Source organism: Actinomadura luzonensis, from assembly GCF_022664455.2.
GTDB lineage: Bacteria > Actinomycetota > Actinomycetes > Streptosporangiales > Streptosporangiaceae > Nonomuraea > Nonomuraea luzonensis.
In genome coordinates, this window is the sequence record NZ_JAKRKC020000002.1 from 2,025,742 (window position 1) to 2,139,168 (window position 113,427).

The window sequence follows — 113,427 nt, forward strand, 5'->3', positions numbered from 1 at the left end:
AGGAGGTGAGCACGTGCTCGACGATCGGAAACTGGCGGTGCTCCGCGCCATTGTCGAAGACTACGTGTCCACCAACGAACCGGTGGGCTCCAAGGCGCTGGCCGAGCGCCACAATCTGAAGGTCTCCCCGGCGACGGTCAGGAACGACATGGCCGCGCTGGAGGAGGAAGGCTACATCACCCAGCCGCACACGAGCGCGGGGCGCGTGCCGACGGACAAGGGCTACCGCCTGTTCGTCGACCGGCTCTCGCAGATCAAGCCCCTGTCGGGCGCCGAGCGCAGGGCGATCGAGACGTTCCTGGCCGGCGCCGTCGACCTGGACGACGTCGTCACCCGCACGGTGCGGCTGCTCGCCCAGCTCACCCGGCAGGTGGCCGTGGTCCAGTACCCCACCCTCACCCGCTCGACGGTCCGGCACGTCGAGCTGGTCCCGCTGAGCGACCGCCGGGTCATGCTGGTGCTGATCACCAACACCGGGCGCGTCGAGCAGCGCGTGATCGAGCTGCCCGAGGCGGTCGAGGACACCCGCATCGCGCACCTGCGCGCGGTGCTCAACTCCTGCCTCGACGGCTGCGGCCTCAGCGCGGTCCCCGAGCTGGTCGCCGACCTGCCGGAACGGCTGCCCGTGGAGGACCGGCCGGTCGTCGCGACGATCCTGTCGGTGCTGCTGGAGACCCTGGTGGAGCGGCACGACGAGAAGATCGTGTTCGCGGGGGCGGCCAACCTCGCCGGCGCCGACTTCTCGGTCGGCCTGCGTGACGTGCTGGAAGCGCTGGAGGAGCAGGTGGTGCTCATGCGCCTGCTCGGTGAGACCTCCCCCGACACCCCGTCCGCGCTGACCGTGCGGATCGGCTCGGAAAACCCGTACCTGCAGGGCACGTCGGTGGTCGCGACCGGATACGGTTCTGGCGACAACCAACTGGCCCGGCTCGGTGTGCTGGGTCCCACCAGGATGGACTATCCCGTGACGATGGGCGCCGTGCGCGCGGTGGCTCGCTACGTCAGCCAGATCCTGGCTGCATCATAAGAGGTCGATAAGTGGCAAACAGCGACTACTACGCCACCCTCGGGGTGCGGCGTGACGCGAGTCAGGACGAGATCAAGAAGGCGTACCGCCGGCTCGCCCGCGAGTTGCACCCCGACGTGAACCCCGATCCTGACACCCAGGAGCGGTTCAAGGAGATCACGCAGGCCTACGAGGTGCTGTCCGACCCGAACAAGCGCCAGATGTACGACCTGGGCGGCGACTCCTTCGGCGGCGCGGGCGGCCCCGGGGCCGGCGGCTTCGGCGCGGGCTTCCCGTTCAGCGACATCATGGACGCCTTCTTCGGCACGGCGGCGGGCGCCCGCGGCCCCCGCTCGCGGGCCAGGCGCGGCCGCAACGCCACCATCCGGGTCGAGCTCGACCTGCGCGAGACCGCGTTCGGCACCACCCGCGAGCTGGTCGTCGACACGGCCGTGCTGTGCGAGGTCTGCCACGGCTCCGGCGCCTCCCCTGGCACCCACCCCGACACCTGCGACATGTGCAGCGGGCGCGGCGAGATCTCCCAGGTCACCCGCTCGTTCCTGGGCCAGGTCATGACCTCCAGGCCGTGCCCCCAGTGTGGCGGCTTCGGCACGATCATCCGCCACCCCTGCCAGGAGTGCTCCGGCGACGGCCGGGTGCGCACCCGCCGCACGATCAAGGTCCGCATCCCCGCGGGCGTCGAGGACGGCACGCACATCCAGCTCGCCGGCGAGGGCGAGGTCGGCCCCGGCGGCGGTCCGCCCGGAGACCTGTTCCTGGAGATCGTCGAGCGGCCTCACGAGATCTTCGAGCGGCGCGGCGACGACCTCCACTGCACCGTCCAGATCCCGATGACGGCCGCCGCGCTCGGCACCGTGCTCGCGGTGGAGACGCTCGACGGCTCCGAGGAGATCGACGTCCGGCCCGGCACGCAGTCCGGGCAGGTCATCACCATGTACGGGCGGGGCGTGCAGCGCCTCAACGAGACCGGCAGGGGCGACCTGCTCATCCACGTCAACGTCGAGACCCCCGGCCGCCTCGACGCCCAGCAGGAGGAGTTGTTGCGCGAGCTGGCCAGGCTGCGCGGGGAGGAGCGCCCGCCGGGCAAGTTCGCACCGGGGCAACAGGGTTTTTTCTCACGGCTGCGCGACGCTTTCAACGGCCGGTGACGTGAGCGTTCCGGTGTTCCTCGCCCACGAGCTGGGCGACGGTCCGGAGCTGACGCTCGACGGCCCCGAGGGCCGGCACGCCGCCTCCGTGCGCCGCCTGCGCGCGGGCGAGCGGGTCGACCTCACCGACGGCGCCGGCGGGGTCGCCGAGTGCGTCGTGCGCGAGGCGCTGAAGGACGCCCTCCGCCTGGAGGTGCTGGAGCGCCGCCGGGTCCCGGCGCCCGCGCCGCGGCTGACCGTGGTGCAGGGGCTGCCCAAGGGCGACAGGGGCGAACTGGCCGTCGAGATGATGACCGAGGCCGGGGTGGACGTCATCGTCCCCTGGGCGGCCGCGCGCAGCATCACCCAGTGGAAGGGCGACAAGGTCGCCAAGGCGCTCGGCCGCTGGCGCTCCACCGCCCGCGAGGCCGGCAAGCAGGCGCGCCGCTTCCACCTGCCCGAGGTGCGCGAGCCCGCCGGCACCGCCCAGGTGGAGAAGCTGCTGTCCGGGGCGGCGCTGGGGCTGGTGCTGCACGAGGAGGCGAGCGAGCCGCTGTCGCGCGTGGAGCTGCCGCAGGAGGGCGACCTCGTGGTGGTCGTCGGGCCGGAGGGCGGCGTCTCGGCGGAGGAGCTGGACCGGTTCGGCGCGGCCGGGGCGGTGCCGGTGCTGCTGGGGCCGACGGTGCTGCGGACGTCCACGGCGGGGGTGGCGGCGGCGGCCGTGCTGCTCGCGCGCACCGGAAGGTGGTGACCCGCGGCCGCGCCCACGAGAGCCGCGGAGCGGGGGCCCCGGTCAGGCAGTGGCGGGCCCAGGTCAGGCAGTGGCGGGTCCGGTCAGACAGTGGCCGTCCCGGTCAGGGGGTGGTGGCGCCGGTGTCCAGGAGCGGGGTGGCGATGTCGGCCGGCGCCTCGGTGAAGTCGTCCGGCGGGCACTGCTCGACGGGGCACGACGACGGCTGAGCGGTCGGGTCCGCCTCGGTGGGCGCGGGCGACGGGGAGGCGGTCGGGCAGTTGTCGGGCGTCTCGACGGGCTCGCTCTCCGTCGGGCAGGCCGTGGTCTTGACCCGCGGGCTGGGCGACGGCCGGCTCGTGGAGGAGCCGGCGGTCTTGACCGGCTTGCCGGGCGACGGGGTGCGCGTCTCCGGCGGCACGACCACCGGGTTCTGCTGCGAGGCGGGCGGCGGGGGCGGCGGCTGCACCGAGCGGGTGGTGGAGGAGTTGGACGGCACCCGGTTGGTGGACTCCTGGTCGACCGGCGCGACGGGGCCTCCGTTGACGACCTGGGTGCGCAGCTCGGGCACCACCATGACGATCGTGCCCGCGACCAGCACGGCACTGGCCGCGGCGGCGCCGGCCCGCCACCAGAACAGGTTGCGGACGCCGCGCCGCTCGATGCGGGCACGGATGATCTCCAGGCCGTCCGGTGCGGGCACGACCGCGTCCGCCTCCGCGCGGAGCGCACGGCGCAACAGGTCGCCGTGCTCGTCGGGGGGATGGGTCATGACATTTTCTCCAGGACGGATCGCAACGCGGCCATGCCACGGGCGGTGTGGCTCTTGACCGCGCCCTTGCTGATGCCCATGGCGTGAGCGATCTCAGCTTCGGACAGATCACCGTAATACCGCAGAACCAGTGCCTCTCTCTGCCGGGTCGGCAGAGCTCGTAACGCCTCGATGACGGCGGACCGTTCCAGCTCGCCGATCGCGCCGTTCTCGGCACTGGGGGCGTCCGGCAGGCCCTTGGGGGCGTACTTCTCGACGACCGCGCGGTGGCGCAGCACGGACCGCGAGCGGTTGACGACGGACTGACGGAGGTAGGCGAGTGCTTTGTCGGGGTCGCGCAGCCTGCGCCAGGCGCCGTGGATGGCGACGAACGCGTCCTGCACGACCTCCTCGGCGGTCGCGATGTCGCGCACCAGCAACACAGCGAGACGCACCAACGACCGAAAGTGCGCGCTGTAGAGCGCGGTAACGGCCATGTCGGCATCCCACTCGACCGGCACCGCCCCCATCGACCTGTCGGCCAGAAGGGTTTCGGTGGTCACATCAGTGGGACGCGCGGCCTTCCCAGACGGTTTACGCTCTTCCGGTTCTGGAGGTTTCCCCGGTTCCTTAGGGTGCATTACCCAGTCGTGTCCTCGCCAGGTGGCGCTCGCCCGACCCTGAATCGTCTTTTTTGTTGAAGTGTCGCACACTCACCCTAACCGCGTTGATCTTCCCGTGCACGACACCGCCGATTACCGATTCGCAACGGACTGGCCAACGGGAAGTGGCTCGGTATGGTGCTGCTGTGAAGGACTGCCTCTTCTGCAAAATCGTCGCCAAGGAGATTCCCGCCGAGATCGTCTACGAAACCGGCAGGACCCTGGCGTTCCGTGACATCGACCCCAAGGCTCCGACCCACGTCCTGGTGATCCCGAAGGAGCACCTCGCCGACGCCGCCGCGCTCGCCGAGGCCGACGACGGGCTCGCCGACGAGGTGCTCAAGGCCGCGCAGGCCGTGGCCGTGCTCGACCAGGTGAGCGAGAGCGGCTATCGCATCGTCTTCAACACCGGCCCGGCCGCCGGGCAGACCGTCTTCCACGCGCACGCCCACGTCCTGGGCGGCCGTGACCTGACCTGGCCGCCCGGATAGCCCGTTCCGGTGGCGCACGGGGCCGGTGGGGTGATAATGACGCGAGCAATCCGCCTGGCCCCGGATACGATGGGCGGAGAAGAACACCGAAAGAGACCGGGAGGCTTCAGGCCGCTGGCCTGCCCATGTCCGAACTACATGAATCCCGACGAACGGCACCTCCCTCGCGCACACAAGCCAAGGTGCTGATTCCGGACGAATACCCGATGGTCAGCCTCCTCGGCTCCCGCGACGAGCTGCTACGCGTCATCGAGGGCGCTTTCAGGGCCGACATCCACGTACGGGGCAACGAGATCACCGTCACCGGCAGCCCGGACGAGAGCGGCGCCGTCGTGCGCCTGTTCGAAGAGCTCGTCGAGGTGCTGCGCAGCGGCGGTGAGCTGACCCCCGACGCGGTCGAGCGCAGCATCGCCATGCTCCGCATGACCTCCGAGCGCCCCGCCGAGGTGCTGTCGCTCGACATCCTGTCCTCGCGCGGCCGCACCATCAGGCCGAAGACCGTCAACCAGAAGCGCTACGTCGACGCGATCGACAAACACACGATCGTGTTCGGCATCGGCCCCGCCGGCACCGGCAAGACCTACCTCGCCATGGCCAAGGCCGTGCGGGCGCTGCAGGAGAAGCGGGTCAACCGCATCATCCTGACGCGGCCGGCGGTCGAGGCGGGCGAGCGCCTCGGCTTCCTGCCCGGCACGCTGTACGAGAAGATCGACCCCTACCTGCGCCCGCTCTACGACGCCCTGCACGACATGGTCGACCCCGACTCGATCCCGAAGCTGATGGCCGCGGGCACGATCGAGGTCGCGCCGCTGGCGTACATGCGCGGCCGTACGCTGAACGACGCCTTCATCATCCTCGACGAGGCCCAGAACTCCTCGGCCGAGCAGATGAAGATGTTCCTCACCCGGCTGGGGTTCAACTCCAAGATCGTGGTCACCGGTGACGTCACGCAGGTCGACCTGCCCTCGGGCACGGTGAGCGGGCTGCGGGTGGTCCAGGAGATCCTCGACGGCATCCCCGACATCCACTTCGCCCGCCTGTCCAGCGCCGACGTCGTGCGGCACAAGCTGGTGAGCGAGATCGTCGACGCCTACGGCCGCTACGACGCCACACAGGCCGCCCAGGAGCCCAAGGCCATCCAGCAGCGGGGGAAGCGGCGCACATGAGCATCGAGATCAACAACGAGTCCGGCGTGGGCGTGGACGAGGAGGGCCTGGTCGCGCTGGCCGGCCACGTGCTCGGCGAGATGGGCATCAACCCGCTCGCCGAGCTGTCCATCGTCGTGGTCGACGAGGACGCCATGGCGGAGCTGCACGAGAAGTGGATGGGCGAGCCGGGCCCGACCGACGTGCTGGCCTTCCCCATGGACGAGCTGCGTCCCGGCGGCGGGGCGCGCGGCGACTCCGAGAGCCCGGCCGACCCGGCGCTGCTCGGCGACGTGGTGCTGTGCCCGCAGGTGGCCGCGCGGCAGGCCGAGGAGGCCGGTCACGCCACCTCCGACGAGCTGGAGCTGCTGTGCACGCACGGCATCCTCCATCTGCTGGGCTACGACCACGCCGAGCCGGAGGAGCACAAGGAGATGTTCGGGCTCCAGGCCCAGCTCCTGGAGTCGTGGCAGGAGGTGCGCAACCCGCGGTGAACGTGCCCTGGTTGCTCTCGGCCGTCGCTCTGGTGATCATCGGTGGCCTGATCGCCAGTGCGGAGACCGCGCTGACGCGCATCTCGCGGGTGCGGGCCGAGGAGTTCGCCCGCGAGGGGCGGCGGGGGGCGCAGCGGCTGCAGGCCATCGTGACCGACCCGCCGCGCTACCTCAACCTGCTCCTGCTGCTGCGGCTGAGCTGTGAGCTGGTGGCCACGGTGATCGCCACGCTGCTGTTCATCGACCTCATGCACGACCAGGGCTGGGCCTACGTCTGGGCCGCGGTCGTGATGATCGTGGTCAGCTACGTGGTGGTCGGCGTCATGCCCCGCACCCTCGGCCGGCAGCACGCCGAGCCGGTCGCGCTGGCGGGCGCGCCCGTCGTGTACGGGCTGACCCGCATCTTCGGCCCGCTGCCCAAGCTGCTCATCCTGCTCGGCAACGCGCTGACGCCCGGCAAGGGCTTCCGCGACGGCCCGTTCACCTCGGAGGCCGAGCTGCGCGACCTGGTCGACCTGGCCGAGGAGCGCCGGGTGATCGAGCCGGACGAGCGCGAGATGATCCATTCGGTCTTCGAGCTGGGTGACACGCTGGTGCGCGAGGTGATGGTGCCGCGCACCGACATGGTCTACATCGAGCGCGGCAAGACCATCAGCCAGGCGTTGTCGCTGGCGCTGCGCAGCGGCTTCTCCCGCATCCCGGTGGTGGGCGAGAACGAGGACGACGTCGTCGGCATCGCCTATCTCAAGGACATCGCCCGCAAGATCCACGAGTCGGGCGAGGGCGGCGGCAAGGAGCCGGTCGAGACGATCATGCGGCCGGCGGCGTACGTGCCCGAGAGCAAGCCCATCGACCAGCTCATGCGGGAGATGCAGGCCCGGCAGATCCACATCGCCATCGTCATCGACGAGTACGGCGGCACGGCCGGCCTGGTCACCATCGAGGACGTCCTGGAGGAGATCGTCGGCGAGATCACCGACGAGTACGACCAGGAGGCGCCCCGCGTGGAGCGCGTCCCCGACGGCGCGCTGCGGGTGACCGCGCGGATGCCGGTGGACGAGCTGGCCGAGCTGTTCGACACCGAGATCGAGGTCGACGACGTGGAGACCGTGGGCGGCCTGCTGGCCCACGCCCTCGGCCGGGTGCCGATCGCCGGCTCCCACGCCGAGGTGGCCGGGCTGTCGCTGACCGCGGAGACGCTGGCGGGCCGGCGCAACCGCATCAGCACGGTCGTGGTGCGCCGCGTCGTCGCGCAGGAGGAGGACGAGGCGTCGGTCCCGGCCGGCGCCGGCCAGGAGTGAGCGCGGGCAAGCGTTCTACAAGTTTTCTGCAAGCGCCTCCCGGCACTCTTTGACCACGACATCCAGTGCGGTGGGTGTCAAAGGGGGAGGCATCCGAACGCCGGGTGGGGTTCGCGGCGGGAGGATGTTTCCAGGGGGGACGACAGCGTTTCGGCCGGGTGGCCGGCTGGGACGCTGGTCGGCGTGAAGGGTGCTCCCGTCCGGCAGACCGGACGGGGGCACCCTTTTTGCGCGTCCGCGGGATGTTCATGGGCTCCGGCCGGGCAGGCTCCGCGCCAGAGGAATCGGCGCGGGGAATCAGCGCGGGGGAATCAGCGCGGGGGAATCATGAGACGAAGACCGGGGATCGTCGCCGTGGCCCTGCTCGCGGGGCTGCTGGCGGGGTGCGGGGGCGAGGGCGCGGAGAGCTTCATCGACCCGCGGGCCATGGCGCAGCTGCGCGAGGTGCTCACCAAGGAGCCGCGCCTGCCTGACGGCTTCACGCCCCGGCCGGACCAGGCGTGGCGGATGCCGTTCGGCGCGGCGCAGCGGAGCTGCCGGGCGCTGCTCGCGCCGGCCGGCGGGCACGCCCCGGGCCAGGCGCTCACCGCGCAGGCGGCGGTCAGCTACCAGGGCGACGGGCTGGGGGAGCAGGCGGCCGTGGGGCTGGCCCGGTACGCGGGCGAGGAGGCGGGGGCGCACCTGGACGAGCTGGCCAGGGCGCGCGAGGCGTGCCGGGCGGTGCGCACCTCGTCGGGCACCGACCTGCGGCTGAGTGAGCTGCCGATGCGGGACGCGGGGGACGAGGCCGTGGGCGCGCGGCTGCAGGGGCGGCTGCACGGGTACCCGTACGCGCTGGACGTGGTCTTCTCCCGGGTGGGCGACACGCTCGTGTCGGTGGTGCACGCGGGGATGAACGACGTGGACCCGGCGCGGACCCGCCAGGTGGTCGAGGCGGCCATCGCGATGGCCGGCGCTTAACCTAGAGCGCGTGACTCTCGATCCTGAAGACAGCAAGATCATCACGCTGGCGCGTTCGGCGCGGGCGCGCAACGGCTCGGCCGAGGGCGCGGCGGTGCGCGACGAGACCGGCCGCACGTACGCGGCGACGAACGTCAAGCTGGCCGCGCTCACGCTCTCGGCGGTGCAGGTGGCCGTGGCCATGGCGATCTCCAGTGGCGCCCGCTCCCTGGAGGCGGTCGCGCTGGTGACCGAGGGCGAGCCGGCCGCCGACGACACGGCGGTGGCGGCCGAGCTGGGGGTCGCCTCGCTGCTCGTGGCCGGTCCCGACGGCACCCTGCGGGGCTGACGTGCCGATGTCCCCGTTCCTGGCCAGGCTGCGGGAGAAGGTGGGCGCCGAGCTGCTCGTGCTGCCCGCGGTGTCCGGCTTCGTCTTCGACGAGGCCGGCCGCCTCCTGGTCGCCCACCACCGGGACGTGGGCCGCTGGGCGGCCCCCGGCGGCGGCGTCGACCCCGACGAGCGCCCGCAGGACGCCGTGGTCAGGGAGCTGCGCGAGGAGCTCGGCATCGAGATCGAGGTACGCGGCCTGATCGGCGTCTACGGCGGCCCCGAGTTCCGCACGGTCTACCCCAACGGCCACCAGGTCGCCTACGTCAACGTCTGTTACGCCTGCGCGATCGTCTCCGGCGTGCCCGAGCCCGACGGCGACGAGCTCACCGCCTTCCGCTGGGTCGGCGAGGACGAGCTGGCCGGGCTGGCGGTCACTCCGTCGACCCCGCAGGTGGCGCCGGAGGCGTTCGCCTGGTGGCGTGAACAGGGCCGCCGATAGGACACAATGCAGGGGTGACATCGCCAGACAGCCACCGTGCCGGATTCGCCTGCTTCGTGGGGAGGCCGAACGTCGGCAAGTCCACGCTGATGAACGCCCTGGTCGGCTCGAAGGTGGCGATCACCTCGTCCAAGCCGCAGACCACGCGGCGGGCGATCCGCGGCATCGTGCACCGCCCCGACGCCCAGCTCGTCATCGTCGACACCCCTGGCCTGCACCGCCCGCGCACGCTGCTCGGCGAGCGGCTGGACAGCCTGGTGCTGTCCACGCTGACCGAGGTGGACGTGATCGGCTTCTGCGTCCCGGCGAACGAGCCGATCGGCAAGGGCGACCGGTTCATCGCCGACAAGCTGGCGGCGGTGAAGAAGACGCCGGTGGTGGCCGTGGTCACCAAGTGCGACCTGGCCTCGCGCGAGCAGATCGCCGAGCAGCTGCTCGCGGTGTCGCGCATCGCGGAGTTCGCCGACGTGGTGCCGGTCTCGGCGCAGTCCGGCGAGCAGCTCGACGTGGTGGGCGACGTGCTGATCAAGCACCTGCCGGAGTCGCCGCCCCTCTACGAGGACGGCACGCTGACCGACGAGCCGGAGCAGGTGCTGGTGGGCGAGCTGATCAGGGAGGCGGCGCTGGAGGGCGTGCGCGACGAGCTGCCGCACTCCATCGCCGTGGTGGTCGACGAGATGATGCCCCGGGAGGGGCGTGACGACCTGCTCGACATCTACGCCCACATGTTCGTCGAGCGGCCCTCGCAGAAGGCCATCGTCATCGGGCACAAGGGCGAGCGGCTGCGCGAGGTGGGCACCAAGGCCCGCAAGCAGATCGAGGCGCTGCTCGGCACCCGCGTCTATCTCGACCTGCGCATCAGCGTGGCCAAGGACTGGCAGCGCGACCCCAAGCAGCTGCGCCGCCTCGGCTTCTACGACTGATCACCGGGCCCGGCGCAGGAGCGCGAGCAGCCCGAGGACGACGAGCGCGAGGGCGCAGGCCAGGGTGGCGAACCAGCCGCCCCTGGTCACCGGCGTGACCGACAGCAGGCCGAGGTCCAGCGAGACGCGGTCGCGCAGGCCGTGCCCCTGGAGCTGGAACAGCAGGGTGGCGGCCGTCGCCACCGCGCCGGGCAGCACCGCGAGCGCGGCGAGCCGGGGGTGGGCGAGCAGCCCGGCCAGCCCGCAGGCCAGCGCCGCGAGCCCGGCCAGCAGCGTGTAGACGCCGAGCGCGTCGTCGATGCCGCGCACCTCGCCGGCGAAGCCGGAGCCGAGCAGGCCGATCCTGGCCTCGACGCCGGCCCAGGGCAGGACCGCGCAGAACACGAGCAGCGCGGCGACGGCGGTCACGGCCAGCGGGTAGCCGCGGGCGAGGCGAGCGGGCGGAAGGCGGGCGGGCTGGAGGTCCACGAGATCAGCGTATGCCGGGTTCGCCCTCGCGGCCACGGTACGCAACGCTGTCGTCACCATCTCCGGACACCGCCGACTCGCCCCGTTCCAGGCGGGCGCGCAGCTCCACCGCGTCGGCGGCGAGGGCGGAGACCAGCGTGCCGGACGCCGCCAGCGGCAGCACCGCGACCCCGTCGGAGACCAGCGGCTCCTTCGCGGTGGCGGTGAGGAACACGGTCCCGGTGCAGCGGGCCCCGCCGAGCACGGCGGGCGAGCCGTCCAGGCCGGGATCGCCCACGGTGAGCTCCTGGCGCAGCAGCGGCCGGCCGGCGAGGGTGGCGTCGAAGCGGGTGCGGCAGCGGCCGGGCCGCTCGCCGTGCCGGCCGAGCACCAGCTCCTCGCGCCACGACACGCTCGCGCCCGGCTCCAGCTCCAGCCGGACGACCAGCCGGTGCGCGCAGCCGGCCGCGAGCACCGTCGGCTCGGGCGCGAAGCGGAGCCGCGCCCCCGCCCCCACCCGGGCGGTGACCAGCATCTCCGACTCGCCGGGGCCGGGCAGGACCAGCGTGCTCGCCACCGAGCCCAGCTCCAGCGCGGTGCCGGGGGCGAGGTCGAGGTCGAGGGCCAGGCGGTCGCCGCCGAGCGGCCCGGCGGCCGTCGAGACCAGGTGGACGGTGCGCGGGCCGGTCTGGCGCAGCGTCAGCGGCGGGGCGGAGGCCAGCCGGCGCAGGACCGTGCGCCCGCCCGGCCCGAGGTCCGTCGCCACGGCGGCGCTCGCCCGGACGGCGCTGCGGATCGGCATCACCCGGAGGTCGCGTGGGTCCGCGACCAGGCGGCGACCTGCTCGCGCACCCAGGTCGCGACGTCGGCGGCCGACGGCTCCCGGCGGATCGAGGTGAACAGCACCGGCCGCGCGCCGCGCACCGTCGCCGCGTCCCGGTCCATGACGCCGAGGTCGGCGCCCACCAGCGGGGCCAGGTCGGTCTTGTTGATCACCAGCAGGTCGGCGGTGGTGACGCCGGGGCCGCCCTTGCGCGGTACCTTGTCGCCGCCGGACACGTCCAGGACGAAGATCTGCCGGTCGGCGAGGCCCCGGCTGAACGTGGCGGTCAGGTTGTCGCCGCCGCTCTCCACGATCACCAGGTCGAGCGGCCCGAAGCGGTGCTCCAGGGTCTCGACGGCGTCGAGGTTGGCGGCGATGTCGTCGCGGATCGCGGTGTGCGGGCAGCAGCCGGTCTCGACGGCCAGGATGCGCTCGGGGTCGAGCACGCCCGTGCGGCGCAGGAAGTCGGCGTCCTCGGTGGTGTAGATGTCGTTGGTCACCACGCCGAGGGACAGCTCCGGGCCGAGGGTGCGGCAGAGCGCGGCCACCAGGGCCGTCTTGCCGCTGCCCACGGGGCCGCCCACGCCGAGGCGCAGCGCCCGGCCGTGGCCGTCCGGGGCGTGGTGGTGGTCGTCGTGGTGGGCGCCCATGTGGCTTCCCTTTCCTAGGAGACGAAGAGGCGGGTCTCGGCTCGTACGTGCTGCTCGGCCAGCAGGTCCAGGGCCGGGGCCGACGGCGCGGGCAGCTCCGCCCAGGCGGGCGGCGCGGCCGGGCGGGCGGCCACGGCGGCGAGGTCGGGGGCGAGGGCGGCGAGCGTGGCGTGCACGGCGACCGGGTCCAGGCCGAGCAGCCGGACCGCCGCCGTGGCCGGGCCGCTGACCGCGTGGTAGGCCGCCGCGAGCGCGGCCTCCCCGGCCGTCGCGCCGGCGGCGTGCGCGGCCGCGCCGAGCACGATCGGGTGGTGCGGGCTCGGCACCTCCCCGGCCAGGCCGTCCAGCACGGGGGACGGCCAGATCCGGCGGGCGACGCGGAGCAGCAGGCGGCCCTGCGTCCTGGACGCCTCCCGCTGGGCGGGGGAGGCGGTGCGGGCGTCGGCCTCGGTCTCCAGCCCCGCCCAGCCCCCGTCCCCCGTTCCGCTCCCCTCGGGGCCGGCGGGAGCGCCGGTGGAAAGGGTGGCGGCGTGGTGGGCCGCGGCGGCGGCCAGGGCGGCGGCGAGGGCGCCCGCCGTGTGCAGGCGGCCTCGCAGGAACCGCTCCAGGGACGGCACGTCGTGCACCGCCCCCGCCGCGATCGCCCGCTCGGTGCCGCCCGAATGGGCGTGCCCTCCGGCGGGCAGCCGGGAGTCGGCGAGCAGCAGCAGTCCGGTGCCCAGCGGTCCGGGGTTCGGCGGTCCGGGGTTCGGCGGTCCGGGCTTCGGCGGTCCGGGGTTCGGCATCAGAACAGGAAGTACCGCTGGGCCATGGGCAGGGCGGCGGCCGGCGCGGGCTCGATCAGCTCGCCGTCCACCCGCACCTCGAACGTGTCCGCCGCGACCTCGATCCGCGGCAGCGCGTCGTTGAGCGGCATGGCCGCCTTGCCGCGCCGCCGCACGTCCGCGACCGGCGCGAGCCGCCGCCGCACGGCCAGCCGGTCGGCGAGCCCGGACTCCAGCGCGAGCGGCGCGACGAAGTGCAGCGACGTGGCCGCCGCGGTCACCGGCGCGGCCCCGAACATGGGCCGCGGCAGCACCGGCTGCGGGGTGGGGATGGAGGCGTTGGCGTCGCCCATCTGCGCCCAGGCCACCACGCCGCCCTTCAGCACGAGGTCCGGTTTGACGCCGAAGAAGGCCGGGTCCCACAGGACGAGGTCGGCGAGCTTGCCGCGTTCGACGGAGCCGACCTCGCCGTCCAGGCCGTGCGCGACGGCCGGGCAGATCGTGTACTTCGCGACGTAGCGGCGGGCGCGCAGGTTGTCCGCCGGGCCGTCGCCGAGCGCGCCCCGGCGGCCCTTCATGACGTGCGCGGTCTGCCAGGTGCGGATGATCGTCTCGCCGATGCGGCCCATGGCCTGCGAGTCCGAGCCGATCATGGAGATGGCGCCCAGGTCGTGCAGCACGTCCTCGGCGGCCATCGTCGTCGGCCGGATGCGCGACTCGGCGAAGGCCAGGTCCTCCGGGATCGACGGGTTGAGGTGGTGGCAGACCATCAGCATGTCGAGGTGCTCGTCGAGGGTGTTGACGGTGTGCGGCCGGGTGGGGTTGGTGGAGGAGGGCAGCACGTTGGGGTAGGCGGCGACGCGGATGATGTCGGGGGCGTGGCCGCCGCCCGCGCCCTCGGTGTGGTACGCGTGGATCATCCGGTCGCCGATCGCCTTCAGCGTCGACTCGACGAAGCCGGCCTCGTTCAGCGTGTCGGTGTGGATCGTCACCTGCACCCCCGAGGCGTCGGCCACGCTGAGGCAGGCGTCGATGGCCGCCGGGGTGGAGCCCCAGTCCTCGTGCAGCTTGAAGCCCGACGCGCCGGCCCGCAGCTGCTCCAGCAGGCCCTCGGTGCTGACCGTGTTGCCCTTGCCGAGCAGCGCGAAGTTGAGCGGGTAGGAGTCGAGCGACTCCAGCATGCGGCCGAGGTACCAGGCGCCGGTCACGGTGGTGGCCTTGGTGCCGTCCACGGGCCCGGTGCCGCCCCCGACGACCGTGGTGACACCGGACCCGATGGCCTCGTCGAGGAGCTGCGGGCAGATCAGGTGGACGTGGGAGTCGACGGCCCCGGCGGTGAGGATCTTGCCGTTGCCGGACAGGATCTCGGTGGACGGGCCGATCACCAGGTCCACGCCGTCCATGGTGTCGGGGTTGCCGGCCTTGCCGATGCCGTGGACGCGGCCGTCGCGGACGCCGACGTCGGCCTTGACCACGCCCCAGTGGTCGAGGATGACCGCGCCGGTGATGACCAGGTCCATCGCGCCCTCGGCGCGGGTGGCGCGGGCCTGCCCCATGGACTCGCGGATGACCTTGCCGCCGCCGAACACCGCCTCGTCGCCGGCGCCGGCCGGGCCCATCGACAGGTCCTCGGTGACCTCGATGAACAGGTCGGTGTCGGCGAGCCGCACCCGGTCGCCGGTGGTGGGGCCGTACAGGGCGGCGTAGCGGGCCCGGCTGATCTCAGTCATCCAGCGGCCCCGCCCACTCCGGCCGCAGGCCGGGGACGATCCGGTTGCCGGCCAGCGGCACCAGCGTGACGTCGCGCTCGACGCCCGGCTCGAACCGGACGGCGGTGCCGGCGGGCACGTCCAGCCGCTTGCCCCACGCCGCGTCCCTGTCGAACTCGAGCCCCGGGTTGACGGCGGCGAAGTGGTAGTGCGAGCCCACCTGGACGGGCCGGTCGGCGGTGTTGACCACGCGCAGCGTCGTCCGCTCGCGGCCCGGGTTGAGCGGGTGGGCGCCCTCGGGGTGCGCGTACTCGCCGGGGATCACGGGATCGGCCTGTGCACGGTGACGAGCTTGGTGCCGTCCGGGAAGGTGGCCTCGATCTGCACGCTCTCCAGCATCTCCGGCACGCCCTCCATGACGTCGGCCCGGCCGAGCACCGCCCGGCCGGCCTCCATCAGCTCGGCCACGGTGCGCCCGTCCCTGGCCCCCTCCATGAGGAACGACGCGATGATCGCGGTAGCCTCGGGGTGGTTGAGCCGCAGGCCCCTGGCCTGCCGCTCGCGCGCCACCCCGGCGGCGACGTGGATGAGCAGCCGCTCCTGCTCGTGTGAGGTAAGCCGCATGGCCGGACCCTAGGAAGCGGCGGTTTCCGGGCTGTTGCCGGGGGATGTCGGGTCTGTTTCGCGGTGCGGTGAACCGCCACATGACGGATTAAGTGCACTTGTGAACAGTCGGCAAACGCGTATTAACGCCCGGGATCCACCCGCGAAATCTGCCGGGGTCACCTTTCTCGCAGAACCGGTCGGCAGGAAGGAACCGCCGTGCGCATCTCCCGCCCGATTGTCTCAGCCGCCCTCCTGTTAGCCCTCGCGGCCTGCGGGTCCGACGCCCAGCCGGCCGCCGGGCAGCACGAGATCAAGGTCGGCCTCCTCCACTCCCTCAGCGGGACCATGGCGATCAGCGAGGTCACCGTCCGCGACGCCGAGCTGCTGGCCATCGACGAGATCAACAAGGCCGGCGGCGTGCTCGGCAAGAAGCTCGTTCCCGTGGTCGAGGACGGCGCCTCCGACTGGCCCACCTTCGCCGAGAAGGCCACCAAGCTCATCAGGCAGGACAAGGTCGCCACCGTCTTCGGCGGCTGGACCTCCGCCAGCCGCAAGGCCATGCTGCCGGTCTTCGAGCGCTACAAGGCGCTGCTGTGGTACCCGGTGCAGTACGAGGGCCTGGAGAGCTCGCCGTACATCTTCTACACCGGCGCCACCACCAACCAGCAGATCATCCCCGGCCTGGACTACCTGAAGGAGCAGGGCAAGAAGAAGCTCTTCCTGGTCGGCAGCGACTACGTCTTCCCGCGCACCGCCAACAAGATCATCAAAGCGTACGCCGCCGCCAACGGCATGCAGATCCTCGGCGAGGAGTACACCCCGCTCGGCCACACCGAGTACTCCACCCTCGTCAACAAGGTCGTCCAGGCCAAGCCGGACGCCGTCTTCAACACCCTGAACGGCGACAGCAACGTCGCCTTCTTCAAGCAGCTCAAGAGCGCCGGCGTCAGCGCCGAGGCGATGCCCGTGCTGTCGGTCAGCGTCGCCGAGGAGGAGGTCACCGGCATCGGCGTGGACAACATCGCCGGCCACCCGGTCGCCTGGAACTACTACCAGACCACCGACACCCCCGCCAACGAGGCGTTCGTCAAGGCGTACAAGGCCAGGTACGGCGCCGACAAGGTCACCTCCGACCCCATGGAGGCCGGCTACAACGCCGTCTACCTGTGGGCCGAGGCCGTCAAGAAGGCCGGCACCACCGAGGTCGAGGCCGTGAAGAAGGCCGCGCCCGGCATCTCGCTCGACCGCCCCGAGGGCAAGGTCACCATCGACGGCGAGAACCAGCACATGTACAAGACCGCCCGCATCGGCATCATCCAGCCCGACGGCCTGATCAAGCAGGTGTGGGACTCCGGCGAGCCGATCAAGCCGGACCCGTACCTCAAGGGCTACGCCTGGGCGGCCGGGCTGGCGGCCTCCTGATGACGGCCTTCGTCAACCAGCTGCCCATCGGGCTGTCCATCGGGGCGGTGCTGCTGCTCATCGCGCTCGGGCTGACGTTCACGTTCGGCCAGATGGGCGTGATCAACATGGCGCACGGGGAGTTCATCATGGCGGGCGCGTACACCGCGTTCCTCATCGGCGACCTCGTGCTCGCGCTGCCGGCGGCGTTCCTGGTCGCCGGGGTCATGGGGCTGATCCTCGAACGGGCCGCGATCCGGCACTTCTACGGCCGCCCGCTGGACACGCTGCTGCTCACCTGGGGCGTCAGCCTGGTGCTCCAGCAGCTCGCCCGTGACCTGTTCGGCGCCCCGAACGTGCAGGTGCCCGCGCCGTCCTGGCTGGCCGGCGGCGTGGGCATCCTGCCCTACAACCGGCTGTTCATCATGGCGCTCGCCGTGGCCGGCGTGGTCGCGGTCTGGGTCTACCTCAACCGGACCGCGCTCGGCCGGCGCACCCAGGCCGTGGTGCAGAACCGGCGGCTCGCCGCCACCAGCGGGATCGACGCCGGGCGGGTGGACATGCTGACCTTCTTCATCGGCTCCGGCCTCGCCGGGGTCGCCGGGGTGGCGCTCACGCTCATCGGGCCGGTCGGGCCGGCGCTCGGCACGTACTACATCGTGGACGCCTTCCTCGTCGTGGTCGCGGGCGGCCTCGGGCAGCTCCGCGGGGCGGTGCTGGCGGCCGTCGGGCTCGGGCTGCTCAACTCCTACGCCGAGTTCTGGTCGGACGCCTCACTGGCCAAGGTGATCGTGTTCGCCGTGATCATCGCGTTCCTCCAGGTCCGGCCGCAGGGCATGTTCGTGATGAGGTCGAGGGTGCTGACGTGATCAGACGGAATCTGCCGTTCGCCGCCGTCGCGGTGGCCGCGCTGGTCGTCGCGCCGCTGCTGCTGGAGCCGTTCCGGCTGGGGCTGCTGGCCAAGTACCTCTGCTACGCGATCGTCGCGCTCGGCATCGGCCTGGCCTGGGGCAAGGGCGGGATGCTCACGCTCGGGCAGGGCGTGTTCTTCGGGCTCGGCGGCTACGCGATGGCGATGTACCTCAAGCTGACCGAGGCCGGTCCCGGCGGGCTGCCGGACTTCATGGTGTGGAGCGGCGTCGAGGACCTGCCCGCGTTGTGGACGCCGTTCGCGAACCCCGTCTTCGCGCTCGCGACGGCCGTGCTCGGGCCGATGGCGCTCGCGGCGCTGCTCGGCACGCTGGTGTTCCGGCAGCGGGTGCGGGGGGCGTACTTTGCGATCCTCACCCAGGCGCTGGCCGCCGCCCTGGTCATCCTGCTGGTCGGCCAGCAGGGGCTGACCGGCGGCACCAACGGCATGACGAACTTCTTCGAGCTGTTCGGCCAGGACCTCGCCGACGACTCCACCCAGCGCGGCCTCTACCTGGTGACGGCGGGCGTGCTCGGCGTGCTCTACCTGGCCACCCGGCAGCTCGTGGCCGGCCGCTTCGGCCGGCTGCTGGTCGCCGTGCGCGACGGCGAGGACCGGGTGCGCTTCCTGGGCTACGACCCGGCGCTGGTCAAGACCGTCACCTTCGTGCTGTCGGCGGGCATGGCGGGGCTCGCCGGAGCGCTGTTCGTGCCGGTCGTCGGCATCATCTCGCCCGCGCTGCTCGGCGTCGTGCCGTCGCTGGAGCTGGTGGTCGCGGTGGCGGTCGGCGGGCGGCACGCGCTCGCCGGGGCGGTGCTCGGCGCGGTCGTCATGGGGTACGCCAAGACCGCGTTCAGCGAGCAGTTCGCCGACGGCTGGCTCTACCTCCAGGGCGCCCTGTTCATCCTGGTCATGACGCTGGCCCCGAAGGGGATCGCCGGCCTCCTCGGGAGGGTGCGACATGCTCGAACTACGTGACGTGCGGGTGGAGTTCGACGGCTACCGGGCGCTCGACGGCGTGGACCTCACCGTCCCCGAAGGCGAGCTGCGCTTCCTCATCGGGCCGAACGGCGCGGGCAAGACCACGCTCATCGACGTCATCACCGGCCTGACCAGGCCGGTGGCGGGGAGTGTGCGCTTCGCCGGGTACGACCTGGTGGGCCGCAAGGAGCACCACATCGTCCGGCTCGGCGTGGGCCGCACGTTCCAGACCTCGGTGGTGTTCGAGGAGCTGACCGTGCTGGAGAACCTGGACCTGGCCGCCTCCTTCCGCCGGCCGCTGTGGTCGCTGGCCCGCCGCACCCGCGGCACCACGCAGGCCGTCGCCGAGGCGCTGGAGCGGACCGGCCTCGAAGAGCTCGCCGAACGTTCAGCCGGCGTTCTCTCGCACGGCCAGCGTCAGTGGCTGGAGATCGGGATGCTGCTGGCGCAGCGGCCCCGGCTGCTGCTGCTGGACGAGCCGGTGGCCGGCATGTCCGGCGAGGAACGCGCGCGCACCGGCCGGCTGCTCACCGAGATCGCCGAGGACCACACGGTGATCGTGGTCGAGCACGACATGGAGTTCCTGCGGCGGCACGCCTCCACCGTGACCGTGCTGCACGAGGGCAAGGTGCTCGTGGAGGGGTCGGTGGACCAGGTCAGCGCCGACCCGCGGGTGCAGGAGGTCTATCTGGGGAGGAGACCGAGCGATGCTGCTGTCGGTGAACGATCTTGAGTCCGGGTACGGGCGGGCGCGGGTCCTGTTCGGAGTGTCGCTGGAGGTGGGCCCCGGTCAGCTCGTCTGCGTGATGGGCCGCAACGGCGTCGGCAAGACCACCCTGCTCAACACCGTCATGGGCGTGCTGCCGGCGACGGCCGGCCGGGTCTCGTTCGACGGCCGTGACGTCACCGGGCTCAAGCCGCACGAGCGGGTGCGGCTCGGCATGGGCTACGTGCCGCAGGGCCACGCGTGCTTCCCGCAACTGTCCGTGCAGGGCAACCTGCTGGTCACCGCCGAGGCCGCCAAGCAGCCGAAGGCGGCCGTCGACGAGGCCCTCGACCTGTTCCCGGCGCTCAGGCCCATGCTCAAGCGGAGCGCCGGGCACCTGTCCGGCGGCCAGCAGCAGCAGCTCGCCATGGCCCGCGCCCTGGTCACCCGGCCCCGGATGCTCATCCTGGACGAGCCCACCGAGGGCATCCAGCCGTCGATCATCCTGGAGATCGAGGCCGCCATCGAGCGGCTGCACGCCGCCGGGCTGGCGGTGCTGCTGGTCGAGCAGTACCTGGACATCGCGCTGCGGCTGGCCGACCGGTTCCTCATCCTCGACGCCGGGCACGTCGTACGGACGGGGGACGCCGAGGAGCTGCAGGGTGAGGAGGTGCGCCGGCTGCTGGCGGTCTGATCAGCCGGAGAAGGAGACGATGCCGGGCAGGTAGCGGGTGTTGCCGTTCTCGTCGCCGCTGTGCTGCCGGCCGGTCATCACCTCGCCGGTGCCTCCCCACCAGGCGTGGTTGCTCTCCCGCATCCAGCTCGACCAGCCCTGCTGGGTGATCTGCACGGCCTTGCCCTGCCAGAAGACCAGAGCACGGTAGTAGATCGTGTCGCCGTTCTCGTCGCCGATATGCCAGATGCCGGAGATGGCGCTGTTGGCGGGGGCGACGTAGTTCGAGCTGCTCTCCTTGGTCTTGGTGCCCCAGATGTCCAGCTTCAGCACCGTCGCCTGGACGCCGTCGATCCAGATCTGGCCGCAGCGGAACGTGGTGTCGCCGTTCTCGTCACCGCGGTGCTCGCGGCCGATCAGCACCTCGTTGGTCGCGCAGTGGAACCTGCTGTCCGCCTGCTTCAGCGTCACGGGCTGCGAGGGGCGGATCTCGATCGAGGCGGCCGCCGCGGGGGCGGTGGGGAGCAGGGCGAGCGCGGCCGCCGTCGCCAGCGCCGCCATGATGCTTTTCTTGATCATGGGATCAGCTTGCGCGGCGGCTCTTGTCGCTCACTGGAGAATGAGTGGGATCAGCCTCCCAGCAGCGCCAGCAGGCTGCGGGCGTTCGCCGCGCCCTGGCCGTCGCCGGTCTGCTCGAAGACCTCCAGCGCCGCCCTGGCCAGCTCGCCCGCGCGGCCCGGCGCGCCCTCCGCCCGGCCCACCCTGGCCAGGGCCAGCAAGGCGTGCGCGTCGAGCAGCCGGTCGCCGAGGCGCACCGCGATGCCCCTGGCCCGCTCGGCGGCCGCCCTGGCCTCGGCCTTGGCGCCCTGCGCCAGGCGCACCGCCGACAGGTCGAGGAGCGTGTCGGCCTGCCGGTGCCGGTCGCCCAGCTCGGTCAGGCGCTCCACGGCGTCCAGCAGGCGGGCGGCGGCCTCCTCCAGCCGGCCCGCCCGGCGCAGCACCGCGCCGAGCACCCGCTCGGCGTCGGCGGCGTCGCGCTGGTTGCCGGCCGCCTCCAGGCAGGCCAGCAGCGCCCGCTCGGCCTCCTCCAGCCGGCCGCGCTCCAGATGCACCCGGCCGAGGCGGCGCCTGGTGTGGTTGACCTCCCGGGTGCGGCCCTGCCGCAGGAACATGCCGAGCGCCAGCCGCAGCCGCTCGTGGGCGAGGTCCCACTCGCGCTCGGCCAGGCGCAGGTCGCCCTGGTCGAGCAGGATCAGCGCCTCGCCCCGGTCGTCGCCGGCCCGCCGGGCGGACTCCAGCGCCCGCCCGCTCACCGCCCGCCAGTCGTCGAGGTAGCGGTGGCGCTCCAGGAAGGGCGACAGCAGGTGCGCCAGCCGCCAGCACGGCTCGTCGAGCCCCGCCTCGTGCAGGTCGGCCACCAGGCTCACCAGGAAGGGCCGCTCGGCCTCCAGCCACTCCACCGACTCCCTGATGTCCCTGGTGGCGACCGTCGTCGCCGGGTCGCCGGACACCAGCGAGAAGCGTGAGGCCTGCACCCGGGCCAGCGCCAGCGCCGACACCTTCGCCAGCACGCCGGGCAGCGGCTGCTCGCGGGCGAACAGCCGGGTCAGGTCGTGCAGCCGGTAGCGGACCTGGCCCGCCACGTCCACGCCGTGCGTCTCCAGCAGCCCCGCGTCGACCAGCGCCTCGGCCCCGCCGCCGAGCTGGTCGGTGAGCCAGTCGGCGAAGTCGGGGGCCGACAGCGCGCCGAGGCCGCGCAGCGTCAGCTTGGCCGGCTCGGGCAGGCCATCGTAGCCGATGGCGAACACGCTGCGCACCGTCTGGTCGCCCGCGTGCAGCCCGTCGAGCCGCTTGTGCTCGTCCTCCAGCAGCCCCACCAGGTAGTCGGCGGTCCAGCTCGGCCGGGCGGCCAGGCGGGAGCCGGCGATGCGCAGCGCGATCGGCAGGCCGCCGCAGAAGCGGGCCAGCCGGCGCAGCGCGTCGTCGGCGGGCCGGCCCGAGCTGGTGGTCAGCAGCTCCAGCGACTCCTCCGCGCCCAGCACGCCCACCGACAGCCGGGTCGCGCCGGTCAGGCCGCCCAGCGACGAGCGGCTGGTCACGACCGTCGGGCAGGACGTCAGCAGCGGGCGCACCTGGGCCTCGTCGGCGGCGTTGTCCAGCAGCACCAGCAGGCCCCGGTTGGCCGTGTAGGTGCGGAACAGCCGGCCGCGCTGCTCCAGCCCCGCCGGGATGGCCTGCGCCGGGCAGCCGAGCCAGCGCAGGAAGTCCTCCAGCACGGCGGCGGGGGCCGTGGTCTCGCGCAGGTCGGCGTACAGGATGCCGTCGGGGAACGACGCGCGCGCCCGCCAGGCCGCGTGCACCGCCAGCGCCGACTTGCCCGCCCCCGCCTGGCCGTGCACCACGACCTGGCCGCCGATCACCCGGTCGAGCAGGTCGGCGCGGCCGGTGAAGGCCTGGATGTCGGGCGGCAGCAGCACCGGCGGGCCCGCCGACACGTGCAGCGACACGTCGTCGTGCAACATGCGGTGGTAGAGGAGCTGCAGCTCCGGGTCCGGCTCGATGGCGTGGCCGCCGTCGAGCTGGTCGCGCAGCACCGCGTACGCGGCCAGCGCCTCCACCCGCCGCCCGCTGCGGTAGAGCGCCAGCATGTACTGGCCGCGGAACCGCTGCCAGAGCGGATGCTGCTTGGTGAGCCGCTTCAGCTCGGCCAGCAGCTCGCGGTGCCGGCCCGCCTCCAGATCGGCCTGCACCCGGCGCTCCAGCGCGAGCAGCCGCAGCTCCTCCAGCTCCTCGCGCAGTCGCCGGGTCTCCACCCAGCGCTCGCCGTCGGGGTCCACGTCCTCCAGGACGGGGCCGCGCCACAGCGCCAGCGCCTCCTCGTACGCGCCCCGGTCCACCAGCAGGCGGAAGCGGTCCACGTCCACCTGCTCGTCGCCGATCGCCAGCACGTACGCGCCCGACACGGTGGTGATCACGTCCTTGCCGAGGAGCTGGCGGAGCTGGCCCACGTACCCGCGGACCAGGGAGTCGGAGCGGTCGCCGCCCTCGCGCGGCCACAGCAGCCGGCGCAGCCGTTCCACGGTCAGCGGGCGGCCCGCGTTCAGCAGGAACATCGCCAGCAGGTCGCGGTGCTTGGGGGTGGTCGGCGTGCGCACGTGGTCGCCGTCGCGCACGTCGAGCGGCCCCATGATGCGAAATTCCACTCGGCCTTCCTTCGGAGGGGGGATCTCGATCAGAATGGCACACTTGATGGCTCCGCTCACTCCCTCTGACCCCCACAGGTTGGGGCGCTACTGGCTCGCCGGCCGTCTGGGCGCCGGCGGCCAGGGCGTGGTGTACGAGGCGTACGGCGAGGAAGGCGAGCGGGTCGCCGTCAAGGTGCCGAGGTTCGACGGGCCCGAGGCGCGGGCCAGGCTCGCCAGGGAGGCCGCCGCCGCGCGGCGGGTCGCCTCGTTCTGCACGGCCAGGGTGATCGAGGCGCAGGTGGACGCGGCGCCGTTGTTCATCGTCAGCGAGTACGTGCCCGGCCCCAGCCTGCGGCAGGTCGTCGCGGGGGCGGGGCCGTACGACGCGGGCGCGCTGCGCCGGCTGGCGATCGGCGTGGCGACCGCGCTGACCGCCATCCACCAGGCCGGCGTCGTGCACCGCGACCTCAAGCCGGACAACATCATCCTCAGCCCCGACGGACCCCGAGTGATCGACTTCGGGGTGGCGCGGGAGGCCGGCCCCACCACTACCGGGCCCGCCCTGGGCACGCCCGCGTACATGGCGCCCGAGGTGCTGACCGGGCACGCCGCCACCCCGGCGGCCGACGTGTGGGCGTGGGCGATGGTCGTGCTGTTCGCGGCGCGGGGGCGCGACGCGATCGAGGCGGGCGAGCCGATGGCGGTCGCCGGGAGGGTGCTGGGGTTCGCGCCGGGCCCCGGCGAGCTGCGCGACGAGCTGCCGGACGGGCTCGCGCCGCTCGTCGCCGCCGCCCTCGCCGCCGACCCGGCCGCCCGGCCCGCCGCCCGCGACCTCCTGCTCCGCCTCCTCGGCGACGCCCCCTCCGGCGATCCGCTCGCCCAGGGCGGCGCCCTGGCCGGATCGCTCAGCGGCGACGGCGCGCCCGCCCTGGGCACGGTCGCCGAGGAGCTGTACGCCGAGCTGAGCGAGCCGGAGCGGGCGAGCGCGCCCGAGGTCTTCCTGCGCATGCTGGACGGCGACACCCTGCGCCCGGTGCGGCGCGACGAGCTGCCGGAGAGCGCGGACGTGGCCGGCCTGCTGGCGGTGTTCACCGCGGCGGGCCTGCTGACGCGGCGCGGGGACGGCTACGAGCTGGCCGCCCCCGGCCTGGTCCAGGCGTGGCCCCGGCTGCGCGACTGGGCGGCGGCCAACCGCGACGGCCTGCCCGTCCACCGTCGCCTGGCCGAGGCCGCCGCCGAGTGGGACCGCCACGGCAGGAGACCCGCCGACCTGCCGCAGGGCGCCGTCCTGGACCGCACGCTGCAGTGGGCCGCCGCCGAGCGCAAGGACCTCACGCTGGCGCGGCGCGAGCGCGACTTCCTCGACGCCGCCGCCCGCCAGGCCCGCCGGCGTGGCAGGAGGCGCAACCTGGTCGCCGCCGCGCTGGCCGTGCTGCTGGTGGCCGCGCTGGGCGGGCTCGGCGCCGCCGAGTACCTGCGCAGGGAGACCGGCCGCCAGCGCGACGACGCCCTGGCCAGGGAGCTGGCGTTGCGCGCGGACGGTCTGCGGGAGCTGGAGCCGGTCCTCGCGCGGCTGCTGTCCGTGGCCGCCTGGCGGCTCGACCCGGCGCTGCCGGAGACGCGGGGCGCGCTGGCCGACGCGGCCTCCCAGGCCATGATCGACGCGTTCACCGCCCCCTACGTGAACTCCCAGAGCGTGCAGGCGCTCAGCCAGGACGGCCGCACGCTGGCGTCCGCCGACGCCGGGACCGCCCGCGTCTGGGACGTCGCCACCAGGCGCCCGCTCCACGAGCTGTCCGGCCTGCCCGCCGACGTGGAGCGCCTGGCCGTGACCGGCGACGGCCGCCTGCTGGCCACGCTGGACCCCGAGGGGGTGCGCCTGTGGGACACCGCCACCGGCCGCCCCGCCGGCGGCCGGTTCGCCCGTGAGGCGTACGCGGGAGTGCTCGGCCGCCTGGACTTCGACCCGGCCGGCCGGCTGCTGACCGTGCCCGAGGGCGCGGCGAGCCAGCGCTGGTACGACCTCGCCACCCGCCGGCGGCTCGACGCCCCCTCCGGCGCGGGCCTCGACGCCATCAGCGCCGACGGCCGCTACGGGTTCGTCTCGGAGGGCTCCGGCGAGCAGGCCGAGCTGTGGGACCTGACCCGCCGCCGGCGGCTGCCGGCCCCGTGGCTGCCGGGCCGGGGCGTCAGCGTCCAGGCCGCGTTCAGCGCCGACGGCACCACGCTGGCCGTCGTCGAGGACGTGCCCCGCCACGACAAGCCCAAGATCCACGTCTACGACCTGGCCACCGGCGACACGATCCTCAACGACGAGGGCGGCCCCGGCCAGACGGTCGCCTTCACCCCCGGGGACCGCTTCGTCGCCCTGCACGCCGTCAACACCCTGCTCACCCTCTGGGGGCGCGGCAGCAGGAGGATCGAGTGGCGGCGCGAGCTGCTCCACACCGTCGACCAGGTCCGGTTCGACCCCGACGGGCGGACCGTGCGGGTCCTCGGCGAGGGGATCGTCAAGACCATCGACGTCTCCGTGCTGTCCGACCGGCCGCTCGCCGGCGGCGACGCCCGCGTCCTGCCCGACCCGTCGGCCCGGGTGGTCGCCGTCAAACGCCCCGGCACGCTGGAGCTCCTGGACGCCGCGACGGGTCGCCGCCTGGCCGCCCCGCTCACCTGGCCGGGCGAGGACGAGGTGATGGCCTTCAGCCCGGACGGCACCCGCCTGGCCGCCGCCGCCGGGAAGTCGGTGCGCGTCGTGGACGCCCGCTCGGGCCAGGTCCTGTCCTCGTTCGGGCTCGTCACCAAGGGGGCGACGGAGGTCTACGCGGCGGCCTTCGGGCCCGGCGGCCACACCCTGGCGCTGTCCGTCATGGACGACGACAGCCAGGACCGGCTCGAACTGCGCGACCTCGACCACGCGACCTCCACCGCCACCTCCCTCCCGGCCACCGGCCTGCTCGGTTTCCGTCCCGACGGGCGCCTGCTGGTGGGCGAGACGGCCCCCCACCTGGTCGACCCGGCGCGTCTCACCACCCTGCCCGGCGACCCGGAGTCGCTGCGCCTCGACGGGTCGTCCGCCTTCAGCCCGGACGGCCGCCAGGTGGTGTTCACCGGGCCGGACCGGCTCTCCCTGTGGACCGGCGACCTGACCCGCCGCCTGGCCACGTTCGCGCTGGTGCCGTACCTCGACGCCCGCCTCGTCGCCTGGTCGCCGGACGGGCGCGTGATCGCCACGTACGAGGGCGGCGAACGGGTCCGCCTGTGGGACGCCGCCACACGGCGGCCGATGGGCGTGGTGTTCGACGGCCAGGGCGACCCGACCGCGTCCGGCACCCCCTGGCTGGGCTTCTCCGCCGACGGCCGCACCCTCCACAGCCTCGCCGAGGACGGGACGCTGCGCACCCACGACCTGTCCGAGCCGCGCATGGCCGCCACCGCCTGCGAACGCGCCGGCCGCACCCTCACCCCCGGCGAATGGGCCCGCCACCTCCCCGGCGTCACCCCCTTCGACGTGTGCCCCTGATGAAGACCCCTGGCCCTCCACCTGGCCGGGCGGCCCCGCCTCACCAGGCCGCGAGCTGAAACCAGACGGCCTTGCCCGTGGGCGTGGCCGTCCATCCCCAGTCGCGGCTCAGCAGCCCGACGATGCCGAGCCCCCGCCCGCCGTCGTCCCACACGCTCCCGGCCCCGGGAACGGGCGGCTCCGGGCAACGGTCGTGCACCTCCACGGTCAGCAGCCGCTCCTCCCTGATCACGACGATCCGGGCGGGAGCGTGCGGCAGAGCGTTGGTGGCCACCTCGGAGACCAGCAGCTCGGCCGTCTCACCGGTCGTGCTATCGGCGCCCCAGTCGTCGGCCAGGTCGCGGACGAATCTCCGGACGGAGCCGACGCAGCGGGGATCGGGCGGCATCCACCGCTCGCCCAGCACGTCCGAAGCCGCAAGACGAGCCCTGGCGAGCGCCTGACGTTGAACTGCGGGCGAGGGAGGGCACATGACCGACTTCTACGCGCCTCAGGCGATCTGGGGACGGGAGCTCCGGCACTACCGCAAGACCGCCGGCCTCACCCAGGGGCAACTCTCGGAACGCATCCACTTCAGCGAAGGGCTCATCAGCGGGGTCGAGACGGGCCAGCTCCCGGCCAGCCCCGAGTTCGCCGAGTCCTGCGACAAGCTCCTAGAGACGGGCGGCGCGCTGCGACGGCTGCTCGACTGGCGGAAGGGGCAAGTGTTCCCGTCCTGGTTCGGCCGATGGCACGAGAAGGAGCAGGTGGCCGTGGGGTTGCGGACGTATCAGCCACTGTTGATCCCGGGCCTGTTGCAGACCGAGCGGTACGCCCGCGCGTTGCTGCGCGGCGACGAGGCGGCAGTCGAAGGCCGCATGAAGCGGCAGGCGATCCTCAGCCGTGAAGAGCCTCCTCCGCCCATGGCCCGATACGTCATCGACGAGGCCGTTCTGTACCGAGCCGTCGGCGCGCCCGACCTGATGCGAGAGCAGCTGGCCCGGCTGCTGGAAGCCGTGGGCGAGCGGTTGAGCCTCCAGGTCGTGCCGCACGAGCTTCACTCCGGCCTGATGGGCGGGTTCGTCGTGGCGACGCTGGAGGATGGCACGGACGTTCTCTACGTCGAAACAGCCGTACGCGGCATCACCACAAGCGATCCAGAAGACGTGGTGCTGGGTATAGAGCGATTTGATGCCATCCGCACCGAGGCTCTGCCCCAGGGCATGTCTCTTGACCTGATCAAGAAAGCGGTGGAGGAAAGATGGACCTGACGAAGGCGCAGTGGCGCAAATCCAGCTTCTCCGGCGACAACGGCGGTGAGTGCGTCGAAGTCGCCGAGCTGCCCGATGCCGTCGCCGTCCGCGACTCCAAGGACCCCGGCGGCCCCAAGCTGTTGTTCACCCCCGCCGAATGGGACGCCTTCCTGGCCGGGGTCAAGGCCGCGGAGTTCGATCGCCGTCCGCCCAGGCCATAGCGGTCTGCACGATCTCCTCCAGGCGGCCGCTGTGGGCGCCGCGCCAGTACACCTGGCCGCAGTCGCGGCACCGGCCGTAGGCGTCGTAGTGGCGTCTCGTGCCCGACTCAAGGAGCGGCGCGACCTCCTGCTTCTCGACCGGGTCCAGCTCGCCGTTGCAGGCCGTGCAGCGGGTCCACGGGCGGAGCGGCGGGGAGAAGCGGTCGAGAAGGTCGCGGAGCTGGTCGGCGGGGTCGGAGCCGCGGACGTACGCGCCGAGCCAGAGCGCGCGGCGGCGCAGCAGACCGCGGTCCTGGGTGAGCAGGACGCGGCGCTCGGCGTTGGCCTGCACCACGAGCGCCGGGTCGTCCATGTCGTTGTGGTAGGCGGTGTCGATGCCGAGCAGGCGCAGGCGGCGGGCCAAGGTGCCGAGGTGCACGTCCAGCAGGAAGCGCGGCCCGGCGGGGAGCCGCTGGGGGCGGGGGACGGGCGGGACCTCCGCCACCTCGCCGGGCGCGAGCTGGTGGGAGGCGGGCACCGGGCGGCCGTCCACGGTGAGCGGGCCCACCTCGGTCAGCGGGATGCCGGCCGACTCGACGTGGTGGCCGAGGGTGGAGGTGCCGTCGGGCGTCACCTCGTGCCACTCCCGCCGGCGGCTCACGGGCAGGAACATCCTCAGCTCTGGGGCGATGCGCAGGCGAGCGGTGGTCACAGGCTCCATTCTGGGCCAGCGGATAGCGTGAGTTCATGTCCATTACCCGCCGAACGCTGCTCGGGCTGCCCCTGGCGGCGGCGGCGTGCTCGGGCGGCGGGACGCCGGCGGCGGAGCTGCGGCTGGTGACGGGGCAGGCGGGCGGCGCGTACGGGCAGCTCGGCGACCGGCTGGCGGCGGAGCTGCGGCGCGACGGCCTCCGGGTGAAGGTGCTGCCCACCGCGGCGAGCGTGCAGAACCTGACGATGATGGCCGAGGGGCGGGCCGACGTCGGGTTCGCGCTGGCCGACACCGCCGACGACGCGATCAGGGTGCGGCGGCAGGCGGTGTCCGCGCTCGGCCGGGTCTACATGAACTACGTGCACCTGGTGGTGCCGGCCGGGTCGGCGATCACCGGGGTCGGCGGGCTGGCCGGGCGGCGGGTGTCGATCGGGGCGCAGGGGTCGGGGACGGCGGTGACCGCCACCCGCGTGTTGTCCGTGGCCCGGCTGGAGCGCCCACCGGAGCTGCGGCGGCTGGAGCTGGACGCGTCGGTCGCGGCGCTGCGGGCGGGCGAGGTGGAGGCGTTCTTCTGGTCCGGCGGGGTGCCGACGCCCGCGCTGGAGGCACTCGGCGGGGAGATCCGGCTGGTGCCGCTGGACGCGATGGTGACGGTGCTGCGGCGCGAGTTCGGCCCGGTGTACGAGCACGGCACCGTGCCCGCGGGCGCGTACGGCGCCGCCCGGCCCGTGGCGACCATCGGCACGCCCAGCTACCTGATGTGCCGCACGTCGCTGCCGGCCGACGTGGCGTACACGATCCTCGACACCGTGTTCCGGGCCCGCGACCGGCTGCAGGCGCCGTCCGCGCCGGGCGGGCGGCTGGACCCCCGCTACGCCATCGGCACCGGCGTGGTGCCGCTGCACCCGGGCGCGGTCCGCTACTACCGCTCCGTCTACGGCTGACCCGCGGGGCTGTCCCAGCCGGAGACGAACCAGCTCACCTCGCCGGTGTCCGGGTCGTAGGCTCGCCGCCTGAGCGTGCCGAGGTTGCCCCCGTAGACGTGCAGGCCGACGGTGGGCCCGTCCCCGGCGGCCTCGACGGCGTGGACGTCGTCGTCGGTCGTGCAGCACACGGTCACCTGCCCGCGCCGCCACACCTGCTCGCCGGCCGGCGTCAGGGGCCGGCCCGGCTCGACCGGCTTGACGTAGCGCGTCTCCCGTTCGGCGCCCGCGTACACCCCGGCGACGCCCCACGTCTCGTGGCCGTGCACCGGGGTGCGCCGGCCGGCGTCCCACACCACCGACACCAGGCACCAGGATTCGTCGGGCGCGATGTGGAGGGGATAGTTGACGTGCCGGCCGGCGACGGGCCGGGTGACCTCCGGAGGCAGCCGGTGGCCGCCGGCCAGCAGCCCGGCCAGCAGGTCCGCGACCCGGGCGGTCAGCTCATGCTCGTCGTGGACCTCCCGCACCAGCGCGTCGACGTCGCGGATGAAGGTCTCCACGGCCGTCACCGGCCCTTGGCGGTGAAGGTCAGGTGGGTGACGCCGCTGGGCGTGGAGACCGCCTCGATGTCGTACGCCTCCTCCAGCGACTCCAGCCCGTCCCAGAGCCGCACGCCGCGCCCGAGCAGGATCGGCACCTGGACCACGTGCATGTGGTCGACCAGGCCCTCGGCGACGAAGTCGCGGATGATGGTGGGCCCGCCGCCGAGCCGCACGTCCAGGCCGCCGGCCGCGTCGCGGGCCTGCTTGAGCGCGTCGGCGGGGGAGGCGTCGAGGAAGTGGAAGGTGGTGCCGCCCCGCATCTCGATCGAGGGGCGCGGCCGGTGGGTGAGGACGAAGACCGGCGAGTGGAACGGCGGGTTGGGGCCCCACGCGCCCCGGTAGCCGGGGTCGTCCTGCCAGCCGGGCGGCCCGAACTTGCCGGCGCCCATGATCTCGGCGCCGATGCCCTGGCCGTGCATGGTGGCGAACGCGTCGTCGGCGCCGGTGCCGCCGCCCTCGCCGCCGCCCATGGCGTACCAGTAGTGGGTGGCGAACATCCATTCGTGCAGCCGCTCGCCGGCGTGCCCGAACGGGCGGCCGGGGGCCTGGCCCTCGCCGGTGCCGAAGCCGTCCAGCGAGATCGCGAAGTTGTGCACGCGCAGCCTGCTCATGATCGGTGTCCTCCCGCTGAACTGTGTCCCTGAGATACTGTGTACGATAGAGACGGTTATCCGGGAAGACAAGAGGGAGAACGGCGATGCCGGTCAACGGGAGCCAGAAGGCGATGGCCGACCTGCTGTGGGGCCTGCGCAAACCGTCCAGCAGAGGCCCCAGGCCCGCCTTCGACGTCGACCGGATCGCCCGCGCCGCCGTCGCGGTCGCCGACGCCGACGGGCTGGAGGCGGTCTCCATGCAGCGCGTGGCCGCCGAGCTCGGCTTCACCAAGATGGCCTTGTACCGCTACGTCAACGACAAGGCCGAGCTGGTCGCCGTCATGATCGAGGCCGCGGTCGGCGCGCCCCCCGACCTGAGCGGCGTGACCGGCTGGCGGGCCGAGCTGGAGGAGTACGCCCGGCAGCTCTCCGCCGTCTGGCGGCGGCACCCCTGGCTGCCGTCGGTCACCACCGGCGACCGGGTGATGGGCCCGCGCGAGACCGCCTGGCCGGAGAGCGCCCTCGGCGCCCTGGCCGGCACGCCGCTGACCGAGCGCGAACGCCTGGACGTGATCACGCTGGTGTCCAACCACGTCCGCGCCACCCACGCGGCCGCCACCCCCGGCACCCAGACCTGGACGGACGGCGCCGCCGCGCCGATCATGCGCGACCTGCTCCTGCGCAACGCCGACCGGTTCCCGCTGCTCGCCGGCAACCACGCCACGACCCCGGCCGGCACCGTCGGGGACTTCGGCCTGCGCGTCATCCTCGACGGCCTCGAACAGGCCATCGCCCGGCGCGCTACGGAAGACGCAGCTCGACCGTGAGGCCGTGCGGGTCGGCCGGCCGCAGCGCGAGGCCGGCGCCGCAGGCGCGGGCCAGCTCGGCGGCGATGGCCAGGCCGAGGCCGCTGCCCGGCACGTTCGCGTGCGTGCCCGACCGCCAGAAGCGGCCCAGCGCCTCGGCCCGCTCCTCCTCGCTCAGCCCCGGCCCGTCGTCGGTGACCCGCAGCACGCCGTCCGCCAGCGTGACCGTCACCGTGCCGCCCGGCGGGACGAACTTCTGGGCGTTGTCCAGGGCGATGTCGGCGATCCTGGCCGCCGCCTCCGGCACCTCGCCGTCCCCGGGGGCGACCAGGCGCAGGCCCTTGGCGGCGTACACCTCGCGCCACACCGCCAGCCGCGGCCCCAGCGCCACCGGACGGGACTCCAGCCCGGCCCCCGCCTCCACCTTGGCCAGCGCCAGCAGGTCCTCCACCAGCAGCGCCAGCCGGTCCAGCTCGGCCAGCGCCTCCTCGTACTCGGGGCCGCCCTCGGCGCGCAGGTGCGGCTCCAGGTTCTCCAGCCGTAGCCCGAGCACGGTCAGCGGGGTGCGCAGCTCGTGCGAGGCGTCCGCGACGAAGGCCCGCTGCCGCTCCATCGCGCCCGCCACGGCGTCGGCCATCGCGTTGAAGCGCTCCTCCAGCCGCCGCAGCTCCGACGGCCCCGCCCCCGGATGCGCCCGCGCGTCCAGGCGGCCGCCCGCGATCGCCCGGGTGGTGCGGTCCAGCTCGGTGACCGGGCGCAGGATCCAGCGGGCCAGCCGCCGGGCCAGCACCGCGCCGAGCCCGAGCGCGGCCAGCGCGCCGAGCGCCAGCGCGCCCCACACCAGCGACACGTCCAGCCGGGCCCGGTCGGTCGGGGCCTGGAGCAGCACCACGCCCGAGAGCTGCGCGTCGCGGCCGGCCGGCTCGGCCAGCAGCACCCGGGACGGGCCGAACGGCGTCAGCGCCGGCAGCTCCTCGGTGGTGCGGCCGGACAACGCCAGGCGGGTGGCGTCGCGGTCGTCGCCCGCGAAGGAGCCCGCCGCCACCCGCACCGAGCCGTCCCGGTCGCGGACCCGGACCGCCGCCCCGTACAGGTCGGCGTACCGGCGCACCTCCTCGACCAGGCCCGCGTAGTCGCCCTCGCGCGCCGCCTGGTCGGCCAGCTCCGCGAAGCGGGTGGCGTCGGCGCGGCGGTCGAGGAGCAGCCGGTTGGTGCGGTGCGAGGAGTACGCCCAGCCGAGCGGCACGGCCAGCGCCGTGATCAGGGTCGCGATCAGCGCCGTGAACGTGACCACCAGGCGCGCGTTCACGCCGCCGAGCCCAGCCGGTAGCCCGTGCCCCGCAGGGTCTCCACCAGCCCGGGCCGGCCGGTCTTGGCGCGCAGCCCGGCCACGTGCACGTCCAGCGACCGCGACGCCGACAGCAGCGGGTCGCCCCAGACCTCGTCCAGGATCTCCTCGCGGCTGCGCACCACGCCCGGCTCCCTGGCCAGCACCGCCAGCACGTCGAACTCGCGCCGGGTCAGCACCACCGGCTCCCCGGCCACCGTGACCTGCCGGGTCTCCAGGTCGATGCGCACGTCGCCGACCCGCACCACGTCGTCGCGGCGCGGCCGGGGACGGGTGCCGCGCCGCACCACCGCCTCCATGCGGGCTATCAGCTCGGCCGTCCGGAACGGCTTGACGAGGTAGTCGTCGGCCCCCGACCGCAGGCCGCGCAGCACCTCGCGCTCCTCGGTGCGGGCGGTCACCACGATCAGCGGCACCGCCGACACCCGGCGCAGGCGGCGCAGCACGTCGAGGCCGTCCATGTCGGGCAGGCCCAGGTCGAGCAGGACGAAGTCGGCGCCCCCCGCCAAACGGAGGGCGTCGACGGCGAGCCCCGCCCGGGTGACCTGGTGGCCGTGCCGGGCGAGGGCGGTGGTCAGCGCGGCGGCGAGCCGATCGTCGTCCTCGACCAGCAGAACTCGCATGCTGCCAGGTTAGACGCGTTCCGGCACGGCCTCCGCCGCCTGCCGCTCGGCCCGGGACAGGGCGGCGTCCCTGGTCTCGCGCATGAACAGGTACACGAGGAGCGAGACCGCGGCGCAGCCGGAGACGTACCAGAAGAAGCCGGACTCGACGCCCGCGTCCTTGAACCACAGCGCCACGTACTCGGCGGTGCCGCCGAACAGCGCGTTCGCGATCGCGTACGGCAGCGCCACGCCGAGCGCCCGCACCCCCGTGGGGAACAGTTCGGCCTTCACCACCGCGTTGATCGAGGTGTAGCCGGTCACGATGACCAGCCCGGTCAGCGACAGGACCAGCGCGCCCCCGAACCCGCTCGCCCCGCCGAGCGCCGTCATCAGCGGCACCGTCCCGAGCATCGACCCGATCCCGAACGTGATCAGCAGCGGCCGCCGCCCGATCCGGTCCGACAGCGCCCCGGCGAGCGGCTGCAGGCACATGAAGACGAACAGCGCGCAGAAGCTCACCAGCGTGGCCGTCTCCTTCGGCAGGCCCGCGGTGTTCGACAGGTACTTGGTGAGGTACGTCGTGTACGTGTAGTACGCCACCGTGCCGCCCATGGTCAGGGCGATCACCAGCAGCGCCTCCTTCTTGTGCGCCAGCAGGCCGCGGATCGTGCCCCGGCCCTCGGTCCCGTCGGCGCGCTCCTCCTCGTCGTACGCCTCGGTCTCCAGCAGGCTGCGGCGCAGGTAGAACACGACGGCGGCGGCCACCGCGCCGACCACGAACGGGATGCGCCAGCCGTAGGAGCTCAGCGCCTCCTTGGTCATCGTGTTCTGCAGGATGATCTGCAGGCCGAGGCCGACGAGCTGGCCGGCGGTCATCGACACGTACTGGAAGCTGGAGGCCAGGCCGCGGCGGCCGCGCGGGGTCGCCTCGGTGAGGTACGTGGCGCTGGCCGCGTACTCGCCGCCCACCGACAGGCCCTGGAGCAGGCGGGCCACGACCAGCACCAGCGCGCCGAAGTAGCCGACCGACTCGTACGTGGGCGCGATCGCGATCAGCAGCGCGCTGGCCGACATCAGCGTCACGGTGAGCGTCAGCGCCGCCTTGCGGCCCTTGCGGTCGGCGTAGCGGCCGAGCAGCCAGCCGCCGAGCGGGCGCATGAAGAAGCCGACGGCGAAGATGGCGGCGGTGTTGAGCAGCTTGGCCGTGTCGTCGCCGTCAGGGAAGAACGCCGCGGCGAAGTAGACGGCGAAGCTGCTGTAGACGAACCAGTCGTACCACTCGACCAGGTTGCCGACGGAGCCGCCGGCCACCGCCTTCCACGGCACGCGGGCCCTGCTGACGTCGGGGCTCACTGGGGTACCTCCTGGGGCCGGGGGAGTGCTTGCAGGTCAGAGCCTCACCCCAGAAGGATGTTCGGACAAGGGAGGCGGCCCGAGATCTAACGTCCGCTTAACATCGCCGCCTTACGGAGGAAATATCACCGCAACGGGGGGTTGGCGTTCTTCGCCCGTTCCAGGGCGAGGTCGGCCCACCACTGGCCTGCCTCCGGCGCGACGACGCCCCGCTCAGGGTCCTTCTCGCCGGTCGTGCCGCGCCGGCACCGGCCGTCGGAGCTGCCCGGACGGGCGATCCACAGATAGGCGTCCACCAGCTCGTCGCCGGTCTCGGTCGTCGGACGGTCGCCGACGCCCCTGCCGGGCGGGTTGCACCAGGTCTGCGGGTCGGCGTAGTGCCGGGCCGGGGACCAGGAGCCCTGGCCGTTGCGCGCGGTGTCGAGGACGAAGTGCGGCAGCTCGGCCGGTTTCACCGTGGCGTCGGGCGGGCAGGCGGCACGGCCGGCCCGGCGGAGGGCGACGCACGCCGAGAGCTGCTTCCCGGACGCGACCGCCTTCTCCGTGCGCTGATAGGCGGCGGTGTTGAGGAAGAAGCCGTCGGCCTCGTCCACGCCCGCCTTCAGCAGCCGCTCGGCCATGAGGTCGGTCGGAGGGTAGAGGCCCTGGCCGCCGTCGAGGTAGACGGCGGTGCGCGGGTTCGCCTTCAGGCTCCGGGCGGCCGCGCGGACGTCCTGGTAGCGCCGCTCGGCGGAGCCCTGGGGGTCGCAGTCCTTCGTGCCCGGCAGCTTGACCAGGCTGCCGGGCTCCAGGACGACCACGGCCGGCGCCTCGCCGATCTGGCCCGCGATGCCCTTGATCCAGCTCTGGTACGTCTCCAGCTCGGCGACGGACGCGGAACGGCAGTCGCTGCCCGGCATGCGGTTGATCAGGAAGACGGGGACGGCGCTCCCGCGCGCGGCGTTCTCCACGGCCGCGGCCACCTTGTCGCGGACCTCCGGGGCGCCGAGCCGGATGGCGTGCGGGACCTTGGCCAGCTTGTCCATGAGGGCGGCGTCCTCCGGGCGGTCGGCGCGCCACAGCTCGGCCTGCTTGGCGGCGCCGGGCTCGTCGGGGGAGTAGAAGGCGACCGGGCCGCCGGCGCGCAGCGGGTTGCCCGGCGCGGACGCCTGCCCGGACGAGCGGGTGGCCGCCCGGGTCGCCCCGGCCGTCGTGCCGCCCGTCGCCCCGCCCGTCGCCCCGGCCGTCGCCCCGGCCGTCGTGCCGGCCGTCTGGCGCGGGGCCGGGGAGGCGTCGGGGGAGCCCGCGCCCTGCCACACCAGCGCCGCCGACACCCCGGCCGCCGCCACCACGACGGCCGCCGCCCCGGCCAGGACCCTTTTCCGCCGCCGGCTCCCGTCCCCACCGTCGCCCGCCGCGACGGCGGGCGACGCGCCCGGACGGCCGGGCCCGGAGCCCGCCGCCCCCGGCTCGGTCCCTCCTGCCTGCCCGCCACCGGGCGCCCCCGCCTGGCGGCCACTCGCCGCCCCCGCTTGCTCGCCACCCGCCGCTCCCGTCGGCATGGCAGGAGTGGAGGGCATAGAGGAGGAGGCGGCGGGCGTGGAGGGAGTGGCTGGTGTGGACGGGGTGAGGCCCCGCGTGCCCACGTCGGCCCGCTCGGGCTGGGTGGACGGGGTGGCGGGCGTGGGGGCGGCCGGCGGGGGGACGCCCGGTGGCAGGGCCGACGGGTTGGCGGCGCTCAGCCGGTCCAGCAGCTCCTGCGCCGTCGGCCGGTGCGCCGGGTTCTTGGTGAGCGCCGCCTCCACCAGCTCGCGCAGCGGCCCCGGCAGCCCGCGCAGGTCCGGCGGCCCGTTGACGATCCGCAGCAGGACCGTCGGCACCGACCCCGTCCCGAACGGCGACCCGCCCCCCGCCGCGAACGCCACCGTGCACCCCCACGAGAAGATGTCCGACGGCGGCCCCACCCGCGACCCCGACACCTGCTCCGGCGACATGTACGCCGGCGTCCCCACGATCGCGCTGCTCATCTCCGTCCCGGCGAAGCGCGCGATGCCGAAGTCGATGACCTTGGGCCCCACCTGCGAGAGCAGCACGTTGGACGGCTTGAGGTCGCGGTGCACCACGCCCGCCCCGTGGATGGCCCGTAACGCCACCGCCACCGCCGCGGCCAGCCCGTCCAGCGCGGACCCGCGCAGCGGCCCGGACGCCCGCACGGCCTCCCCGAGGCTCGGCCCCTCGACGTACTCGGTGACCAGGTAGGCCGTCTCGCCCTCCACGTCCGCGTCCAGGACGGGCGCGGTGCAGAAGCGGGCGACCCGCCGCGCGGCCGCCACCTCACGGGCGAAGCGGCGGCGGAAGCCGGGGTCGGCGCTCATCCTGGCGTGGATCAGCTTGACCGCCACCCGGGTGCCGTCCGGCCCCTGGCCCAGGTAGACGGTCCCCATGCCGCCCTCGCCCAGCCGGCCCAGCAGCGCGTACGGCCCGGCCTGGCGCGGATCCCCGTCGCGCAACGCCTCCAAGGTCATAAACCGTCAGGTTAACCTCCCTGTCAGGACCACGGGAGGGGGTCACAGCTCCAGACGCCAGGTGTGCCACTCGTCCAGCAGCCGGAACCCCATCGCCTCGTTGATGGCCAGCATGTGGGCGTTGGAGGTGGCGTTCCAGGTGATGACGCGTTCGAGATGCGGCTCGCGCTCGCGCAGCCACAGCAGGTTGGCGAGCTTGACGAGCAGCCCCAGGCGGTGGCCCCGGTGCTCGCGCAGCACCGCCGTGTCCGCCTGGCCGCCCCAGCCGTCGGCGCGGTCGGCGCGCAGGAAGATCCGCGTGTAGGCGGCGGGCGCGCCGTCGGCGTCGCGGCGCGCGATCGTGGTGTAGCAGGTCTGGCCGCCCGCGGCGACGCTCAGCTCGCGCTCGCGGACCCGCTCGGGCGTGTACGCGCTGGCCTCCACGGCGGCGTCGCGCGGGGCGTCGTTCATGCCGTCGAGCAGCGTGACCAGGTCGTCCAGCCACTCCGGGCCGGCCGGCCCCACCCACTGCTCCAGCGAGTAACCCGGCACCCGCGGCACCATGGCCTCCAGCGCCGCCCAGTCGGCCGTGCGCAGGTCGAGCGTGCGGCGGGCCTCGCTGACCGAGGTCGTCATGCCGTGCGCCCGCGCGAACCGCGCGCCGACGCCCGTGCTGGGCGTCTCGGTGAACAGCAGCCGCCTGCCGTGCGCCCGGGCCCGCCCCACGGCGTGCGCGAACAGCTCGCCGCCCAGCCCGCGCCCGCGCCGCTCCGGCCGCACCACCAGCGGGTACAGCACCGCCGCCTGGGTGTTGTCGAGGAGCGGCAGGCCCAGCCCGTAGCCGCCCGCCACCTTGCCGTCCTGCCCGCCGCTCTGCCCGCCGCCCTGGCCGTGCCCCTGCCCGCCGCCTTCCGTCACCGCCCACAGCTCCACCCGCTGGTCCGGCCGCTCGACGCCGAAGCTCTGCCGGAAGCGGGGCAGCGCCATGAGGGGGCCCGGATCGTGGGCGTTGGCCGCCACGTACGCGTCGTGCAGGTCCGCGACCAGGCTCTCGTCCTGGCCGAGGGGGATGGGCTGGATGCTCATCCGACCAGCAAAGCGCACCCGCGACGGCCCCGGCCACCGCATTTCCCCGCCCTACTGGCGGTAGTTCTCCACCTGCCCGGCCGGGCGCACCGCGGCCCCGTCCGGGTCCTCGCCCGCGCCGCGCCGGGCCCGGCGCTGCCGCAGCAGGTCCCAGCACTGGTCGAGAGCCGTCTCCAGCTCCTTGACCCGGTTGTGCTCCTCGTCCGTCGTCACCTCGCCGGCCGTCAGCTTCTCGCGCAGCCGGTGCTCCTCGTCGACCAGGGAACTGATCCTGGTCAGAATCTCGTCGTCACGCATGCGAAGACTCTAATCCGAACGTGATAGAACACGCCCTATGTCTGGTATCGCGCTGGTAAGGAAGCCCGGCCCCCGCATCGCCGAGGGCATCGTCACCCACCTCCAGCGCGAGCCCGTGGACCCCGTCAAAGCCCTCGACCAGCATGACGCCTACGTCGCCGCGCTGGAGGCGGCCGGCCGCCGGGTCGTGTACGCCGACCCCGCCGACGACCTGCCCGACGCGCCGTTCGTCGAGGACACGGTCGTGGTGTCGGGACGGGTGGCGGTGCTGACCCGGCCGGGCGCGGCCGAGCGGCGGCCCGAGGTGGAGTCCGTGGCGCGGGCCGTACGCGACCTCGGGCTGAAGACCGTGATGATCGCCCGGCCCGGCACGCTCGACGGCGGCGACGTGCTCCAGTCCGGCCCCGTCGTGTACGCCGGCCGCTCCGCCCGCACCAACGACGAGGGCATCGGCCAGCTCACCGCCCTGCTGCCGGAGCGGCGCGTCGTGCCGGTGAACGTGCGCGGCGTCCTGCACCTGAAGTCCGCCGTGACGGCCCTGCCCGACGGCACGCTCATCGGCGACCCCCGCCACGTGGACCTGCCCGGCCTGCTGGTGCCGCCGGAGGAGCCGGGCGCCCACGTCGTGCCGCTGGACGGCTCCCGCGTGCTGCTGGCCGCCTCCGCGCCGCGCACCGCCGCGCTCCTGGAGAGCCGCGGCCTCGACGTGACGACGGTCGACATCTCGGAGTTCGAGAAGCTCGAAGGCTGCGTGACCTGCCTCAGCGTGCTCGTCGACGACTGATCTTCTCGCTATGTGAGAAGCGGGACTGCGCATCGCGGGACGTCTGGTAGCGTTCATGTCATGCTGCGCGGGCTCCTTCTTAGCTGCCGCGGCGGGGGCCTGTAAGGCCGGCTCCCTCGCCGCGGAGCCAGTCATGCGCGTCGGCCGCTTTCTTCCGAACCGTCCGACGAGGAGCGAACCGACATGACCGCCCAGCAGCCCAGCCAGATGCCGATCCATCGCTACCAGCCGTTCGAACCCGTCCGGCTGACCGACCGCACCTGGCCCGACAAGGTCATCACCAAGGCGCCCCGCTGGTGCGCGGTGGACCTGCGCGACGGCAACCAGGCCCTGATCGACCCGATGGACTCCCACCGCAAGCTCCAGATGTTCGAGCTGCTGGTACGCCTGGGCTACAAGGAGATCGAGGTGGGCTTCCCGGCCGCCTCGCAGACCGACTTCGACTTCATCCGGAAGATCATCGAAGAGGGCCGCATCCCGGACGACGTCGTCATCCAGGTCCTGACCCAGGCCAGGCCCGAGCTGATCGAGCGCACCTTCGAGTCGCTGGAGGGCGCCAAGCAGGCCATCGTCCACCTCTACAACTCCACCTCCACCCTGCAGCGCCGGGTCGTCTTCGGCCAGGACAAGGACGGCATCACCGCCATCGCCGTCGAGGGCGCCAAGCTGGTGAAGAAGCTGGCCGACGCCAGCGACGTGGACGTCTACTTCGAGTACTCGCCGGAGTCGTTCACCGGCACCGAGCTGGAGTACGCCGTCGAGGTGTGCGACGCCGTCAACGAGGTGTGGCAGCCCACCCCCGACCGCAAGGTCATCATCAACCTGCCCGCCACCGTCGAGATGGCCACCCCCAACGTCTACGCCGACCAGATCGAGTGGATGAGCCGCCACCTCAAGCACCGCGACTCGATCGTGCTGTCGCTGCACCCGCACAACGACCGCGGCACCGCCGTCGCCGCCGCCGAGCTGGGCTACCTGGCCGGCGCCGACCGCATCGAGGGCTGCCTGTTCGGCAACGGCGAGCGCACCGGCAACGTCTGCCTGGTCACCCTCGGCATGAACCTGTTCTCCCAGGGCGTCGACCCCGAGATCGACTTCAGTGACATCGACGAGATCCGCCGCGTCACCGAATACTGCAACCAGCTGCCCGTGCACCCGCGCCACCCGTGGGGCGGCGAGCTGGTCTACACCGCCTTCTCCGGGTCCCACCAGGACGCCATCAAGAAGGGCTTCGAGCACCTGGAGCGCGACGCCGCGGCCGCCGGGGTGCCGGTGGACGACTTCGCGTGGGCGGTGCCGTACCTGCCGATCGACCCCAAGGACATCGGGCGCTCGTACGAGGCCGTGATCCGGGTCAACAGCCAGTCCGGCAAGGGCGGCGTGGCCTACATCATGAAGGCCGACCACCAGCTCGACCTGCCGCGCCGGCTGCAGATCGAGTTCTCCAAGGTCGTCCAGGCCCGCACCGACACCGAGGGCGGCGAGGTCAGCCCCGCGGAGATGTTCGAGATCTTCCGCGACGAGTACCTCCCCAACCCCGCCAACCGGTGGGGCCGCCTGAGCCTCATGGCCCACCGCCACGAGTCCACCGTCGACGACAAGGACCGCATCAGCGCCGACGTCCGCCTCGACGGCGAGATCCGCGAGATCAGCGGCACCGGCAACGGCCCCATCTCGGCCTTCATCGACGCGATCGCCGGCGTCGGCATCCAGGTGCGCGTCCTCGACTACGTCGAGCACGCCATGAGCGCCGGCAGCGACGCCAAGGCGGCCTCCTACCTGGAGTGCGAGGTGGACGGCCAGGTGCTGTGGGGCGTCGGCGTCGACGCCAACACCACCACCGCCTCCCTCAAGGCCATCATCTCCGCCGTCAACCGCGCCGCCCACTGACCTCTCCGCATCCGGGACCCCGCGCTTTCTGCGCGGGGTCCCTGTGCGTGCGGCCGGCCGCCGGCCCACTCGACAGGCTGATCGCGGGGTGAACGTTGTGTGACCCGGGGGTGAAGTCTATGCTCGTTAGAGAACGCAGCGTTCTCTAATGAGGAGGCGTCATGGGGTGGGTCGTGACGGGGCTCGTGCTGGCCATGTTGCTCGCGGCGCTGGACCAGACGATCATGGCGCCGGCGCTGCCGGCCGTGGCGGGCGAGCTGGGCGGGCTCGACCAGATGCCCGCCGTCGTCACCGCCTACCTGGTCGCCGCCACCGTCGTCATGCCGGTCTACGGCAAGCTCGGCGACCGGTACGGGCGCAAGCGGACGTTGCAGGTGGCCGTCGTGGTGTTCGTGACCGGGGCCGTGCTGTGCGCGTTCGCCGGGTCGATGCCGCAGCTCATCGCGTTCCGGGTGGTGCAGGGCGTGGGCGGCGGCGGGCTGATGATCGGGGCCCAGGCGACCATCGGGGAGCTGGTGAGCCCGCGCGAGCGAGGCCGGTTCCTCGGCTACTTCGGGGCGGCGTACGTGGTGGCCGCCGTGGGCGGGCCGCTGATCGGCGGGTTCGTCATCGACCGGGCGAGCTGGCGGTGGATCTTCGCCATCTACCCGCCGCTCGGGCTGCTGGCACTGGTGCTGATCACCGTCACGCTGCGGCTCCCCCGGCCGGAGGGACGGCGGCAGCCGCTGGACGTGGCGGGCGCGCTCGCGCTCGGCGCGGTCGTCGTGGGCGTGGTGCTGACCGGGCAGACGCGCAACCCCGCCTTCGCCGCGCTCGCGGCGGCCGGGGTGGTGGCGTGGCTGGTCAGCGCCCGGTACGCGGCCGACCCGATCCTGCCGTTACGGCTGTTCCGCGAGCGCGCGTTCGCCGTGCCGGTCGGCATCAGCCTGGTCATCGGGTTCGCCCTGTTCGGGACGGTCACGTACATGCCCGCCTACCTGCAGATCGCGCAGCGCGCCAGCGCCACCAGGGCCGGGCTGCTGGTGACCGCGCTCATGGGCGGCGTGCTGCTGTCCACGGTCGTGAGCGGCCGGCTGATCACCAGGACCGGCCGCTACAAGCCGTTCCCCGTGGCCGGCACCGCCGTCGCCGCCGTCGGGCTGGGGCTGATCGGGCTCACGGCCGGGTCGCCGCCGGCGCTGGCCGCCTCGATGCTGCTCGCCGGGCTCGGCGTCGGGATGGTCATGCAGGTCATGGTGCTGGCCGCGCAGAACGCCGTCTCCTACGGCGACCTCGGGACGGCCACCTCGGCGGTGACGTTCGTCCGGCAGATCGGGGCGTCGGCCGGGGTCGCGGTGGTCGGCGCGCTGATCACGCTGCGCTCCGGCATCTCCGCCACCGAGACCCCGGCCGCGCTGCCCGACGGCGTCCGCGCCGCGTTCGCCACCGCCGTGCCGCCCGTGTTCGCGGCCATGGCGCCGCTGCTCGCCGTGGCCTTCGTGCTCGCGCTGGCGCTGCCGGCGCGGCCCCTCCGCACCACCGCGTACGCGGACGAAACCCCCGTGAAGGAGACCTCGTGAAACTCGTCGCGCCGCTGGACGCCGTCGGCAGGGACGACCTGCCCCTCGCCGGCGGCAAGGGCGCCAACCTGGGCGAACTGGTCAGGAACGGCTTCCCCGTGCCGCCCGGCTTCGTCGTCACCACGCACGCCTACGAGCTGGCCGCCCGCGAGGACGCCGGCCTGCCCACCGATCTGCCCGCCGAGCTGCGGCAGGCGATCACCGACGCCTACGCGGCGCTCGGCGGCGGCCCCGTCGCGGTGCGTTCGAGCGCGACCGCCGAGGACCTGCCGGGGGCCGCCTTCGCCGGGCAGCAGGACACCTACCTCAACGTGGTGGGCGAGGCGGCACTGCTCGACGCGGTCCGCCGGTGCTGGGGCTCCCTGTGGACGGAGCGCGCCATCGCCTACCGGGCGAGACTCGGCATCGACGACGCCGAGGTCAGCATCGCCGTGGTCGTGCAGCGCATGGTCGAGCCGGACGCGGCGGGCGTGCTGTTCACCGCCGACCCGGTCAACGGCGAGCGCGAGCGGATCGTCGTCGAGGCGGGCGCCGGGCTGGGCGAGGCGGTGGTGTCGGGCCTGGTGACGCCCGACCGGTACGTGGTGAGCCGCGACGGCCGGATCGCCTACCGGCCCGGCCGCAGCGAGGTCGTCGTCCGCAGCGCGCCGGGCGGCGGCGTCGTCCAGGAGCGCGGCAGCGGAGCCGGGCAGCGGCTGCCCGACGCCGTGGTGACGGAGCTGGCCGGGCTCGCGCGCCGGGTCGCCGCCCACTACGGACGGCCGCAGGACCTCGAGTGGGCCTACGCGGCGGGCCGCCTCCACCTGCTCCAGGCCCGGCCCATGACCGCCCTGCCGCCGCCCCCGGTCGGCCGGCTCAACCCCCTCCGCCGCCGGCTGGCCGCCGTCCTGCTCGAATACCTGCCGGTCCGGCCGTACCCGATCGACATGACGACCTGGCTGCCGTACGGGCCGGCCGGGCTGATGGGGCGGGTGACCGGCGCGTTCGGGATACGGCGCGGGTTCGAGGGGTTCCTGCGCGAGGAGGACGGCGTCGTGTACGCGCTGACGCCGCCGTCGCCGCGCCCGTCGGCCCGGGTGCTGACCGCGCCGTTCCGGCTGGGGGCCAAGGCCAGGCGGTACGACCCCGCGCGCTGGACCGAGGACCGGCGCTTCACCGGCTACCTGGCGGCCGTGCGGCGGCTGGCCGGCCGGGACCTGGGCGCGATGCCGTGGGCCGAGCTGATCCGCGTGCCCCGGCAGGCGCTCGACCTGGTCGCCCCGGTCGCCGACCTCAGGATCGACTACCTGCCGCGCACCGGGCTCGCGCTGCTGCGCCTGCTCGTGGCGGTCAAGGTGCTGGGGCGGCGGCCACTGTTCGGCGGGCTGCTGGCCGGGGCGGTCACCCGGACGAGCGAGGCGAACCGGGCGCTGGAGCGGCTGGCCGAGCTGGCGGTCACCACAGGCGCGCTCAACGGCGACCCGGCGGGCGGTGACGCGGGTTCCGCTGACGCGGGCGTCGGCGCGGCGCCTGCGGGCGGGCTGTCCGTGGCGGCGCTTCCCGGCGCGTTCCGGGAGGCGTTCGAGGAGTTCCTGCGCGAGTACGGCCACCGCGAGACCTCCAGCCCCATCCTCGTCACCCCGCCCTGCTGGGCCGACGCGCCGGAGACCGTGCTCGGCCTGGTCCGGATGCTGGCCGCCCACCCCGCCCCGCCCGCCGCGAAGGACGACGCGCTCGACCGGCTGCTGGCGCACCCGCTCCTGCGGTCGCCGGGGCGGGCCGCGCGGATGCGGCGCTGGGTGGCCGCCGCCCGCGCCGGGATCGCCTTCCGCGAGGACAGCCACTTCTTCTTCACGTTGCCGCAGCCCGTCCTCCGCCGCGCCCTCGTGGAGCTGGGCCGGCGGCTGTGCCGCGCCGGCGTGCTCGACCGGCCCGAGGACGTCTTCCACCTGCGCCTGGAGGAGCTGGAGGCGGTCACCGACGAGACGGAGCTGACCGGCCCGTACGGGACCAGGCTGCGCGCGGCCGCGCGGGCCCGGGCGGCCAAGCGCGAGGAACTGGCGGGCGTGCGACTCATCGACCCCGCCGCCGTCTTCCCGCCCGCGCCGGCCGGCGGAGCGCTGGCCACCGGGTCGCCGGCGAGCACGGGAACGGCCACTGGGCCGGTCAAGGTGATCAGGGACCCCGCCGAGTTCGGCAAGCTGGCGGCCGGGGACGTGCTGGTCTGCCCCTACACGAACCCGTCCTGGACGCCGCTGTTCCAGCGCGCCGCGGCCGTGGTCGTGGACAGCGGCGGCGCGGCCTCGCACGCCGCGATCGTGGCCAGGGAGTACGGCATCCCGGCCGTCATGGGCACCGGCACGGGGACGTCCGTGCTGGAGGACGGGCAGGTCGTGACCGTGAACGGCGACGCAGGAACGGTCGTCCCGGCTGCTTAGGATGCCTGCCATGGTCACCGATCACCGCAAGCTGCCCCGCCGCCGGGGCGAGGCGCTGCACGCCGCGATCTACCGGGCGACGCTCGACGAGCTGGCCGAGAGCGGCTACGCCGGGCTCACCATGGAACGGGTGGCCGAGCGGGCCAGGGCGAGCAAGGCGTCGCTGTACCGGCGCTGGCCGTCCCGGCTGGAGCTGGTGACGGACGCGGTGCGTTCCGTCCTGCCCACCCCCGAGTCGGTGCCTGACACCGGTGAGCTGCGCGGGGACCTGGTGGCGATGCTCGGCCAGGCGGCGCAGGTGTTGTCGGGGCCGGCGGGAGAGGCGCTGCGGGGGCTGCTGGGGGAGGCGTTGAGCAGCGGGTCGCCGGTCAACGCCATGCGCAGGACGTCCCAGGGGATGGGGCGGAGGACGATGGAGGAGGTGTTGCGGCGGGCGGTCGAGCGGGGGGAGGTCGATCCGGAGGCGATCACCCCGCGCCGGCTCGACGCGGGGCACGCGTTGCTGCGGCACCACTTCCTCTTCAACGGCACCCCCATCCCCGGCGAACTCGTCGTGCAGATCGTGGACGAGGTGCTGGTGCCGCTCTTCAGGAGAGGGTGAGGAGCACCCCCATCCCCGGCGAACTCGTCGTGCAGATCGTGGACGAGGTGCTGGTGCCGCTCTTTCGGAGGGGGTGAGGCCACCATGGGCGGGGGTGGGGGCGGTGGTCAGGGGGTGGACAGGCCCAGGTGGGTGGCGGTGAGGCGCATGGCGTGGTCGAAGGCGGTGCGGCGGTCGTCGATGGTGTTGTTGAACTGGCCGAACACCTCGAAGTTCACCCACCCGTACAGCGCGGTCCAGGCCGACGCGGCGGCCCAGATCACCTCGTCAGGCACGCCCGGCATCAGCGCCCGCAGCCCCGCCCCCTCCCCGGCCAGCTCGGGCGGCGGGACGGGCAGGCCGGCGGGCAGCCGGACGGCCCCGGCCCGGCAGGCGTCGGTGACGAGCGTGCCGAGCACGGCGACGTCCCGCACCCGGGCCGCCACCGTGTCCTGCGGCGCCTGGTAGCCGGGCACGGGGGAGCCGTAGAGCAGCGCGTACTCGTGCGGGTGTGACACCGCCCAGCCGCGCACCCCGTGGCAGGCGGCCAGCCAGCGGCCGGTGAAGTCGTCGCGGGGGCAGGCGGCCTCGGCCTGTTCGACGGCCTCGCCGAGGGCGTTGTAGCCGTCGACGATGAGGGCGGTCAGCAGGTCGTCGCGGCTCGGGAAGTAGCGGTAGATGGCCGAGGAGACCATGCCCATCTCCCGGGCCACCGCCCGCAGCGACAGGCCGCCGGCGCCCTCGGTGGCGAGCTGGCGGCGCGCGATGTCGGTGATCTCTCTGGTGAGCTCGGCCCGGACGCGTTCTCTGGCGGTGCGGCTGGCTGTCATGCACCGCAGGTTACCAGAGCGGTGCGAGAAAACGAGAGCACTGCTCTTGACGAACACCGCTCCCTTGAGAGAGCATTGCTCTCGTAAGCGAACGGCAGTCACGCACCTCCTGGAGTCCCCGATGAAGCACGCCAACATGGCCCTGATGTTCTTCCTGGAGCTCGGCGTGCTCGCCGCCGTGGGCTACTGGGGCTTCACGCTGAGCGCGAACTGGGGCGTGAAGCTGCTCGCCGGGCTCGGCGGCCCGGCGCTGTTCGCCCTGGTGTGGGCGCTGTTCGCGGCGGGCGGCGGCGCGAACGCCACCTTCCCGCTCACCGGCCTGGCCCGCGCCGCGCTGGAGATCGCCTGGTTCGGCGGCGGCGCGCTCGCGCTCTACGCCGCCGGCGCGATCACCCCCGCGGTCGTGCTGGCCGGGCTCTTCATCCTCAACGCGGTCCTCCGCCTCGTCTGGAAGCAGGTCTGATCATGGGTAAGCACGTCGTCGTCGGATCCGGCCAGGTCGGCACGCACCTGGCCGCCAAGCTCATCGACCAGGGGCACGAGGTCGTCGTCGTGACCCGCTCCGGCAGCGGTCCGGAGGGCGCGACCAGGGTCGCGGCCGACGTGGCCGACCAGGCCAGGCTCATCCAGGTCACGAAGGGCGCCGACGTCCTCTACAACTGCGTCAACCCCGCCTACCACCGCTGGCTGAGCGACTGGCCGCCGATGGCCGCCTCCTTCCTGGCCGCCGCCGAGGCGAGCGGCGCCGTGTACGTGATGCTCGGCAACCTCTACCCGTACGGCCCCGTCACCGGCCCGATGACCGAGGACCTGCCGCTCGCCTCGCCCGACCCCAAGTTCCGCGTCCGCGCCAGGATGTGGGAGGACGCGCTCGCCGCCCACCGGGCCGGCCGCGTCAGGACGACCGAGGTGCGCGGCTCCGACTACTTCGGCCCCGGCGCGAGCGACCAGTCCTACCTCGGCGACCGTTTCCTCCCGGCGCTCCGCGCGGGCAGGACGATCCAGCTCGTCTGGCCCGCCGACGTCCCGCACAGCTGGACGTACCTGCCGGACGTGGCCGACGCGCTCATCGTGGCCGGCCGCGACGAGCGGGCCTGGGGCCGCCCCTGGCACATGCCGACCGCGGAGCCGATGACGTTCCGGGAGGTCGGGAACCGGATGGCGGCCCTGCTGGGCCGGCCCGCGCCGCGGATGGTGCGCATCCCGTGGCCCGTGCTGCGGGCGGCCGGGATGTTCTCGCCCATGATCGGCGAGCTGTCGCACACCCGTTACCAGTTCATCGCCCCGTACGTGCTCGACTCCACCGCCTTCCAGCAGACCTTCGGCGTCGCGCCCACCCCCGTCGACCAGGCGCTGAAGGCTACGCTCGACGCGTGAAGACAGCCATCATCGGCCTGGGCGACATCGCGGAGAAGGCGTACCTGCCCGTGCTCGCCGCCCAGCCCGCGCTCGACCTGCACCTGTGCACCCGCAACACCGCCCGCCTGGACCGGCTGGGCGACGCCTACCGCGTCGCCCGCCGGTTCACCGACGTGGACGAGGTGATCAAGGCGGGCGTGGAGGCGGCCTTCGTGCACGCCGCCACCGAGGCCCACCCGGAGATCGTCGAGCCGCTGCTGGCCGCCGGGGTGCACGTCTACGTGGACAAGCCGATCGCGTACACGCTGGCCGAGTCCGAGCGCCTGGTGCGCCTGGCCCGCGCGCAGGGCAGGTCGCTCATGGTCGGGTTCAACCGCCGCCGCGCCCCCGGCTACGCCGCCCTCGCCGGGCTGCCCCGGCACCTGGTCGTCATGGAGAAGAACCGCGACAACCACCCCGACGACGTCCGGCGGGCCGTCTTCGACGACTTCATCCACGTCGCCGACACGCTGAGGTTCCTGCTGCCCGCCCCAGTCACCGGCACCTCGATCCGCACCCGCGTCCGCGACGGCCGGATCGAGCACATCGTGCTCCAGCTCGACGGCGACGGCTGCACCGCGATCGGGGTGATGAACCGGGTCAGCGGCGCGAGCGAGGAGTCCTGCGAGGTGATGGGCGACGGCGTCAAGCGGCGCGTGGTCAACCTCGGCGACGTCGTCGACTACCGGGGCGGCGAGGTGCTGACGCGGCGGCCCGACTGGGTGCCGGTGGCCCGGCAGCGCGGCATCGAGCAGATCTGCGTGGAGTTCCTGGCCGCCGTCCGTGAGGGCCGGGTGCTGGACGCCGCCGACGCCCTGGCCACCCACGCGCTGTGCGAGGAGGTCGTCAGCGCGGCGGCGTGACCCGCATCGCCCGGTCGGCCCTGGCCAGCATCCGCTCGAAGGGCCGGCCGCCGAGCCGGGCCAGCACCGTGTAGCCCTTGGCGTCGCTGAGCGGGCTGGACGACGACACCACGCCCGCGATGGCGCCGCCGTACAGGGCGGGCCCGCCGCTGCCGCCCGCCGCGGCGTGGCAGTTGCGGGTGACCATGAGCCCCGGCCCCTCCGAGATCCCCTCGACGGTGTCGCCCAGGCACCGGTAGAGCTGCAGCCCGGGATAGCCCTTGCCGGCCGGGTACCCCAGCAGCTCCAGGCCGCGCAGCGCGGTGCCCCGCGTGGTCGGCATCGCGCGCAGCCCGCGCCCGGTCACCGCCTCCAGCGGCCGCTCCCGCCGCACCACGCCCACGATCCCCACGTCGTACGGCAGCAGCTCCGTCGAGTACGGCCGGTTGCGCCACCGCGCCGGCACCCACGTGCGCACCGCCGGCCACACGCCGAGCCGCGCCCGCCCCTGCTCGTAGCCGGGCAGGAAGGCCAGCTTGGCCAGCAGCCGCCCCTGGTGGTACAGGCAGTGCGCCGCGGTCAGCACCAGGCTGCGGCTGCGCGAGCCGAGCACGGTGCCGCCGCACATGACGTCCTTGCCGGTCGCCGGGTCCCGCCCGACCAGCACCCCGGTCAGCCGCCGCGCCCCCGTATAGGGAGGCGGCACGGGGGCGTACCCCAGACGGTCGCCGTGCGGTGTGAGCACCCGCGGGACGGGAATGTTGCGTTGCGACACCTCGGCGACGGCGCTTGGATCGAGCAGGACCAGGGACAGCACCAACCTGAGCACCCTTCAACAGTTAGCAGAAGATGATCAGGGCACTGACCTGCGACATCCGGGTTTACTAACTTGTGTACTGGGCACCGAGGGCGCGCAGCCGCCGGTGCGCGTCCTCGTAGACCGCGCTCTCGCCGAGGTACGCCTTGGGCATCTTGGCCACCATCGTGTAGTTCGTGTCGCACACGTTGCCCACCGGCGCCTGCCCGGCCTGGCTGACGAGCTGGTAGGCGTCCAGGGTGTCCAGGCCGGTCAGCTCGGCGGCCCAGGTGACCAGGTCGTGCTGGCTGATGCGGTAGGCGTCCTCCAGCGGGCGGGCCGAGCCGGTGGACATCAGGTGCAGGTCGTCCTCCAGCCGCGGCCACGGCGTGACCACGCCCTTGATCAGCTCGACCGCGACCACGGTGTTCATGGCCGACTCGACCGCCGTGCCGCACACCTCGCCGTGGCCCTGCCTGGCGTGCCCGTCGCCGATCGCGAACAGCCCGCCCTCGACGTTGACGCCCAGGTAGACGGTGACGCCGGCGCGCAGCTCGGGGGTGTCCATGTTGCCGCCGTGCGCGTCGGGGGTGATCGACATGCGGGCCTCGTTCGCGCCGGGGGCGACGCCGACCGTGCCGTGCATGGGGTCGAGCGGCAGCTCCACGCTGAAGTCGCTGTTCCTGGCGTGGTAGACGGCGACGCCGCGGCCGAGGTCGAGGTCGTAGCGCCAGACCCGCTCCTCCAGCGGCGGCTGGAGCGTGGCCGTGGTGTGCGTGCTGGTCAGGGCCCCGAAGTGGGGGAACGTCGTGGACACCGCCCAGTCCCTGGCCGGGGTGATCGAGACGAAGTGCAGGGCGAGGGTGTCGCCGGGCTCGGCGCCCTCCACGTGGAAGGGCCCGGTCACCGGGTTGAGGTAGGGGAACTCGCACACCTGGGACGGCAGGTCGCCGGTGGTGCGCACCCGGCCGCCGAAGCAGTCCTCGGTGTAGAGCTCCAGGATCGTGCCCGGCCGCACCTTGCCCACCGCGGCCCGGCCGCCGAAGGTGTAGCTCAGGTCCTCGGGCGAGGGGTGGTAGGACACGACGTTCACACGACCTCCTTGGGGAGCACAGGCCGGCGGCCCGTCAGATAGGTGATGGCGAGCACGACCAGGCCGAGCGCCAGCCACAGGCCGCCGACCCACTGGGCCGCCACGTTCTGGTTGATGACCACGGCCACCAGGACGACGAAGCCGACGACCGGCACGATCAGGTGCGCCAGCAGGTTCCCGCTGCGCCGCCTGATCAGGTAGTACACCACGACCGAGACGTGCAGCAGCAGGAACGCGAACATCGCGCCGAAGTTGACCAGCGAGGCCAGCTCCCCGATGCCGTTCTCGCGGGTGCTCATGTAGATCCCGAGGACCAGCGAGATGGCGGCCACCACGAACGTGGCGTTCACCGGCACCTTGTGCTTCGGGTCCACCTTGGCGAGGAACGACGGGAGCATCCGGTCGCGGGCCATCGCGAACAGCAGCCGCGACGTGGCCGCCTGCGCCACCAGCGAGTTGGCGAAGCCCCAGGCGACGGCGGTGGCGACGGCGGTGAGCACCGACAGCCAGTGCCCGCCGGCGAACTCGGCCGTGTCGTAGAAGGCGCTGCCGGCCGGGTCGCCCTTGGCGATCAGCGCGGCCCGGTCCGGGGTGAGCAGCGCGGCCACCCACGTCTGCACCACGAACAGCACCGCGGCCACGGCCAGCGCCGCCACCATGGAACGGCCGAGCCGCCTGGCGTCCTCGCGGTTCTCCTCGGCGAGCGTGGAAATGCCGTCGAAGCCGAGGAACGACAGCACCGCGACCGACGCCGCGGCCAGCACCACGCTCCAGCTGAACCCGGCCGAGTCGAACAGCGGCGTGATCGCCCCGGTCTGCGCCTTGCCCTGCGCCAGCGCGACCACGCCGACCACCAGGAAGATCGCCAGCACGGCCAGCTCGGCGACCAGCATGATCCGGGTGATGCGGGCGGTCATCTGGATGCCGAGGTAGTTGACGACGGTGTTGAGCACGACGAACGCGGCCAGCCAGGCCCACACCGGGACGGCGGGCACGAAGGAGTTCATGGCCGCGCTCGCCACCAGGTAGAGCAGGGACGGCACGAGCACGTAGTCGAGCAGGATCGCCCAGCCCGCGACGAACCCGACCGGCGCGCCGATGCCGCGTCCCGCGTAGGTGTAGACCGAGCCGGCCATCGGGAAGGCGCGGGCCATCTGCGCGTACGACAGCGCCGTGAACGCCATCGCCACCAGGCCGATGACGTAGGCCAGCGCCACCATCCCGTGCGAGACGGCGAAGACGTTGCCGAAGATGCCGAACGGCGCGATCGGCACCATGAAGATCAAGCCATAGATCATGAGGTCGGCGAATCCCAGGGACCGCTGTAGTTCCTGGCGGTAGCCGAACTCCTCGACGGTGCTCATGGACGGCTCCTAGCTGCGTCAGGGGGCGCTACGCACCTTAGAGCCAAAGCTTTCTACAGAAAAGGTTTCTCCAGAAAGAATTGCAGGCCGTCGGCCCTGCCGAGGTGCACCGCGTGGCGCACCTGCCGGTCCCGCAGCGTGAGCCGGCCCCGCGCGCTGGTGATCGTGGCGCCGTCGGCCACCGCGTCCAGGGCGGGCACCGCCAGCGTCCCGGCCCGCCCGGCGAGCGCCGCCAGCATGGCGACCGCCTCGTAGCAGCCGTGACCGTGCGCGTTCAGCATGGGCGCGTCGGGGCCGAAGCGGGCCGCGTACCGCTCGGCGAAGGCGAGCGCGGGCTCGGTGGCGAGGTCGCGGAAGTAACCCATGGACGCGTACAGCTCGCCGGTGCCGTCGCCGCCGATGCCGAGCAGGCCGTGCTCCTCCAGCGCCCCGCACAGCCGGGCCGCGCCCAGGCCGGCGGCGGCGTAGGCCCGGTTGAAGGCCACCAGGTCGCTGCCGATCAGCGTCAGCAGGATCGCGTCGGGCCGGGCCCCGGCCACCCGCTCCAGCCAGCGCGTCGCCTGCCCGTAGCCGGCCAGGCCCTCGCCGACCACCTCCGCCCCGGCCGCGCGCAGCCGGCGCCGGACGGCCGCGTGCACCAGGCGGGGCCAGACGTAGTCGTTGCCCAGCAGGTACCAGCGGCGGGCCCGGCGGGTGCGGATCAGCCAGTCGACGGCCGGGTCGAGCTGGCGGCGCGGGGTCTCGCCGAGGAAGTAGACGCCGGGGGCGTGGCCGCCGCCCTCGTACGGGGGCGCGTACACGAACGGCACCCGCCCGGCGATCGCCCCGACCACCTCCACCCGCACGTCGCTGGCGTGCGTGCCGGCGACCGCCTCGACCGTGCCGGACGCGACCAGCCCGGCGACCTCGGCCGCCACCTCGCGGGCCGCCCGGCCGCCGTCGACCAGGACCAGCTCCACCGGCCTGCCGAGCACCCCGCCGGCCGCGTTCAGCTCCTCGGCGGCGAGCACGGCGCAGTTGATCGCGCACGGGCCCACCAGGCCGAGCACCCCGGACACGGGCACGACCAGGCCGATCCTGATCGAGCCCGAGGGAAGGAGCCGCGCTTCGAGAGGATCGACGACCACCGCCACGCCGACGAGTATCCTCCGGGATAGCTCCCCTATGAAAGGACCTTGTCCATGAACGACTCCGGTCTCGGGTCCTCACTCGCGTACCTGCTGAGCTGTGCGGAGCGGAGCGTCACCCGGGGCCTCGCGGCGGCGCTGGCCGGTGAGGACGTCACCGTCGAGCAGTGGCGCATCCTGCGCGCGCTGGCCGACGGCCGGGGGCACTCGATGGGCGAGCTGGCCGAGGCCGTGCTGATGCCGCACCCGACGCTGACCAAGGCCGTCGACCGGCTGATCGACCGGGCGCTGGTCTACCGGGGGCCGTCGAAGGGCGACCGGCGGCGGGTGGCGGTCTTCGTCTCCGACCGGGGGGCCGAGCTGCTGGCCCGCACCGACGGCGCGGTGGCCGAGCACCACCGGCTCATCGCCGGGGCGTTCGGGCAGGAGCGCACCGAGCGGCTGATGCGCGACCTGGAGAGCCTGCTGGCCGCGCTCGACCACGCCGAGCTGCGGGTGTGACGGCGCGGATGACGGCGGGTGTGACGGGCCGCCGGGCGGCGGCCCGTCACACCGCGGATCACGGGTAGAGCCCGCGCATCTGGTGGGCCTCGGCCACCCGTCCGACGCCGATGACGTGGGCCGCCTGGCGCAGCGTGAGCCCGCGGGCCGCGGCCAGCGTGCGCACCTCGGTGAACGCGTTCTCCATGAGGTCGCGCAGCTTGATCTCGACCTCGCCGGAGCTCCAGGAGTAGGCCTGCATGTTCTGCACCCACTCCAGGTAGGAGACGATCACCCCGCCGGCGTTGGCGAGGATGTCCGGCACCACCGTGGTGCCGCCGGCGGTCAGGATCTCGTCGGCCTCGGGCGTGATCGGCCCGTTCGCGCCCTCGACGACGAGGTGGGCGCGCACCCGGGGCGCGTTGGCCGCGGTGATCGCGCCCTCCAGCGCCGCCGGGACCAGGACGTCCACGTCCAGCTCCAGCAGGTCGCCGAGCGGCAGCTCGTCGGCGTGCGGATAGCCGCGCACGCTGCCGTTCTCCGTGGCCCAGGCCCGGACCCTGGAGACGTCGAGGCCGCTGCGGGCGTACACGGCGCCGCCGGCGTCGGAGACGGCCACGACCTTGCAGCCGGCGTCGGAGAGGTACTGCGCGGCCAGCGCGCCGACCTTGCCGAAGCCCTGCACGGCGACCGTCGTGCCCTCGGGCGAGCGGCCGAGCGCGGCCAGCGCGGCGATCTGCACGCCCCGCGAGGTCGCGCCGGTGCGGCCGAGCGAGCCGCCCAGCGTCATCGGCTTGCCGGTGACCACCCCGGGCACGGAGTAGCCGGCGCTGACGCTGTAGGTGTCCATGATCCAGGCCATGGTCTGCTCGTCGGTGCCGACGTCGGGGGCCGGGATGTCCTTCTCCGGGCCGATCAGCGGCAGGATCTCGTTGACGTAGCGACGGGTCAGCCGCTCCAGCTCGCGGGTGGTGAGCGTGGCCGGGTCCACGGCGACGCCGCCCTTGGCACCGCCGTACGGGATGCCGACCAGCGCGCACTTCCAGGTCATCCACATCGCGAGCGCGGTGACCTCGTGGATGTCGGTGTCGGGATGGAAGCGGATGCCGCCCTTGGCGGGACCGCGGGAGACGTTGTGCTGGACGCGGAAGCCCTGCACGACGTCGAGTCGTCCGTCCTCGCGCCGCACCGGGACCGAGACGGTCAGCGAACGGCGCGGCGTCGCCAGCACCGTGCGGAGCCCGTCGTCGAGCCCCAGGTGCTCGGCAGCCTGGTGGAGCTGGTGGAGAGCGGAGTCGAGGGCCTGTCGGCCCGGGGTGATCAGGGCCGGCGTCTTTGACGGCACCATGATGCTCATGGAAGAGATTCCTCCTGGTATGCACGCCCGTTTTCGCGGGGAAAGCGCCATTGCTTCCCACTTAGGGCGATGTTGTGTCGATCATCCTAGGGCGGGGCGTTTGAGCTTGCCAGTGGTTGGAAGAGATCCAAGCCGTTGATCGAGTCGCTGCCGACCGTGCCACTCTGGCAGGCTTGGCCCCGACAAAGTGCCGAAACACCGGAACGGGGGGTCGGATGCCCGCACTCGTGGTGGGGCCGATGCTGCGACACGTCGATTCTCATAGCGCCTCGATCTGGGTGGAGACCGCCGAACCCTGCACGGTCGCCGTCGAGGCGGGCGGCAGGGCTTACCGGTCGCCTACCTTCACCGTGCACGGACACCACTACGCGATCGTGGATCTCATCGAGCTCTCCCAGGATATCGCGTCGTATTCCGTCACGCTCGACGGGGAGCAGGTATGGCCACCGGCGGGTCGGCCGCCCAGCCGCATCAGGCTGGTGCCCCCCGACGGGGCCCGCCGGGTGGCGTTCGGCTCGTGCCGCACCAGCGTGCCGCACGACGCCGCGACCGTGCGCACCCACGGCGAGGACGTGCTGCGCTCCTACGGCCGCCGCCTGTACGAGGCGCCCGACGAGGAGTGGCCCGACCTGCTGCTGCTCATCGGCGACCAGGTCTACGCCGACAGCCCCTCGCAGGACATGCTGGCCTTCATCCGGGCCCGGCGCAGCACCGCCCCGCAGGACGAGATCGCCGACTTCGAGGAGTACGCCGAGCTCTACCGCCAGGCCTGGACCGAGCCCGACATCCAGTGGCTGCTGTCCACCGTGCCGACCGCGATGATCTTCGACGACCACGACCTGCGCGACGACTGGAACACCTCCCAGCCCTGGCGCGAGCAGATGGCCAGGACGACCTGGTGGCGGCGCCGGGTGATCGCCGGGCTCGGCGCCTACTGGGTCTACCAGCACATCGGCAACCTCTCGCCCGACGAGCGCGCCGCCGACCCGCTCATGCGCACCCTGCTCGACCTCAACGGCGGCGACGGCGCGGCCGAGCTCGACGCCTTCGCCGAGAAGGCCGACGCCGAGCCGAGCAGCAACCGCTGGAGCTACGCCCGCGACCTCGGCGGGGCCCGGCTCATCATGGTCGACACCCGGTGCGCCAGGCAGCTCACGCCCGGCGACCGGCGCATGCTCGACCCCGACGAGTGGGCCTGGCTGGAGGAGCAGCTCGCGATCCCGGCCGAGCGGCTGATCATCGGCTCGTCGATCCCGTTCCTGCTGCCCGAGGGCGTGCACGGCGTCCAGAACTGGAACGAGGCCCTCGCCGACGGCAAGTGGGGCCCGGCCGTGCGGCGGTGGTCGGAGAAGTTCCGGCAGGCCATCGACCTGGAGCACTGGGCGGCGTTCCGGCGCTCGTTCGAGGACCTGGCCCGGCTGCTGATCAAGGTCGGCAAGCCCGTGATGATCATCTCGGGCGACGTCCACTACTCCTACCTCGCCCAGGCGAACAAGGGGCAGGTCTACCAGATCGTCTGCTCGCCCATCCGCAACCCGCTCAGCCGCCTGCTGCGCTGGGCCAACGTCGTCACCCAGTTCTCGATCGCCACCCTCGTGGGCGGGCTGCTGGCCCGGCTGGCGGGCGTGCCGCGGCCGCCGTTCCGCTGGCGCGTCACCAAGGGCCCGTTCTTCCAGAACGCGATCGCCACCCTCACCCTGCCGGACGAGGTGGCCTGGTACGAGTCCAGGAACGACACCCTGCGCCAGATGGACTCCGTCCGCCTGACGCAGGGCCGCCTGACGCAGGGCCGCCCGCGGCGCTAGCTAGCCCTTGTTCCTGAACTCGTAGACGGCGTCGGCGAGCTGGTCGATCGCCCACACGAGGTCGTCCTCGCGCACCACGATGGGCGGGGCCAGCCGGATCGTGGACCCGTGGGTGTCCTTGGCCAGCACGCCCCGCTTCATCAGCGCCTTCGACAGCTCGCGGCCGGTGGCGAGGTCGGGGTCGACGTCGACCCCGGCCCACAGGCCGCGCCCGCGCACCTCGACCACGCCCTTGCCGACCAGCTCGCGCAGCCGGGTGTGCAGCACCTCGCCGAGCTTGGCGGCGCGGGCCTGGAACTCGCCGGTGGCGAGGATCTCGATGACGGCGTTCGCCACCGCGCAGGCCAGCGGGTTGCCGCCGAAGGTGGAGCCGTGCTGGCCCGGGTGGATGACGCCGAGCACGTCCCGGTTCGCGGCGATGGCCGACACCGGCACGACGCCGCCGCCGAGCGCCTTGCCGAGCACGTAGACGTCGGGCACGACGCCCTCGTGGTCGCAGGCGAACGTCTGCCCGGTGCGCCCCAGCCCCGACTGGATCTCGTCGGCGATCATGAGGATGCCCTCGGCCGTGCACAGGTCGCGCACGTCGCTCAGGTAGCCGTCCGGCGGCACCAGCACCCCGGCCTCGCCCTGGATCGGCTCGACCAGCACCGCCACGGTGTTCGCGTCGACCGCCGCCCGGATCGCCTCGGCCGACCCGTACGGCACGACCCGGAAGCCGGGCGTGTACGGCCCGAAGCCGTCGTGCGCGTCGGGGTCGGTGGAGAAGCTGACGATCGTGGTGGTGCGGCCGTGGAAGTTGTTCTCCATCACGATGATGTTCGCCCGGTCCGGCTCGACGCCCTTGACGTCGTAGCCCCACTTGCGGGCCACCTTGATGGCGGTCTCGACGGCCTCGGCGCCGGTGTTCATGGGCAGGATCAGGTCCTTGCCCGTGAGGTCGCCCAGCCCGGCGCAGAACTGCGCGAACTGGTCGTGGTAGAAGGCGCGGCTGGTCAGGGTCAGCCGCTGGAGCTGGTCCTGGGCGGCCTGGATGATCTTCTCGTTGCGGTGCCCGAAGTTCAGCGAGCTGTAGCCGGACAGGCAGTCCAGGTAACGCTTGCCGTCCACGTCGGTGACCCAGGCACCCTCGGCCTCGTGGATCACCACGGGAAGCGGATGGTAGTTGTGCGCGCTGCGGCGCTCGCTCAGCTCGATCAGCTCTGCGCTGCTGGTCATGTCAGTTGTCCCCCCTGATCTCCAGTGTGCAGCACTTCGGCCCGCCACCCGCCTTGCGCAACTCCGACAGGTCGACCGGGATCACCTCGTACCCGCGGCGCTTGAGCTCCAGCTGCAGGCCGGAGGCCTCGGCGTTGATCACCACGTGGGTGCCGTCGCTGACCGCGTTCAGCCCGAGCACCTCGGCGTCGTCGGCGGTGGCGAGCACCGCGTCGGGGAACATCCGGCGCAGCACCTCGCGGCTGCCCGGCGAGAACGCCTCAGGGAAGTAGGCGACGTTGCGGCCGTCGAGCGGGAACAGCGCGGTGTCGAGGTGGTAGAAGCGCGGGTCCACCAGCGTCAGCGACACGACCGGGCGGCCCAGGAACTCCTGCGCCTCGCGGTGGGCCACCACGTCGGTGCGGAAGCCGGTGCCGGCCAGCACGACCTCGTCGAGGGTCAGGAAGTCGCCCTCGCCCTCGTTGACGTGCTCGGGCTCCAGCACCGGGTAGCCGCGCTCGGCGAACCAGCGCAGGTAGGCCGGGCCCTCCGGGCCGCGCTGCGGGAAGGCGAAGCGGGCGCCGTAGACGCGCCCGCCGACGACCAGCGCGCCGTTGGCGGCGAAGACCATGTCGGGCAGGCCCTCGACCGGGTCGATGAGGTCGACCCGGTGGCCGAGCTCCTCGTAGGCCGCCTTCAGGCCCTCCCACTGCCGGACCGCGACGTCGCGGTCCGCGCCGGCCTCGGGATGCATCCACGGGTTGATGGCGTACTCGACCGCGAAATGATCAGGGCGGCACATCAGGAAGTGTCGGGGCATGCGGGATCTCCGTCGCGTCCAAGCGGGCTCATCGGGGGTCGGAGACAGCCTAGGAACCGCGTTTGCGCAGGCCAAGCGCCTGGCATTGCGTCCTCGCGCGGGATCGTTGCGTCTTTCAGCCTGTGCGGCTCGAATCGTTGCGTACGAGGCCGGGAGGGGCGTCGACCAGGCGCGACAGCACGATCGCGCTCTTGGTCCGCACCACGAACGCCTCGGCCGCGATGCGCTCGATCACCCGCTCCACGTGCCGCACGTCGGTGGCCCTGATGTGCAGCAGCGCGTCCGCCTCGCCGGTGATCGTGGCCGCCCCGACCACCTCGGGGAACTTGGCGACGGCCAGCGCGATGTCCGACGGCTTGGTCTTGCCCTGGCAGAACAGCTCGACGTACGCCTCGGTGGTCCAGCCGAGCGCCTGCGGCGCCACCCGCGCGCTGAACCCGGTGATCGCGCCGCTCTCGCGCAGCCGGTCCACCCGGCGCTTCACCGCGGACGCGCTCAGCCCCACCTGGTGGCCGACCTCCGCGTAGGTCGCCCGGGCGTCGTCCACGAGCGCCGCGATGATGTCACGATCGAGCCGGTCCAGTTCCACGGGCCTTGTATACCGCCTGGCCAGGCTGGCGCGCGACGAGCCGGGCGCGGGAGACTGGCGTTCGCCACCATCGAGGCGCTGATGAAGGGGTTTCCACCGTAATGAGCACCGCAGCCTTCCCCGAGGGTTTCGTCTGGGGAGTGTCGACCTCGGCCTTCCAGATCGAGGGGGCGACCTCGGCGGACGGCCGCGGCCTGTCCATCTGGGACACCTTCTCCGCCGACCGGGCCGAGGCGTGCGACCACTACCACCGCTACCGCGACGACGTGCGGCTGATGAAGGACCTCGGCATGGCCGCCTACCGCTTCTCGGTGAGCTGGCCGCGCATCTTCCCCGACGGCGCGGGCAAGCTCAACGAGGCCGGGCTCGACTTCTACGACCGGCTGCTGGACGCGCTGCTGGAGGCGGGCGTCACCCCGTACGCCACCCTCTACCACTGGGACCTGCCCCAGGCGCTGGAGAACGCCGGCGGCTGGCCCGAGCGCGACACCGCCCGCCACTTCGCCGACTACGCGGCGGTCGTGGCCCGGCGGCTGGGCGACCGGGTGGACACCTGGTTCACGCTGAACGAGCCGTGGGTGGCGGCCTTCCTCGGCTACGGCTCCGGCATCCACGCCCCCGGCCGCAAGTCGCCCGCCGAGGCCTTCCGCGCCGCCCACCACCTGCTGCTCGCGCACGGGCTCGGCACGCAGGCGCTGCGCGCCGCCGGGGCGGCGAAGGTCGGCGGCGTGCTCAACCTCTCGCCGGTGCTGACCCCCGGCCAGGTCGGCGACCCGGGCCGGCCGCTGTCGGAGGAGGACGCCGAGGCCGTGACCAGGATCGACGCCCTGGCCAACCGGCAGTTCCTGGACCCGATGCTGCGCGGCGCCTACCCGGCCGAGCTGCTGCCGATCGTCGAGCGCACCGCCGGCCTCGGCCACGTCCACGACGGCGACCTGGAGACCATCGCCCAGCCCGTGGACCTGCTCGGCGTCAACTACTACACCCCGCTCGTCGTGCAGGCGCAGCCCAGCGAGCCCGCCGACCCCGCCTACCCGGGCAGCGAGGGCGTGCTGTTCTGCGCCGTCCCGACCGCGGTCACCGCCATGGGCTGGCCCATCGTCCCCGGCTGCCTGCAGCTCGTGCTGCGCCGCCTGGCCGCCGAGTTCCCCGGCGTCGACCTGATGGTCACCGAGAACGGCGCCGACTTCGTGGACGTCGTCACCGGCGACGGCATCCACGACGTCGAGCGGATCAGCTTCATCGAGGAGCACCTGCGGGCGGTGCGCGCGGCCGTCCAGGAGGGCGTGCCGGTGCGCGGCTACCTCGTCTGGACGCTGCTGGACAACCTCGAATGGGCCGACGGCTACCAGCGCAAGTTCGGCCTGGTGCACGTCGACTTCGCCACGCAGCGGCGGCGGCTGAAGGACAGCGCCCTGTGGTACCGCGACGTCGTCCGGCGCAACGGGCTGCTGGACGTCCCGCCGAAGCGGCCCACGCTGGAGACCGTCGCCGCCCGCGCCCGGGTCTCGCGCGCCACCGTCTCCCGGGTCGTCAACGGCGAGTCGTCGGTCCGGCCCGAGGTGCGCGAGACGGTGCTGCGGGCCATCAAGGAGCTCGGGTACGTGCCCAACGCCGCCGCCCGCAGCCTCGTCACCCGCAGCACGAACGCCGTCGCGCTGGTGCTGTCGGTGCCGCGCCAGGGCGGCGACCGGCTCACCGCCGCCGTCGTCCAGTACGTCACCAGCGTGCTGGAGGGCGCCGGCAAGCAGATCACGCTGATGCTGGCCGACACCGCCGAGAGCCACCGGCGCATCGTCCAGCACGTCGAGGCCCGGCTCGCGGACGGCGTCGTGCTGCTGCCGCCCGACCGCGGCGACACCCTCGCCGAGCGGCTCTCCCGCACCGGGGTGCCGGTCGTGCTGCTGGGCAAGCCCGCGATCGCGTCGCTGGTGCCGTACGTGGACGTGGACAACGCCGGCGGCGCCGAGGCCGCGACCGAGCACCTGCTGGCCGGCGGCCGCCGCCGCGTCGGCATGGTCTGCGGTCCCTTGGAGCTGGTCGCCATGCAGGACCGCCTGGCCGGGCACCGCGCGGCGCTGCGGCGGGCCGGCCGCCAGCCGCTGCTGGCGCCCGCCGAGCTGACCCGCGGCTCGGGCGCGGCCGCCACCCGGCAGCTCCTCGGCGACGAGCCCGCCCTCGACGCGGTCTTCGCCGCCACCGACGAGCTGGCCCTCGGGGCGCTGCAGGCGGCCCGGGAGGCCGGGCGGCGGGTGCCGGAGGACCTCGCGGTCGTCGGGTTCGGCGACGTGGACGCCGCCTCGGCGGTCGTGCCGGGGCTGACCACCGTCCGGGTGCCGGTGGCCGATCAGGCGCTGGCGCTGGCCCGGCTGCTGCTGTCGCGGCTGGAGGGCCGGCACACCGAGTCGGTGGTGCTGCCGACCCGGCTGGTCGTGCGCGAGTCGTCCTGACGGGGGTCCGGTGACCTCACCCTCGCGGTCCCTGCCCGCCGCCTAGCATCGGAGGCAGGACCCGCGGGGAGGGCACATGCGCTTCAGGCACCGCAAGCAGCACCAATCCTTCGAGGCGGGCGAGGTCAGCCGGGTCACGCCCGTCGTCGCCTACGACGGTGACCTCTACCGCCCGCCCGACTGGGCGGGGCGCCGCCGCGACGAGCGCGACCTCGGCCGCGCCCACGCCACCGAGGGCCAGCTCGACACCCTCACCCTCCAGACCGGCAGCGTGCCCCGCTTCCACGAGCTGGAGGACGAGCGGCTGGAGGAGCTGGCCCGCCTCGACGAGCGCACCGACCAGGAGCTCCAGGTGGCGCGGGCCGAGTTCGAGGCCCAGAAGATCCGGCTGGCGGAGTCGCAGCGCGCCTTCACCGAGGCCCGCCGGGCCCTCGACGACAGCCAGCGCCGCGTCACCGAGCTGGAGCAGCCGAGCCGCCGCCCCGGCGACGGGCGGCCCAGCTCCATCGCCGTCTCCGGCAGCCGCTGGCCGGTCGTGCGCCGCTGGCTGCCCGCCGCGCTGCTGCTCACCCTGCTGGTGGTCGTCGAGGTGCCGATCCTCTACCAGGTCATCCTGAGCTGGGGCGACAGCGTCGCGATGACCGCCCTGCTCGCCGCCGGCGCCGCGCTCATCATGCTGGTGGCGCCCCACATGTACGGGCGGGCGTTCCGCGCCTGGCAGGAGCACGGCAGCCCGGCCCAGGGCCGCCGGCTGCTGATCGGCGTGGCCGCCGTCTGGCTGGGCCTCATCGTCGCCGTCGCCGTGCTGCGCCGCGACGCCCTGGTCAAGCCGCTCGTCGTGGACGGCCAGGACATCGGCCCCACCTCCGCGGGCGTCTCCCAGCTCCCCACCATGGTGCTGCTGCTCGCCCTGCTCATCGCCACCGCGCTGATCGCCGCCGACCTCGGCCGCCGCATGCACAACCCGAACGACCGCCGGCTGCGCGAGCTGCGCGCCAAGCGCGACGCCGAGGCCCGCGTCCTCGCCGAGGCCCAGGCCGCCTACCAGCGCGACACCGGCTACGCCGAGAGCATCGCCCAGTACCTCCAGGCCGCCGAGCGGCGCCGGGCCGGCCGGCTGCGCCGCCTCGACAGCGGCTTCGACAGCCTGGCCACGGCCTACCTCGGCGGCGTGGTCGAGGGGCTGAGGGACCCGGAGGCGGCGAGCTGGGCCGAGCGCATCGTGCACCACCGCCGCTCCACCCGCTCCTGACCTCCGGGTCCTCTCCTGGGGCGTCAGGAGGTCGAGAAGGTGAACCAGTTGACGTTGACGAAGTCGGCCGGCTGGCCGCTGCTGAAGGTCAGGTAGACCGTGTGCGTGCCGGTCACCCCGGCGATGTTGGCCGGGACCGTGCGCCAGCTCTGCCAGCCGCCGGTGTTCGCGATCGCGAAGTCGCCGATGGGGGCGGCCGTGGGGCTGTCCAGGCGGACCTGCACCAGGCCGCTCACGCCCGCCGCCGCCCCGGACGCCACCCGGGCCCTGAACTGCGTGGCGGCCTGCGAGCCGAAGCTCACGCCGTCGTAGCGCAGCCAGTCGCCGTTCGCGATGGCCCCGACGTTCTGGCCGCCGCCGGTGTCGGTGGTGGTCTCGACGATCGTGCCCGACTGGGCCTGGTAGCGCTCGGCCTGGATGGTGGAGCGGGCGTCCACGCCGCCGGGCGAGGTGGGAGTGGTGGTCGGGGTGGGCGTGCCGCCGCCGGCGCCGCTCTGCCACACCGCGACGTAGTCCACCACCATGGGGCGGCCGGACACGGTCGCGGCGGTCGGGGTCGAGCCGCCGAGGGCGTTCGGGAACGCGCCGCCCATGGCCACGTTGAGCAGCAGGAAGTAGCCGGCGTGGCCGGTCATGTCGCTCCAGGTCGTGGCGTCGAACTGGGCCTGGCTGACGCTGTGGAACTGCTGGCCGTCCACGTACCAGCGGAGCTGGTTGGGGCTCACGCCGCGGTCCCACTCGAAGCGGTAGGTGTGGAAGGCCGACTGGCAGGTGGAGCCGGGGCAGGCGCGGCTGGCGCCGAGGCCGGTGGTCTCGTTGCACGGGCCGCCCGGGTTGACGCCGCAGTGCAGCACGCCCCAGACGGAGTTGATGCCGTTGACGTTCTCCATGATGTCGAACTCGCCGATGCCCGGCCAGTTCCAGTAGTTCCCCCGGTACGGCGCGCCGAGCGCCCAGAACGCCGGCCAGTAGCCGAGCGCGGCGTCGCCGGTGACGTTCGGCATCTGGATGCGGGCCTCGATGCGCAGCACGCGGCCGTCGGCGGGCTTGAAGTCGGCGCGCCGGGTCTCGATGCGGGCCGAGGTCCACTCGCCGGAGCTGCTGCGGAGCGGCGTGATGCGCAGGTTGCCGGAGCCGTCGAGGCTGAGGTTGGAGGTGCTGGAGGTGTAGTTCTGGATCTCGCCGGTGCCCCAGTTGGCCGGGCCGCCGGGGTAGTTGTGGCCGGTGTCGACGATCCAGTTGTCGGCGGACGGGAGGGCGCCGGCGGCGCCGGTGAAGTCGTCGGACCAGACGAGTGACCAGCCGGACGGGGTGGGTGGCACGGCGGCCGAGGCGCTGACGGCGGCGTCGACGAGGAGGCCGGTGAGCGCGGCGAGCGCCGTGAGCACCGTGGCCACGGGCGTCAGGCGGCGCCGGGGCCCGCGTGTTGTCGTTGTCATGGGCGCGTCTCTCCTGTGGGGGGCGCGGGGAGGCGGGAGACAGAGAGCGCTCTCTGAAAGCATCTGAGCACACCGCTCACTCGTCGTCAAGCCGGGTGTGAGAGCGCTCTCCCTAGAGGAGGTCCACGGTGGTCGCGCCCGCCGACTCGAACGCCTCCCGCCAGAACGCCTCCAGCAGCGGGAACCGGTCCGGGCTCGACGTCTTCTTGCGCAGGAAGCCGTGGACGGTCACCGCGTAACCGGTCAGGTCGGGCAGCAGGCGCGCGTCCCGCAGCTCCTTGATCTTCTGCTTGCGGGCCGCCTCGCTCAGGTCCAGCTTGTTGATGTCCAGGTCGCCGCGGTTGTTGATCAGGTCGCTGAAGACCGCGATCTCGTGCGGGCGGTCCGGCTCGCGTCGCGCGGTGAGCTGCTTGACCAGGTAGCGGAGGGCGCCCAGCACGTCCGAGCCCTGGCCCTCCGTGGGGCAGTCGAACAACGCCATCGCCCGGGGCAGCGCCTCCTGGACGCGGTGGGCCCGGACCCGGTCCTCGACCACCGGGTTCTCGTTCGGGTTCTCGGCGCGGGTGGCGGCGATGGGGAGGGGGTCCTGGCGGCAGGTGCTGCTCTCCGAGCTGCCGGTGACGGCGGCGAAGGCCATCCAGTCGCAGTTCGCGGCGAAGGCGGGCAGCTTGGAGGTGACGTCGGCGCGGGAGGTGGCGGGGTCGGCGTAGCTGGTCGAGTCGACGATCACGCCGCAGATCGAGCGGGCCTCCGTCCCGCAGCCGGCGGCGATCCCGGCCGTGCCCGCCATCAGCACCGCCGCCAGCACCGCCCGCGACCCCGCCCGCGACCCCGCCCGCGACCCCGCCCGCGACCCAGCCCGCGACCCAGCCCGCGAAACCGCCCGCGGGATCGCCTGCGGCACTGCCCGCGGCACCGCCCGTGCCGCCCGCCGTCCGTCGCGTGCTCGCGCGGCGGGGCCGCCGTCGTCCTCCGGGGGCGGTGTCACGCGTCCTCCTGGCCGCGTGGCGGGCCGCCCGTGGAGTCCCACAGGTCGGAGTCCGGTTTGCCCGGCTCGTGATCGGGATCGGGATCGGGGTCGGGGTCGGGGTCAGGGGGCGAGGCGCGGTGGCCGTTGGTGCCCCGGTGGCCGTTGGCCCGGTCGAGCTCCGGGCGCGGCGGCTCGGCGGGCAGCTCGCGCGGCAGGACCTCGGCCCGCCACACCTCGATGCGCTCCTCCACCTCCCGCAGGATGCGCCCCAGCTCCTCCCGCCCCGACGTCCCCGCCGCCGTGCCGCCGGTCGGCTCGATCGCCATGACCTCGCCCTTCCACAGGGACGGGATCTCCTCCCTGCGCGGATGGGCCTCCAGCACGCCCCCCTTGTACGCCGCGACGAGCTGCTCGGCGCGGGCGTACACCGCCTCCACCTCGTGCTCGCGCTCGATCAGCGCGCTCTCCCACTCCTGGCGCAGGTGCTCGATGCGGGCCCGCGCCCGCTGCACCCCGGCGTCGGCCTCCTCGACCGCGGCCCGCCGCCTGGCCTCCTCCCGCCGCGCCCGCGCCTCCTCGACGGTGATGAACCCGTCGGCGGCGCGGCGTCCGTCCGGCGGGACCGGCTCCGGGCGCGTCCCCGCGCGACCCAGCTCGCGCAGGATCTCCTCGCGCGCCCCCAGCGCCCGTTCCAGCAGCGCCGTGCGCACTGCCGCGAGCCGCCGGTCGATGTCGCTGACCTGCTCGCGGGCCCGGGCGCGGACCTCCGTCACGTACGCGGGCTGGAAGTCCGGATCGGTGAACTCGTTCAGCGGGTGCAGGCGCGCGTCCCGCATGCCCCGCCGCCGCGCCTCCTCCCGCTCGGCCGGCGGGCCGTCCCGGGTGAACGACCGCGGGTCCCGCCTGAACAGCCGCGACAAGAACGCCATCCGCGTCTCCTGGCTCCGGGTCTCCTGGGGCGCCGGCCGGACCGGTCCCGGCGCGCGCCCTGTCCCCAGCGTAGACGGCGGTCGCCGGAAGTGGCGGGGACGTCACCCAACGATGCACCAGAAAGGCGGACAAAACGGACGGCGCCGCACCCGTGGTGCGACGCCGTCCGGAGGCAGCAGGAGGATCAGCCCTTCTCGGCCTCGCCGGTGGCCTGCTCCATGGCGTCCTCGGGGGACGCCTCCAGGTCCTGCTCGGCGTCGGCGCCCGCCTGCGCGGAGGCCTTGTCGAGCCGCACCCAGCTCGTCACGCTCTCCACCGCGAACAACACGAACAGGTAGGCCGTCAGCACCGCCAGCACCGGCGTCACGACGCCGAAGGCCGCGCCCGCGCCGATGATGAGCAGCCGCAGCTCCCAGCCGAGACCCGCGCGGAACACCCAGGCGGGCGGCCAGATGCTCTGCCGCGTGCGGTAGACGGTGTCGTAGGTGTGGTAGCCGACCACGTACACCAGCACGAACAGCAGCCACTTCGGCGCGTCGGCGGCCAGCCCGATCGCGATCGTGGCCAGGAACTCGGTGCCGCGCAGCAGCGGCGGCGTCAGCCAGTCGAAGCGGCCCAGGTGGTCGCGCGCCGCCGTCGGCAGGATGAGCAGCAGGGCGATCGCCACGGGCACGAGCAGCACGGGGCCGGGCTTCAGCAGCCCGGCGGCCGTGACACCGGCCACGGCGAGCAGCGCGACCAGCGTGGCCGGGACGGGCGGCAGCCCCGGCCCCAGCCGGGGGGCGAGCGCCTGGGCGAGCGGGCCGTCGTCGCGGTAGGCGAGCAGGCGGGCGGTCTGGATGCGCCGGCGCTCCTCGTCGGGGTCCGGCGTGGGGGTGGCCATGGCCTGCGGTTGGGTGATCATACGAGCGACCTCATGAGGCGTCCGGTGAGGGTGTAGGCGGCGGCGACGGAGCCCCAGATCACCAGCGTCAGGAAGGTGATCCGGGCGTCGAAGAGGGCGGCGGTGATCGCGATGGCCGCGAACCGCTCGCCGATGGGGAACACGATCATCTTGCGTGCCCAGTGGACGGCCCGGAACCGGCCGGCCTTGGTCCACATCTTGAGCACGCCCCGAAGACCCTGGCTGCGCTCCTCCCGGCGGCGTGACAACGCCGCCCGCAGGTCGCGGTCGTGGGGGGCGTCCAGCGCCACGGTGGGCAGCTTGGCGGGCGGCTTGCGGCGGTTGGCGACGCCGAAGGAGAAGTCGAGCAGGTGGCGTACGGACTGCAGGCCCAGCGCGGCCAGCGCGAGGATCCAGATGTCCTCGCCGTTGCCCGCGATCACGTAGCCGACGGCGAGCCCGGCGAAGACGACGTACTCCTTGAACCGGTCGAACGTGGCGTCCAGCCAGGCGCCGAGCACGCCGAACTTGCGGGCGTAGCGGGCCACCTGCCCGTCGACGCAGTCGAAGACGAACGCGAAGTAGATCAGCACGCCGCCGAGCACCATCCACGGCCGGTCGCCGGTGGCGAAGCAGGCGGCGGCGGCGATGCCGAGCGCGATCGAGATCAGCGTGACCTGGTTCGGCGTCAGCCCGCGCCGGGCCGCCCAGCGGGCGATGAAGCGGGAGTAGGTGGAGACGAAGAACGTGGTGAAGAAGCCGTCGGCGCCCTTGACCGCGTTGTTGAGCCGGGCGCGGTCCTCGTCCATGGCGGCCATCTCGGGCCCGGCCTCGTTGACCTCCTCCTGCGTGGTGACCCGGCGGTAGAACAGGTCGCGGCGGCCCCTGATGCCGACCGAGACGCCGCTCCGCACCAGGCCGAACACGACGAGCTGCACCAGGTCGTCGTCCGGGCCGAAGGTGTCGGCCAGCGCCGCGAGGTCGCGGCAGGTCTGCGCGAGCACCGGCGCGTTGCGTGCGCTGACGTGCAGCGGGCCGAGCAGCACCGCGTTGGGGCGGGTCACGCCGTGCGTCGCGGTGCCGACCGAGACCACGCGCGACTTGCCGACGCGGGCCCGGACCGGCAGCCCCTCGACGCGGTTGAGCCCGATCTCCGGCTCGGCCTCCTCGATCGGGACGGCCTCGGTCTCGGGCTCGGGGCTGTCCTCGGGAGCTTCCTCCTCGGCGACGCCCTGTCTCGGCTGCTTGGCGACGAGCGCCAGCGCTCCGCGCTTGGTCTTGGTGATCTGGTAGATCAGCTCGTCGTGGACGACCGAGTTCTCGGGGACGATGAGCAGGCTCTCCGTCGCCGACTCTGCGACCTCGGCCAGCGCGTGCAGGGCGGCGGCCACGTCGTCGGAGGCGATGGTGGCGGGCCGCGGGTCATAGGAAGCGAGCTGGCTGCGCAGCCGCTCGGCCACGGAGGGTGCGCCGGGCAGCGCGGCCAGCCTCAGGCCGGTCGGAGAGGTGTCGGGGCCGGGCGAGGCGCCCAGCAGGACCACGCGGGTCATGACTCCCTTTCGAGGCGGTAGCGGGGGGTTGAACAACGGGTAATGCGGGGACAGGCGTCAAAGTCTAGTGAGAGTGACGCAAAGTCGCGTCATCCGAGCATGCCCGTAACGGCGGACCTCCCGGTACGGAGTAGGGCCGTAAGATGTCCGAGTGAGTCTCTACCGTGACGAAGGCGTGGTTCTGCGGACGCAGAAGCTCGGCGAGGCCGACCGCATCGTCACCGTGCTGGCCAAGCGCACCGGCAAGATCCGCGCCGTGGCCAAGGGCGTGCGCAGGACCACCTCGCGCTTCGGGGCCAGGCTGGAGCCGTTCACCCACGTCGACCTGCAGCTCCACACCGGCCGCACGCTCGACGTGGTCACCCAGGCCGAGACCCTGAGGCCCTACGGGGAGACGCTCGCCGCCGACTACCCGCGCTACACCGCCGGCTCGGCCATGCTGGAGACCGCCGACCGGCTCACGCACGGCGAGAAGGAGCCCGCGCTGCGGCAGTTCCTGCTGCTCGTGGGCGGGCTGCGCACCCTCGCCGACGGCTCGCACGAGCCGCGGCTGGTGCTCGACGCCTACTTCCTGCGCTCGCTGGCCGTGGCCGGCTACGCCCCGGCCCTGGAGGCGTGCGCCAAGTGCCAGGCCCCGGCGGTCAGGGCGTTCGCCATCGTCGCCGGCGGCGTGGTGTGCGGGGCGTGCCGCCCGTCCGGGGCGACCGTCCCGGCGGGGGAGACGATCGGGCTCATGACGGCGCTGCTGCGCGGCGACTGGGCCACCGCCGACGCCTCCGAGTCCCGCCACCGCAACGAGTGCAGCGGCCTGGTCGCCGCATACCTGCAATGGCACCTCGAACACGGAATACGCTCTCTCCGACACGTCGAAAGGGAGCCAGCGTGAACGTCCGACCTCCGTCGCCGCATCCGTCCGGGGCCACGCCGCCGCCGATCCCGCGCGAGCTGGTGCCCCGGCACGTGGCCATCGTCATGGACGGCAACGGCCGCTGGGCCAAGGCGCGCGGCCTGCCGCGCACCGAGGGGCACAAGGCCGGCGAGTCCTCGCTGTTCGACGTCATCGAAGGCGCCCTCGAGCTCGGCATCCCCTACCTCAGCGCCTACGCCTTCTCCACCGAGAACTGGAAGCGCTCGCCCGACGAGGTGCGCTTCCTCATGGGCTTCAACCGCGACGTCATCAGGCGGCGGCGCGACGAGCTCAACGCCATGGGCGTACGGGTGCGCTGGGCGGGCCGGCCCGGCCGGCTGTGGAAGAGCGTGATCTCCGAGCTGCAGGCCGCCGAGGAGATGACGGTCCGCAACCGCAAGCTGACGTTGCAGTTCTGCGTCAACTACGGCGGCCAGGCCGAGATCGTCGAGGCGGCGCTCCGGCTGGCCGAGGACATCGCGGCCGGCCGGGTCAAGCCCGGCAAGGTCGACGAGAAGGTGTTCGCCCGCTACCTCGACGAGCCCGAGATCCCCGCGGTCGACCTGTTCCTGCGCTCGTCGGGCGAGCAGCGCTTCTCCAACTTCCTGCTGTGGCAGTCGGCCTACGCCGAGATGGTCTTCCTCGACCGGCTCTGGCCCGACTTCGACCGCCGTGACCTGTGGGAGGCGTGCGAGCTGTACGCCAAGCGCGACCGCCGCTACGGCGGGGCGGTGCCCAACCAGGTCACCTGACCCCGAGGCAGCCCGGCAGGTCAGGCGCTCCCGTGTGGCAAGGTGTCACCCTTTGGACACCTATCGCTTCCGCCTCTTCCGGCGCAGCATGCGTGGATCGGCTCAGGAGGGGGCGGTCGTGCGCAGCGACGAGGGCTTGCCAGATCACCGGCGGTTGTTCGGCGACGTGGACGCGGGGGAGGGCGACGCGGGCAGGTCGGTCCTGTCGCCCGCGGCGTACCTGGTGGAGCTGCTGCGGCTGGCGGAGGCCGCGGGGCTCGGGCCGGCGCTGCTGGAGCGGCGTCCCGACCTGCGGGACGTGGTGCTCGACGGGGACCACACCTTCACCGAGGTCCCGTACCTGGACGTGGTCAACGGGGCGCTGGAGCGGCTGCTCGGCGAGGACCCGGACGGGACGCTGCGGGGGCTGCGGCATCCGTTCGGGCTGCCGTTCTCGCTGCACGACGCCCGCTTCCGCCGCTACCTGAGTGAGGCGGGGGTGGCTCCGGAGGAGCTGTACCGGCTGTTCGCCGAGCCGGTGGACGACGACGTGGCGGCCAGGGAACGGCTCGGGCTCACCGCGGCCGACGCCGGGCTGATCGTGACGCCGGTCGCGGACGAGGCCGGGCTGCGCGAGGCGTACGGGCTGGCCCCCGGCGAGCCGCTGGACGCGCTCCAGGACGTGCCCCGCTTCCTCGCGGCCACCGGCCTGGACGCGGCGGGCCTTCGCGCGCTGCTCCTCGGCGACGGCCTCCGCCCGGCGGCCGGATTGTTCGTGCACCAGGGAGAGCCGGTCGCCGTCGCGCCGGACGAGCGGCGGCTCGTGCTCGGCGACGGGACGCGGCCGGTCCCGCCGGAGTGGTACGACCGGGCCGCCCGGCTGGTCCGCCTGGCGCTGCGGACCGGCCTGCCCCTGCCCGACCTGGACCTGGTGGTGACGGCGTGCGCGGGCGGCCGCCTCGACGCGGCCGCCCTGCGCGCCCTCGCGGTCGCCGTGCGGCTGCGCGACGAGCACGGCCTGACCCTGGCCGAGGTGTGCCGCCTGGTCGCGCCGCTCCGTCCCGACGGCCTGGACCTGCTGCCGGAGCCGTCCGGCGACGTGCTCGCCCCCCACCAGGGCGACTACCGCGCGGCCCTGGCCAGGGCGCTCGGCCTGACGCCGGCCGAGCTGGCCGAGATCGTCACCCGCTACCGGCGGCGCTACGACGCGCTGGAGCCGAGCCCGTTCGACCGGGGCGGCCTCGGCACGCCCGCCCTCGCGCTGCTGTGGCGGGCCGGCCGGCTGGCCGGACTGCTCGGCCTGCCCGTGGGGGAGCTGTTCGACCTGGTGGAGGCACTGGAGCACGACCCGTCGCTGCGCCGCTACGGCACCTTCGGCGTGCTCGGCGGCGCGGGCGCGGAGACCGCCGACTGCTACCGCGTCCTGGAGGCGGGCGACCCCGCGGCGAGCCTCTGGCTGGTGCAGACGTTGTCGGCGGTGGCGGCCTGGATGCAGGGGGCCGGGTTCACGACGGGCGACCTGGCGGCGCTGCTGGGGAGCGGGCCGGACGACGCCGACCTGCTCCCCGTGGTGTCCGGCGTGCCGGCCAGGCTCGCGCCGGTCGCGCTGACGCCGGAGTCGCTGCGCTCGGGCCGGTTCGGGGCGCGGGCCGCCGCGGTGCTGCACGACGTGCTCACCGCCTACGACGACGGCGTGGTCTCGCCCCGCGAGCCCCGGCTGCTGCGGCTGGAGGAGACGCGGGTGCGGGCCGCCGCCTACGACGCGGTGACCGACCTCGGCGTGCTCGTCCAGGAGGACTTCCTGGGGCTCGGCCTGGAGGAGCGGCTGGCCGCGAAGGTCCACGGCGCGCTGGTCAGGCGCGGCGTCGTGCGGGACGGGCTGCTCGACCCCGGCCGGCTGCGGGACGACCTGGGCGGCGGCGGTTACGCGGCCGTGCGGGAGCCGCTGTTCAAGCTGATCGGCACGCTGATCAACGGCGAGGCCGTGCTGTACCCGTCCGACCTGGGCGCGCTGGCCGACCTGGACGAGGGGCGGCGGGCCGAGCTGTACGACAACCTGGTCTTCAACGGCTACCTCGACCCGGACGGCACGCTGCGGCGGCCGGAGTTCTTCGCCGACCACGACAACCTGGCCGGCTTCCAGGTGGACGCCGACCTCGCCGACGTCACCCCCGCCGCGCTGGCCGTGCTGCGCGACCGGATCGCGCGTTACCGCGCGGAGCCCCTGGAGCTCGACCCGGCGATCTTCGACGGCCTGCGGCTCGGCGAGGCGCGGCTGGGCCGGCTCGCCGAGAGCCTGCGCTTCAACGGCTACCTCGCCCAGGACGGGACGTACGCGGACAAGGCGGCGCTGGAGGCGCTGGAGCCGGACGCGTTCGGGCTGGCCGTGGAGTTCTACCCGCATCGGCGGGAGATCCTGGAGGCGATGCGCGGGCAGGTCGCCGCCTTCCGCCGCGGCCTGTACGCCGTCACCCCCGCCGACTTCGCCGAGGCGGCCGACGAGGCGATGGCCGGGCGGGTGCTCGACGCGCTCGCCGGATACCTGCGCGAGGGCCGGGTGGCCGACGAGACCCTGTTCGACGGACCCGCGGCCGGCCGGGCGGGCGGTTCGAAGGGCGAGGCCACAGACGGCGCAGACGGCGCTGACGGCGCGGACGCCACAGACGGCGCTGACGGCGTGGACCTCGGCCCGTGGTTCACCCCCGCCGAGCGCGCCGTGATCGTCGCCCGGGTGGCCGAGGTGCTGGCCGACCAGCGGCCGTACCGGCTGGACCCGCGCGCCCTCGCCGCGCTCGGCTTCACCCCGGACGAACGCGACGGCCTGGTGGCCATGCTGACGAGCCGCGGCGACCTGACCCCCGCGCTCGCGGTGCCGCTCGACCGCCTGGCCTACTTCGCCGACCCCGGCAACGCGCCCGGCTACCGCCTGCCGGGCCTGGAGGACTACGGCGAGGAGCTGTTCGACCTGCTCCGCGCGGCGGCCGTGGAGCTGACGGCGGCGCTCGCCGAGATCGGCGACCGGCTGGCCGAGCTGGCCGCCGCCCAGCGCGCCGCGCTCGCCGAGGCGCTCGGCGACGCGCTGGGCGTGCCCGCCGCCACGGCGGGCGCGATCGCCGAAGGGGTGACCGGCGGCCCCGACCAGGCGCTGGACGTCCTGGCCGGGCCCCTCCTGGAGGCGGCGGACGACGGCGGGCTGCGGGCCGTCCCCGCCGACCCGCACCTGCGGGCCGCCCTGCGCCGGGTGCGCCGCTTCGCGCTGCTGGCCGCCAAGCTGGGCCTGGACGCCACCGGTACCGGCGTGGCCTTCCAGGACCAGGACCTCGCGGGCAAGTTCCCCGAGCCGCTGGCCGCGCCGCCCGGCGTGGAGCGCTTCGACGCGCTGCTCGCCGGCCGCGACGGCCTCATCCACGCCTTCGCGGGCGCGTTCTGCTGGACCTACGCGGCCGGCACCTACGAGCCGGCCGGCTCCCGCCCGGTGCCGCTCGCCGCCCTGTCGCCGCACTTCGCCGGCTTCACCCGGGTGGACGCCGCCTTCGCGCTGCCCGACGGCACCGAGTGGATCGTCGGCAGGGGCGGGGACGGCCGCTCGCACGCCTTCACCCGGCCGCCCGGCGAGCTGCGCTGGGCCGCGCGCGAGCAGGTGTGGGGCGCGGTCCGCAACGCCTTCGACGACGCCTCCCGCGTGGACGCCGCCTTCGCCGACGCCGACGGCCGGGTCTACCTGTTCCGCGGCGACCAGTACGTGCGTTACTCCGGGCCCGGCTACGACCACGCCGACGAGGGGTATCCCCGGCCGGTCGCCGAGTGGTGGGAGGACCGCGGGGGCGTGCTGCCCCCGGCCTTCCGCGCCGGCGTGGACGCCGCCTTCCAGGCACCCGACGGCGGCACGCACGTGTTCGCGGGCGAGCGCTGGCTCGCCACGGGCGGCGCCGACCGGCCCCCTGACGCCGACCGGGCCCTTGACGCCGCCCGGCCTCTCGACGCCGCCCGGCCGATCGGCGAGCGCTGGGGCCGGGTGCGGAATGCCTTCGACGGGGCGGCCCGCGTGGACGCGGCCTGCGCCGACGGCCCGTCGTGCCTGCTGTTCGCCGGCGACCAGGTCGTGGCCTGCTCGGGCGCGCTGGAGGACCCCGGCCTGCGCGCGGACGCGGGCCACCCGAGGCTGGTCACAAGCCGCTTCCCGGGCCTGCCCGCCGGGTTCGAGCGCGACCTCGACGCCGCCTTCACCGCCGCCGACGGCGTGACGCACCTGTTCAGGAACGGCCTGACGGTGGCGCTGACCGGCGGGACGCCGGAGCAGCCGGTGCCCGTGGCCGAGCGCTGGGGGCTGGTGCGCCCGCTGTTCGACGGCGGCGTGGACGCGGCCTTCGCCGGGCTCGACGGCCGCACGTACGTCTTCGCCGGCGACCGGTACGTCCGCTACTCCGGCGGCGACTACACCTACGCCGACCTCGGCTACCCGCGCTCGATCGCGGGCGACTGGGGCGGCCTGGACCGGGTGGACGCGGCGTTCGTCATGGACGGCGGCACGTACCTGTTCGGCCAGGGCGGCCTGCTGTTCGAGCTGCCGCCGGAGGAGGACGTCGGCGAGGAGGCCGGGCGGCCGTCGCCGGCGCTGCGGCGGCGGCTCGCCGACCACGGCCTGACCGCGTCGGCCGTCGAGCCGGCGGAGGAGGGGGAGTGGCGGGTGACGACGCTGGAGGACGTCGTCGTCGTGCTGCGGCGCGACGCGGCGGGCCTGCGGGCCCGCGCCGACGGCCCCTTCTACGTGCGCTACTCCACCAGGGACTACACCCGCCCGGACGACGGCTACCCGAAGCCGCTGTCCGGCAACTGGTGGAACCTGCCGGACGGGCTGGAGTTCGGGCCGGTGGACGCGGTGTTCACCGGCGCGGACGGGCGCACCTACCTGTTCTCGGGCGAGCGGTTCGTGGCGCACGACAACCGGCTGCGCTGGTGGTCGGAGCCCCGGACGCTGCGCGAGGGCTGGGCGAGCCTGCCCTTCGCCCGGGTGGACGCGGCCTTCACCGGGGTGGACGGCCGCACCTACGTCTTCTCCGGCGACCGTTACGTGCGTTACTCCGGCGGCGACCTCACCCGGGTGGACGACGGCCATCCCGCCTCGGTCCCCGCTCACTGGGGACGGGTGCCGTCCAACCTGGCCCGTACGGGGACCGTGGACGCCGCCCTGGTCGCGGACGGGCGCACGTACCTGTTCTCCGGCGACCAGTACGTCCGCTACACCGGGCAGGACTACGCCCACGTCGAGGACGGCTACCCGCGCGCCCTGTCCGAGCTGCGGCACGAGCCCGGCCTGGGCGCGCTGGACGTCCCCCTGGACGGGGTGGACGCCGCCTACGCCGACCGGCGCACGGCGTACCTGTTCCGGGGCGGGCGCTGGCACGCGGTCTCGCAGGAGGCGTACCGCCGCTACGCGGACCTCGGCCCGGTGCGGTGCGCGTTCAGCGAGGACGGCCGGCCGGTGGTCGAGCGGGAGAGCGGCTGGGCGCGGCGCTCGGCGCTGGAGGGCGTCCAGGCGGCCGAGGCCCCCTACCTGCCGCGCGTGCTGCGCGAGGTGCCCGACGCCTACCGGAGCGGGCTGGACGCCGTGCTGCCGGGCACGGACGGCACGACGTACCTGTTCAAGGGGGCGTCCTGCTACGACACGCGGCTCGCGGCGGAGTACCCGCTGGCCGAGGAGTGGGGCAGACCGCGTAACACGATTTATCAAGACAACAAGGTGGATGCGGCGTTCGTTGGCCGGGACGGGCGCACCTACCTGTTCTCCGGCGACCAGTACGTCACCTACACGAACGCCGACGGCCCCGCCGACGGCGACCCGCGCCCGATCGCGCCCGACTGGGGCGGCCTGACCGCCGTCACCCTCGCCTACGTCCGCGACGGCCGCACCTACCTGTTCGAGCCGCCCGCCCCGGACGGCTCCCTGCGCCACCTCGTCCTCGACGGCGACCACTACGCCGACCCCGGCGAGCCCCGGGTCGCCGGCCCCGGCTTCTGGCAGGTCCCCGAGGAGTACGGGCTGACCGGGCCGCCGCGCGCCGTGCTGGCGGAGCAGGGCACGACGCTGCTGCTGTACGACGCGCAGGCGGTGCCCTACGACGAGGCCACCGGCCGCTGGTCGCCGCCGCGCCCGCTCGACCGGATCTGGCGCGGCCTCGGCACGGGGCTGCGCACCGCGTTCACGGCCGCCGACGGCACGACCTACTTCTTCCTCGCCGACCGGTACGCCCGGTTCGACCCCGACCGTGTGCTGTCCCCGTTCGCCCCGATCCGCGAGCGGTGGGGACACACCCCGAACCCGTTCGCGCCCGACGCCGGCGCCGCCCGCGTGGACGCGGCCGTGGTGGTGCGCGGCGGGACGACGTACCTGTTCTCCGGCGACCGCTACGTCCGCTACAGCGGCCCCGACTACCGCTACGTGGACGAGGGCTACCCGAAGCGGATCGTCGGCGGGCTGCGGCGGGAGCCGGCGTTCGTGAACCTGCCGGAGTCGTTCGACGAGGAGGTCGCCGGGCGGCTGGAGGCCGGCCAGGCGCGGGCGCTGGACGCGGTGCTCTGCGACGACCGCACCGCCTACCTGTTCACCGGCGACGCCTGCCACGCGGTCTCGCGCGAGCTGACGGCCACGTACGAGCTGGCCCGGCTCGGCCGGGTCCGCAACGCGCTCGCCGAGCGGCGGCGGGTGGACGCCGCCCTGGTCGCGGACGGGCGCACCTACCTGTTCTCCGGCGACCAGTACCTCCGCTACTCCACCCCCGGCCAGGAGCACTGCGACGACGGCCACCCGCGCGAGATCGCCGCCGCGCTGCCCGCCGAGCTGGGCCTGCCCGAGCTGCCCGCCCCGTTCGGGTACGGCCTGGACGCCGCCTTCCGCGCCCCCAGCGGCGAGATCCACCTGTTCAGCGGCCCCCTCCACCTCGGCGGCGGCCAACCGGGACCGGGTCCGATCGCCGGCGTCTGGGGACGGGTGCGCAACGCCTTCGCCGACGCGGGCGGCTCCGACCTGGACGCCGCCTTCGTCGCGCCCACCGGCGAGCTGTACGCCTTCAAGGGCGGCCAGTACGTCCGCTACCCGCCCGGCGACCCGCTCCGCGCCGAGGAGGGCTGCCCGCGCGCGGTCACGGCCGGCTTCGGCGGGCTGCCGCCCGGCTTCGCGGCGGGCCCGGACGCCGCCTTCGTCTTCGAAGGGGCGACGTACCTGCTCAAGGGCGACCAGTACGTGCGCTACCCGGACGCCTCCTACGCCCGCCCGGACCGCACCTTCCCCCGGCCCTTCCGCGACCGCTGGGCGGCGAGCGCCGACTACCGGCTGGCCGACGTGCACACCATCGCGCGCTTCGCCGAGCTGGCGAGGGCCCGGCCGGGGCTGGCCGCGTTCCTGCTGACCGGCGCGCGCGAGGTGCCCGACCCGTACGCGACGCTGTCGGAGCTGTTCGGCTGGGACGCGGGCGAGGTGCGCTGGGCCCGCCGCCACGGCGGCCTGCTCACCCCGGTCACGGACGAGGAGGAGCGCTTCGAGATCGAGTTCGTGCTGCGCCTGGCCGAGGTGTTCGCGGCCGCCGACCGGCTGGCCGCCGCGCCGTCCATGCTGCACGACCGGGTGTGGGCGCCCGCGTACGGGCCGGACGGCTCGCCGGCGGCCGCCGCCGACGCCCTGTACGAGCTGCTGCGCCGCGCCCACCCCGGCGACTGGCCCGCGCTCGCCGCGCGCCTCGGCGACGAGCTGAACCTGCGGCGGCGCGACGCCCTCGTGCCCGCCGTGCTCGCCGTGCGCGGCGGCCCCGCCGACCCTGGCGGGCCGCAGGACGCGCGCGACCTGTACGACCGCCTGCTCCTCGACGTCGGGACCGGCGCCGCCGCCCGCACCTCGCCGGTCCGCGAGGCCGTCGCCGCCGTCCAGCTCCACCTGCACCGCTACCTGCTCGGCCTGGAGCGGCCGGACCCGCCCGGCGAGAACGGCGGGGACGGCGGGGACGGCGGGGACGGCGAGGAGACCCGGCGGCGGGTGCGCGCCTGGTGGGCGTGGCTGCGCGACTACCGGCTGTGGGAGGCCAACAGGAAGGTCTTCCTCTACCCGGAGAACTACGTCCGGCCGGAGCTCCGCCCGGGTAGGACGCCCGCCTTCCGCGCCCTGGAGAACGACCTGCTCCAGGGTGAGATCACCGAGGAGGCCGCCCAGCGCGCCTACAAGCGCTACCTCGACGAGTACACCGAGGTCTCCCGCCTGGCCATCGCCGGCGGCTACGTCTACCGCGAGGACGGCGCGCCCGCCGGCGCCCGCAAGCTCGTCCTGTTCGGCCGCACCCGCACCGAGCCGCGCCGCTACTACCACCGGATGGCCGCCTTCCGCGACGACGGCCGCCTGTCCGCGACCTGGGAGCCCTGGTCGAAGGTGGACGTGCAGATCGACGCCGACCTGGTGGACCCGGTGCACGCGTTCGGCCGGATCTTCGTGTTCTGGACCGTGCTGGACACCGTGCCCCCCGAGCGGACGTCGAGCACCACCATCACCACCCGCCCCGAGGGCGCGGGCCAGCGCGTCTCCGCGCCGCCGCTCACCTACCGCGTCAAGATCTACTACTCCTTCCGCAACCTCGACGGCGCGTGGGTGCCCGCCCAGCTCCTCCCGCTGGACGAGCGCGCCGCCGCCCCCGTCTCCGACGTGCGGCTGTACGTGCAGGCCACGCGGACGGTCCCCGGCGGCCCGCCGGGACGGCACGACGCGATCCTCGTCACCTGCTCCTACACCGTGCACCCGCCCGACGGACGGCCGCGGCCCGTCCACTCCGGCATCACGCTCACCCCCGAGCTGTACGCCGTCCGCGCCGACGACGTGCCCCCGCCGCCGCGCGCCGCCCGCCTGGACCGGATCTTCGCCGAGCCCGACGCCGGTCTCGTCCCCGACGCCGCCGTGGTCCGGCTCAACATGCCCGCCGACAGCCAGGACGGCCCCTGGATCAGCGTGGACCACAAGGGCGGCAGCTTCCTGTGCCGCCCCGTCCTGCCCGCCGACGCCGCCGCGCCCGAGCTGCCGCTGCGCGGCAACCCCGACAACCTGCCGGTCGCCCGCGTCACGGCCGCCGCCGAGCTGCCCGACGGCACCCGCTGCTTCTTCGACGACCGGGGCCGCTACCTCGTCGTCGCCCCCGGTCAGCGGGCCGCCGACGCCGCCTGGGCCGACACCGCCTCCCGCTGGGGCCTGGCCGGCACGCCGCTGTACCGCGGCGGGCAGGTGGACGCGGCGCTGGTCCGCCAGGACCACACGTACCTGTTCGCCGGGCCGCTCTACTACCGCTACACCGGCCCGCCGTTCGGCGAGCTGGACGCCGGCTACCCCCGGCCGCTCGCCGGCAACGCGGAGAACCTGCCCCGCTGGGACCGCGTCGACGCCGCCTGCACCGCGCCCGACGGCACCGAGATCTTCCACTCCCGCGAGCACGGCACCGTCCGCTCGCCCGCCCTCGACCGGCCGGGGCCGCCCGGCTGGGGCCTGCCCGACGACACGGCGATCGACGCCCTGCTCGTGCTGAAGAGACGCCTGTACGTGTTCACCGGCGACTCCTACCTGCGCGTCAGCGGCGACGCCGGCCCCGACCCCGGCTACCCCAAGCCGCTGGCCGGCAACAAGGAGGGGCTGCCGCAGTCCGGGCCGGTGCGCGCGCCGTTCCCGGCCGGCGACGGCGCCTGCTTCTTCGACACCGCGGCCGGCACCTGGTCCGGGCCCGGCGGCTCCGGCCCGATCCGCGCCCTCGGCCTGGTCCGCGAGGGCGCGCTCGGCGCGGTGGACGCCGCCTACGTCGCCGCCGGCGCGCTGTACCTGACCAGCGGCGCCCGGATCGTCCGCTACACCCTCGACGGATCGGCCGTGCCGGACGTCGCCGACGACGGCTACCCCGCGCCGCTGTCCGGCCCGATCGACGCCGTGATCGTCCGCAACGAGGTCCGCTACGCCTTCCGCGGCGCGGACTACGCCGCCTTCGGCCCCGCCCCCGAGCCCGGGCCCGGCCCGCTCGACCTCGCCCCGGTCGCCGGGAACTGGGCGGGCCTGCCCGACGGCTTCGCCGGCCGCCGCACCGCGGCGCTCGACGGCGGCGACCTCTACCTGTTCCTCGGCGACACCTACGTCAAGTACGCCCGCGACGCCGGCGACCGGCAGGCGCAGCGCCCCTACGAGTACGCCGGCCTGCCGCACCAGGTGGTCCGCCTCACCTCCAGCACCGCCTACCGGCTCAACCGGGCGCTGCTGGTCGGCGGCGTGCCCGCGCTGCTGTCCCCGGAGACGCAGGAGAGCGACGAGCTGCCCGCCTTCGGCACCGGCGAGTCGTCGGCGACCGTCATCCGGGTGCGTGACGCCGTCGCCCACGCCGGCCTGCCCGACAGCTCCCACCTGGACTTCCAGAGCGCCAACGGCGGCTACTACTGGGAGATCTTCTTCCACGCGCCGATGCTCATCGCCCAGGCGCTCAACGCCGCCCAGCGCCACGAGGACGCCCGCCGCTGGCACGACTACGTCTTCGACCCCACCCAGGCCGCCCGCTACTGGCGCTTCCTGCCGTTCCTCGCCATGGACGTGGCCGCGCTCGCCGGGGCGATCCGCGCCGCCCTGGACCGGCTCGGCGACGGCGGCGCCGCCCTGGCCGCCGCGCTCGCGCCGGTGCTCGCCACGCTGGACCGGCTCGTGCCCGCCTTCCGCGGCCTGGAAGAGCTGTCCGGCGAGGACGAGGCCGTGCTCGCCGGCTACGAGAGCACCGGCCTCGCCGCGGTCCGCCAGGCCCTCGCCGAGGCCGGCGGCGACGCCGCCCTGCGGGCCGGGCTGGGCGAGCTGGTCGAGCTGGTCGCCCGGCTGGGCCGCCAGCACGCGCTGGCGGGGGACCGGCGGCGGCTGCTGGAGGCGTACCTGGAGGACCCGTTCGACCCGCACGCCATCGCCGCGCTGCGGCCGCTCGCCTACCGGCGGGCCGTCGTCATGGCGTACGTGGACAACCTGCTCGACTGGGGGGACACGCTGTTCCGCCGGTTCACCGCCGAGAGCGTCGACGAGGCCAGGCTGCTCTACGTCCTCGCCCAGGACCTGCTCGGCCCGCGTCCCGGGCGGATCGGGCCGCGCGCCCTGCCTCCGGCCACCGGCTACGCGGGCCTCGCCGTGGACGGCGCCGGGCTCGACGCCGAGCGGGCCGAGCTGACCAGGGACGGCCTGCTGCTCCAGGGCCCCGGCGAGGTCCACCGGGGCGTCGCCGACCCCTACTTCCACGTCCCCGGCAACGAGGTGTTCGCCGGCTACTGGGACCGCGTCGAGGACCGGCTGCGCAAGATCAGGCAGTCGCTGGACATCATGGGCGTGGGCCGGCCGGTGCCGCTGTTCGAGCCGCCCGCCGACGTGGCCGCGCTGGTGGCCGGGACGGCGGCGGGGCTGCCCGCCGCGCAGGTCGCCGCCGCGCAGGCCGCGCCGGTGCCGCACTACCGCTTCGGCTACCTGTTCAGGAAGGCGCAGGACGTCGTGGACCAGGTGCGCCGCCTGGGCTCCGACCTGCTGTCGGTGCTGGAGCGGCGCGACGCCGAACAGCTCGCCCTGCTGCAGAACCGGCAGGAGAGCGGCGTGCTCCAGCTCACCCGCGCCGTCAAGGAGGCGCAGGTCCAGGCGGCCGCCGAGGGCGTGCGCGAGCTCCAGGCCGCCCGCCAGGGCGCCGAGCAGCGGGTGCAGCACTACGACATGCTGCTGACCGACGGCATGTCGCCGCTCCAGCTCGCCCGCCTGGAGCTGCTCGGGCTGAGCGCGACCGCGCACTTCACCGCCAGCGGGCTGAAGATCGGCTCGGCCATCGCGCTCGGGCTGCCGCAGGCGCTGATCGGGCCGTTCATCGCCGGGACCGAGTTCGGCGGCAAGCAGGTCGGGTCCTCGCTCGACAAGGGCGCCGACGTCACCAACCTGGTCGGCGAAGGGCTCAGCACGCTCGGCGAGGCGCTGGCGCTGCGCTCCGACTTCGAGCGCACCGTCCAGGAGTGGACGCTCCAGCTCGCCCTCGCCAGGAGCGACGCCGAGCAGCTGGACCACCAGCTCGCCGCCGCGCGGCAGCAGCTCGCCGCCGCCCAGCAGGACCTGCGGGTGCTCCAGCAGGAGACGGCCAACGCCGAGGAGATCGGCAGGTTCCTCAAGGACAAGTTCGGCAGCGCCCAGCTCTACCAGTGGATGGCGGGCCGGCTGACCGGCGTGTACGCCCAGGCCGCCACCCTGGCCTGGGAGCTGGCCAGGTCCGCCGAGCGCGCCTACCAGTACGAGCGGGGCGACCTGACCGCCTTCATCCGGCCGTCGTACACCGACGGCGGGCACCAGGGCCTGCTTGCGGGCGAGGCGCTGGCGCTCGACCTGGAACGCCTCGGCAAGGCGTACGCCGAGAGCGACCGGCGCGGCCTGGAGATCGTGAAGAAGGTGTCGCTGCTCGGCCTCGACCCGCTCGCCCTGCTCACCCTCAGGGACACCGGGACGTGCGAGTTCGCCTTCACCGAGGCGTTGTTCGACCGCGACTTCCCCGGCCACTACCGGCGGCGGCTGCGCACCCTGTCGGTGGCCTTCCTGACCGCCGACGGGCCGGTGGGCCACTACGCCACGCTCACCCAGCTCGACGGCAAGACCGTGCTGGAGCCCGACCCGAGGGCCGTGCGGTTCCTGCTCGACCCGAAGGGCGCGCCGCCGTCCTCGCTGCGCGCCGACTGGCGGGGCGGGCAGCAGATCGCGCTGTCCGACCTGGAGGAGTACCGCGACAACAACGGCCTGTTCGAGCTGCGCCTGGACGACGAGAGGTATCTGCCGTTCGAGGGGTCGGGGGCGGTCTCGCGCTGGCGGCTGGCGTTGTCGGCCCGCTCCGCGCCCGCGCTGCGCGACGTGGTGATCACCGTCAAGTACGAGGCCATCCAGGGCGGGGACGCCTTCGCCGGCGCGGTCAGGGGGATGCTGAAGCCGTACCCGGCGGCCCGCCACCTCGACGTGGCGGACGTCTTCCCCGACCTGTGGGAGGCGTTCACCGGCGACGACGGCGCCGCCGAGCTGACCCTGCCGCTGACGGCCGCGATGCTGCCCGGCCTCAGCGGCCGGCAGATCACCGGCCTCGCCGCCCTCTACGACCCGCCCGGCGTCGCGGCCCGCTTCCTCGTCGGGGGCGACCGGCGGCTCGCGCTCGACCCGGGCCGGCTCGTCCCCGTCACGCTGCCCGTCGTCGGCGGCCCCGGCCTGCGGCTCGTCCTGGACGGCGACGTCGCGGCCGGCAAGGCCGCCCTGTCCGATCTCGGCCTGGTGATCGCCTACCGGGCCGCCGTACCGTAGGAGGAGGCGGCATGCCCGCGCGCGGCCAGAACAACTCCCGCAAGAAGACCAGGAAACGGTCGCCGAAGCCGCCCGGCGTGCACCCGCCCCCGGCGCCGATCACCAAGTCGAAACGGTCGGCCCCGCCGGCCGTGGTGGCGCTCGCCCCGCCGCCCGCCCGCCGCGCCTCCTTCAAGCAGGCCGACCAGGACGTGCTCAACACCGCCTTCGCCGCCTTCTACCACAGCGACGGCAGGCGGCGCACCATCAGCACCGGCAGGGTGAAACGGCGGCTCTACAGCTTCATGGGCAAGGGCGGCCCCGGCTATCTCACCCAGGCCGTCACGAAGGGGGAGTTCGACACGCTCGTCAACCAGGGGAAGGTGGGCAAGGACTACACGGTTCAAGCCCAGGACAGCTCGGTCACCAACGACGTCGCGCTGGCCAAGGGCGACTACTTCCACGTGATCAGCGAGCACTACACCGGGAGCAAGGCCGACCGGCAGGCCACCGCCCGCCGCATCATCGTCAACGTCAAGGACCAGCGGGCCGCGCTGGCGGCGTCCCACGCGCTCGCCGCCCTGTTCACGGACCGGTCGCTGGACCCCTACTTCCGCTCGTTCAAGGTGTACCTGTCCGCCACGCCCGACCCCAACCAGAAGGTCAAGTACGACAAGCTCGTCGTCTACTACCAGCGCCCCCCGGGGAACGGGCCCGACACCGTGGGCGACCAGATCACCGGCGCGCTCAAGAAGGCGGTGCCGGAGACGGACCGCGACCCGAAGGTCAGCGCCTTCTACGCGATCCTCGCTCCCGGCCTCGCCTGGGCGCAGGAGCCGAAGTACTACCTGAAGAACGTCCAGGGCAGCTTCACCGAGAGCCGCAGGGACATCATCGCCAAGGTCATCGAGGACAACCCGGCGGTGACGGACGAGAACGCGTTCGCCGTCCTGGTGGAGGACGCCTTCCAGAAGGCGGGCGTGGACCCGCGGGCCCCGCACCGCCACCTGTGAGCGCGGCGGGTCAGCCCGCCGCCTCCAGCCCGCTGCGGTAGCGTCCCGGCGCGGTGCCGAACTCGCGCTTGAACGCCTTGGCGAAGGCGAACTCCGAGGCGTACCCGCTGCGCTCGGCCACCGAGCGGAGCGGCAGGTCCGACTCGCGCAGCAGCCGCGCCGCCGTCGTCATCCGCCACCACGTCAGGTACGCCAGCGGCGGCGCGCCCACGGTCGCGGTGAACCGCTGCGCGAACGCGGCCCGCGACAGCCCGGCCACGGCCGCCAGCGACTGGACCGTCCACGGGCGGGCCGGGCGGGCGTGCACGGCGCGCAGCGCCTCCATGATCCGCGGGTCGCGGAGGGCCGCCGCCCAGCCGGTGTCCTCGCCGGCGGGGCGGCTCTCGTACCAGGCGCGCAGGAGGTAGAGGAGCAGGACGTCGAGGAGCGCCCCGGCGGCCGCGTCCGCGCCGGGCCCGGGGGAGCCGCCCAGCTCGCCGGCGAGCAGCGCGATCGCGCCGCGCAGCGCGGGGTGGTCGTCGCCGGCCGGGATGAGCATGACGTCGGGCAGCTCGGTCAGCAGCGGGTGCAGCCGCGACTGGTCGAGCCGGTACGCCCCGCACAGCAGCTCCGTCACCGGCCCGCCGCCGCCCTGGGTCAGCGACTCGGCCGGCGGCGTCGCCGGCGTGTCGGCCAGGCCGTGGCCCAGCTCGCGGGGCAGGAACACGACGTCCCCGGCGCGCAGCGCGACCGGCTCGCCCCGCGCCGGCAGCAGGTGGCATTCGCCCCGCAGGACCACGTGGAACCCGGCGCCCTGCTGCGGCCGGAAGCGCACGCCCCAGGGGGCGCGGACCACGGTGCGCGAGGCGTGCGGGCGGCCGGTGCGCATGGCGGCGAGGGCGTCGCTGAGCACGTCCATGACCACCACGCTAACCCCGCCTCCCGCCCGTCCCCGCCCGTTTCCGCGCGGCCCGGACGATCGGACATGACCGCCGGAGCCTGGGACATGGGAGCCCGCCCGGCCGCCTCCTAGCGTGAGCGGCGACGCATCTGGAGGAGGTCCACGAGATGAAGATCGCTGTGCACGGGGCGAGCGGGTTCACCGGGCGGCTGACGGTCGCCGAGGTCCGGCGGCGCGGGTTCACGCCGGTGCTGGTCGGGCGCGACGCGGGCCGGCTGCGCAAGGCCGCCGCGGAGGCGGGGGCGCAGGACGCCGAGCTCCGGGTGGCCGGGCTGGACGAGCCCGGCGCGCTCGCGGACGCGCTGCGGGACTGCGCCGCCGTGGTCAACTGCGCGGGGCCGTTCACGCTGCTGGGCACGCCGGTGATCAGGGCCGCGCTCGCGGCCGGGGTGCACTACCTGGACACCACCGGCGAGCAGGGGTACCTGAAGCGGGTGCTGGAGGAGTTCGGCCTGGCCGCCGAGCGGGCCGGGGTGAGCGTGGTGCCGGCCATGGCCGACGACGGCGGCCTCGGCGACCTGATCGCGCACCTGACGGCCGAGCGGGCCGGGCCTGAGGTGGCCGACCTGCTCATCGCCGACCTGCGGCGGCCGGGCGCGGTCTCGCGCGGCACCGCCCGGTCGATGGCGTCGGTGTTCGCCGAGGGGGCCCTGGAGTACGCCGGCGGCGCCTGGCGGCCGGCCGTCCCCGGCGACGCGGGCACGATGGCGGTGCCGGGGGAGGACGGCGAGACGCCGGTGACGGCCTTCGCGCTGCCCGGCGTCGTGACGATCCCGCGGCACGTGCGCGCCGGCCGGGTGCGGAGCGCCATCCGCGCCGACGTCGCCGCCCTGTTCGGCGCCCTGACGGCGGACGTCGTGGACTCGGTGCCCGAGGTTCCCGACCCGGCCGCGCGCCTCGCGGCGCGCTGGCTGATGCTGGCCGAGGCCACCGCCCCCGACGGGCGGCGGGCGCGCGGCTGGGTGTCGGGGCTGGACGCGTACGGGATGACGGCGGTGATCGCCGTCGAGGGCGCCCGCCGCCTGGTCGCGGACGGGGCCCGCCCCGGCGTGCTCACCCCCGCGCAGGCCTTCGACCCGGCCGCCTTCCTGTCCCACCTGGCCGCGGCCCACGACGTCACGTGGCAGGTGACGCAGGAGCCCTGAGCCTCCGGAACCGCGGCGGAAACCTGCCCGACACTCCCGGATCCGGATTGTCGGCTTAGATGGGGGGATGAGCGTCCACGACGTCGCCCGGCAGCTCCCTGCCGTCCCCGTCCTCCGCGACCGCTGCCGCGCCATGGCCCTGCTGGACGCCGTCCTCGGCCCCGACTGGCCGTGCCACGACCACGACGCCTCCTGGGGCCCGGACACCGAGATGGCGCTGTGGGACAACGGCTCCGGCGACGAGTACTCCATCGCCTTCACCCCCGCCGGCGCGTACGTGCGCGGCTTCGCCCACGAGTCGCCGCTCAGCCCGTGGGCCGGGCCGGAGCGGCGGGTGTGGCCCGGCGTGCTGGACGACGTCCCCGAGGTCTTCCGCGACCAGGTCACCGAGCCGGCCTTCCACTTCGAGGGCGTCCCCAGCGTGACCGTGTGCCTGTGGCGGACGCACGGGGACGACCGCTGGCGGCACGGCGAGATCGCCCTCCCCGCCGGCGGCGGCCCCGGCGCGGACGGCGCCGACGACCTGTTCGCGCTGCTCACCGCCCCGGACCCGGCGGAGGCGTACCAGAAGTGGGCCGCCGACCACTGGGAGCACCCGGTGCCGCTCGCGGCGGTCCGGCACGTGTTCGCCCTCGCCCCGCTCACCGAGGACGTCGTCCGCGCCCTCAACCCGGACCTGACCCTCGCGGACCTGGCCCCGGCGCTGCGCCGCGCCGGCCTCTCCTGACCCGCGCGTCAGGAGCCCGCCGGGCCCGCGCCGCCGCCGAACACCTCGCCGACCAGGCGTGCCAGGGACTCCTGGAACTGCCGCGCCAGGGACATGGCGGCGTCGTCCACGTAGGTGAGCGAGGCGGTCAGCGTGGTGGCGCCGTCGGGGGTGCTGTACATGAGGGCGGCGGAGCCGGCGTTGCCACCGTTGTGGTGGTAGATGGTGCCGTTGGGGGTGTCCTGGGCGAACAGGCCCAGGCCGTAGCCGGCCTTGGGGTGCGGGCTGCGCATCTCGGCCAGCAGCGGGGCCGGCAGGAGCCGGCCGCCCATCAGGGCGGAGACGAAGGTCCGCAGGTCGGCGGTCGTGGAGATCATGTCGCCGCCGGCGGAGATCCAGGACGGGTTCTGCCGGGAGACGTCCACGACGTGCTCCTGGCCGGCGGCGTCCTGGTAGCGGTAGTAGGCGTGGGCGTGCGGGCCGGGGATGTCGGTGTCGGTGCCGGGCGCGTGGGTGTGCGTCATGCCGAGCGGGGCGAGCACGAGGCGCCGCAGCTCGTCGGCGAAGGTGGCGCCGGTGACGCTCTCGATCAGCAGCCGGGCCAGGACGTAGTTGGTGTTGGAGTAGCTCCAGTCCGTGCCCGGCGCGAAGCGGGCGGGCTTGGCCAGGGCTAGCCGGACCAGGTCCTCGGGCCGGTAGGTGACGAAGCGGTTCTCCACCCACTCCTGGCCCGACCAGGGGATGCCGGGGACGACGGTGCCGTCCTCGTAGTACTCGCCGGTGTGGTTGAACACGCCGCTGGTGTGCTGCAGCAACATCCGGACAGTGATGCGCGGGTCCAGCTCGAAGCCGGGCAGGTGACCGGCGGCCGGGTCGTCCAGGCCGAGGCGGCCCTCGGCGACGAGCCGCAGGACCACGGTGGCGACGAACGCCTTGGTGACGCTGCCGACCCGGAACAGGCCGCCGTCGGGTGGCGGGGTCGTGCCGCCCCGTTCGCTCACTCCGGCGACGCCGGTCCAGGCGCCGTGCTCGTCGTGCACGCGGAGCTGCACGCCGAGGAACCCGGCGTCGACGAACTCCTGAACGGCCTTACGCAGCTCGGGGCGGTCGTTGGTGGTGGTCATGGCGGGCACTCTCCTCAAACTCGTTTCCGACAACGGAAACGCTACGTTGCTTTCCTATTTTAGGCAACGCAATCGTTGCGTGCATGACGCGTTATACCAGCTCATCGGAACGAAATCGTTGCGGAAGGATGCGAGGTAACGCAACGCAACGCCGACGCGCTGTTGCAATGGGCTGTGGGTGAACGCTAAGGTGCGGGCATCGTCACGGACCACGGAGGAGATCGCGATGCCCGGAGGCAGGCTCACCCAGCACGACCGCCAGCAGATCGCGCTGGGGCTGGCCGACGGCCTCGCCTACGCCGAGATCGCCCGCCGCCTCGGCCGTCCCACCTCCACCGTCACCCGCGAGGTGATGCGCAACGGCGGCCCCACCGGCTACCGCGCCGACCTCGCCCACCGCGCCACCGAACGCCGCACCCGCCAGCGCCGGCCCGCCCCCCGCGACCCGCGCACGCCCCCGCAGCCGCACGGCCGCGACCCCGAGGCCGTGCGCGAGTACGAGGAGCTGTTCACCACCGTCCTCATGGCCTCCGGCCTGCCGAAGATGATGGCCCGGGTGCTGGGCTGCCTCTACACCACCGACACCGGCAGCGCCACCGCCGCCGAGCTCGCCGCCCGCCTCCAGGTCAGCCCGGCCACCATCAGCAAGTCGATCACGTTCCTGGAGAGCCAGAACCTCATCCGCCGCGAGCGCGACCAGCGCCGCCGCGAACGCTACGCCGTGGACGACGAGCTCTGGTACCAGTCGATCGTGTCCAGCGCGCGGGCCAACGACCGGCTCGTCCGGACGGCGCGGCAGGGCGCCGCCGTCCTCGGCCCCGGCACGCCGGCCGGCACCCGCCTGGAGAACATCGCCCGGTTCATGGACTTCGTCACCGAGCACCTGGTCCGCGCCGCCGAGCAGGCCCGCGAGGTCCTGCACACCCGCGCCGTCCCGCGGGCCGGCGAGCCCGGGCCCCGCTGAGCCGCCACCCCCTCCTGGGGGCGGCGGCCCGCGGGCCTCGAAGGCGTGGCGTCGCTACAGCCCGGCGACGACGTCGGCGAGGCGGTCCACCTGGCCCGGGTCGCGTCCGTAGCAGTAGAGCATCACCTCGTCCGCGCCGAGGTCGGCGAAGCGGGCGACGGCCTCCCGGATGCCGCCGGGCGTGGTCAGCATCTGGCCGACCAGTTGCTCGGCCCGCCCGGTGAACGCGTAGTACGCGCCCATGGCCGCCCGGGCGTCCGCGACGACGTCCGCACCGCCGAGCGCCACATTGACCTGCGCGACGATGCGCGGCGCGCCGTCGCGCCCGGCCTCCCGCCAGAAGCGGCGGACGGTGTCGATGAGCGGGCCGGCCCACGACGGGGCGGCCGCGGCCAGGAACCCGTCACCCCAGCGGGCGATGCGCGCCAGCGCGGCCGGCTGGAAACCGCCGAACAACACCTCGGGGCCGCCGGGCCGGGCCGGCGCCGGGCCGACGGGCCCCACGCCGTCCCCGTACGGCTCGCCGGACCACACCCGGCGCATGACCGCCATCTGCTCGTCCAGCCGCCGCCCGCGGGTGCGCAGCTCGACGCCGGTGACCTGGTGGTCGTCCGCGCGCCCGCCGACGCCGAGCCCGAGCACGAACCGCCCGCCGGACATCCGGTCCAGCGTGGCGGCCTGCTTGGCCAGCAGCACCGGCTCACGCAGCGGCGCGAGCAGCACCTCCGTCTGCACCCGCACCCGCGTGGTGGCCCCGGCGACGGCGGCCAGCGCGACGAGCGGCTCGGGGTTGCCGTAGACCAGCCGGTCGAGGAGACCGAGCGTGGAGAAGGGCCCGGCATCAGCGCGGCGGGCCCAGTCGAGCAGGGCCGGGGGGTCGCTGATGGGCAGGCCGATACCGACGTTCATGGAAGGAACCTCCTGAGAAGGGCATGCGAAACCGATGCCGCCCCTCAGGGACCACCGGCCCGTTCCGGCCGGAGACAGGACTCCCGTTCTGCGGCGCACTTCTGGGAGCTCCCGATCAGAGTCCTCCCACCCTAACGCACCGGACGTTCGTGTGGCGTTCCAGCACCGGTCAGGACGAATACGGCTAATTGGTTTGCCGATGCCGGTCCGGGCCGGTAGGAATCTTGGGTGCTGAAAGGTAACAAGGTCGGGCTCAGGGCCCGGCACGACGAGGACATCCCGATCCTGCGGGCCGAGCTGTACGACGACGTGGTCAACTCCGCGCGGGCCGAGTCCGGCCCGTGGCGGCCGATCACGCCCGGCGCGAAGGACCCGCGGCTCGTGGTGGACGACACCGAGCAGCGCAGCGTCCCCTTCTCCGTGGTGGAGCTGGACGGCGGCACGCTGGTCGGCACCGCGACGCTGTGGGGCATCGACATGCACAACCGGTGCGCGCACATCGGGCTGGGGCTGCTGCCGTCCTGCCGCGGCAAGGGCTACGGCACGGACGTGGTCGCGGTGCTGTGCCACTACGGCTTCGTCGTGCGCGGCCTGCACCGGCTGCAGATCGAGACGCTGGCGGACAACGCCGCGATGCTGCGCTCCGCCGAACGCAACGGCTTCGTCCGCGAGGGCGTGCTGCGCCGCTCCAGCTGGGTGATGGGGGAGTTCCTGGACGAGGTGCTGCTCGGGCTGCTCGTCGAGGACTGGAAGCCGGTCACGGCGGGCTAGAGCCGGCATGGCGCGGCAAGGCGGCCGGCGGTGACGGCCGGCAGGCCCCCGCCGGGGCCCACTTGGGGTCAGGCGCGGCGGCGGGCGCGGTAGGCGGCCACGTGCATGCGGTTGCCGCACGTCCGGCTGTCGCAGTACACCCGCGACCGGTTCCGCGACTCGTCGACGAAGACGCGCGAGCAGTCGGGGGCGGAGCAGGTGCGGAGGCGTTCGCCCTCGCCCTCGACCAGCAGGTGCGCGAGGGCCACGCCGCAGTCGGCGGCCAGGTGCTCGGCGAGGGAGGAGTCGGCGGCGAAGTAGTGGACGTGCAGCGGGTGGCCGTCGTGCTCGGTCAGGCGCGGCGTGATGCGGGTCTCGGCGAGCAGGGCGTTCAGCGTGCGCACGGCCGTCGCCTGGTCGGGGGCGGTGAAGACGCGGTGGAAGGCCTCGCGCACCATGCGGACCTGGCCGAGGTCGCGGGCCGTGAGCTTGCCGACCCCGCTCACCTCGCGCGACTCGACCAGCGCCTCCAGGTCGGTGAGGCCGGCCAGGCCCTCGTCGCCTCCCGTGGAGGGCGAGGTGTTGACCAGCTCGACAACGGTGGCCAATGCATGCACCATGTCATGGCCAAACGGCATGTTGACTCCTGTCCGCGCCGGGTTCTAGCGTGGTCGCACTGTATCTCCTACGAGCACGTGCGGGGGTTTCCGTGAGCGCACACCGCCGTATCGTGATCATCGCGATCGCCGGCGCGCTCGTCATCTCCACCTCCGCGCCGCTCGTGCGCCTCTCCGGTGTATCGCCGGCGACGTCGGCGTTGTTCCGCTGCGTGTACGCCGTCCCGCCCATGCTGGCGCTGGCCTGGCTGGAACGCCGCCGGCTCGGCCCGCTGCCGCGCAGGACGACCCTGCTCGCCTGGGCGGCCGGCCTGACGTTCGCCTTCGACCTGCTGTTCTGGCACCACGCCATCGCCTACGTCGGCGCCGGTCTCGCCACGGTGCTCGGCAACCTCCAGGTGTTCCTGGTGGCGTTCGCCGCCTGGGCGGTCTTCGGCGAGCGGCCGTCGGGGCGGCTCATGGTGGCGACGCCGGTGGTGTTCGGCGGCGTGGTGCTGATCTCCGGGGTGTTCGACAGCGCGGCGTACGGCAGCGACCCGGTCATGGGCGTGCTCGCGGGGGCGGCCACGTCCGTCTCGTACGCGGCGTTCCTGCTGCTCATGAAGGCCGGCTCGGACCGGGCGGCCGGCCCGCTCGCGCACGCGACCGCCGTCGCCGCCGTGGCGATCGCGGCGCTCAGCCCCCTGTTCGGCGGCGCGGACCTGGCGCCGGCCTGGCCGGCGCACGGCTGGCTGCTGCTGCTCGCGCTCGGGCCGCAGGTGCTGGGGTGGTCGCTCATCACGTTCTCGCTGCCGCGCCAGCCGGCCGCGCTGACCGCGTTGCTGCTGCTGGTGCAGCCCCTGACCACGGTGGCGCTGTCGGCGGCGGCGCTCGGCGAGCGGCCCTCGCCGTGGCAGCTCGCCGGCTGCGCGGTGATCGTGCTGGGGGTCCTGTACGGCTCGCGCCGCGCCCCTCAGCCGGCGCCGGACCCGGACGGCGAGCAGGACGCGCAGGTGCCGAACACCTCGACGGTGTGAGTGATCTCGGTGAAGCCGTGCTCGCTGCCCACGGCCTCGGCCCAGCGCTCGACCGCCGGACCGGCGACCTCGACGGTGCGCCCGCACTTGCGGCACACCAGGTGGTGGTGGTGGACGTCGCTGGCGCAGGCCCGGTAGACGGACTCGCCGTCGTCGGTGCGCAGCACGTCGACCTGACCGTTGTCGGCCAGCGCCTGGAGCGCCCGGTAGACGGTGGTCAGGCCGATCTTGGCGCCGTGCAGGCGCATCTCCGCGTAGACGTCCTGGGCGCTGCGGAACCCTTCGCTCCTGCGCAGGGTGTCGTGCACGGCGTCGCGTCTCGTCGTCATGTGACCTCCTCGACGCGCATGGTTGGACCCACTCTCGACTCCTCGTCGCTCCGGCCTCGCCGTACGAATTTACCGACAGCGAGGGCCAGGACGAAGCCGGCGAGAGCGATGAGCACGATCGCGGCGCCCGGCGGCACCTTGACGGAGACGGTGGAGGCGAGCAGCCCGCCCACCGAGGCGAGCACCCCGAACACCATGGCCGTCGCCATCGTGGCCCGGAAGCCGCGCGTGAGCTGCTGGCTGGTCGCCACCGGGATCACCATCAGCGCGCTGACCAGCAGCAGCCCGACCACCCGCATGGCGATGACGACGGTCAGCGCGGCGGTGACCGCGATCAGCAGGCTGAGGAAGCGGACGGGCAGGCCGCTCGCGCGGGCCATCTCCTCGTCCTGGCAGAGCACGAACAGCTCCCTGCCGAAGATCAGCACGACCGCGATCACGGCGACGGCCAGCGCGCCGATGACCCAGATGTCGGCCGGCGTGACGCTGGCGATGGCGCCGAACAGGTAGGAGTTGAGCTTGGCGTTGCTGCCGCCGGGCGCGACGGCCATGAGCATGACGCCGCCCGCGATGCCGCCGTAGAACAGCAGCGCCAGCGCCACGTCGCCGCTGGTGCGCCCGCGCGCCCGGACCAGCTCGATGGCCACGGCCCCGACGACGGACACGATCACGGCGGTCAGCACCGGCGCCGTCCCGGTGAGGAAGCCCAGCGCGACGCCGGTCAGCGCCACGTGCCCGATGCCGTCGCCGAGCAGCGCGAGGCGGCGCTGCACGATGAACGTCCCGACGGCGGGCGCGCACAGCCCCACCAGCAGCGCCGCGACGAGCGCGAGCTGGAAGAGCTGCTCCCGCAGCAGTTCGAAGATCATCTCGGTTCCCCCTGCCACCCGGTGAGCGGCCCGGCCACCGGCTCGGCGGCGTGCCGGTGCTGGTGCTCGTGCCCGGGACGCGCGCACTCGCCCTCGGGACGCGGCGGGCGGCCGTCGTGCGCGACCCGGCCGTCCCTGATGACGACGCCGCGGGTGATGATCGGCTCCAGCGGGCCCAGCTCGTGCGCGACCAGCACCACCGTCCTGCCGGCGAGCACCAGCTCGGACAGGGTGTCGGCGAGCAGGTGCTGGGTGTCGGCGTCGACGCCGGCGGTGGGCTCGTCCATCACGTACGTGTCCGGCTCGCCGGCCAGCGCGCGGGCGATGAGCACCCGCTGCTGCTGGCCGCCCGACAGCGACTGGACGGGGTCGCCGGCCCGGCCGGTCAGCCGGACGGCCTCCAGTGCCGCGGCCACCGCCGCCTTGTCGGCCGGGCTGGTGCGGCGCAGCCGGCGCTGCCGGGCGATGCGGCCCGAGGCGACGACCTCGCGCACGGTGGCGGGCACGCCGCCGCCGACCTGGAGGCGCTGCGGCACGTACCCGATGCGCCACCAGTCGCGGAAGCGCGCGGGCGGGCGGCCGTAGATCAGGGTGGTGCCGCCGGACAGCGGCGTGAGCCCGAGCAGGGCGCGCACCAGCGTGGACTTGCCCGAGCCGTTGGCTCCCAGGAGGGCCACGACCTCACCCGGGCAGACGGTGAGGTCGATGCCGCGGAGGACCGGCTTGCCGTCGTAGGCGACCCGGCCGCCGGTCATCGCGAAGGCCGTTTCGCTCATGCCGTACACCCCAGTGCTGTTTGAAGTGTTTTGAGGTTATCGCGCATGGCGGAGACGTAGTCGCCGGAGGGATTGCTCTCCAGCGGGTCGAGCACCGCGGTCCTCGCGCCGACCTCGTTCGCCAGCACCTCGGCGACCTTCGGGCTGACCAGGGCCTCGGTGAAGATGGTGGTCACGCGCTCGGCCTTGGCCAGCTTGGCCACCTCCGACAGGCGGGCGGGGGAGGGCTCGGTCTCGGGGTCGAGCGTGATGCCGACCTGCTTGAGCTTGTAGCGGTCGGCCAGGTAGCCGAACGCCTCGTGCGCCGTCACCAGCGTCCTCGTCGTGCAGATGCCGAGGCCCTTGCCGAACTCCTGGTCGAGGCCGGTCAGGGTGGCGGCGGTGCGCGCGGCGCGGTCCTTGTATCCCTGGGCGTGCGCGGCGTCGGCGGCGGCCAGGCGCTCGCCGAGCTCGGTGGCGACGGTGGCCATGCGGGACGGGTCGAGCCAGAGGTGCGGGTCGTAGCCGACCTCCTCGTGGCCGTGCTCCTCCTCCTGGCCGTGCTCGCCCTCGCCCTCGTGCTCACCGGCGGGGATGGTGGTGACGGCGGTGGCCGCGTCGAAGCTCTTGCCCTGGTCGACGGCGTCGTCCACGGCGGGCTGGACACCCTTGACGTAGACGGTCAGCGCGGCGTCCTGGAGGTCGCTGACCTGCTGGAGGCCCAGTTCGAGGTCGTGCGGCTCGACACCGGGGGCGGTGAGGCCGGTCACGTGGACGTCGGATCCGCCGACCTGCTCGGTCAGCCATTGCAGCGGGTAGAAGGCGGCGACCACCTCGGGCTTGCCGTCGGCGGCGGGGGCGACCTCGGTGGTGCCGGAGCTGCAGGCTGTGGCGCTGAGCAGGGCGCCCGCGGTCAGCAGACCGAGCGCACCCAGCCGGGAAAATCCTGACATCATGGGAGTCAGTATGCGCCAAAATGAAAACGGTTGTCAAAATCCTGATCAGGGTCGGGATGCCGGACGGCTTGCCGGGGGGCATGCGCGGGGCCGTTCGGCATCCCGTTCATCACCCCGGTGAACGCGCGCCGGCGGAGCCAGTGCCGGCGCTGGGAGTGACGTCAGGGGCGCGCAGGCGGTGCTCGCCGGTGTAGACGTTCATCGAGGTCCCGCGCAGGAACCCGATCAGCGTCAGCCCCTCCTCGGCGGCCAGTTCGGCGGCCAGCGACGACGGCGCGGACACGGCGGCCAGCACCGGCACCCCGCCCATCACCGCCTTCTGCACCAGCTCGAACGACGCCCGCCCGGACACCATGAGCACGCACCCGCGCAGCGGCAGCCGCCCTTCGCGCAGCGCCCAGCCGAGCAGCTTGTCCACGGCGTTGTGCCGGCCCACGTCCTCCCGCACGCACAGCGGCTCGCCCTCGGCGGTGAACAGCCCGGCGGCGTGCAGGCCGCCGGTCCGGTCGAAGACCCGCTGGGCGGCCCGCAGCCGGTCGGGCAGGCCCGCCACGACGGGCTGCCGCAGCGTGACGGGGTCGCCGGCGGCGCTCCAGCGGGCCACGGTGCGCACCGCCTCCAGCGACGCCTTGCCGCACACGCCGCAGGAGGAGGTGGTGTAGAAGTTGCGCGGCTCGGGGCGCGGCACGCCGGGCGCGAGCCGCACGTCGAGCACGTTGTAGGTGTTGCCGCCGTCCGCCGTCGCGCCCGCGCAGTAGCGGATGGCGGCGAGGTCGCCGGGCGCGCTCACCGCCCCCTCGCTGACCAGGAAGCCGGCGGCGAGGTCGAAGTCGTCGCCCGGCGTGCGCATGGTGACGGTCAGCGGCACCCCGTCGAGCCGGATCTCCAGCGGCTCCTCGGCGGCCAGCGAGTCGACGGTGCGCAGCCGCGCCGCGTCCTTGACCTTCAGGACGCGGCGCTTGGCCGCGACCCTAGACATAGCCGTACCCGAAGCGGCCCTTCACGCAGAGGTTGCCCTTCGTGACGGGGTTGTCGTGCGGCGACGTCACCTTGACGATCTTGTTGTCCTGGACGTGCAGCGTGAGGTTGCAGCCCACGCCGCAGTAGCTGCACACCGTCGTGGTCTCGCTCTGCCGCGACTCGTCCCAGGTGCCCTCGGCCCGCATGTCGAACTCGGTCCTGAACGACAGCGCGCCCGTCGGGCACACCTCGACGCAGTTGCCGCAGTAGACGCAGGCCGAGTCGGTGAGCGGCGCGTCGAACTCGGTGGAGATCGTCGCGTCGAAGCCCCGGCCCGCGACCGCGATGGCGAAGGTGTTCTGCCACTGGTCGCCGCAGGCGTCCACGCACTTGTAGCACAGGATGCACTTGCTGTAGTCGCGGACGTAGAGGTCGTTGTCCACCTTGGCGGGCTGGGCGACGGTGGCCGCGTCGGCGCCGAAGCGGGCCGGGTCGGCGCCGTACTCGGCGGTCCACTCGGCCGCGCGCGGCGTCGTGGACAGATCGACGGACGAGCCGAGCAGCTCCAGCACCACCTTGCGGCTGTGCCGGGCGCGCTCGGTGCCGGTGCCGACCTTCATGCCCGCCTCGGCCTTGCGCGAGCAGGCGGGGGCGAGGGTGCGGGCGCCCTCGACCTCGACCACGCACACCCGGCAGGCGTTCTTCGGGGTGAGCGTGTCGCCGTAGCAGAGGGTGGGGACGTCCTTGCCCGCCGCCCGGCAGGCGTCGAGGATCGTGGCGCCCTCCGGCACGCGCACGGTCTCGCCGTCGATCTGGACGTCGATGAGCCGCCGGGGCGGCTGGAGCGGGATCATTCGTACACTCCCAGGCGGTCGATGGCCGATTCGACGGCGTTCCAGGCGGTCTGCCCGAGGCCGCAGATCGAGGCGTCGCGCATGGTCCGGCCGACCTCGCGCAGCAGCAGCAGGTCCTCGTGGGAGACCCGCCGCGACAGCCGGTGCAGCGCCTCCTCCTGGCGGACGGTGCCCACCCGGCAGGGCACGCACTGGCCGCACGACTCGTCGCGGAAGAACGCGGCGATGCGCAGGATCAGCCGTTTGAGGTCCACGGTGTCGTCGAGGACGAGCACGACGCCGGAGCCGAGGGTCGCGCCGGCGTTCCTGGTGCCCTCGAAGGTGAGCGGGATGTCCAGGTCCGTGACGAACGCCCCGGCCGCGCCGCCGAGCAGCACCGCCCGGGGCGTGCCGGTGGTGCCAGCCAGCTCCAGCAGCTCGCGCAGGGTCGCGCCGAACGTCAGCTCGTACACGCCGGGCCGCTCGACCGCGCCGGAGACGCAGAACAGCTTGGGCTCGGCCTCGGCGTACACCGGCGCCCCGCGCTCCAGGATCGGCAGCACGTTCACCAGCGTCTCGACGTTGTTGACCACGGTCGGCTTGCCGAACAGGCCCTTCTCCACCGGGAACGGCGGCTTGCTGCGCGGCTCGCCCCGGTAGCCCTCGATGGAGTTGAAGATCGCGGTCTCCTCGCCGCACAGGTACGCGCCCGCGCCGAGGCGCAGCTCGATGTCGAAGGAGAAGCCCTTGCCGAGGATGTCGGTGCCGAGCAGGCCGCGGGCGCGGGCGGTCGCGATGGCGTGCCGGAGCCGGGCGGCCGCCCGCGGGTACTCGCCCCGCAGGTAGAGGTAGCCCTTGGGGCACCCGGTCGCGTACGCCGCCACCGTCATGGCCTCGACCAGCGCGTACGGGTCGTTCTCCATGAGCACGCGGTCCTTGAACGTGCCCGGCTCGCTCTCGTCGGCGTTGCACACCAGGTAGTGGGGGTGGTCGGGCTGGCGGGCCGTCGCGTCCCACTTGCGGCCGGTCGGGAACGCCGCGCCGCCCCGGCCGACCAGGCCCGAGTCCAGCACCTCCCTGATCACCCCGGCCGGGCCCAGCTCGAAGGCGCGGCGGAGCGCGAGGTAGCCGCCGGTGGCGCGGTAGTCGTCCAGGCTGCCGGGGTCCACCCGGCCGGCGCGGCGCAGCAGGACCAGGCCGTCCTGCCCGGCCTGCGGCACGGCGGCCACGGCCGGGGCGTCGCCCGGCACGTCGAGGTGCGGGCCGCCGCCGTCGGGGCTGGGCGCGCCGGCCACGGCGTCGGCGGGGGTGCGGGCCATCTCGTCGGCGTCCGCCGGGGCGTACACCTCGGCGCGCGGCGGCCGCCCGGCCTCCAGGGCGAGCGCGGCCGGGGCCCGCTCGCACAGGCCGAGGCAGGGGCTCTCCTGCCAGGACCCGCCGGGCGGGCCGAGGCGCTGCTCCACCTGGTCGCGCAGCCGCTGGCCGCCCTTCGCCTGGCAGGCCAGGTCGGTGCACACGTGCAGCACCCGCTTCGGGCGCGGGCTCAGCGAGAACAGCGAGTAGAACGTCGCCACCCCGTACGCCTCGGCCGGCGGCACGGTGAGCCGCCGGCAGACGTAGTCGAGCGCGCCCTCGCTGATCCAGCCCACCCGGTCGTTGACCGCGTGCAGCGCGGGCAGCAGCAGGTCGCGCCGGGGCTCGGACCGGGCGGCGAAGCGCAGGTCGGCGGCCGACCTGGCGCCGCCCTCCCAGCCGCTGGCGGGCGGCCCGAGCACGGCGTCCACGGCCGCCCGCTCCTCCTCGGACGGCTCGGCGTCACGGAATCGGATGTCCATGCCTCACCCGGCCTTCACGAGCTTCTCGACGCGGACCGCGGCCGCCTTGAACTCCGCTGTGCCCGCGATCGGGCAGGTCGCCTCGATGGTGAGCGAGTTGACGTCCACCTCGTCCGGGAAGTGGAAGGTCATGAACACGAGGCCCGGCCGCAGCGCCGGGTCGATGAAGACCGGCGCGGTCACCGAGCCGCGGCGCGAGGTGATCCGCACCTCCTCGCCGGCGCGCACGCCGAGGCGTTCGGCGTCCTCGGGGCACAGCTCGATCGTCTCGCCCCTCCGCAGCGGCGAGGCGAACCCGGAGGACTGCACGCCGGTGTTGTAGGAGTCGAGCCGGCGGCCGGTGGTGAGCCGCAGCGGGTACTCCTCGTCCAGCAGGTCGACCGGCGGCGAGTGCTCCAGCACCGCGAACGGCGCGGGCAGGCCCCGCTCGGCCGGGTCGTCGGCCCAGAGCCGCCCGTGCAGGTACGGCGGCTCCAGCGCGTCCTCCGACGGGCACGGCCACTGGATGCCCTGCAGCTCGGCGAGCCGCTGGTAGGTCATGCCGCGGTGCTGCGGCGACAGGGCGCGCAGCTCGTTCCAGACCTCCTCGGCCCCGTCGTAGTGCCAGTCGTGGCCCATGCGGCGGGCCAGCTCGCACATGATCTCGATGTCGTCGCGCGCCTCGCCCGGCGGTTCGAGGGCCTTGCGCACCCGCTGCACCCGCCGCTCGCTGTTGGTGAACGTGCCGTCCGCCTCGCACCAGGCGGCGCTGGCGGGCAGCACGACGTCGGCCATCTGGGCGGTCCTGGTGAGGAAGATGTCCTGCACCACGAGGTGGTCGAGCATGGACAGGCGCTTGACGCAGGCCAGCGAGTCGGCCTCGGACTGCACCGGGTTCTCGCCGATGAGGTAGCAGGCAGTGATCTCGCCCTCGGCCATGCCCTCCAGCATCTGGGTGAGGTTGCGGCCGTAGCGGGGCTGGATGGAGGTGCCCCAGGCGCTCTCGAAGCGGGCCCGCAGGGCGGGGTCGAGGATGTCCTGGAAGCCGGGCAGGCGGTTGGGGATCGCGCCCATGTCGCCGCCGCCCTGCACGTTGTTCTGGCCGCGTAAGGGGGACAGGCCGGAGCCGTAGCGGCCGACGTGGCCGGTCAGCAGGGCCAGGTTGATCAGCGCCCGGACGTTGTCGGTGGCGTTGTGGTGCTCGGTGATGCCGAGCGTCCAGCACAGCTGGGCCCGGTCGGCGCGGGCGTAGGCGTGCGCCAGCTCCCTGATCGCCTCGGCCGGGACGCCGGTGACCTGCTCGGCCGCGGTGAGCGTCCACGGCTCGACGCACTCCTTGAACTCCTCGAAGCCGGTCGTGGCCCGCTCGATGAACGCCCGGTTGTGCAGCCCGGCGTGGATGATCTCGCGGGCGACGGCGTGCGCGAGCGGGATGTCGGTGCCGACGTTGAGCCCGAGCCAGAGGTCGGCCCACTGGGCGGTGCCGGTGCGCCGGGGGTCCACCGCGAACATCCTGGCGCCGTTCTTGATGCCCTTCAGCACGTGCTGGAAGAAGATGGGGTGGGCGTTGCGGGCCGCCGACCCCCACATCACGATCACGTCGGTGTCCTCCACCTCCTGGTAGGAGGACGTGCCGCCGCCGCTGCCGAACACGGCGGACAATCCGGCCACGCTGGGGGCGTGGCAGGTGCGGTTGCAGGAGTCCACGTTGTTGGTGCCGATGACCACGCGGGTGAACTTCTGGCCGATGTAGTTCATCTCGTTGGTGGAACGGGCGCACGACAACATCGCGAAGCAGTCGGGCCCGTGCCGGGCGACGTTGCGGCGGAAGCCCTCCGCCGCGCGGTCCAGCGCCTCGTCCCAGGTGGCTCTGCGCAGCACGCCGTTCTCGCGCACCAGTGGATGGGTCAGGCGGTCGTAGCTCATGATCCCTCCATTCTGTATACAGGCTACGGTATTCCAGGCTAAACCGCACGGACCAGGTTCGCGTTCAGCAGGTCGCTGACCGCGTGGATGGCCCGCAGCGTCGGGACGTCCGCGCCGGTCAGGTCGGCCAGCTCGACCACGGCCGCGAGGAGCACGTCCAGCTCCAGCGGCTTGCCCTTCTCCAGGTCCTGGAGCGTGGAGGTCTTGTGCTCGCCGGCCTTCTCCGCGCCCCGCAGCCGGCGCTCGATGGAGATCCCGGGGTCGCAGCCCACGCGGCGGGCCACGTCCACGGTCTCCCGCATCATCGCGACGACCAGCTCGCGCGCGCCGTCGTGGCGGCAGATGCCGGCCATGGTCGCGCGGGCCAGGGCGCTGATCGGGTTGAAGGCGATGTTGCCCATGAGCTTGATCCACACGTCGCGGCGCAGGTCGCGCTCGACGGGGCACTTCAGGCCGCCCGCGACGGCGGCCGCGCTGAAGGTCCGGCACCGGTCGGTGAGCTCCCCGGTGGGCTCGCCGATGGAGAAGCGGGTGCCCTCCAGGTGACGGATCACCCCGGGGCTCTCGATCTCGGTGGCCGCGTAGACGACGCAGCCGATGGCGCGAGGCAGGGGCAGCGCGGCCGTGACCGCGCCGCCCGGGTCGACGCTCTCGATGCGGTAGCCCTCGTAGGGGCCCTTGAGCCCGTGGAAGTACCACCACGGGATGCCGTTCTGCGCGGCGATGATGCTCGTGGTCGCGTGCAGCAGCGGCTCGATCATGGGGCCCGCCGAGGCGTAGCTGTTCGCCTTGAGGCCCAGGAAGACGTGGTCCACCGGCCCGACCTCGGTGGGGTCGTCGGTGGCATGGGGGTGGGCGGTGAAGTCGCCCCTGGGGGAGAGCACCCGCACACCGGCGCGGCGGATCGCCCGCAGGTGCTCGCCCCTGGCGATGAGGTGCACCTCGACTCCCGCCCGGTGCAGGGCGGCTCCCACGTACGCGCCGATGGCGCCGGCGCCAAGAACAGCGACCTTCATGCTGCGCGCTCCGTTCTCGCGTCGGATTGTGCATTCGGTATACAGTATGGAAAAAGGCCGGTCAAGGAGCTTGCGGATGACCGTGGTGCGGCATGATCCAGTGGTGGAAGCGATGTCATGGGAGGCCGCCCGGCGCGTGGCCGCCGCGAACGCGAGGCCGCTCGGGGCCGTGCCGGTGCCGCTGCCCGAGGCGCTGGGGTGCCGGCTGGCCGGGCCGCTGCGGGCCCTGGTGCCGGTGCCGGGCGTGGACGTCTCCGCGATGGACGGCTACGCGGTGGCCGGGGCGGGCCCGTGGCGCCTGGCGGGACGGGTGCTGGCCGGAGGCGCGGCGTACCCGGGGGAGCTGGCGGACGGGGAGGCGGTGGAGATCGCCACCGGCGCCCCGGTGCCGGCGGGGGCGAAGGCGGTGCTGCCCTACGAGCTCGCCGAGGCGGGCGCCGGCCTGGTGGACGGGCCGGCCGAGGCGGGGCGGCACATCCGGCGGCGCGGCGAGGACATCCCCGAAGGGGCCGCCGTGCTGGGGGCGGGGGCCGAGGTGACGCCGGTCGTGCTCGGGCTGGCCGCGGCGCTCGGGCACGACGACCTCCTGGTCCGGCCCCGGCCCGGGGTGCTGGTGCTGGTCACCGGCGACGAGGTGGTGCACCGGGGGCTGCCCGCGCCCGGCCGGGTCAGGGACGCCATCGGGCCGTTCCTGCCGGGGCTGGTGGCGTGGGCGGGCGGGCGGATCGCGGACACCCTCCACCTGCCGGACGGGCCGGAGCCCCTGCGCGCCGCCCTGGCCGCGCCGGGGGCGGAGGTCGTGGTGGTGTGCGGGGCGTCGTCCAAGGGGCCCGCCGACCATCTGCGGGCCGTGCTCGCCGGCCTCGGGGCAGAGGTGCTGGTGGACGGCGTCGCCGTGCGGCCGGGGCACCCGCAGGCGCTGTTCCGGCTCCCGGGCGGCCCGCTGGTCGCCGGGCTCCCCGGCAACCCGTTCGCGGCGCTCGGCGCGGCGCTCACGCTGCTCGTCCCGGTCCTGCGCCGGCTGGCCGGCACGCCCGCCGCCCGCGAGAGCGGCGCCCTGGCCGGCCCGGTGCGGGCGCATCCCCGCGACACCCGCCTGGTGCCCGTCCGCCGCTCGGCCCGCGGGGCGGTGCCCGTGGGCCACGACCGGCCCGGATCCCTGTGGGGAGCGGCCCTCGCGGACGCCCTGGCGGTCGTCCCGCCCGGCTGGGACGGCGAGCAGGTCGAGCTGATCGAGTTGCCCTGAGGGGCTGGACAGGCCGATCGGGACGGAGTAACCATTGCCTTCATACGGTATGCAGTATGCGGAAGACAGCCGGAAAGGGTGGCATCGAATGTCGGAAACGATCTCTGGCGGTCATCTCGTGGCCAAGGCGCTCAAGGCCGAGGGCGTGGACGTGATCTACACGCTCTGCGGCGGCCACATCATCGACATCTACGACGGCTGTGTCGATGAGGGCATCGAGGTCATCGACGTCCGCCACGAGCAGGTCGCCGCGCACGCCGCCGACGGATACGCCCGCATCACCGGAAAGCCCGGCTGCGCGGTCGTCACCGCCGGACCGGGCACCACGGACGCGGTGACCGGCGTGGCCAACGCGTTCCGCGCGGAGAGCCCGATGCTGCTCATCGGCGGCCAGGGCGCCCTGAGCCAGCACAAGATGGGCTCGCTCCAGGACCTGCCCCACGTGGACATGATGACCCCGATCACCAAGTTCGCCGCCACGGTGCCGAGCACGGAACGGGTGGCCGACATCGTGTCGATGGCCTTCCGCGAGTGCTACCACGGCGCTCCCGGGCCGTCGTTCCTGGAGATCCCGCGCGACGTGCTCGACGCGAAGGTGCCGCTGGAGAAGGCGCGCATCCCCGAGCCGGGCCGCTACCGGGCCTCCACCCGGCAGCAGGGCGACCCCGAGGCCGTCGAGCGGCTGGCCGACCTGCTGGCCCACGCCGAGAAGCCGTGCGTCCTGCTCGGCAGCCAGGTGTGGACCTGCCGGGCCACCGACGCGGCGATCGACTTCGTCCGGGCGCTGAACGTGCCGGCGTACATGAACGGCTCCGGGCGCGGCACCCTGCCGCCCGGCGACCCCCACCACTTCCAGCTCAGCCGCCGCTACGCCTTCACCGAGGCCGACCTCATCATCATCGTCGGCACCCCGTTCGACTTCCGGATGGGCTACGGCAAGCGCCTGTCCCCGACGGCCACCGTCGTGCAGATCGACCTCGACTACCGCACCGTCGGCAAGAACCGCGACATCGACCTCGGCATCGTCGGCGACGCCGGGCTGATCCTGGCGGCCGCCGCGCAGGCCGCGAGCGGCCGGATCGGCGACGCCGCCGCCAAGCGCAAGGCGTGGCTGGACGAACTGCGCGCGGTCGAGACCGCCGCCTACGACAAGCGGCTGCCGCGCCAGCACTCCGGCGCCCGGCCCATCGACCCCTACCGGCTGGTGCACGAGATCAACGAGTTCCTGACCGAGGACACCATCTACATCGGCGACGGCGGCGACATCGTCACCTTCTCCGGCCAGGTCGTGCAGCCCAAGTCGCCCGGCCACTGGATGGACCCCGGGCCCCTCGGCACGCTCGGCGTCGGCATGGCCTTCGCGATGGCGGCCAAGCAGGCCAGGCCGGACAAGGAGGTGCTGTGCCTGTTCGGCGACGGCGCCTTCAGCCTCACCGGCTGGGACTTCGAGACGATGGTCCGCTTCGACCTGCCGTTCATCGGGGTCATCGGCAACAACTCCTCGATGAACCAGATCAGGTACGGCCAGGCCGCCAAGTACGGGCAGGACCGCGCCCGCGTCGGCAACACCCTCGGCGACATCCGCTACGGCGAGTTCGCCAAGCTGCTCGGCGGCCACGGCGAGGAGGTGCGCGACCCGGCCGAGATCCGCCCCGCGCTGGAGCGGGCCCGCGAATCGGGCAAGCCCTCGCTCATCAACGTCTGGGTCGACCCAGAGGTGTACGCCCCCGGAACCATGAACCAGACCATGTACAAGTAAGGGCGGATCACATGAAGGCTCTCGAAGGCGTCCGCGTCCTCGACATGACCCACGTGCAGTCCGGCCCGTCGTGCACCCAGCTGCTCGCCTGGCTGGGCGCGGACGTGGTCAAGCTGGAGGCCCCGACCGGCGACATCACCCGGCAGCAGCTCCGCGACGTGCCGGGCGTGGACAGCCTCTACTTCACGATGCTGAACTGCAACAAGCGCAGCATCACCCTCAACATGAAGAGCGAGCGCGGCAAGGAGATCTTCACCGAGCTGGTGAAGGACGCCGACGTGCTGGTGGAGAACTTCGGGCCCGGCGCGGTCGACCGCATGGGCTTCCCCTGGCCGCGCCTCCAGGAGCTCAACCCGCGCCTGGTCTACGCCTCCATCAAGGGCTTCGGCACCGGCCGGTACGCCAGGTTCAAGGCGTACGAGGTGATCGCGCAGGCCATGGGCGGCTCGATGAGCACCACCGGCTTCGAGGACGGCCCGCCGCTCGCGACCGGCGCCCAGATCGGCGACTCCGGCACCGGCGTCCACGCGGTGGCCGGCATCCTGGCGGCGCTCTACCAGCGCGAGCGGAGCGGCCGCGGGCAGCGCGTGCAGGTGGCCATGCAGCACGCCGTGCTGAACCTGTGCCGCGTCAAGCTCCGCGACCAGCAGCGCCTGGCGCACGGCCCGCTGCGCGAGTACCCCAACGAGACCTTCAACGGCGAGGTGCCGCGCTCGGGCAACGCCAGCGGCGGCGGCCAGCCGGGCTGGGCGGTGCGCTGCGCGCCGGGCGGCCCCAACGACTACATCTACGTCATCGTCCAGCCGGTCGGCTGGAAGCCGATCGCGTCCATCATCGGCCGGCCGGAGCTGGCGGAGGACCCCGAGTGGGCGACGCCGGAGGCCCGGCTGGCGAAGCTGGACAAGATGTTCCAGCTCATCGAGGAGTGGACGATCCGCCACGACAAGTGGACGGTGCTGGACCGGCTGAACGCCGAGAACATCCCGTGCGGGCCGATCCTGTCCACCCGGGAGCTGGTGGAGGACGAGACCCTGCGCGAGGAGGGCATCGTCGTCGCGGTGCCGCACCCCGAGCGCGGCGAGTTCGTCACCGTCGGCAGCCCGCTGCAGCTTTCCGACTCGCCGGTGGAGGTGCGCACCCCGCCCCTGCTCGGCGAGCACAACGAGGAGATCTACGGCCAGCTCGGCGTCGGCTCGGAGGAGCTGGCCGAGCTCAAGGCGAACGGAGTCATCTAGGTGGACCCCAGGGAAGTGATCGAGCGGGCGCGCGCCGAGGGGCGGACCGCGCTGACGGCTCCCGAGGGCCGGCTGCTGTGCGAGGCGTACGGCATCGCCACCCCCGGCGAGGGGCTGGCGGGCTCGGCCGGCGAGGCGGCGGAGATCGCGGAGAAGATCGGCCTCCCGGTCGTGCTGAAGATCGTCTCGCCGGACATCCTGCACAAGACGGACGCGGGCGGCGTGCTGGTCGGCCTGCGGACGGCCGAGGAGGTGCGGGAGGGCTACGGGACCGTCCTCGCCAACGCCCGCGCGTACAACCCCGGCGCGAAGATCGACGGCGTCCAGGTGCAGCAGCTCGTCGGCGGCGGCCACGAGGTCATCGTCGGCGCGGTCACCGACCCGACCTTCGGCAAGGTCGTGGCGTTCGGGCTCGGCGGGGTCCTGGTCGAGGTGCTGAAGGACGTGACCTTCCGGCTCGCCCCGGTCTCGGGTGACGACGCCCTCGCGATGCTGGACGACATCCGGGCGGCGGAGGTGCTGCGCGGGGCCCGCGGCGCCGAGCCCGTGGACCGGGCGGCGCTGGCCGGGCTGATCGAGCGCGTCGGCCGGCTGGTCACCGACCACCCGGAGATCGCCGAGGTCGACCTCAACCCCGTCTTCGCCGACGCCCGCGGCGCGGTGGCCGCCGACGTGCGGATCATCGTCGGCGACCGGCCGGAGGAGGTCCGCCGGCTGCCGCGCGAGGAGATCCTGCGGCAGATGACGCGCATCTTCAAGCCGCGCTCGGTCGCCGTCATCGGCGCCTCCGCCGAGAACGGCAAGATCGGCAACTCGGTCATGCGCAACCTCATCGACGGCGGCTACCGGGGCCGGATCCTGCCGATCAACCCCAAGGCCGACGAGATCCTGGGGCTGCCCGCGTACAAGAGCATCGCCGACGTGCCCGGCGACGTGGACGTGGCCGTCTTCGCCATCCCCGCCAAGTTCGTCGCCGCGGCGCTGGAGGAGGCGGGGGAGAAGGGCGTGGCCGGGGCGATCATGATCCCGTCCGGGTTCGCCGAGACCGGCAACGCCGAGGGCCAGCGGGAGATCGTGGAGATCGCCCGGCGGCACGGCGTGCGCGTGCTCGGCCCCAACATCTACGGCTACTACTACACGCCGGAGAACCTCTGCGCGACCTTCTGCACCCCGTACGACGTGCGCGGCAGCGTGGCGCTGACCTCGCAGAGCGGCGGCATCGGCATGGCCATCCTGGGCTTCAGCCGCACCACCAGGATGGGCGTGTCCGCGATCGTCGGCGTCGGCAACAAGGCCGACGTGGACGAGGACGACCTGCTGACCTTCTTCGAGCAGGACGACAACACCAAGGCCGTCGCCATGCACCTGGAGGACCTCAAGGACGGGCGCGGCTTCGTCGCGGCCGCCCGCCGGGTGGTCAGGGAGAAGCCGGTCATCGTGCTCAAGGCCGGGCGCACCGCGATGGGCGCGCGGGCCGCCGGCTCGCACACCGGCGCGCTCGCCGGCGACGACAAGGTCTACGACGACATCCTGCGCCAGGCCGGCGTGGTCCGCGCCCCCGGGCTCAACGACATGCTGGAGTACGCCCGCGCGCTGCCCCTGCTGCCCGCGCCGCGGGGCGAGAACGTCGTCATCATCACCGGGGCGGGCGGCTCCGGCGTGCTGCTGTCCGACGCCTGCGTGGACGCCGGGCTCACGCTCATGGACATCCCGCCCGACCTGGACACCGCCTTCCGCGCCTACATCCCCCCGTTCGGCGCGGCCGGCAACCCCATCGACATCACCGGCGGCGAGCCGCCCTCGACCTACGGGAACACGGTCCGCCTCGGCCTCGCCGACGAGCGCATCCACGCGCTCGTCCTCGGCTACTGGCACACGATCGTGACGCCGCCGATGGTCTTCGCCGAGCTCGTCGCCCGGGTGGTGGCGGAGGAGAAGGAGAAGGGCAACGTCAAGCCGGTCGTGGCGTCGCTGGCCGGCGACACCGAGGTTGAGGAGGCCTGCGAGTACCTGTTCGAGCACGGCGTGGTCGCGTACCCGTACACGACGGAGAAGCCCGTGGCGGTCCTCGGTGCCAAGTACCGATGGGCCAGGGCTGCCGGACTGCTGCGCTAGAGCCAGGCGGAGCAGGACGGGGCGAGGGGGCTCATCGGGGCGCACGAGGAAGGCAACAAACCCCCCAGGAGGTCCGTAGGTGGACACATCGAACACACCACCGGCGACGGCCACGCCGCCGGTCGAGGATCAACGAGTATGGAAAGCGGGCCGGCTCGAGCCGATGCCCATCAGGAAGCTGCCGGACGCGCCGCCCTCGGTGCACGTGCTCGGGCCGACGGTCTTCCTGATCGCGCTGGGCGTGGGCATGGGCGAGTCGTACATGTGGCCGCGGCTGGTGCTGCTGTTCGGGCCGGAGATCAGGTGGCTGTTCCTGATCGGCGTGACCCTGCAGGCCGTGGTCATGCTGGAGATGGCGCGCTACGCCATGGCCACCGGGGAGAGCATCTTCTCCGGCGCGGCCCGGGTGTTCAAGCCGCTGATGTGGTTCTTCTTCGTCGTCGCCATCGCCGTCTACATCTGGCCGGGCCACCTGTCGGCCGGCGCGGCCGCCTTCGAGGAGATCACCGGCGTCCCGTGGGTGGCGACCGCGGTGGCCGGGCTCGTCTTCGTCGGGGTGATCTTCACCCTCGCCAAGGTGATCTACAACCTGCTGGAGGTCGCGCTCTCGCTGCTGATCGGCACGCTCGTGCTCGGCACCGCCGTGGTCGCGGCCATGGTCGGCTCCTGGGGCGACGTGGCGACCACCCTCAGCGGCATGTTCTCCTTCGGCTACCTGCCGCCGGAGGCCATGACGTCCACCTGGTTCCCCGTCATCGTCGGGGCCTGCGCCTTCGCTGGCCCCTCGGGCATGCAGCAGATGTGGTACACGCTGCACCTGCGTGACTCGGGTGCCGGCATGGGCGCGCACCAGCCGCAGGTGCGCGGCCTGCGGCACGCGGGCGAGGAGGAGGAGCGGCCGGCCCGCGGGTTCATGTTCGACACCGACGACCCGGCCGAGATGGCCAAGTGGAAGGGCTGGCGGCGCTGGGTCACCTTCGACGCCATCCTGCTCTTCTGGGGCATCACCATGCTGGTCACGATCTCCTTCACGGTGATCGCCCAGTCGGCGGTGCGGATCGACCCGGCCGTGCGCACGGCCATCCAGGGCGACGACCGGGAAGTGGCGTTGAGCGCGATGTCCAACGCCGTCTCCTCGGCGGGCAGCTCGGTGCTCGGGGCCGTCTTCCTCGGGTTCATCGCGCTGATCGGCCTGAACGCGACGCTCGGCCTGTTCGACTCGTTCTCGCGCGGCCAGGCCGACATGACCTTCCACTTCGTCCCCGGGGCGAAGAAACTGGGCATGTCCCGGCTCTACGCGATCTTCCTGTGGGGCGTCATCCTCTTCGGCATCCTGATCCTGCTGTTCGGGCCGGCCGACGGGCCGAGCGGGATCCTCGACACGCTGGCGTTCCTGTCGACGTTCGCTATGGGGGCGTACTGCGTGACGCTGCTGCTGGTGAACAACCGCATGCTGCCCAAGCCGATCCGGCCCAGGTGGTGGTCGAACGCGATCATCGGCTTCGGCGCGGTGTTCTACCTGGGGATGCTGTTCTACAGCCTCTTCGCCTTCGGCGTGGTCGTGGGCTGATGGACAGACGGCACAGTTTCGAACTCGCCCTCCCGGGGGCGACCATCGGAGCCGTCGCCGGTGCCATGGCCGGTGGGCTGACCCTGTTCGCGGGGGCGCCCACCGGACTGGCCGCGCTGGCGGCACTGGCGCTGGCCGCGCCGCTCGCCCTGTTCGGCGGGCTGTACGGCGTCCTCGTCGGGCACGGCGTGCTCCGGCCCGGCACCTTCGGGCCGGCCGGTCTCTACTGGATGGCGGCCTTCCCCCTGTCCCGGCTGCTGCAGGAGAGCGTGGTGGGCCTCGGCATGGCCGACGGCGTGCTCGCCTTCCTCGCCTACCAGGCCATGGTCAGCCTCGGCTTCGCCATCGGCTTCGTCTGGCTGCACGAGCGGGTCATGCCGTACTGGCTGGCGCGCCGCGCGGACGTCAACCCGCGAGCGGCGGAGCTGCTCGGCGTCTACGTCAGGTACGCCACTCTGCTGCGCGCCAGAAAGAAGGGAAGCAGGCGGTGAACCTGCCCCTCTGGATCTGGGCGGCCACCATCGGGGGGTTCGCCCTCGTCATCGCGGTCGACTTCTGGATGGTGGCCCGCAACCCGCACGAACCGTCGATGCGCGAGTGCGTCGGCTGGGTGTCGTTCTACGTCGCCCTGGCCGCGGCCTTCGGGGCGGGGCTGCTCCTGCTGTCCGGCCCCGGGCACGGCGGGGAGTTCTTCGCCGGCTGGATCACCGAGTACTCGCTGAGCGTGGACAACCTCTTCGTGTTCCTGCTGATCATGAGCAGGTTCCAGGTGCCGCGCCAGTACCGGCAGAAGGTGCTGCTCATCGGCATCGTGCTGGCGCTGGTCATGCGCGGGGCGTTCATCGCGGCCGGCGCGGGGGCGGTCCAGCGCTTCGACTGGCTGTTCTACGTGTTCGGCGCCTTCCTCGTCTACACGGCGTGGAAGCTCATCGGGCACGAGGACGAGGAGGCGGAGTTCTCCGAGAACCTCGCGCTGCGGACCGTGCGCCGGGTGCTGCCGACCACGGACACCTACCACGGCGCCCGCCTCACCGTGCACCACGGGCGCCGGACGGTGACCCCGATGCTGATCGTGATGGTCGCCATCGGGACCACCGACCTGCTGTTCGCGCTCGACTCCATCCCGGCCATCTTCGGGCTCACCAAGGAGCCCTACCTGGTGTTCACCGCCAACGCCTTCGCCCTCATGGGGCTGCGGCAGCTCTTCTTCCTCATCGGCGGCCTGCTCGACCGGCTCGTCTACCTGAGCAAGGGGCTGTCGGTGGTGCTCGCCTTCATCGGGGTGAAGCTGATCATGGAGGCGCTGCACCACGACGGCGTGTCCTGGGCGCCGGAGATCCCGATCCTGGTCTCCCTCGGCGTCATCGTCGGGACCCTCGCCGTCACCACGGTGCTGAGCCTGGTCAAGTCGGCCCGGGACGCCAGGAGGGCGAAGGAGCCCGAGCCGGTGAAGCGCTGACCACGCCACGGCGGGGCGTCGTCCTCCTGAGGCGCTCTCGCCGCGGCCCGTCAGTGCCGCGGACTCCGGTGGACGTCGTGCTCGGCGGCCCACCGCCGCAGGTAGCGCTCGGCGTCGTCGGCCGAGTGGTGCTTGCGCAGGGCCGTGCTCAGCCCGAGGCCGAGCATGCGGCCGTCGGCGGGCCAGCCCGCCGGATCCGCGAGGAGAAAGCGGAGAAACGCTCTCATGGTCATGCACCTCCCATCCGTGCGGCTCCATCCTCTTCCCGAGGTGTTTCGGAGCGGGTGTCGCGGTGTGAACGTCAGGTCAAGCGGCCCTCAGCCCGCCGTGCGGCGACGCCGGCGCACCGGCTTCGGCGCGGGCTGGACGGGCTCCTTCTCCCGCTGCGCCATGTAGGACTCGCGGGTGTGCTCGGTGTGCTCGCGCATGATCTGCGCCGCGCGGCCCTCGTCACCGGCCTCGATGGCGTCGATCAGGCTCGTGTGCTCCTCCCAGGAGGCCATGCCGCGCCGGCGGGCCACCGGGGTGTGGTACCACCGCACCCGCCTGGCCACCTGGCTGGTCAGCTCGGCCAGCACCTTGTTGCCGGACAGCGCGGTCACCAGGGCGTGCAGCTCGGAGTTGGTGGCCACGGCGGCGTCCACGTCGTCGGCCTCGACGGCGGCGATGCCGCGCGCGCAGAGCGCGCGCAGCCGTTTCACGCCGTCGCGGTCGGCGTGCTGGGCGGCCAGCCGCGCCGACTCGGTCTCCAGCAGCGCCCGTACGGCGAGCAGCTGGTCGGCCTCCTCTACGGTGGGCACGTGCACGAACGCGCCCTGGCCGGGATGCAGGTCCACCCAGCCCTCGCCGCTGAGCTGCTGAAGGGCCTCGCGCACCGGCTGCCTGGAGACGCCGAGGAGGTCGGCCAGCTCGCTCTCGACCAGGTGCTGGCCGGGCTTGAGCTGGCCGGAGACGATCAGCTCCTGGATGGCCTCGATGACGCTCTCGCGCAGCGTGGCGGGGCGC

99 protein-coding genes (1 of these 99 only partly in view) are annotated in these 113,427 nt (G+C 73.7%); 49 read left to right on the plus strand and 50 right to left on the minus strand.

Annotation, left to right across the window (positions count from 1 at the left end; genetic code table 11):
* Window positions 1–13 precede the first annotated feature (13 nt).
* Genes hrcA through MF672_RS39890 form a run of 3 tightly spaced genes read left to right on the plus strand, consistent with a single transcriptional unit; the run spans window position 14 to window position 2,905 of the window.
* Window positions 14–1,027, plus strand: coding sequence for a heat-inducible transcriptional repressor HrcA (hrcA, locus tag MF672_RS39880; protein WP_242377720.1), 1,014 nt, complete (start codon window positions 14–16; stop codon window positions 1,025–1,027).
* A gap of 11 nt (window positions 1,028–1,038) precedes the next feature.
* Window positions 1,039–2,175: a molecular chaperone DnaJ gene (gene dnaJ, locus MF672_RS39885; RefSeq protein WP_242377717.1), complete on the plus strand. Its 1,137-nt coding sequence runs from the start codon at window positions 1,039–1,041 to the stop codon at window positions 2,173–2,175.
* A 1-nt stretch (window position 2,176) separates the two neighbouring features.
* Complete coding sequence (locus tag MF672_RS39890) at window positions 2,177–2,905, plus strand: 16S rRNA (uracil(1498)-N(3))-methyltransferase (protein ID WP_242377715.1); 729 nt, start codon at window positions 2,177–2,179, stop codon at window positions 2,903–2,905.
* Between the two features lie 103 nt (window positions 2,906–3,008).
* Here the strand turns inward: MF672_RS39890 and MF672_RS39895 are convergent, their stop codons facing one another.
* Window positions 3,009–3,656: a hypothetical protein gene (locus MF672_RS39895; protein ID WP_242377714.1), complete on the minus strand. Its 648-nt coding sequence runs from the start codon at window positions 3,654–3,656 to the stop codon at window positions 3,009–3,011.
* Complete coding sequence (locus MF672_RS39900) at window positions 3,653–4,165, minus strand: SigE family RNA polymerase sigma factor (protein ID WP_033408433.1); 513 nt, start codon at window positions 4,163–4,165, stop codon at window positions 3,653–3,655. Before MF672_RS39900 ends, MF672_RS39895 begins: the two co-directional genes overlap by 4 nt.
* Before the next feature lie 278 nt (window positions 4,166–4,443).
* Here MF672_RS39900 and MF672_RS39905 point away from each other — a divergent pair, with 278 nt between their 5' ends.
* From MF672_RS39905 to era, 8 genes are all read left to right on the plus strand, one after another.
* A complete protein-coding gene (locus MF672_RS39905) occupies window positions 4,444–4,788 on the plus strand; it encodes a histidine triad nucleotide-binding protein (protein ID WP_242377713.1) in 345 nt (114 codons plus the stop codon).
* A 125-nt stretch (window positions 4,789–4,913) separates the two neighbouring features.
* Window positions 4,914–5,954: a PhoH family protein gene (locus MF672_RS39910; protein ID WP_242377712.1), complete on the plus strand. Its 1,041-nt coding sequence runs from the start codon at window positions 4,914–4,916 to the stop codon at window positions 5,952–5,954.
* Window positions 5,951–6,427 (plus strand): rRNA maturation RNase YbeY, encoded by a 477-nt coding sequence (gene ybeY / locus MF672_RS39915; RefSeq protein ID WP_242377711.1) that lies wholly within the window; start codon window positions 5,951–5,953, stop codon window positions 6,425–6,427. Before MF672_RS39910 ends, ybeY begins: the two co-directional genes overlap by 4 nt.
* Entirely contained in the window at window positions 6,424–7,728 is a 1,305-nt protein-coding gene (locus MF672_RS39920; RefSeq protein WP_242377701.1) for a hemolysin family protein, read from the plus strand. The genes ybeY and MF672_RS39920 overlap by 4 nt, the downstream gene beginning before the upstream one ends.
* A gap of 327 nt (window positions 7,729–8,055) precedes the next feature.
* A complete protein-coding gene (locus MF672_RS39925; RefSeq protein ID WP_242377698.1) occupies window positions 8,056–8,688 on the plus strand; it encodes a hypothetical protein in 633 nt (210 codons plus the stop codon).
* A gap of 10 nt (window positions 8,689–8,698) precedes the next feature.
* Window positions 8,699–9,016, plus strand: coding sequence for a cytidine deaminase-like protein (locus MF672_RS39930; RefSeq protein WP_242377696.1), 318 nt, complete (start codon window positions 8,699–8,701; stop codon window positions 9,014–9,016).
* Between the two features lie 7 nt (window positions 9,017–9,023).
* Window positions 9,024–9,497 carry an NUDIX domain-containing protein gene (locus tag MF672_RS39935; RefSeq protein WP_242377771.1) on the plus strand — a complete coding sequence of 158 codons (474 nt, stop codon included), beginning with the start codon at window positions 9,024–9,026 and terminating at the stop codon, window positions 9,495–9,497.
* A gap of 14 nt (window positions 9,498–9,511) precedes the next feature.
* Complete coding sequence (gene era / locus MF672_RS39940) at window positions 9,512–10,420, plus strand: GTPase Era (RefSeq protein WP_242377694.1); 909 nt, start codon at window positions 9,512–9,514, stop codon at window positions 10,418–10,420.
* On the opposite strand, the gene MF672_RS39945 is transcribed toward era, so the two are convergent.
* Genes MF672_RS39945 through MF672_RS39975 form a run of 7 tightly spaced genes read right to left on the minus strand, consistent with a single transcriptional unit; the run spans window position 10,421 to window position 15,437 of the window.
* Complete coding sequence (locus MF672_RS39945; RefSeq protein ID WP_242377692.1) at window positions 10,421–10,888, minus strand: hypothetical protein; 468 nt, start codon at window positions 10,886–10,888, stop codon at window positions 10,421–10,423.
* A gap of 4 nt (window positions 10,889–10,892) precedes the next feature.
* Complete coding sequence (locus MF672_RS39950) at window positions 10,893–11,669, minus strand: urease accessory protein UreD (protein ID WP_242377690.1); 777 nt, start codon at window positions 11,667–11,669, stop codon at window positions 10,893–10,895.
* Complete coding sequence (ureG, locus tag MF672_RS39955; RefSeq protein ID WP_242377689.1) at window positions 11,669–12,340, minus strand: urease accessory protein UreG; 672 nt, start codon at window positions 12,338–12,340, stop codon at window positions 11,669–11,671. The genes MF672_RS39950 and ureG overlap by 1 nt, the downstream gene beginning before the upstream one ends.
* 14 nt (window positions 12,341–12,354) lie before the next feature.
* Entirely contained in the window at window positions 12,355–13,125 is a 771-nt protein-coding gene (locus MF672_RS39960) for an urease accessory protein UreF (protein ID WP_242377685.1), read from the minus strand.
* Window positions 13,125–14,834: an urease subunit alpha gene (locus tag MF672_RS39965; RefSeq protein ID WP_242377683.1), complete on the minus strand. Its 1,710-nt coding sequence runs from the start codon at window positions 14,832–14,834 to the stop codon at window positions 13,125–13,127. The genes MF672_RS39960 and MF672_RS39965 overlap by 1 nt, the downstream gene beginning before the upstream one ends.
* On the minus strand, window positions 14,827–15,138 hold the full coding sequence (locus MF672_RS39970; RefSeq protein ID WP_242377682.1) for an urease subunit beta: 312 nt from the start codon (window positions 15,136–15,138) through the stop codon (window positions 14,827–14,829). Before MF672_RS39970 ends, MF672_RS39965 begins: the two co-directional genes overlap by 8 nt.
* Window positions 15,135–15,437 (minus strand): urease subunit gamma, encoded by a 303-nt coding sequence (locus MF672_RS39975; RefSeq protein ID WP_242377681.1) that lies wholly within the window; start codon window positions 15,435–15,437, stop codon window positions 15,135–15,137. Before MF672_RS39975 ends, MF672_RS39970 begins: the two co-directional genes overlap by 4 nt.
* Window positions 15,438–15,635: 198 nt before the next feature.
* Between MF672_RS39975 and urtA the strand changes: the two genes are divergently transcribed.
* From urtA to urtE, 5 genes are read left to right on the plus strand one after another with little or no spacing between them, the layout of a single operon-like run.
* Window positions 15,636–16,841: an urea ABC transporter substrate-binding protein gene (gene urtA, locus MF672_RS39980; RefSeq protein ID WP_242377680.1), complete on the plus strand. Its 1,206-nt coding sequence runs from the start codon at window positions 15,636–15,638 to the stop codon at window positions 16,839–16,841.
* Window positions 16,841–17,689 carry an urea ABC transporter permease subunit UrtB gene (gene urtB, locus MF672_RS39985; RefSeq protein ID WP_242377679.1) on the plus strand — a complete coding sequence of 283 codons (849 nt, stop codon included), beginning with the start codon at window positions 16,841–16,843 and terminating at the stop codon, window positions 17,687–17,689. The genes urtA and urtB overlap by 1 nt, the downstream gene beginning before the upstream one ends.
* The gene (urtC, locus tag MF672_RS39990) at window positions 17,686–18,708 is read left to right on the plus strand and encodes an urea ABC transporter permease subunit UrtC (RefSeq protein WP_242377678.1); all 1,023 of its coding nucleotides are present in this window, start codon (window positions 17,686–17,688) and stop codon (window positions 18,706–18,708) included. Before urtB ends, urtC begins: the two co-directional genes overlap by 4 nt.
* Window positions 18,692–19,444, plus strand: coding sequence for an urea ABC transporter ATP-binding protein UrtD (gene urtD / locus MF672_RS39995; protein WP_242377677.1), 753 nt, complete (start codon window positions 18,692–18,694; stop codon window positions 19,442–19,444). Before urtC ends, urtD begins: the two co-directional genes overlap by 17 nt.
* Window positions 19,419–20,111 (plus strand): urea ABC transporter ATP-binding subunit UrtE, encoded by a 693-nt coding sequence (gene urtE / locus MF672_RS40000; RefSeq protein WP_242377675.1) that lies wholly within the window; start codon window positions 19,419–19,421, stop codon window positions 20,109–20,111. Before urtD ends, urtE begins: the two co-directional genes overlap by 26 nt.
* Here the strand turns inward: urtE and MF672_RS40005 are convergent, their stop codons facing one another.
* Window positions 20,112–20,669: a hypothetical protein gene (locus MF672_RS40005; RefSeq protein WP_242377673.1), complete on the minus strand. Its 558-nt coding sequence runs from the start codon at window positions 20,667–20,669 to the stop codon at window positions 20,112–20,114.
* A gap of 50 nt (window positions 20,670–20,719) precedes the next feature.
* Window positions 20,720–23,293 carry an AfsR/SARP family transcriptional regulator gene (locus tag MF672_RS40010; protein WP_242377670.1) on the minus strand — a complete coding sequence of 858 codons (2,574 nt, stop codon included), beginning with the start codon at window positions 23,291–23,293 and terminating at the stop codon, window positions 20,720–20,722.
* 79 nt (window positions 23,294–23,372) lie between these two features.
* Here MF672_RS40010 and MF672_RS40015 point away from each other — a divergent pair, with 79 nt between their 5' ends.
* Window positions 23,373–26,795, plus strand: coding sequence for a WD40 repeat domain-containing serine/threonine protein kinase (locus tag MF672_RS40015; protein WP_247815664.1), 3,423 nt, complete (start codon window positions 23,373–23,375; stop codon window positions 26,793–26,795).
* A gap of 40 nt (window positions 26,796–26,835) precedes the next feature.
* Here MF672_RS40015 and MF672_RS40020 read toward each other — a convergent pair whose 3' ends face one another.
* Window positions 26,836–27,183, minus strand: coding sequence for an ATP-binding protein (locus tag MF672_RS40020; RefSeq protein ID WP_247815665.1), 348 nt, complete (start codon window positions 27,181–27,183; stop codon window positions 26,836–26,838).
* 82 nt (window positions 27,184–27,265) lie between these two features.
* On the opposite strand from MF672_RS40020, the gene MF672_RS40025 reads away from it, so the two are divergent.
* Both MF672_RS40025 and MF672_RS40030 read left to right on the plus strand, forming a co-directional pair.
* Window positions 27,266–28,045: a helix-turn-helix domain-containing protein gene (locus tag MF672_RS40025; RefSeq protein ID WP_242382770.1), complete on the plus strand. Its 780-nt coding sequence runs from the start codon at window positions 27,266–27,268 to the stop codon at window positions 28,043–28,045.
* Entirely contained in the window at window positions 28,036–28,248 is a 213-nt protein-coding gene (locus MF672_RS40030; protein WP_242382772.1) for a DUF397 domain-containing protein, read from the plus strand. Before MF672_RS40025 ends, MF672_RS40030 begins: the two co-directional genes overlap by 10 nt.
* Here MF672_RS40030 and MF672_RS40035 read toward each other — a convergent pair.
* Window positions 28,208–28,948, minus strand: a complete 741-nt coding sequence (locus tag MF672_RS40035; protein ID WP_242382774.1) for a Mut7-C RNAse domain-containing protein — start codon at window positions 28,946–28,948, stop codon at window positions 28,208–28,210. The genes MF672_RS40030 and MF672_RS40035 overlap by 41 nt on opposite strands.
* Before the next feature lie 26 nt (window positions 28,949–28,974).
* Between MF672_RS40035 and MF672_RS40040 the strand changes: the two genes are divergently transcribed.
* Window positions 28,975–29,883, plus strand: coding sequence for a TAXI family TRAP transporter solute-binding subunit (locus tag MF672_RS40040; RefSeq protein ID WP_242382775.1), 909 nt, complete (start codon window positions 28,975–28,977; stop codon window positions 29,881–29,883).
* On the opposite strand, the gene MF672_RS40045 is transcribed toward MF672_RS40040, so the two are convergent.
* Together MF672_RS40045 and MF672_RS40050 are read right to left on the minus strand one after the other, a co-directional pair.
* Window positions 29,874–30,425: a cysteine dioxygenase family protein gene (locus tag MF672_RS40045; RefSeq protein WP_242382776.1), complete on the minus strand. Its 552-nt coding sequence runs from the start codon at window positions 30,423–30,425 to the stop codon at window positions 29,874–29,876. The two genes, MF672_RS40040 and MF672_RS40045, sit on opposite strands and share 10 nt — an antisense overlap.
* A gap of 5 nt (window positions 30,426–30,430) precedes the next feature.
* The gene (locus MF672_RS40050) at window positions 30,431–31,078 is read right to left on the minus strand and encodes a dihydrofolate reductase family protein (protein WP_242382777.1); all 648 of its coding nucleotides are present in this window, start codon (window positions 31,076–31,078) and stop codon (window positions 30,431–30,433) included.
* 86 nt (window positions 31,079–31,164) lie between these two features.
* Between MF672_RS40050 and MF672_RS40055 the strand changes: the two genes are divergently transcribed.
* A complete protein-coding gene (locus MF672_RS40055) occupies window positions 31,165–31,887 on the plus strand; it encodes a TetR/AcrR family transcriptional regulator (RefSeq protein WP_242382779.1) in 723 nt (240 codons plus the stop codon).
* On the opposite strand, the gene MF672_RS51620 is transcribed toward MF672_RS40055, so the two are convergent.
* From MF672_RS51620 to MF672_RS40090, 6 genes are all read right to left on the minus strand, one after another.
* The gene (locus MF672_RS51620) at window positions 31,862–33,175 is read right to left on the minus strand and encodes a sensor histidine kinase (protein WP_302893359.1); all 1,314 of its coding nucleotides are present in this window, start codon (window positions 33,173–33,175) and stop codon (window positions 31,862–31,864) included. The two genes, MF672_RS40055 and MF672_RS51620, sit on opposite strands and share 26 nt — an antisense overlap.
* Window positions 33,172–33,837 (minus strand): response regulator transcription factor, encoded by a 666-nt coding sequence (locus MF672_RS40070; RefSeq protein ID WP_242382781.1) that lies wholly within the window; start codon window positions 33,835–33,837, stop codon window positions 33,172–33,174. Before MF672_RS40070 ends, MF672_RS51620 begins: the two co-directional genes overlap by 4 nt.
* Window positions 33,838–33,846: 9 nt before the next feature.
* Window positions 33,847–35,172 (minus strand): MFS transporter, encoded by a 1,326-nt coding sequence (locus tag MF672_RS40075; RefSeq protein WP_242382782.1) that lies wholly within the window; start codon window positions 35,170–35,172, stop codon window positions 33,847–33,849.
* A gap of 125 nt (window positions 35,173–35,297) precedes the next feature.
* Window positions 35,298–37,676: a glycoside hydrolase family 6 protein gene (locus MF672_RS40080; RefSeq protein WP_247815666.1), complete on the minus strand. Its 2,379-nt coding sequence runs from the start codon at window positions 37,674–37,676 to the stop codon at window positions 35,298–35,300.
* A gap of 42 nt (window positions 37,677–37,718) precedes the next feature.
* A complete protein-coding gene (locus tag MF672_RS40085; RefSeq protein WP_242374842.1) occupies window positions 37,719–38,741 on the minus strand; it encodes a GNAT family N-acetyltransferase in 1,023 nt (340 codons plus the stop codon).
* Between the two features lie 51 nt (window positions 38,742–38,792).
* Window positions 38,793–39,038 carry a DUF2630 family protein gene (locus MF672_RS40090; protein WP_242374843.1) on the minus strand — a complete coding sequence of 82 codons (246 nt, stop codon included), beginning with the start codon at window positions 39,036–39,038 and terminating at the stop codon, window positions 38,793–38,795.
* 37 nt (window positions 39,039–39,075) lie between these two features.
* On the opposite strand from MF672_RS40090, the gene ddaH (MF672_RS40095) reads away from it, so the two are divergent.
* The 5 genes from ddaH (MF672_RS40095) (at window position 39,076) to MF672_RS40115 (ending at window position 46,289) form a co-directional block, all read left to right on the plus strand.
* Window positions 39,076–39,822: a dimethylargininase gene (gene ddaH, locus MF672_RS40095; RefSeq protein WP_242374844.1), complete on the plus strand. Its 747-nt coding sequence runs from the start codon at window positions 39,076–39,078 to the stop codon at window positions 39,820–39,822.
* 183 nt (window positions 39,823–40,005) lie between these two features.
* Window positions 40,006–41,712, plus strand: a complete 1,707-nt coding sequence (leuA, locus tag MF672_RS40100; protein WP_242374845.1) for a 2-isopropylmalate synthase — start codon at window positions 40,006–40,008, stop codon at window positions 41,710–41,712.
* A 161-nt stretch (window positions 41,713–41,873) separates the two neighbouring features.
* On the plus strand, window positions 41,874–43,271 hold the full coding sequence (locus MF672_RS40105; RefSeq protein ID WP_242374846.1) for an MFS transporter: 1,398 nt from the start codon (window positions 41,874–41,876) through the stop codon (window positions 43,269–43,271).
* On the plus strand, window positions 43,268–45,688 hold the full coding sequence (locus MF672_RS40110) for a PEP/pyruvate-binding domain-containing protein (RefSeq protein WP_242374847.1): 2,421 nt from the start codon (window positions 43,268–43,270) through the stop codon (window positions 45,686–45,688). The genes MF672_RS40105 and MF672_RS40110 overlap by 4 nt, the downstream gene beginning before the upstream one ends.
* 10 nt (window positions 45,689–45,698) lie before the next feature.
* Window positions 45,699–46,289, plus strand: a complete 591-nt coding sequence (locus MF672_RS40115; RefSeq protein ID WP_242374848.1) for a TetR/AcrR family transcriptional regulator — start codon at window positions 45,699–45,701, stop codon at window positions 46,287–46,289.
* 107 nt (window positions 46,290–46,396) lie between these two features.
* Here the strand turns inward: MF672_RS40115 and MF672_RS40120 are convergent, their stop codons facing one another.
* A complete protein-coding gene (locus MF672_RS40120; protein WP_242374849.1) occupies window positions 46,397–47,098 on the minus strand; it encodes a TetR/AcrR family transcriptional regulator in 702 nt (233 codons plus the stop codon).
* A gap of 121 nt (window positions 47,099–47,219) precedes the next feature.
* Here MF672_RS40120 and MF672_RS40125 point away from each other — a divergent pair, with 121 nt between their 5' ends.
* Genes MF672_RS40125 through MF672_RS40135 form a run of 3 tightly spaced genes read left to right on the plus strand, consistent with a single transcriptional unit; the run spans window position 47,220 to window position 49,359 of the window.
* Complete coding sequence (locus tag MF672_RS40125; RefSeq protein WP_242374850.1) at window positions 47,220–47,561, plus strand: YrdB family protein; 342 nt, start codon at window positions 47,220–47,222, stop codon at window positions 47,559–47,561.
* Window positions 47,562–47,563: 2 nt separating this feature from the next.
* Entirely contained in the window at window positions 47,564–48,475 is a 912-nt protein-coding gene (locus MF672_RS40130) for an NAD-dependent epimerase/dehydratase family protein (protein ID WP_242374851.1), read from the plus strand.
* Window positions 48,472–49,359 carry a Gfo/Idh/MocA family protein gene (locus MF672_RS40135; RefSeq protein WP_242374852.1) on the plus strand — a complete coding sequence of 296 codons (888 nt, stop codon included), beginning with the start codon at window positions 48,472–48,474 and terminating at the stop codon, window positions 49,357–49,359. Before MF672_RS40130 ends, MF672_RS40135 begins: the two co-directional genes overlap by 4 nt.
* Here MF672_RS40135 and MF672_RS40140 read toward each other — a convergent pair.
* The 4 genes from MF672_RS40140 to MF672_RS40155 are packed head-to-tail and all read right to left on the minus strand — an operon-like array spanning window position 49,343 to window position 53,724.
* On the minus strand, window positions 49,343–50,167 hold the full coding sequence (locus MF672_RS40140; RefSeq protein WP_242374853.1) for a trypsin-like serine peptidase: 825 nt from the start codon (window positions 50,165–50,167) through the stop codon (window positions 49,343–49,345). The two genes, MF672_RS40135 and MF672_RS40140, sit on opposite strands and share 17 nt — an antisense overlap.
* Window positions 50,168–50,222: 55 nt before the next feature.
* Entirely contained in the window at window positions 50,223–51,227 is a 1,005-nt protein-coding gene (locus MF672_RS40145) for an acetamidase/formamidase family protein (protein WP_242374854.1), read from the minus strand.
* Window positions 51,224–52,591: an APC family permease gene (locus MF672_RS40150; protein ID WP_242374855.1), complete on the minus strand. Its 1,368-nt coding sequence runs from the start codon at window positions 52,589–52,591 to the stop codon at window positions 51,224–51,226. Before MF672_RS40150 ends, MF672_RS40145 begins: the two co-directional genes overlap by 4 nt.
* Before the next feature lie 53 nt (window positions 52,592–52,644).
* Window positions 52,645–53,724 carry a substrate-binding domain-containing protein gene (locus tag MF672_RS40155; protein ID WP_242374856.1) on the minus strand — a complete coding sequence of 360 codons (1,080 nt, stop codon included), beginning with the start codon at window positions 53,722–53,724 and terminating at the stop codon, window positions 52,645–52,647.
* Window positions 53,725–53,772: 48 nt separating this feature from the next.
* Between MF672_RS40155 and MF672_RS40160 the strand changes: the two genes are divergently transcribed.
* A complete protein-coding gene (locus MF672_RS40160) occupies window positions 53,773–54,219 on the plus strand; it encodes a MarR family winged helix-turn-helix transcriptional regulator (RefSeq protein WP_242374857.1) in 447 nt (148 codons plus the stop codon).
* A 58-nt stretch (window positions 54,220–54,277) separates the two neighbouring features.
* Here the strand turns inward: MF672_RS40160 and MF672_RS40165 are convergent, their stop codons facing one another.
* Window positions 54,278–55,555 carry a Glu/Leu/Phe/Val family dehydrogenase gene (locus MF672_RS40165; protein WP_242374858.1) on the minus strand — a complete coding sequence of 426 codons (1,278 nt, stop codon included), beginning with the start codon at window positions 55,553–55,555 and terminating at the stop codon, window positions 54,278–54,280.
* A gap of 239 nt (window positions 55,556–55,794) precedes the next feature.
* Here MF672_RS40165 and MF672_RS40170 point away from each other — a divergent pair, with 239 nt between their 5' ends.
* Window positions 55,795–57,360 (plus strand): alkaline phosphatase D family protein, encoded by a 1,566-nt coding sequence (locus MF672_RS40170; protein WP_242374859.1) that lies wholly within the window; start codon window positions 55,795–55,797, stop codon window positions 57,358–57,360.
* On the opposite strand, the gene rocD is transcribed toward MF672_RS40170, so the two are convergent.
* The 3 genes from rocD to MF672_RS40185 all read right to left on the minus strand — a co-directional run bounded on the left by rocD (window position 57,361) and on the right by MF672_RS40185 (window position 59,966).
* Window positions 57,361–58,578 (minus strand): ornithine--oxo-acid transaminase, encoded by a 1,218-nt coding sequence (gene rocD / locus MF672_RS40175; protein WP_242374860.1) that lies wholly within the window; start codon window positions 58,576–58,578, stop codon window positions 57,361–57,363.
* A 1-nt stretch (window position 58,579) separates the two neighbouring features.
* Window positions 58,580–59,377: a dimethylargininase gene (gene ddaH, locus MF672_RS40180; RefSeq protein WP_242374861.1), complete on the minus strand. Its 798-nt coding sequence runs from the start codon at window positions 59,375–59,377 to the stop codon at window positions 58,580–58,582.
* 115 nt (window positions 59,378–59,492) lie between these two features.
* Entirely contained in the window at window positions 59,493–59,966 is a 474-nt protein-coding gene (locus tag MF672_RS40185; RefSeq protein WP_242374862.1) for an Lrp/AsnC family transcriptional regulator, read from the minus strand.
* A gap of 101 nt (window positions 59,967–60,067) precedes the next feature.
* Between MF672_RS40185 and MF672_RS51900 the strand changes: the two genes are divergently transcribed.
* Window positions 60,068–62,416 (plus strand): GH1 family beta-glucosidase, encoded by a 2,349-nt coding sequence (locus MF672_RS51900; RefSeq protein WP_308210619.1) that lies wholly within the window; start codon window positions 60,068–60,070, stop codon window positions 62,414–62,416.
* Between the two features lie 76 nt (window positions 62,417–62,492).
* The gene (locus MF672_RS40200) at window positions 62,493–63,668 is read left to right on the plus strand and encodes a hypothetical protein (RefSeq protein ID WP_242374863.1); all 1,176 of its coding nucleotides are present in this window, start codon (window positions 62,493–62,495) and stop codon (window positions 63,666–63,668) included.
* A gap of 23 nt (window positions 63,669–63,691) precedes the next feature.
* On the opposite strand, the gene MF672_RS40205 is transcribed toward MF672_RS40200, so the two are convergent.
* The 5 genes from MF672_RS40205 to MF672_RS51150 form a co-directional block, all read right to left on the minus strand.
* A complete protein-coding gene (locus MF672_RS40205) occupies window positions 63,692–65,107 on the minus strand; it encodes a glycoside hydrolase family 16 protein (RefSeq protein ID WP_242374864.1) in 1,416 nt (471 codons plus the stop codon).
* Window positions 65,108–65,219: 112 nt separating this feature from the next.
* Complete coding sequence (locus MF672_RS40210; protein WP_242374865.1) at window positions 65,220–66,095, minus strand: hypothetical protein; 876 nt, start codon at window positions 66,093–66,095, stop codon at window positions 65,220–65,222.
* The gene (locus MF672_RS40215) at window positions 66,092–67,006 is read right to left on the minus strand and encodes a hypothetical protein (protein ID WP_242374866.1); all 915 of its coding nucleotides are present in this window, start codon (window positions 67,004–67,006) and stop codon (window positions 66,092–66,094) included. The genes MF672_RS40210 and MF672_RS40215 overlap by 4 nt, the downstream gene beginning before the upstream one ends.
* Window positions 67,007–67,191: 185 nt before the next feature.
* Window positions 67,192–67,911, minus strand: coding sequence for a DUF5941 domain-containing protein (locus MF672_RS51145; protein WP_254723826.1), 720 nt, complete (start codon window positions 67,909–67,911; stop codon window positions 67,192–67,194).
* Window positions 67,908–69,440, minus strand: coding sequence for a CDP-alcohol phosphatidyltransferase family protein (locus MF672_RS51150; protein ID WP_254723827.1), 1,533 nt, complete (start codon window positions 69,438–69,440; stop codon window positions 67,908–67,910). The genes MF672_RS51145 and MF672_RS51150 overlap by 4 nt, the downstream gene beginning before the upstream one ends.
* Window positions 69,441–69,591: 151 nt before the next feature.
* Here MF672_RS51150 and recO point away from each other — a divergent pair, with 151 nt between their 5' ends.
* From recO to MF672_RS40240, 4 genes are all read left to right on the plus strand, one after another.
* Window positions 69,592–70,326, plus strand: coding sequence for a DNA repair protein RecO (gene recO, locus MF672_RS40225; RefSeq protein WP_242374867.1), 735 nt, complete (start codon window positions 69,592–69,594; stop codon window positions 70,324–70,326).
* Window positions 70,323–71,099, plus strand: coding sequence for an isoprenyl transferase (locus MF672_RS40230; protein WP_407654796.1), 777 nt, complete (start codon window positions 70,323–70,325; stop codon window positions 71,097–71,099). Before recO ends, MF672_RS40230 begins: the two co-directional genes overlap by 4 nt.
* A gap of 118 nt (window positions 71,100–71,217) precedes the next feature.
* On the plus strand, window positions 71,218–84,417 hold the full coding sequence (locus tag MF672_RS40235; RefSeq protein WP_242374869.1) for a hemopexin repeat-containing protein: 13,200 nt from the start codon (window positions 71,218–71,220) through the stop codon (window positions 84,415–84,417).
* A gap of 11 nt (window positions 84,418–84,428) precedes the next feature.
* A complete protein-coding gene (locus MF672_RS40240; protein WP_242374870.1) occupies window positions 84,429–85,409 on the plus strand; it encodes a T3SS effector HopA1 family protein in 981 nt (326 codons plus the stop codon).
* Between the two features lie 10 nt (window positions 85,410–85,419).
* On the opposite strand, the gene MF672_RS40245 is transcribed toward MF672_RS40240, so the two are convergent.
* Complete coding sequence (locus tag MF672_RS40245; protein WP_242374871.1) at window positions 85,420–86,307, minus strand: AraC family transcriptional regulator; 888 nt, start codon at window positions 86,305–86,307, stop codon at window positions 85,420–85,422.
* 149 nt (window positions 86,308–86,456) lie between these two features.
* Here MF672_RS40245 and MF672_RS40250 point away from each other — a divergent pair, with 149 nt between their 5' ends.
* Window positions 86,457–87,494 (plus strand): saccharopine dehydrogenase family protein, encoded by a 1,038-nt coding sequence (locus MF672_RS40250; protein ID WP_242374872.1) that lies wholly within the window; start codon window positions 86,457–86,459, stop codon window positions 87,492–87,494.
* A 67-nt stretch (window positions 87,495–87,561) separates the two neighbouring features.
* Entirely contained in the window at window positions 87,562–88,221 is a 660-nt protein-coding gene (locus MF672_RS40255; protein ID WP_242374873.1) for a hypothetical protein, read from the plus strand.
* 8 nt (window positions 88,222–88,229) lie between these two features.
* Here the strand turns inward: MF672_RS40255 and MF672_RS40260 are convergent, their stop codons facing one another.
* A complete protein-coding gene (locus tag MF672_RS40260; protein ID WP_242374874.1) occupies window positions 88,230–89,324 on the minus strand; it encodes a serine hydrolase domain-containing protein in 1,095 nt (364 codons plus the stop codon).
* Window positions 89,325–89,550: 226 nt separating this feature from the next.
* Here MF672_RS40260 and MF672_RS40265 point away from each other — a divergent pair, with 226 nt between their 5' ends.
* The gene (locus MF672_RS40265) at window positions 89,551–90,288 is read left to right on the plus strand and encodes a GbsR/MarR family transcriptional regulator (protein ID WP_242374875.1); all 738 of its coding nucleotides are present in this window, start codon (window positions 89,551–89,553) and stop codon (window positions 90,286–90,288) included.
* A 54-nt stretch (window positions 90,289–90,342) separates the two neighbouring features.
* Here MF672_RS40265 and MF672_RS40270 read toward each other — a convergent pair whose 3' ends face one another.
* Window positions 90,343–91,197, minus strand: a complete 855-nt coding sequence (locus MF672_RS40270) for an LLM class flavin-dependent oxidoreductase (protein ID WP_242374876.1) — start codon at window positions 91,195–91,197, stop codon at window positions 90,343–90,345.
* A gap of 228 nt (window positions 91,198–91,425) precedes the next feature.
* Between MF672_RS40270 and MF672_RS40275 the strand changes: the two genes are divergently transcribed.
* Window positions 91,426–91,968, plus strand: coding sequence for a GNAT family N-acetyltransferase (locus MF672_RS40275; protein ID WP_242374877.1), 543 nt, complete (start codon window positions 91,426–91,428; stop codon window positions 91,966–91,968).
* 68 nt (window positions 91,969–92,036) lie between these two features.
* Here MF672_RS40275 and MF672_RS40280 read toward each other — a convergent pair whose 3' ends face one another.
* Complete coding sequence (locus tag MF672_RS40280) at window positions 92,037–92,564, minus strand: CGNR zinc finger domain-containing protein (RefSeq protein WP_308210656.1); 528 nt, start codon at window positions 92,562–92,564, stop codon at window positions 92,037–92,039.
* Between the two features lie 113 nt (window positions 92,565–92,677).
* Between MF672_RS40280 and MF672_RS40285 the strand changes: the two genes are divergently transcribed.
* Window positions 92,678–93,580 (plus strand): DMT family transporter, encoded by a 903-nt coding sequence (locus tag MF672_RS40285; protein WP_242374879.1) that lies wholly within the window; start codon window positions 92,678–92,680, stop codon window positions 93,578–93,580.
* On the opposite strand, the gene MF672_RS40290 is transcribed toward MF672_RS40285, so the two are convergent.
* The 9 genes from MF672_RS40290 to MF672_RS40330 all read right to left on the minus strand — a co-directional run bounded on the left by MF672_RS40290 (window position 93,517) and on the right by MF672_RS40330 (window position 103,038).
* A complete protein-coding gene (locus MF672_RS40290) occupies window positions 93,517–93,909 on the minus strand; it encodes a Fur family transcriptional regulator (RefSeq protein WP_242374880.1) in 393 nt (130 codons plus the stop codon). The two genes, MF672_RS40285 and MF672_RS40290, sit on opposite strands and share 64 nt — an antisense overlap.
* Window positions 93,906–94,775: a metal ABC transporter permease gene (locus tag MF672_RS40295; protein WP_242374896.1), complete on the minus strand. Its 870-nt coding sequence runs from the start codon at window positions 94,773–94,775 to the stop codon at window positions 93,906–93,908. Before MF672_RS40295 ends, MF672_RS40290 begins: the two co-directional genes overlap by 4 nt.
* Window positions 94,775–95,554 (minus strand): metal ABC transporter ATP-binding protein, encoded by a 780-nt coding sequence (locus tag MF672_RS40300; RefSeq protein ID WP_242374881.1) that lies wholly within the window; start codon window positions 95,552–95,554, stop codon window positions 94,775–94,777. The genes MF672_RS40295 and MF672_RS40300 overlap by 1 nt, the downstream gene beginning before the upstream one ends.
* Window positions 95,551–96,489 carry a metal ABC transporter substrate-binding protein gene (locus MF672_RS40305; RefSeq protein WP_242374882.1) on the minus strand — a complete coding sequence of 313 codons (939 nt, stop codon included), beginning with the start codon at window positions 96,487–96,489 and terminating at the stop codon, window positions 95,551–95,553. The genes MF672_RS40300 and MF672_RS40305 overlap by 4 nt, the downstream gene beginning before the upstream one ends.
* A gap of 109 nt (window positions 96,490–96,598) precedes the next feature.
* Window positions 96,599–97,468: a formate dehydrogenase accessory sulfurtransferase FdhD gene (gene fdhD, locus MF672_RS40310; RefSeq protein WP_242374883.1), complete on the minus strand. Its 870-nt coding sequence runs from the start codon at window positions 97,466–97,468 to the stop codon at window positions 96,599–96,601.
* Window positions 97,461–98,303, minus strand: a complete 843-nt coding sequence (locus tag MF672_RS40315) for a 2Fe-2S iron-sulfur cluster-binding protein (protein WP_242374884.1) — start codon at window positions 98,301–98,303, stop codon at window positions 97,461–97,463. Before MF672_RS40315 ends, fdhD begins: the two co-directional genes overlap by 8 nt.
* Window positions 98,300–100,117 carry an NAD(P)H-dependent oxidoreductase subunit E gene (locus MF672_RS40320; RefSeq protein WP_242374885.1) on the minus strand — a complete coding sequence of 606 codons (1,818 nt, stop codon included), beginning with the start codon at window positions 100,115–100,117 and terminating at the stop codon, window positions 98,300–98,302. The genes MF672_RS40315 and MF672_RS40320 overlap by 4 nt, the downstream gene beginning before the upstream one ends.
* Before the next feature lie 3 nt (window positions 100,118–100,120).
* On the minus strand, window positions 100,121–102,022 hold the full coding sequence (locus MF672_RS40325) for a molybdopterin oxidoreductase family protein (RefSeq protein ID WP_242374886.1): 1,902 nt from the start codon (window positions 102,020–102,022) through the stop codon (window positions 100,121–100,123).
* Between the two features lie 38 nt (window positions 102,023–102,060).
* The gene (locus tag MF672_RS40330; protein ID WP_242374887.1) at window positions 102,061–103,038 is read right to left on the minus strand and encodes a 2-dehydropantoate 2-reductase; all 978 of its coding nucleotides are present in this window, start codon (window positions 103,036–103,038) and stop codon (window positions 102,061–102,063) included.
* Between the two features lie 112 nt (window positions 103,039–103,150).
* Between MF672_RS40330 and MF672_RS40335 the strand changes: the two genes are divergently transcribed.
* The 7 genes from MF672_RS40335 to MF672_RS40365 all read left to right on the plus strand — a co-directional run bounded on the left by MF672_RS40335 (window position 103,151) and on the right by MF672_RS40365 (window position 112,422).
* Window positions 103,151–104,284 (plus strand): molybdopterin molybdotransferase MoeA, encoded by a 1,134-nt coding sequence (locus tag MF672_RS40335; protein ID WP_407654810.1) that lies wholly within the window; start codon window positions 103,151–103,153, stop codon window positions 104,282–104,284.
* Between the two features lie 88 nt (window positions 104,285–104,372).
* Window positions 104,373–106,043: a thiamine pyrophosphate-binding protein gene (locus MF672_RS40340; RefSeq protein ID WP_242374888.1), complete on the plus strand. Its 1,671-nt coding sequence runs from the start codon at window positions 104,373–104,375 to the stop codon at window positions 106,041–106,043.
* Window positions 106,044–106,054: 11 nt separating this feature from the next.
* Window positions 106,055–107,278: a formyl-CoA transferase gene (frc, locus tag MF672_RS40345; RefSeq protein WP_242374889.1), complete on the plus strand. Its 1,224-nt coding sequence runs from the start codon at window positions 106,055–106,057 to the stop codon at window positions 107,276–107,278.
* Window positions 107,279–109,393: an acetate--CoA ligase family protein gene (locus MF672_RS40350; protein WP_242374890.1), complete on the plus strand. Its 2,115-nt coding sequence runs from the start codon at window positions 107,279–107,281 to the stop codon at window positions 109,391–109,393. It begins immediately after the preceding gene.
* A gap of 163 nt (window positions 109,394–109,556) precedes the next feature.
* Entirely contained in the window at window positions 109,557–110,963 is a 1,407-nt protein-coding gene (locus MF672_RS40355; protein ID WP_242374891.1) for an Nramp family divalent metal transporter, read from the plus strand.
* Window positions 110,963–111,454: a hypothetical protein gene (locus MF672_RS40360; protein WP_242374892.1), complete on the plus strand. Its 492-nt coding sequence runs from the start codon at window positions 110,963–110,965 to the stop codon at window positions 111,452–111,454. The genes MF672_RS40355 and MF672_RS40360 overlap by 1 nt, the downstream gene beginning before the upstream one ends.
* Window positions 111,451–112,422, plus strand: coding sequence for a TerC family protein (locus MF672_RS40365; RefSeq protein WP_242374893.1), 972 nt, complete (start codon window positions 111,451–111,453; stop codon window positions 112,420–112,422). The genes MF672_RS40360 and MF672_RS40365 overlap by 4 nt, the downstream gene beginning before the upstream one ends.
* Window positions 112,423–112,472: 50 nt before the next feature.
* Here the strand turns inward: MF672_RS40365 and MF672_RS40370 are convergent, their stop codons facing one another.
* Both MF672_RS40370 and MF672_RS40375 read right to left on the minus strand, forming a co-directional pair.
* Window positions 112,473–112,649 carry a hypothetical protein gene (locus tag MF672_RS40370; RefSeq protein WP_242374894.1) on the minus strand — a complete coding sequence of 59 codons (177 nt, stop codon included), beginning with the start codon at window positions 112,647–112,649 and terminating at the stop codon, window positions 112,473–112,475.
* Window positions 112,650–112,739: 90 nt separating this feature from the next.
* Window positions 112,740–113,427 carry the 3' portion of a GntR family transcriptional regulator gene (locus tag MF672_RS40375; RefSeq protein WP_242374898.1) on the minus strand. The gene runs 47 nt beyond the window's last position, so only the last 688 of its 735 coding nucleotides appear in the window; the start codon falls outside the window, past its right edge; it ends in the stop codon at window positions 112,740–112,742.

What these genes read in the sequence shown, in the direction of transcription:
- MF672_RS40120 (WP_242374849.1), bottom strand. Translation starts at nt 47,098, where the DNA reads ATGACAGCCAGCCGCACCGCCAGAGAACGCGTCCGGGCCGAGCTCACC.
- MF672_RS40320 (WP_242374885.1), bottom strand. Translation starts at nt 100,117, where the DNA reads ATGGACATCCGATTCCGTGACGCCGAGCCGTCCGAGGAGGAGCGGGCG.
- ddaH (WP_242374861.1), bottom strand. Translation starts at nt 59,377, where the DNA reads ATGCCCCGACACTTCCTGATGTGCCGCCCTGATCATTTCGCGGTCGAG.
- MF672_RS40025 (WP_242382770.1), top strand. Translation starts at nt 27,266, where the DNA reads ATGACCGACTTCTACGCGCCTCAGGCGATCTGGGGACGGGAGCTCCGG.
- MF672_RS40090 (WP_242374843.1), bottom strand. Translation starts at nt 39,038, where the DNA reads ATGCGTGACGACGAGATTCTGACCAGGATCAGTTCCCTGGTCGACGAG.
- MF672_RS40055 (WP_242382779.1), top strand. Translation starts at nt 31,165, where the DNA reads ATGCCGGTCAACGGGAGCCAGAAGGCGATGGCCGACCTGCTGTGGGGC.
- MF672_RS39925 (WP_242377698.1), top strand. Translation starts at nt 8,056, where the DNA reads ATGAGACGAAGACCGGGGATCGTCGCCGTGGCCCTGCTCGCGGGGCTG.
- MF672_RS40160 (WP_242374857.1), top strand. Translation starts at nt 53,773, where the DNA reads ATGAACGACTCCGGTCTCGGGTCCTCACTCGCGTACCTGCTGAGCTGT.
- MF672_RS51145 (WP_254723826.1), bottom strand. Translation starts at nt 67,911, where the DNA reads ATGATCACCCAACCGCAGGCCATGGCCACCCCCACGCCGGACCCCGAC.
- MF672_RS40335 (WP_407654810.1), top strand. Translation starts at nt 103,151, where the DNA reads ATGTCATGGGAGGCCGCCCGGCGCGTGGCCGCCGCGAACGCGAGGCCG.
- urtE (WP_242377675.1), top strand. Translation starts at nt 19,419, where the DNA reads ATGCTGCTGTCGGTGAACGATCTTGAGTCCGGGTACGGGCGGGCGCGG.
- MF672_RS40360 (WP_242374892.1), top strand. Translation starts at nt 110,963, where the DNA reads ATGGACAGACGGCACAGTTTCGAACTCGCCCTCCCGGGGGCGACCATC.
- MF672_RS40255 (WP_242374873.1), top strand. Translation starts at nt 87,562, where the DNA reads ATGAGCGTCCACGACGTCGCCCGGCAGCTCCCTGCCGTCCCCGTCCTC.
- MF672_RS40040 (WP_242382775.1), top strand. Translation starts at nt 28,975, where the DNA reads ATGTCCATTACCCGCCGAACGCTGCTCGGGCTGCCCCTGGCGGCGGCG.
- MF672_RS40240 (WP_242374870.1), top strand. Translation starts at nt 84,429, where the DNA reads ATGCCCGCGCGCGGCCAGAACAACTCCCGCAAGAAGACCAGGAAACGG.
- MF672_RS40085 (WP_242374842.1), bottom strand. Translation starts at nt 38,741, where the DNA reads ATGAGCATCCAGCCCATCCCCCTCGGCCAGGACGAGAGCCTGGTCGCG.
- MF672_RS40250 (WP_242374872.1), top strand. Translation starts at nt 86,457, where the DNA reads ATGAAGATCGCTGTGCACGGGGCGAGCGGGTTCACCGGGCGGCTGACG.
- MF672_RS40115 (WP_242374848.1), top strand. Translation starts at nt 45,699, where the DNA reads ATGGTCACCGATCACCGCAAGCTGCCCCGCCGCCGGGGCGAGGCGCTG.
- MF672_RS40315 (WP_242374884.1), bottom strand. Translation starts at nt 98,303, where the DNA reads ATGATCCCGCTCCAGCCGCCCCGGCGGCTCATCGACGTCCAGATCGAC.
- MF672_RS40245 (WP_242374871.1), bottom strand. Translation starts at nt 86,307, where the DNA reads ATGGACGTGCTCAGCGACGCCCTCGCCGCCATGCGCACCGGCCGCCCG.
- MF672_RS51900 (WP_308210619.1), top strand. Translation starts at nt 60,068, where the DNA reads ATGAGCACCGCAGCCTTCCCCGAGGGTTTCGTCTGGGGAGTGTCGACC.
- MF672_RS39965 (WP_242377683.1), bottom strand. Translation starts at nt 14,834, where the DNA reads ATGACTGAGATCAGCCGGGCCCGCTACGCCGCCCTGTACGGCCCCACC.
- MF672_RS39950 (WP_242377690.1), bottom strand. Translation starts at nt 11,669, where the DNA reads ATGCCGATCCGCAGCGCCGTCCGGGCGAGCGCCGCCGTGGCGACGGAC.
- MF672_RS40150 (WP_242374855.1), bottom strand. Translation starts at nt 52,591, where the DNA reads ATGAGCACCGTCGAGGAGTTCGGCTACCGCCAGGAACTACAGCGGTCC.
- MF672_RS39935 (WP_242377771.1), top strand. Translation starts at nt 9,024, where the DNA reads ATGTCCCCGTTCCTGGCCAGGCTGCGGGAGAAGGTGGGCGCCGAGCTG.
- ureG (WP_242377689.1), bottom strand. Translation starts at nt 12,340, where the DNA reads ATGGGCGCCCACCACGACGACCACCACCACGCCCCGGACGGCCACGGC.
- MF672_RS40080 (WP_247815666.1), bottom strand. Translation starts at nt 37,676, where the DNA reads ATGACCTTGGAGGCGTTGCGCGACGGGGATCCGCGCCAGGCCGGGCCG.
- MF672_RS40050 (WP_242382777.1), bottom strand. Translation starts at nt 31,078, where the DNA reads ATGAGCAGGCTGCGCGTGCACAACTTCGCGATCTCGCTGGACGGCTTC.
- urtD (WP_242377677.1), top strand. Translation starts at nt 18,692, where the DNA reads ATGCTCGAACTACGTGACGTGCGGGTGGAGTTCGACGGCTACCGGGCG.
- MF672_RS40005 (WP_242377673.1), bottom strand. Translation starts at nt 20,669, where the DNA reads ATGATCAAGAAAAGCATCATGGCGGCGCTGGCGACGGCGGCCGCGCTC.
- MF672_RS40290 (WP_242374880.1), bottom strand. Translation starts at nt 93,909, where the DNA reads ATGACGACGAGACGCGACGCCGTGCACGACACCCTGCGCAGGAGCGAA.
- MF672_RS51150 (WP_254723827.1), bottom strand. Translation starts at nt 69,440, where the DNA reads ATGACCCGCGTGGTCCTGCTGGGCGCCTCGCCCGGCCCCGACACCTCT.
- MF672_RS40020 (WP_247815665.1), bottom strand. Translation starts at nt 27,183, where the DNA reads ATGCCGCCCGATCCCCGCTGCGTCGGCTCCGTCCGGAGATTCGTCCGC.
- MF672_RS40370 (WP_242374894.1), bottom strand. Translation starts at nt 112,649, where the DNA reads ATGAGAGCGTTTCTCCGCTTTCTCCTCGCGGATCCGGCGGGCTGGCCC.
- MF672_RS40300 (WP_242374881.1), bottom strand. Translation starts at nt 95,554, where the DNA reads ATGAGCGAAACGGCCTTCGCGATGACCGGCGGCCGGGTCGCCTACGAC.
- MF672_RS40125 (WP_242374850.1), top strand. Translation starts at nt 47,220, where the DNA reads ATGAAGCACGCCAACATGGCCCTGATGTTCTTCCTGGAGCTCGGCGTG.
- MF672_RS40330 (WP_242374887.1), bottom strand. Translation starts at nt 103,038, where the DNA reads ATGAAGGTCGCTGTTCTTGGCGCCGGCGCCATCGGCGCGTACGTGGGA.
- MF672_RS39910 (WP_242377712.1), top strand. Translation starts at nt 4,914, where the DNA reads ATGTCCGAACTACATGAATCCCGACGAACGGCACCTCCCTCGCGCACA.
- MF672_RS40070 (WP_242382781.1), bottom strand. Translation starts at nt 33,837, where the DNA reads ATGCGAGTTCTGCTGGTCGAGGACGACGATCGGCTCGCCGCCGCGCTG.
- ybeY (WP_242377711.1), top strand. Translation starts at nt 5,951, where the DNA reads ATGAGCATCGAGATCAACAACGAGTCCGGCGTGGGCGTGGACGAGGAG.
- MF672_RS40270 (WP_242374876.1), bottom strand. Translation starts at nt 91,197, where the DNA reads ATGAACGTCGGTATCGGCCTGCCCATCAGCGACCCCCCGGCCCTGCTC.
- MF672_RS40200 (WP_242374863.1), top strand. Translation starts at nt 62,493, where the DNA reads ATGCGCTTCAGGCACCGCAAGCAGCACCAATCCTTCGAGGCGGGCGAG.
- MF672_RS39975 (WP_242377681.1), bottom strand. Translation starts at nt 15,437, where the DNA reads ATGCGGCTTACCTCACACGAGCAGGAGCGGCTGCTCATCCACGTCGCC.
- MF672_RS39960 (WP_242377685.1), bottom strand. Translation starts at nt 13,125, where the DNA reads ATGCCGAACCCCGGACCGCCGAAGCCCGGACCGCCGAACCCCGGACCG.
- MF672_RS39895 (WP_242377714.1), bottom strand. Translation starts at nt 3,656, where the DNA reads ATGACCCATCCCCCCGACGAGCACGGCGACCTGTTGCGCCGTGCGCTC.
- MF672_RS40130 (WP_242374851.1), top strand. Translation starts at nt 47,564, where the DNA reads ATGGGTAAGCACGTCGTCGTCGGATCCGGCCAGGTCGGCACGCACCTG.
- leuA (WP_242374845.1), top strand. Translation starts at nt 40,006, where the DNA reads ATGACCGCCCAGCAGCCCAGCCAGATGCCGATCCATCGCTACCAGCCG.
- fdhD (WP_242374883.1), bottom strand. Translation starts at nt 97,468, where the DNA reads ATGTCTAGGGTCGCGGCCAAGCGCCGCGTCCTGAAGGTCAAGGACGCG.
- MF672_RS40035 (WP_242382774.1), bottom strand. Translation starts at nt 28,948, where the DNA reads ATGGAGCCTGTGACCACCGCTCGCCTGCGCATCGCCCCAGAGCTGAGG.
- MF672_RS40030 (WP_242382772.1), top strand. Translation starts at nt 28,036, where the DNA reads ATGGACCTGACGAAGGCGCAGTGGCGCAAATCCAGCTTCTCCGGCGAC.
- MF672_RS40215 (WP_242374866.1), bottom strand. Translation starts at nt 67,006, where the DNA reads ATGGCGTTCTTGTCGCGGCTGTTCAGGCGGGACCCGCGGTCGTTCACC.
- rocD (WP_242374860.1), bottom strand. Translation starts at nt 58,578, where the DNA reads ATGACCAGCAGCGCAGAGCTGATCGAGCTGAGCGAGCGCCGCAGCGCG.
- frc (WP_242374889.1), top strand. Translation starts at nt 106,055, where the DNA reads ATGAAGGCTCTCGAAGGCGTCCGCGTCCTCGACATGACCCACGTGCAG.
- MF672_RS40205 (WP_242374864.1), bottom strand. Translation starts at nt 65,107, where the DNA reads ATGACAACGACAACACGCGGGCCCCGGCGCCGCCTGACGCCCGTGGCC.
- MF672_RS39900 (WP_033408433.1), bottom strand. Translation starts at nt 4,165, where the DNA reads ATGGGGGCGGTGCCGGTCGAGTGGGATGCCGACATGGCCGTTACCGCG.
- MF672_RS40325 (WP_242374886.1), bottom strand. Translation starts at nt 102,022, where the DNA reads ATGAGCTACGACCGCCTGACCCATCCACTGGTGCGCGAGAACGGCGTG.
- MF672_RS40340 (WP_242374888.1), top strand. Translation starts at nt 104,373, where the DNA reads ATGTCGGAAACGATCTCTGGCGGTCATCTCGTGGCCAAGGCGCTCAAG.
- MF672_RS40265 (WP_242374875.1), top strand. Translation starts at nt 89,551, where the DNA reads ATGCCCGGAGGCAGGCTCACCCAGCACGACCGCCAGCAGATCGCGCTG.
- MF672_RS40355 (WP_242374891.1), top strand. Translation starts at nt 109,557, where the DNA reads ATGCCCATCAGGAAGCTGCCGGACGCGCCGCCCTCGGTGCACGTGCTC.
- MF672_RS40260 (WP_242374874.1), bottom strand. Translation starts at nt 89,324, where the DNA reads ATGACCACCACCAACGACCGCCCCGAGCTGCGTAAGGCCGTTCAGGAG.
- ddaH (WP_242374844.1), top strand. Translation starts at nt 39,076, where the DNA reads ATGTCTGGTATCGCGCTGGTAAGGAAGCCCGGCCCCCGCATCGCCGAG.
- MF672_RS40165 (WP_242374858.1), bottom strand. Translation starts at nt 55,555, where the DNA reads ATGAGCATCATGGTGCCGTCAAAGACGCCGGCCCTGATCACCCCGGGC.
- urtB (WP_242377679.1), top strand. Translation starts at nt 16,841, where the DNA reads ATGACGGCCTTCGTCAACCAGCTGCCCATCGGGCTGTCCATCGGGGCG.
- MF672_RS40170 (WP_242374859.1), top strand. Translation starts at nt 55,795, where the DNA reads ATGCTGCGACACGTCGATTCTCATAGCGCCTCGATCTGGGTGGAGACC.
- MF672_RS40105 (WP_242374846.1), top strand. Translation starts at nt 41,874, where the DNA reads ATGGGGTGGGTCGTGACGGGGCTCGTGCTGGCCATGTTGCTCGCGGCG.
- MF672_RS40305 (WP_242374882.1), bottom strand. Translation starts at nt 96,489, where the DNA reads ATGATGTCAGGATTTTCCCGGCTGGGTGCGCTCGGTCTGCTGACCGCG.